Origin of the sequence: Serratia sp. BNK-17 (genome assembly GCF_048684935.1) — a bacterium.
Classification (GTDB): domain Bacteria; phylum Pseudomonadota; class Gammaproteobacteria; order Enterobacterales; family Enterobacteriaceae; genus Serratia; species Serratia nematodiphila.
Map to the genome: position 1 here is coordinate 3,969,088 of NZ_JBLQTR010000001.1, position 112,741 is coordinate 4,081,828.

Consider the following 112,741-nt stretch of genomic DNA (forward strand, 5'->3'; position numbering starts at 1 on the left):
CTGCGCTTTTCCAGCAGGTTGAGATCCTGCCGGATGGTGACTTCCGAGACGCCCGAGGCGCGCGCCAGCTCATTGACGCTGATCCGCCGGCGATCGTTAACCAACTGCAATATGGTCTGTTGTCGTAAATTCATATCGGCCTGATGATGCGGCCGCCAAGGCGCGGCCGCTAAGAGTCAAAGGTTTAAAGAGTATGTTCTGTGCGCGCAATAATATCATCCTGCGCCTCAGGGGATAATGCGGTAAAGAAGGCGGAATAGCCAGCTACGCGAACCACTAAATCACGATATTGGTCAGGGTGTTGCTTCGCCGCCAGCAGCGTTTCGCGCGACACGATGTTGTACTGCACATGCCAGCCGCGGTAGCTCTCGAAGAAGGTGCGCAACATCAGCATCAGCTTTTCCCGATCGCGCGGGTTGTCCAGCGTCGCCGGGTTCAGCTTTTGGTTGAGCAGCACGCCGCCGAGGATCGCCTCGGTCGGCAACTTGGCGAGCGAATTGAACACCGCCGTCGGCCCCAGGTGGTCGGTGCCGGACGCCGGACTGGCGCCTTCCGCCAGCGGCGTGTGCGCCTTACGACCATCGGGCGTGGCCAGAGTGGCGGCGCCGAAGGGCACGTTGGCCGAGATCGACGAGGTGCCGGCGTAGTAACCACCGCCGATCGGCCCGCGGCCGAAGCGGGTGTTGCGATACTGCTTCAGTTCTTCGATATAGGTTTGGTAGGCGCGCACCAGCAGCCGATCGACCTCGTCCACGTCGTTGCCGTATTTGGGCGCAGCGTTAAGCAGCCGCTGGCGCAGCTGCTCGCCATCCAGCCCGGCGAAGTCTTCGGCCAGCGCCGTCGCCAACTGCTGCTGGCCGATCGCCCCCTGGTCGAACACCAGTTTGCGCACCGCCGCCAGGCTGTTGCCCAGGTTGGCGATGCCGACCTGCAGGCCGGAAACCCAATCGTATTTGGCGCCGCCTTGCTTGATGCTTTTACCGCGTTCGATGCAGTCATCCACCAGCGCGGAACAGAGGATATCGTGGGCATTCTCTTCCAGCACGCTGTCCACCACGCATTCGATCTCGATCGACTTGCGCGTGTAGTAGCGGATTTGCCGATCCCAGGCGGCTAAGACCTGCTCGAAATCGGCGAAGTTTCCTTTGGACAGCGCCTGTTCCTGTGGCAGGAAGATCTGCCCGGAGGTCGCGTCGCGGCCCTGTTCCAGCGCCGCCAGCAGCACGCGGGCGAAGTTGATGAAGCTCATGCCGGTGCAGCGATAGCCCCATTTTCCGCCGACGGCGGTCTCGATGCAGCCGATGGCGGCGTAGTCGTAAGCGTCTTGCGGTTCGACCCCCAACTTGATGAACTCGGGAATGACGATTTCGTCATTATTGAATGCCGGCATGCCGAAGCCGCAGCGGATCACCTGTACGCAGGCGTCGAGGAAATCGGCGCTCATCCCGGCGTGGTAACGCACGCTGAGGTTGGGCTGGGTGGAGCGCAGGCGGCCGCAGGACTCGAGAATGGCGTAGGACAGCGGGTTGACCGCATCGCATGGCCGGCCGTCGAGCAGCTTCTGTCCGCCGATGGTGACGTTCTGGTACAGCGGGCTGCCGGCGGAAGCCTTGGAATGCGAGCCGGAGCGGATCTTGTTGACCTCCAGCAGCTTCAGCCAGCAGCTGTGCAACAGCTCGATGGCGTCTTCCCGCGCCAGCTTTTGCTCCAGCTCCACGTCACGCCGATACCAGGGATAGAGGTATTGATCGAGGCGGCCAAAGGAAACCGAATGGCCGTTGGATTCGATCTGCAACGTCAGCTGGATGAAATAGCACAGCTGCAGCGCCTGCCAGAAGGTTTGCGGCGGGCGATGGGCGATCTGTTCACAGTTATCCGCGATGGCCAGCAGCTCGGTACGCCGGCCAGTGCGCGGTTCGTTTTGCGCCATGTCGCGCGCCAGGCGGGCGAAGCGCAGGATGTGTTCGCTCAGCGCCGCCAGCACGATGTCGATAGCGTTGAGAAACTGCGCTTTGTGCAGATCTTCCCACTCGCTCAGGCGCAGGCGGTTGCGGCGCGCGTTCACTTTTTCACGCAGGCCGTCGAGACCTAGCTCCAGCAACAGCGGGAAGTTGACCGCCAGGTGAGCATCACCGGAGGTCATGTTGCCCTCGGCCTTGATGATGCCGGTGGCCAGCAGCGCTTTTTGCTCGTCGGTGAACATGCCGTAGCAGCGATCCTGCACCGTTTGGCCGCGCCACCAGGGGCACAGGCGATGCAAAATCGCCTTGTTCTCTTCGCTGACCGAAAAACCGGCGCCCGGCCGGTCGGCCAACTGGTCTATTTCGTTTTCTATCCAGCCGACGGTGTATTCGGGGAAGATCGGCGCGGCGCGCAGTTCGCTGGCCTGGTTGCCGACGATCAGCTCGTCGTTGGCGATCCAGATGCTGCGTTTCGCCAGGTGGTTGGCCAGCGCCAGCGCGCGGCGCACCGGCAGCGGCTTGTCCTGATGCTGTTGATAGGCTTCGGTATAGTGCTGCGCGCGTTCGGTGCACACCGGCGGTTTGACGATGTGAATCAGCGCGTTCTTGTGCGCCTGAATGCGGGCGCTGAGGGTGGTCAAATCCAACGTGGTCATGGCGTTATCCTCGCAAAATGGCGGTCAGGCCTTTGGCGCCGGCATAGGCTTCGGCGAAGGCCAGCAGATCGGGCGCGTCCAGCGGCGTGCGGGCGGCGCGGTAGGGCTCGCCGAGCAGGTGGTACTTGTTGATGCCCAGCGTGTGGTACGGCAGAAAGTGGATCTCCGATACGCCGATCTCGTCGGCGGCGAAGTCGACGATCGCGCGGACTGAGCGGCGATCGGCGTTGAAATAGGGGATCAGCGGCACGCGCACGGTCATTGGCACGCCATGCGCCGCCAGCCGGCGGAAATTGTTCATCACCCGGCGTGCGGAGCCGCCGGTCCAGGCTCTGAAGCGCGCTTCGTCGATGTGCTTGAGATCGGCCAGCAGCAGATCCAGCCACGGCAGCGAAGGGGCGATGTAACGCCAGGGAACGTGCAGGCAGGATTCGACGGCGGTGTGGATACCGGCCTCGCGGCCGCGCCGCAGCAGTTCCGCCGCAACCTCCGGCTGCATAAAGGGCTCGCCGCCGGACAGCGTTAAACCGCCGCCGCTGCGCAGGTAGAAAGGCTTATCCCGCATTACCTCGGCCATGATATCGTCGGGGTTGACCGGGCTGCCGCACAGGCTGAGTGCGCCGGTCGGGCAGGTGGCGGCCAGGGCGGCATAATCGTCTGCGCTAATCAGCTCGCGTTGCAGCGTCAGCGGCCCGTCGGTGCGCTGCAGCCCTTGCGGACAACGCTCGGCGCACAGCGTGCAGCCGCTCAGGCACAGGCGCTCGTCAAACAGCAGGTCTGCGTGGCGCGAACGGCTTTCCGGGTTCTGACACCAGCGGCAGCTCAGCGGGCAGCCTTTTAAAAAGACCACGCTGCGGATGCCGGGGCCGTCATGGGTCGAGTAGCGCTGCAGATTGAAGAACATGAGTCACCCGTTTGGCGTTGCTGAATCTTTCGCCATTAAAGGTGTTTCGAATGAAAGTTGGATTGATTTTGATCAAAGGTTGACGTTTTTTTTGCCCTATGATGATCAGAGTTTGAATCCGTCAACAGAACATGACACAGGAGTCCGTGATGGAGCTTTATCTCGATACCGCCGATGTGACCGCGGTAAAACGCCTGGCGCGCATTCTGCCGCTGCACGGCGTCACCACCAACCCGAGCATTGTGGCGAAGGAAGGCAAGCCGATCTGGGAAGTGCTGCCCGCGCTGCGCGACGCCCTCGGCGGCACCGGCAAGCTGTTTGCGCAGGTGATGGCGGCCGATGCGGAACGTATGGTGGCGGAGGCGGCGCTGCTCAGCCAGCGGGTACCGGGGTTGGTGGTCAAGATCCCGGCAACCGCCGAAGGGTTGGCGGCGATCAAGAAACTCAAAACGATGTCCATCCCGACGCTGGGCACGGCGGTATACGGCGCCGGGCAAGGGCTGTTGGCGGCATTGGCCGGTGCGGAATATGTGGCGCCTTACGTCAACCGCGTGGACGCGCAGGGCGGCGACGGCATCGAAATGGTGCACGAGCTGCAGCAGCTGTTGAGCCTGCATGCGCCGTCGGCGCAGGTGCTGGCCGCCAGCTTCAAAACGCCGCGCCAGGCGCTGGAGTGCTTGCTCGCGGGTTGTCAGGCCATCACGCTGCCGGTGGACGTGGCGGAGCAGTTCCTGAATGCGCCGGCCGTACAGGCCGCGGTCGAGAAGTTCGAGCAGGATTGGCAGGGGGCGTTCGGCAGCAGCCTGCTGAACTGATGGCCTGCGTCTATTCCTCGGTGCTCACACTATTATCGCTAAAGGATGGCGGCTACGCGCCATCCTCCTTTCATTATCCATTATCGGCTTTCCTTTCACTTAATTTTCGCTGAACTGTTTATTTTCCGCACGATCTCTCTTTCGGGAAAAATCGATTGATTTTCGCCCTTATCGGCTCATAATTCGTCACTAAAGCAGTGTCATTACAATTATTTAAATTATTTATAATATTGCACTTTTCTTCAGGTAGGTAATCGAGTCGCTTCCCTGGAATAATTTGGTATACCCTGGTGGTGGAGATGTGTCTTTTGATTTTTCGCTGCTACAACCTGATATGAGTGCGAAACCTAAGAGTGTGATGATCAATTGGTTGTATTTTTTCATTTTTTCAATAACCCAGTAAGATATAAGTCTTTGTCAGTAATTTTCCCTTGTAATGTACACATGATACTCACAACACCTTTCTCTTTATTGTCTTCTATTATAAACAATTTTTCTGCTGAGTTCTCTTCTGGTGCTACACCGTCAACGGCTGAGTTATTAGCCATCCATTGGCCATCAACGGTGTTTCGTATCATTGGGTTGTAGGTGTAAATATTTCCAATTTTAACTAGGTTGATTTTCTGGGATAGAATTTTCACAATCTCATTAAAGGATTGAAGGGACTCAAACCCCCAATAGTAGAATTGGCCTTTCACATCAAATGTGCTAATTTCTTTGTATTTATCAAAGTCGGTATAAGTAACAATAAAACTATTAACCTCAATGCCTTCCGGGGATGTAAATGTGGTCGGGAACGATAATTTTCCGGTGGTTTTTAACATGGATATATCTAACGAAGGGATGAGCGACTTTAAATTCCCATCATTCTGTATTTCTTTAAAAAATGATGCATCGCAGTTTGCGAGTGCTTGAATTGTTGAGTTAGCGTTTGCGTATTCTGCAATTCCCATCAATATATAGAGCAAGCATGCCATATGTCTCTTTTTCATAATCATTTCCTTATGTTACGTTTTAAAACAATCTGAAATATAACATAACGATAATGGAAGATCAGCAATGATACCCTTGTGATACTTCAGTTTCTTTGCACTTCGGTAAATGCCCATTGCACCGAAGCTTCTGGTATGTATGTTCCCGAGTAGTCGCTGAAAATCTCCTATCTCCTATCTCCTATCTCCTATCTCCTATCTCCTATCTCCTATCTCCTATCTCCTATCTCCTATCTCCTATCTCCTATCTCCTATCTCCTATCTCGTGTCTTTACTGCACGTTGTGGTCTAGCGTCAGGCGAACGGCATGGCCGGGTGCCAGTCGTGCCATACGCAACTGAGCGAAAGCAAAAAATAGAAATAGCCTAGGCAGGCAAGAAATAAAACAGCTGCAGCAGTCCGTTGATCGGTGAGGCGGAGGCGGATGCCGCCGTAAACGCAATATTGCCCACCGGCGCGGTAACGACCCAACCCCTCGAGCAGCGCATTGCTCGAGAGGCCGGCCGTCTATCTCAACCCCGGGACTCAGCCACGGCTGGTTTCCTCCCGCAGTGCGGCGCTGACCTCGTGCGCCGTCGGTTGTTCGGAACGCAGCGCCCGGCGGATGGCGAAGAAAGCGGCGATCAGCATGGTCACCGCCACCAGCATAAAGAACCCGCACAGCGCGGCGTTGATTTGGTTGCTGAACACGATGGTCTCCATGTCTTTTAACGACTTGGCCGGCGCAATGATCGTGCCTTGCTCGATGCCGGTGGAGAACTTCTTCGCCTGCGCCAGGAAGCCGATGCTCGGTTTTTCGTGGAAGATCTTCTGCCAGCCGGCGGTCATCGAGGTGACGAACAGCCAGGCGGTCGGCAGAATAGTCACCCAGGCGTAGCGCTGCTTCTTCATCTTGAACAGCACCACGGTGCCGAGGATCAGCGCCATCGATGCCAGCATCTGGTTGCCGATGCCGAACAGCGGCCACAGGGTATTGATGCCGCCGAGCGGATCGACCACCCCCTGATACACGAAGAAACCCCAACCGGCCACCGCCACCGTGGTGCCCGCCAGGTTGCCGAGCCAGGAGCGGTTGTTGGCCAGCTGCGGCACCGCCACGCCCACCAGATCCTGCACCATAAAGCGGCAGGCGCGGGTGCCGGCGTCGACGGCGGTCAGGATGAACAGCGCTTCGAACAGAATGGCGAAGTGGTACCAGAACGCCATCATCGCCCGGCTATTGAACACCTCGCTGATGATGTGCGCCATGCCCACGGCGAAGGTCGGGGCACCGCCGGCGCGCGACAGTATCGAATTCTCACCCACCTCTTTGGCGATCAGCGCCAGCGTTTCCGGCGTGACGATAAAGCCCCAGCTGTTAATGACCTGCGAAGCATTTTCCACCGTGGTGCCGATCAGCGCCGCCGGCGAGTTCATGGCGAAGTAAACGCCCGGATCCAGCACCGAGGCGCAGATCAGCGCCATGATGGCGACGAAAGACTCCATCAGCATGGCGCCGTAACCGATAAAGCGAATGTGGCTTTCGCGCTCCACCAGTTTGGGCGTGGTGCCGCTGGAAACCAGCGCGTGGAAGCCGGAAATGGCGCCGCAAGCGATGGTGATGAACAGGAATGGGAACAGGGCGCCTGCGAACACCGGGCCGCTGCCGTCGATAAAGCGCGAGACCGTCGGCATTTTCATCTCCGGCATGGCGAAGACGATGCCGATGGCCAGGCCGATGATGACGCCGATTTTCATAAAGGTGGAAAGGTAATCGCGCGGCGCCAGCAGCAGCCATACCGGCAGCACCGAGGCGACGAAGCCGTAGATCACCAGCACCCAGGTCAGGGTGGTGCCGTGCAGCGTGAAGAACGGCCCCCAATAGGGATCTTGCGCCACGTTACCGCCGTAAACGATCGCCAGCAGCATCAGCACGAAACCGATCACCGAAATTTCAGCGATCTTGCCCGGCCGGATAAAGCGCATGTAGATGCCCATGAACAGCGCGATCGGGATAGTGGCGGCGATGGTGAACAGCCCCCACGGGCTGTCGGCCAACGCTTTTACCACCACCAGCGCCAGCGCCGACAGGATGATGATCATCACCCCCAGCGCGCCGAGCATGGTGATCACCCCGGCGAACGCGCCCAGCTCTTGCTTGGCCATTTCCCCCAGCGAACGTCCGTCGCGGCGGGTGGAGATGAACAGCACCAGAAAATCCTGCACCGCGCCGGCCAACATAACGCCGACCAGGATCCAGATGGTTCCCGGCAGGAAGCCCATCTGCGCGGCCAGGATTGGCCCCACCAGCGGCCCGGCGCCGGCGATGGCGGCGAAGTGGTGGCCGAACAGCACCCATTTGTTGGTGGGCACATAGTCCAGGCCGTCGTTGTGGCGTTCGGCCGGGGTAAGACGGCGGTCATCCAGTTCAAAGACCTTGTCGGCGATGAACCGGCTGTAGAAGCGGTAGGCGATGCTGTAGCAGGCGACGGCGGCGACCACCAGCCAGACGGCGTTGACGTGTTCGCCGCGGCTGAGCGCCAGCATGGCGAAGGCGAAAGCGCCGACCAACGCCACCAGCAGCCAGATAAGTCCGGACCTGATGTTTTTCATGAAACAACTCCTTGGCGTACAGAGGTAGAAATTGACGTTGTTATTAGGGATGACGTTTTAACAGTAGAAGTTTTGCCGCCGAACCGCGGCAGGTCGGATGAGAAATGTGAAGCAGGTGGGGTTTTGGTGTAAAAACAACGTGATGAAACCCCATTGGTGCAGGCTGTCGTCGCAATGTGGCCCGGCAGCGTTTCCTGCTGCATTTTTAATTTTTATCTGGCGGATAATATCTAAACCCATCGCTTGCGCGATCCCTTTGGCATTATTTTTCTGTATAGCCGACACAAGGGGTACTAATAAACGTTTTGCGTGATATATCTTGGCTCGCGCTCGAAGCGCCATTCATTTATTTCACAAATAATAAAGTCAATAAAAGGAATTAATAATGATAGATAAAGTCATTGCAGGTTATTTACCGCAGCTAACGGCCATTCGTCATGATATTCATCAGCACCCGGAGCTTGGCTTCGAGGAGTTTCGTACCAGCGATTTGGTGGCGGATTATCTGAGTTCGTGGGGGTATGAGGTGCACCGCGGATTGGCGGGCACCGGCGTCGTCGGTACGCTGCGAGCGGGCGCCGGTGCGAAGCGTCTCGGGCTGCGCGCCGATATGGATGCGCTGCCGATCGAAGAAAACAACGGCAAATCCTGGAGCAGCAGCGTGCCCAACCGCATGCACGGTTGCGGCCACGACGGCCATACCACCATGTTGCTCGGCGCTGCGCGTTACCTGGCGCAAACCCGCCGCTTCAATGGCACGCTGCATCTGATTTTTCAGCCGGCGGAAGAGACGCTGGGCGGCGGCGCGTTGATGGTGGAGCAAGGGTTATTCGAACGCTTTCCCTGTGACGCCATCTTCGCCATGCACAACATGCCGGGTCTGCCGGTGGGCGAGTTTTTCTTCCGTCACGGCGCCTTTATGGCTTCGACGGACCAATTCGTCGTTACCGTGCAAGGCTGCGGTGGGCACGGCGCTATGCCGCATCTGACCGTCGATCCGGTGCTGGTGGCCTCGCATATCGTCGTCGCGCTGCAAAGCATCGTCTCGCGTAATACCGATCCGCTGGAGGCGGCGGTGATCACCGTCGGCAGCATTAAGGCCGGTGAGGCGGCCAATGTTATCCCGGACAGCGCGGAAATGCGGCTTAGCGTGCGATCGCTGGGGCGCGAGTGGCGAACCGAGCTGTTAACGCGCATTCCTGCGCTGATTCAGGCGCAGGCGCAAAGCTTCGGTGCCACGGCAATCGTGAACCACATCAACGGCGCTCCGGTATTGGTTAACGATGAGGCCATGACGCGCTTCGCGCATCAGGTGGCGCAGCAGCAGTTCGGCGCCGCGCGCGCGCACTACGGCGCCAAGCCGCTGATGGGCAGTGAAGATTTCACCTTCATGCTCGAGGCGCAGCCGCAGGGTTGTTATCTGCTGATCGGTAATGGCGACGGTGAAGGAAGCTGTATGGTGCATAACCCGGGATATGACTTTAACGATGAATGCCTGGCGGCGGGCAGCCATTATTGGGGAGCGCTGGTGGAAGCCTATTTAAAATAAACTAAAAGAATAATAACAGGGAAGGTCATAATGAGTGAAAATACGGCGGTGACGCAATCAGAAATAAATGCGCCGTCGAAGACGGGTGGCAAGAAAGTGATATTTGCCGCCTCCTTCGGTAATGCACTGGAATTTTTCGACTTCGGCATTTATAACTTCTTCGTCATTTATATTAGTGTGCTGTTCTTTCCGCCGTCGAGCGATCCTAATCTGGCGTTGCTGCTGGCGTTCGCCACGTTCGGCGTCAGTTTTATTATGCGGCCTCTGGGCGGTATTTTGATCGGCGCTTATGCCGATCGCCGCGGACGCAAACCGGCGATGATCCTGACGATTTCACTGATGAGCCTGGGTACGGCGATGATCGGTTTTGCGCCGACCTACGCCAGCGCCGGCTATTGGGGAACCATCACGCTGGTGGTGGCGCGCCTGATCCAGGGCGTGGCGGCGGGCGGAGAGGTGGGGGCGTCAATGTCGTTGCTGGTGGAGTCGGCGCCGCCCAATCGGCGCGGCTTCTATTCCAGCTGGTCACTGGCGACGCAGGGCATTGCCAGCGTGATTGGCGGTGTGACAGCGCTGGGGTTGAGCGCCGCGCTGCCGCTGCTTTCGGGCGAACCGAACGCGATGGCTGAATGGGGATGGCGCATTCCTTTCTTCATCGGCGTGGCGCTGGCGCCGCTCGGTTGCTGGCTGCGTCTCGGGCTGGAAAGCGACCGGCCGCCGGCGGAGCGTACCCATGAGGCGCCTGTACCGCTGCGCAAACATTCCCGGGCGGTGATGCTCGGCGTGATGTTGACCATCGGCGCCACCGTCGCGACCTATATCTCGATGTACTATCTGGGCACCTTTGCGGTTAAGTACCTGGGGATGGCGCAGACCTACGGGTATGCGGCGATGCTGCTGGCCGGGATTATCACCTTCGTCGGCAGCCTGCTGGTCGGGCATTGGTGCGATCGTTATGGCCGTCTGCCGCTGATCCGCTGGGCGCGGATCGCCATTTTGTTGCTGGCGTTGCCGGTTTTCTGGCTGTTGACGGTGGCGCCGCATCCGGCGGTGTTGCTGAGTGTGGTGGCGTTGATGGTTGCGCTGACAACGTTAGGTTCTGTTCCGACGTTGTTGATGATTTCCGAGCTGTTTCCGCAGCGGGTGCGCGCGCTGGGGTTTGCGCTGGTTTATAGCCTCGGCGTCGCAATTTTCGGTGGTTTTGCCCAATACATCGCTTCACAGTCGATCGTGCTCAGCGGTTCATTGTTAGCGCCCGCCGGCTATCTGATGCTGGCGACGCTGATCTCGCTGGCCGCGTTGCCGCTGTTGCGTGAAACCGGCGGCGATCCGCTGCGCTAGCAGACGCGGGGCAAAAAAAGCGCCGGCGGTTTTCACCGCCGGCGCTTGACGCTTGTTACCGCACGCTATCCTACCGTCAGACCGCAGGGCGGGCGATCACGCTGCGGGTTTCCATGCGTACTTCGGCGATGGTGACCTGCAAGGTGTCGCTCTGGCGGTAAACCACTTCACCTTTGATCTGCACGGTGCCGGTTTCCTGGCTGCATTGCATCTCGTCACGCACCGCATGAATGAACGGCGCCGGGATGAAGGCAACCGCGCCGTTGTCCAGCAGGCGCACGCGCAGGCCGCCGCGTGTCACGTCGATAATCTCGGCGTTGAAGCGGGTATCGGTACCGGCCTTGTCCTGCAGGAAACGGGCGTACAGCCAGTCGCCGACGTCGCGTTCCGCCATGCGGTTCAGGCGGCGGCGTTCCGCCAGCTGCACCGTCACGTCATCCTGCGGTTTTTCCGCCGGCTGCTGGTTGATGATCGCCTTCAGCAGGCGATGGTTGACCATATCGCCGTATTTACGGATCGGCGATGTCCAGGTGGCGTAAGCCTCCAGTCCCAGACCGAAGTGTGGCCCCGGCGTGGTGCTGATCTCGGCGAAGGTCTGGAAGCGGCGGATGCGGCTGTCGAGGAACTGGGTCGGCTGCGCATCCAGATGGCGGCGCAGTTCGCAGAAGCCCTCAAGGGTCAGCAGTTTTTCGGCTTCGGCTTCGACGCCGTTGGCCTGCAGTACGGTGACCGCTTGCTCAACCAGCGCGGGATCGAAACCGGTGTGCACGTTGTACACGCCGAAGCCCAGGCGATCGCGCAGCACGATGGCGGCGCAGACGTTGGCGGCGATCATGCACTCTTCAACGATACGGTTGGCGCTGCGGCGCTGCTCGGTGACGATCTCCAGCACGTCGCCTTTTTCACCCAGCACGAAGCGGTAGTCCGGGCGATCTTTGAATACCAGCGCATGCTGGTGGCGCCAGGCGTTACGCGCGTCGCAAACGCGTTTCAACAGGGTGATCTGTTGTGCGATGGCGTCGCTCGGCGGCTGCCAGCCTGCAATGCCTTCCAGCCAGTCGGAGACTTCGTCGTACACCAGTTTGGCTTTGGATTCGATCTCGGCGGCGAAGAACTGAATATCGTCGCCCAGCGCGCCGTCGGCGGCGATGGTTACGCGGCAGGCCAGCACCTGGCGGCGCTCGTTAGGGCGCAGCGAACACAGGTTGTCCGACAGATCGCGCGGCAGCATCGGGATGTTGAAGCCCGGCAGGTAGTTGGTGAAGGCGCGCACGCGGGCGATATCGTCCAGCTTGCTGCCTTGCTCGACGTAGGCGGTCGGATCGGCGATGGCGATGGTCAACTGCAGCGAACCGTCACCGTTGTCGGTCACATACAGCGCATCGTCCATGTCTTCGGTGCTGGCGCTGTCGATGGTGACGAATTCGAGCGCGGTCAGGTCTTCACGCACCAGCGCGGCGTCCGGCTCGCTGAGGGCCTGCATCTCCGGCGCTTCTTTTTCCAGATTGTGGCGTGCCAGCGTCACCCACCACGGGGCGAAATGGTCTTCACCGTCGGTGATAAACTGGGTCAGATCGGCGTTGAAGCCGCGATCGCCTTTCAGCGGGTGGCGACGCATTTCCGCCACCGCCCAGTCGCCGGCCTGGAAGTTGTGGGTCAGTTCACGCACCGGGCGGCACGGAATCGCCTCTTTCAGCAACGGATGATCGGGCACGATGGACAGACGATCGTCGCGCTTTTGCACGCGGCCGACAAAGCGCGACAGGAACGGCTCGACCAGGGTTTCCGGCTCGGCGATTTCGCGCTCTTTCTCGGTGTGCAGGGTGGCGATAATGCGATCCCCGTGCATGACTTTCTTCATGTACGGCGGTGGAATGAAGTAGCTTTTTTGACCGTCTACTTCAAGAAAGCCAAAGCCTTTCTCAGTCCCTTTCACGACGCCTTCAACGCGCGGGGTCTGAGAGTGAAGTTGCTGTTTAAGCTGCGCCAGCAGCGGGTTATCTTGAAACATATCGTCCAGTGAATGGGTTGTGAGTGGCAAGATTTGCGGCTGACAGTTTTACGCGAATCACCCGCTGCGAGCAAGCCTAACGTCACGGAACCCCGCGTTGCCGCGCGATTTTGCGCAAGAATGGTCAATCGAAGCGCTATCGACGAAAAACCCCGGCGCGAGGGCCGGGGTGAAGGAGGGGGCAATCAGTCCCGCAGCGGCGTCGGCTGCAGGATTTCAATCCAGTAATCGTCCGGATCGCGAATGAACGCCACGTAGTTCATGCGGCCTTCATGCAGGCGTTTCTGGAAGGTGACGCCCAGGCGCTCAAAACGCTCACAGGCGGCGCGCACGTCCGGCACCGTGACGCACAGGTGGCCAAAGCCGCGCGGCTCGCCGTTGCCGTTGTGGTAGTGGAAATCCGCCTGATTTTCGGTGCCGTGGTTATGGGTCAGTTCGAGAATGCCCGGTTGGCTCAGCGCCCAGCGTTTGCGTTCGTCGTCATCCTGCGGGATCTGCTCGCGCGGGCTGCGCGTCAGGTAGCAAATGGTGAAAGCGGCTTCTTCGAACGTTTCCAGATAGACAGGCGTAAAGCCCAGTACGCGGGTATAGAAATCCAGCGCCTTGGTCAGGTCCCTCACGCGGATCATGGTGTGGTTGAACACGTAACCATCGGTTACCGCGTCCGGTTGGGCCGCCACGCCGGGCAGCGTCAGTAGGTCATTCAGTGGCATCAGAGATCCTCCTCAGGGTGTCGGCAGACTGTAGATGAAATCGATGCTAATCTAAAGTGATTGTTTTTAACTAAAACACTAACTAAAAGTGAATGATAAATGAAGCTGAGTCAGCTGAAGTTTTTCTGTACCGTGGTGGAGCATAAAACCATCGCCGCCGCCGCCCGCGAGCTGCACTGCGTGCCTTCCAACGTCACGCTGCGGCTGCGCGAGCTGGAGGAGTCGCTGGGTGGCGAACTGTTTTTTCGCGACAAGAACCGGCTGTACGTCAATCCCAAAGGCCGGTTGTTCTACCAGCAGGCGCGCGACATCGTGGCGCAGGCTGAGCGCAGCAAGCAACTGTTCGCCGGCGAGTACCAGCACGGGCTGCTGAACCTCGGGGCGCTGGATTTCTCGCTGGTCAGCCATTTGCCGGCGCGCATCGCCCGGCTGCGCCGTTTACAACCCCATCTGCAGATCAACGTGCTCAGCCGCGATTCATTGGTGCTGGAGCGCATGCTGATCGACAGTACTCTCGATCTGGCGATCACCGACGGCCCGATTGAACATCCGTTGCTGGCCAGCCAAAAGGCGTTTGACGAGCGGCTGGTGCTGCTGATGCCGGCCGACGCCGGGCAACCCGACGCCGCTATCCTGGCGGCGCTGGAGTTTTACACCTTCAGCCGCGAATGCTCGTTCCGCCTGAAGGTCGATCACTGGCTGGCCTCGCGCGGGCTGAAGCCGCGCATGACGCTGGAAATGGAATCTTATGCCGCGATGGCGGCCTGCGTGCAAGCCGGTTGCGGCGTCGCCTGCGTGCCTGGCTCTTTGCTGCCGCAGATCTTGCCGGCGCCGGGGCTGAAGGTGGTGGAAATGGGCGAGGAGGGCGTGAGCGATCTCTACTTCGTCTGGCGCAGGCATCAGCTGTCTGACGAATTGCAGACCATCCTGGAGATATTGGCGCGCCCGGCGTGAACCGGGCGCGCGTTTTCAGGCAATACGCAGCGAGGGTTGCTGCTCGCTGCGGCGAATCACCACCGGGATTGACTTCGACGTCGGGGTGCCGGTGCCGTCGCCGAAGCTCGCCAGCGGCACCAGCGGGTTGGTTTCCGGATAGTAGGCCGCCAGGTTGCCACGCGGAATGTCGTAACTCACCAGCTTGAAGCCGTCCACCTTGCGCACCACGCCGTCGTTCCACAGGGTTTCTATCTCTACCCGTTCGCCATCCTGCAGGCCTAGCGCCGCCAGATCTTCCGGATGGATGAACAACACTTCGCGCTGCCCGTAAACGCCGCGGTAGCGGTCATCCAGGCCATAGATGGTGGTGTTGTACTGATCGTGCGAACGCAGGGTTTGCAGGGTAAACGGCGCTTGCTCGTCGCCCAGCTGCGGGAACAGGGTCGCCGGCAGCGCGGCGGCGCTGAATTCCGCCTTGCCGCTCGGCGTGGCGAAGCGCAGTTCGGCGGCGGCGTTGCCCAGGTAGAACCCGCCGGGCTGGTCGCAGCGCCGGTTGAAATCCTCGAAGCCGGGAATGGTGGCGGCGATATGATCGCGGATCAGCGAGTAGTCGTCGGCCAACTCCAGCCAGTCCAGCTGCTGCGTGCCCAGCACCGCGTCGGCAATGCCGCAAACGATCGCGGTTTCCGAACGTTGCGTATCCGCCAGCGGTTTGCCGATGCCTTCCGAAGCGTGAACCATGCTGAAAGAGTCTTCGACCGTGATGTACTGCGAGCCGCTGGCCTGCATATCCAGCTCGGTGCGGCCCAGCGTTGGCAGGATCAACGCGTCTTTGCCGGTCACCAGGTGGCTGCGGTTAAGTTTGGTGCTGATGTGTACCGTCAAATCGCAGTTGCGCAGGGCGCGGGCGGTGCGCTCGGTGTCCGGCGCTGCGGCGGCCAGATTGCCGCCCAGCGCGATCAGCACTTTCACTTCGCCGCGCAGCATCGCTTCGATCGCTTCCACCGTGTTGTGGCCCAGCGCGCGATTGGCGGTGAAGTTAAAGTGGCGTTCCAGGCTGTCGAGCAGCGCCTTCGGCGACTTCTCATCGATCCCCATGGTGCGGTTGCCCTGGACGTTGCTGTGGCCGCGTACCGGGCACAGACCGGCGCCCGGTTTGCCCAGTTGCCCGAACAGCAGCTGCAGGTTGGTGATTTCGCGCACCGTCGCGATAGAGTGTTTATGCTGCGTCACGCCCATCGCCCAGGTGCAGATCACCCGTTCGGCGCCCTGGTAGGTGGCCGCCGCCTGGCGCAATTGCGCTTCGCTCAGGCCCGATTGCGCGGTGATGGTCTGCCACTCGGTGGCGTCCACCTGCGCCAGATAAGCCTCTACGCCGACGCTGTGCCGTTCGATAAACGCCAGGTCAAACAGGGGGGCTCACCGGCGGCGAGGCGCTGACGGTGGGTTTCCAGCAGGGCTTTCACCATGCCGCGCACCGCCGCCATATCGCCACCCAGATTCGGCTGGTAATAGGAAGAGCTGATCGGCGAGGATTTTGGCGTCAGCATCTGCACCGGATCCTGCGGATCGGCGAACCTTTCCAGCCCACGTTCGCGCAGGGTGTTAAAGCTGACGATGCGCGCGCCGCGTCGGGCGGCGTTTTTCAGGCTGTGCAGCATGCGCGGGTGGTTGGTGCCGGGGTTTTGACCGAACACGAAGATGGCATCGGCCTTTTCGAAGTCATCGATGCGGATGGTGCCTTTGCCGACGCCGATGCTCTGCTTCAGCCCAACGCCGCTCGCCTCGTGGCACATATTGGAACAGTCGGGGAAGTTGCTGGTGCCGAGCATGCGGCCAAACAGCTGATAAAGGTACGACGCTTCGTTGCTGGCGCGGCCCGAGGTATACAGCTCGATCTGGTTCGGGTTGTCCATGCCGTTGATGTGTTTGGCGATCAGCGCCAGCGCGTCCGGCCAATGGATAGGCTCATAGTGGTCGGTTTCGGCGTTGTAGCGCATCGGATGGGTGAGGCGCCCCTGATACTCGAGGAAATAGTCGCTCTGCTGCTGCAGGGTGCTGACGCTGTGGGCGGCGAAGAACTCAGGCTCCACGGCGCTGCGCGTCGCTTCCCAACTGACCGCTTTGGCGCCGTTTTCGCAAAAGCTGAAGGTGCTGTGGTTGTCGTCGCCCCAGGCGCAACCGGGGCAGTCGAAGCCGCGCGCCTTGTTGACGCGCATCAGGTTGCGCATGTTTTTTAGCGTTTGTTTACTGTCGAGGACAAAGCGGGTGGTGGCTTCAAGCGAACCCCAGCCGCCCGCCGGGCCGGTATAAGGCTTGATTGACGGTTTGAATTTCATGGTGACACTTCGCAGGTGGTTGTAGCTAAAAAGTAAACGCTTTTTTATGCGTTTTGCGTATTTATGTCACAAGTTTAGGAGCGCGGCAGGCGGGCGTCTAATCGAATGGGGCAATGGCGGCATAGAGCATATCTATCGCAGATGTTTGTTGACCTAAACAAATGGTTGCATAAAGACACCCGCTGCAAAAGAGTAATGGTTTCGTCTGAAAGTGAATTCATGCAGTCTATCTCACGGATTATATTGGCATTTTATTTAGCCTGCGGGCCTGAGGAACACAGCGTGAAGCGTTCAGTATCAGTAGTGATCGGCGGTATCTTACTGCCTTTGGCGGCGCAGGCGGCGGAAACGGTGTCCCATTTTCCCGCCATGACTCCGCCGGCGATAGACGCCGCCTCTTACGTGTTGATGGATTACACCACTGGCCAGGTGTTGGCCGCCGGCAATGCCGACGAGCGGCGCAATCCGGCCAGCCTGACCAAACTGATGACCGGGTTGGTGATCGACCATGCGCTCGACCAGCATAAGATTGGCCTCGACGATGTCGTCACCGTGGGGAAAGACGCCTGGGCGCAGGGCAACCCGGTGTTCAAAGGATCCTCGCTGATGTTTCTGAAACCCGGTGACAGGGTCACGGTGCGCGATCTCAGCCGCGGCATCATCATTGATTCCGGCAACGACGCGTGCGTGGCGATGGCGGACTATGTCGCCGGCAGTCAGGCCAACTTCGTCAAGCTGATGAATGAGAAGAGCGCCCAGTTGGGATTGCAGAACACCCATTTTGAGACGGTGCACGGGCTGGATGCGCCAGGGCAGTTCACCACCGCCGGCGATCTGGCGGTGATCGCGCGCGCCATCATCATGAGCGAGCCGGCGGAATACCACATGTACAGCGAGAAATCGCTGACGTGGAACGGCATCACGCAGCAGAACCGCAACGGCCTGCTGTGGGATAAGACTCTGCACGTCGACGGCCTGAAAACCGGGCACACCGCCTCGGCCGGCTTCAACATCATCGCCTCCGCCACCGAAGGAGATCGCCGCCTGATCGCCGTGGTGATGGGCGGCAAAAGTTCCAAAGGCCGCGAGGAACAGGCGCGTAAGCTGTTGACGTGGGGGCTGCGCGACTTTACCACCGTACACCTGTTCAGCGCCGGCCAGAGCCTGGGGGAAGAGCCGGTCTGGTACGGCGAAAGCCACCGCTTGCCGGTCGGCAGCGCGCAGGACCAGACGCTCAGCCTGCCGAAAAGCGAGGCGGACAAGCTGAAGGCGCAGTACGTGATCAATGCCGCGCGGCTGGAAGCGCCGGTCAACAAAGGACAAACCGTTGGCGAGATCCGCATCAGCGATAATGGCCAGGTGGTGAAAACCCTGCCGCTGGTGGCGCTGCAGGCGGTGCCGCAGGGCGGCGTGTTCTCACGCCTGATGGATTACATGAAGCTGAAGCTCTGACTCACCGGGCGAGCGACGACGCCCGGTGGTATACTGAGCGCGAATGCCGATCATTGAGCCGCGCTATGGATATTAAACAACTGATTTATTTGTGTAATTTAGAACGGGAACGCCACTTCGGCCGGGCGGCGGAGGCCAGCTTCGTCAGCCAGCCGACGCTGTCCATGCGATTGAAAAACCTGGAAAAAGAGCTGGGCGTTTCGCTGATTAACCGCGGCAACCATTTCGGCGGTTTTACCGCCGAAGGCGAGCGGGTGCTGGCGTGGGCGCGTGAGATCGTCTCGGTTTACCAAGGGCTGAAGCTGGAGGTGGAGTCGCTCAAGCACGGTTTGCACGGTACGTTGCGCCTTGGCGTGGTGCCGCAGTGCAGCATCTCGGTGGCGGAAATGCTCAAGGCGGTCAGCGAGCGTTATCCCCATCTTGATTACCGGCTGGCGGTGCTGAGCGCCGATCAATTGCTGGAGGCGTTGACGGCGCATACCGTCGACATCGGCATCGGCTTTTTCGAGCTGTCGACGCTGAAGGAACTGCATTTTCAATCACAACCGCTGGTGGAAACCGGCGTAGAGCTGGTATTTCATCCGCAACACTTCCCTAAGCTGGTGGGCGACACGCCGTTGCCGCTGGAGGCGGTGGCCGCCTTGCCGCTGTGCCTGGCCGAGCCGACGCGGTATTTCCGCCGCTATCTCGATCAGCATTTCCGCGACGCCGGGTTGACGCTGCACACGCGGCTGGAGACTGCCTCGATCTTCCAACTGCTCGAGGGCATTTTCGTCGGCTTGGGCTGCGGACTGTTTCCGCGCGGCCAGCTGCAATCGCCGCTGATGCCGGCGTTGCAGCGCCGTCCGGTCGCCATCGGCGCCATGCCGCGTCATGCGGCGGTGGTGGTCGATATGTCGGAGCGCGCCACGCCGTTGGCGCAGAAGTTTTTCGATGCCGCCAGCGAGTGGTTGCGGCGGCAAAAAGAATAGAGACGTTTATGTTTATCCTATGTTCCCGCCATGATTATGGCCCTACGGGGCCATAATCATGTTTTCTCTAACGGCCGATGAAATCATGTTAATTACTGATGGTAATGGTCGGATCCCAATAGAAATAACCCAGTAATTTCTGATCGCCGCCGTTTGGCCGATAATAAAGGCCAAATTGGATGCAATAGTTTTCCGTGCCGGTATTGGTAATGTCCGCCTGTATAAACCAATAGGTTTGGTTGGTGAAGCTGACGGGGAATACGGTATTTTGCGCCGGCATCATCGAGCTGCGGGTATACATTTTGAAGGTCGGGTTGGAGAAAACCTGGGTGCCGCTGCCGAACTGCGGCAGCCCGTAGATCAGCACGCTGGCGTCGAAATTGGCGGATTCCGAGGTGCCGGTCCAGCGAATGACATCGCCGACATTGGCCTTAAAGTTCAGGTCCGCCGTGCCGGAGCCGCCGATCACCTGTTCGGAGGTGACGACCATATAGGCGTATTGATGGCCAATGCCCGTCGGGTTGCCGGCGTCCTGGCTGGGGTTGTTATTCTCGAATGCTTCTATCAGGGCATCGGTATCGATGACGACAATCACGTTAACGATACTGTTGCTGGATTTAAGTTCTTGTTCAGACATAGGGTTACCTCACAATATTTTTTTGCTGTGATAGAAAATTAAAATAATGGGAATAACGGCGAGCGTTTATCTTTGTTGAATATTTAAAAGGGGTCATCACAACGCCGCTATCGGCTTAATCATAGAAACTAAATAGCAAGACGACCACTGCTGAAAGGTTAGGGGTGTTAATGAGTCCATCTATTAATTAGCAGGGTTAAAACCTTGTTTTACTGCTTATGCGATGAGGACGGTTACAGAATTGAGCGATGGCGCAATCTGCCTATTACTTTGTTTGCAGACATAATTTTGACGAACCCTGTTTTTCGCCGATGGTAGAACAAAACGAATCATAATCCTGATAAATGAAGTGTGTTTGGATTTTTGCTTTATCAATTTATATTTTGGTGAAGTTTTTCGCCGAAACAGAGAAGGGTGAGTTAACGGCGAAGGACGCTAGCCGTCAACTCAGTGATGACAGATCACGGCGCCGGTTGTGCCGGTTCCGCATCGCCCAGCGTTTGGCGCAGGCGATTTTCCCAGGCGTAGAGCGCGGCGGTGAGGATCACCTCCAGCGCCTGCGCCTGATTCAGGCCGCTGTTGAACAACGGCTGCACGCTCTGCGGGGTAAATTTCTCCGGTGCGCGCGTCAGTTCGGCGGCGGTGTGGATCACCGCGCGTTTGACGGCATCCTCGGTAAATGCCAGCCCCTGAGGCAGCCCGGCGAACAGCGCCTGGGCCAGTCCGTCGTCCTGGAGTTCTTGTGTCACCGTGGATGCGCAATAGTGGCTGCCGTTGATGCGCGAGACCGCCAGCGTCGCCAGCGCCTTCAGGCGGCTCGATAACCCATATCCTTCGGCATTGATGCCGTTGAACACCCCGTTACGCTCGCGCAGTGCGGCGGCATTGTGCGCCAACAGCAGATAATAAGATTCGGCGCGCGCCTGCGGGTGACTCTGATCCAGCACGTCAAGCTGTTCGGCGGCGGCGGCTTCGGTGTCGATTGGCGGCAGACGCGCGGTCCAGCTTAACTCTTCGGCACTGAACGCGACGCCATCGGCGTCTTCGACGTTAGGGAAGCCGGGCACCACCACCGCCGGCCGGCCGGCCAACGCCGCGACGCCCGCGACCACGCGCGCCTGATAGCTGACAAAACCGATGATTTGCGAAAAGGTGACGATATCCGCCGGGCTCAGCCCGACGTCGGCGAGCTGTTGCAGCGCCTTGCGGCAAATCAGCGTGGGTTGGCTGGCAAGCTGGCGGGCATATTGGGTGATCTGAGCGAGGCGGATATTGCTTTCCCGGGAGGCGTCCGGGCTGTGCAGCGGGGCGAGGCGAGCGGCGTAGTGGCTACAAAGCGATTGCACACCCGTCACCTGAGCGACGGTCAACGCGGTGCTGAGGCGATCGTAGGGTGACAATGTCACGTATCGTGACAGCGGCACCTGGTCGGGAAACAGCGCGTGGTAACCGGCCAACGAGGCGCTGAACACGCCGGCGCGAGCGCTGAGCGCACTGTTTAAGGCTTCATCGGCGAAGGCGCCCAGCCCCAGCAGAAAACGGTCACGCAGGGTAGCCGCCTGAGGCTCCAGCGGCGCATCGCCCCGCACGCTGCTTTGGGTTTCGTGATACCACTGGGCATTATGTTGTCGACGGAGTCGTTCCATAGGGTCAATCCTTAATCATGATCAACAGCCAACGCTGCGTACGGCAGCGGCGGCTGGACAAAGAGGCAACATGCCCGCAGGCGGGGCGAAAGGCGGATTTAGCGCAGCTCATCGCAGCACAGCGCGTGGCCGTAAACAGAAAAACCGGCGGCCAAGGTGAGCAGAAACTGCGTAAGGCGGCGATGGCGAAGGCTGTTCATCAGTGCGATATCCTGTCGTATGAGAAGTGCAACGTAGGGGATATCCTCACCGATCGCCCTGGCGAGATAAAATAATGTTACGGACTAATCAATAACTGAAAGGAATAAAATATAAGGATATATAACAAGAATGTAATTTGCATGTGCGCTTTCTCGCTAAGCGGCAGGCGCGCAAGGTGATAAAAAACCCGCCGCAGCGGGTTTGTAGGTGAAGGCGTGACTCAGAAGCGGCCGCCGTCGCGCCGCCAGGCATCGGCGGTCAGCGCCTCGCCGAAGTGGCTGGCGATAAGGCGCTTGGTCAATTCGTGCAGCGGCGCCGCCAACACCTCCGCGGTGCTGCCGCGTTCGACGATTTCCCCTTCGTGCATCACCAGCACCTGGTCGCTGATATGCTTCATCATGCCGAGGTGCTGGGTGACGTAGATATAGGAAATACCGTGTTTTTCCTGCAGCTCCAGCATCAGGTTGATGATTTGCGAGCGCATCGACATGTCCAGCGAGGCCAGCGCCTCATCGGCGACGATCACCTTCGGTTGCAGGATCAGCGCGCGCGCCAGCGCGACGCGCTGTTTTTGCCCGGAGGCCAGCATGTGCGGATAGTAGTAGGCGTGATCCGGCAGCATGCCGACCTGGCGCAGCGTCTGGTTGATACGCTGCTCGCGCTCGGCAGGCTCAAGATCGGTGTTCAGCCGCAGCGGCGCGTCCAGCAGCTGGCCGATGCGCTGGCGCGGGTTGAGCGAGGTGCTCGGATCCTGAAAAATCATGCGAATGCGCTGGCTGCGGTAGCGATAGTCGCCGAATTCCAGCGGATGATCGTCGATCAACAGTTCGCCGGCGGTCGGCTCCACCATGCCGGAGAGCATCTTCGCCAGCGTGGATTTGCCGGAGCCGTTCTCGCCGATTACCGCCAGCGTCTGGCCTTCGCGCAGGGTAAAGCTGACCGATTTCACCGCCTCAACGTGCTGGCGGCGGAACAGCCCGGTGCGGTAGCGGTAGGTTTTGCTCAGGTTGCGCACTTCCAACAGCGTTTCCATGTTATTGCTCCTCCATGTTCAGCGGGAAGTGGCAGGCGAAGAAGTGGTTTTTGACCGGGCGCAGGCGCGGCGTTTCGATGCACTTCTTCTGCGCGTAAGGGCAGCGCGGCCCCAGGCGGCAGCCGATCGGCAGGTGCTCCAGCGAAGGAATGGCGCCCGGCAGCGTATTCAACCGGCTTTTGTGCGGCAGCGAGCGGCCGAAGTCCGGCATGGCGCGGATCAGCGCCTGGGTGTAAGGGTGGTGCGGCGCCGCCAGCAACTCTTCGCACTGGGCGCTCTCCACCGTTTGCCCGCAGTACAGCACGTTCACCCGATCGGCCCACTTGCTCATCATCTGCAGGTCGTGGCTGATCAGCAGAATGGTGGTGTTGTTGTTCTGGTTGAGGCGCGCCAACAGGCGGAAAATCTGCGCCTGCGTGGTCGGTTCCATGGCGTTGGTCGGCTCATCGGCGATCAGCAGGCGCGGTTGGTTGGCCAGCGCGATGGCGATCATCACTTTCTGGCACTCGCCTTCCGTCAGCTCGTACGGGAAGCTGCCCATGATGTCGTCATGATCCTTGATGCCGACGCGGTGCAGCAACTCGATGGCGCGGCGTTTGCGCCAGTTGAAGCGCTGCCACCAGTGGCCCTTGTAGGTCCAGCCCGGGATGGCCTGCGCCAGCTGGCGGCCGATGCTCTCGGAAGGGTCGAGACAGGACTGCGGCTCCTGGAAGATCATTGAGACGTTGTGGCCCACTAGCTTGCGCCGCTCGCGCGGGCTCAGCTGCAGCAGATCGATGTCGTCGAAGCGGAAACGATCGGCGGTGACGCGCCAGTTGTCTTTGGTCACGCCGCAGATGGCTTTGGCGATCAGACTCTTGCCGGAGCCCGATTCGCCCACCAGGCCGCGCACCTCACCCTCGGTCAGCGTCATGCTGACGCGATCGACCGCCTTGACCGGCCCTTCGGCGGTCATAAATTCAATCGTCAGATTGCGGATATCAAGTAACGGCATTATTCCACCCCGGCATTGATTGCGCGGCGCATACCGTCGCCCAACAGGTTAACCAGCAGCACGCTGACGAGGATGGCCGCGCCGGGCAGCATCACCGTCCAGGGCGCGACGTACACCAGCTCAAGCGAATCGCCGAGCATCGCTCCCCATTCAGGAGAAGGCAACTGCGCGCCGAGATCGAGGAAGCCGAGCGCGGCGATATCCAAAATAGCCATCGACAGCGCGCGGGTGAATTCGGTCACCAGCACCGCCGCGATGTTCGGCATGACCGCATACCACAGGATCTGCAGCGTGGAAGCGCCGTCAAGCCGCGCCGCCACCACGTACTCTTTCTCCAGCTCATCGTGCACCGCGCTGTAGATGGTGCGCACCATGCGCGGCAGCAGAGCCAGCCACACCGCCAGCATGGCGTGTTCCAGTTTGGGGCCGATAAACGCCACCACCACGATCGCCAGCAGCAGCGACGGAATCGACAGCAGGGTATCGAGAATGTGGTTAAGCACCGCCGAGCGCAGCCCGTGGGTGACGCCGGCGAACACGCCGAGGATCACCCCGCAGAATGCCGCGGCCAGCGTCACCGCCAGCGCGGAACCGAAGGTGGCGGCGGTGCCGGTCAACAGGCGGCTGAGGATGTCGCGCCCGAGATCGTCGGTGCCGAGAAAGAACGACACGTTGCCGTAGCGCGACCAGGACGGCGGCAGCAGTTGATAGCCGAGGAACTGCTGATCCAGCGCATAGGGCGCCAGCAGGCTGCCGAACAGCGACAGCAGCAGCAGGGCGATCACGCCGTAAAAACCGATCATCGCCAGCGCATCGCCGTAGAAAATCCGCCAGGTGTAGCGTAGCGGGCTCGGCATCTTTTTCTCGCGGTATACGTTATCGAAGGGCATACCATTCCTTATGTTTCAGCGGGTTGGTTGCCGCACCCAGAATGTCGGCCAGAACGTTAATGGTGATCACCAGCGTGCCGACCACCATCACGCCGGCGGAGATCGCCGCATAGTCCTGCTGGCGAATGGCGTTGATCAGCCACCGGCCGAGGCCCGGCCAGCTGAATACCACTTCGGTGATCATCGCCAGCGTAAGCATGGTGGAGAACTGCAGCCCCAGTTTGGGCACGATCGGCGGCAGCGCGTTGTGCAACACGTGGCGACGAATGATGGTAAAGCGCGACAGGCCGCGGGTGGCGGCGGCCTTGATGTAGTTTTGGCTCAGCACGTCGTCGGTGCTGATGCGCATCAGCCGCACCACTTCGGTGGTGGGCGCCACCGCCAGCGCGGCGATCGGCAGGATCATGTGGCGCAGCGCGCTGCCGATCATCTCGGCGCGGTACGGCGAGTCCGACAGCCAGGCGTCGATCAGCGCGAAACCGGTGATGGGTTTCACCTGATACAGCAGATCGAAACGGCCGGAAACCGGCAGCCAGCCCAGATGCAACGAGAAGAACAGCATCAGCAGCAGCGCCAGCCAGAACACCGGCATCGAAAAGCCCAGCAGCGCGAAGGTGCTGATGGCGGTGTCCTGCCACTTGCCGCGCAGCACGCCGGCGATGATGCCCAGCGGAATGCCGATGAACAGCGCCAGGGCGAAGGCCAGCAGGCACAGTTCCATGGTGGCCGGGAACACTTCGCGCAGCTGTTCGCTGATCGCCTGGCCGTTGATGCTGGAGACGCCGAAGTCCCAGTGCAGCAGGCTGACGAAGTAGAACTGATAGGCGTCCAGCAGGGCGGCGCCGTTCAGCGGCGCGCGCGGCGTGAAATAGCTCAGGCTGAAGCTGACCAGCGTCAGGAAGAACAGCGTGATCAGCAGCAGCAGAATGCGGCGCAGGGTAAAGATAATCACTTTTTCACCTCCGGCGCGGATTCACGGTACACCCCGGCGAACGAGGCGTTGCCGAACGGGCTCAGCACCAATCCCTTGATGTCGTAACGATAGGCCTGCAGGCGCAGGGAAGACGCCAGCGGCAGCACCGGCAGTTGCTGCTCGAGGATTTTCTGCGCCTTGCGGTAGTTGTCGATGCGCTGAGACAGCTGCTGCGACAGCAGCGCGTTCTGCAGCACTTCGTCAAAGCCCGGATCACACCAGTGAGCATAGTTGGTTTGCGAACGGATTGCCGCGCAGCTCAGCAGCGGCCGGAAGAAGCTGTCCGGATCGTTGCTGTCGGTGGCCCAGCCGGTCAGGGTCAGATCGTGGTTCATCTCCATCAGGCGCGCTTCCTGGAAACGGCCCTCCACCGGCACGATGGTGACGTTGATGCCCACCTGGCCGAGATCGGCCTGGATCAGTTCGGCGGTTTTCAGCGGGCTCGGGTTGTAAGACTGCGAGGCGGTCGGCACCCACAGCTTCAGGTTCAGCTGGCTGACGCCGGCCTGCCGCAGCATCTCGCGAGATTTGGCCGGATCGTACTCGGTGACGTGCGCGTCGTTGTCGTAGGCCCAGGAGGCGCGCGGCAGGATCGAGGCGGCGGTTTCCGCCGTGCCGTAATAGATCGACTGCATCAACCGCTGGTTGTTGATCGCCAGCGAGATCGCCTGGCGCACGTTGAGGTTGTCGAGCGGCGGTTTGCGGGTGTTGAACGCCAGATAGGCGATGTTCATCCCCGGGCGCAGCGTCAGGCGCAGGCGCGGATCGTCGCGCAGAATCGACAGCTGGCTGGCCGCCGGATAGGCCAGTACGTCGCACTCGCCGGTCAGCAGCTTGGAGAGGCGGCCCGTGCCGCCGGCGCCCAGATCGATCACCACCTGCGGCATGCGCGGCAGGCCCTTCCAGTAGGCGGCGTTGCGCGCCAGGCGAATATATTGCCCCGAGCGGTATTCGTTGAGCAGGAACGGGCCGCTGCCGACCGGCTCGCGATCGATCAGCTCCTGATGGCCTTCGCGCGTCAGCGCGTCGGCGTATTCGGCGGACAATACCGGCGCATAATGAGTCGCCAAGTGCCACAGGAACGAGGCGTCGGGCGACTGCAGGCGAATTTCCACCGTGTAGTCGTCGAGCTTTCTCACGCTCTGCACCGAATCGCCGAACTGCAGGCTGTCGAAATAGGGGTATTCGCCGCCGTTCACGTCGTGATACGGGTGTTTTTGATCGAATACGCGGGCAAAGCTGAACACCACGTCGTCGGCGTTCATCTTGCGGGTGGGCGTGAACCAAGCGGTGGTCTGGAACGGCACGTCCTTGCGCAAATGGAAGCGGTAGGTGGCGCCGTTATCCAGCACTTCCCAGCTTTGCGCTAGCTCGGGGATCAGGCGATAGGTGTAGGGATCGACGTCCAGCAGGCGATCGTACAGCTGGGCGGCCAGGGTATCCACCGTCAGGCCGCTGCTGGCCATTTGCGGGTTGAAGGTATTCAGTATGCCGCTGACGCAATAAACAAAGCCGCTTTGGCGAATGTCCGGCAGCGGCGCCGCGGCGGGCGCGGGCGGTGTTGTCGCGGCCAGGGCAGAGCCCGTCAGGCACAACGACAGTATCCAAAAGGGTAAACCACGCATAGAGGCTCATGGGTTAATCAGCAATAGCGTTAGTGTATCGCACTCTGACCAGCAGCCCAATCCATAGAGCAAAATCGCTGAGTTTTCTGCGACTTGATTAATCAGCCCGTTCAGCGGCAAGAAAAAAGTTTTTTATGTTATGTTATAATATAACAAAATCATGTTACCGTTCCCCGGCAAAGTCACCATAACGCAAGGGGATGTATGAACGAAGTTGCACTTCCACCACGCCGTTCGCTGCCGGACGCTCAGGCATGGCGCGGCGAGATGAGTGATGTCGGGCTCGATTGGGTCGGGATGCAAGGGATCGCGCTGCCGCTGGAGCTGGCCGGCAAGCCATTGATGGCGAAGGTCGACGCCGGTATCAACCTGCGCGCCGAAGCGGCGGGGGAACGCGGCATTCACATGTCGCGGCTGTATCTGGCGCTGGACGAGTTGACGCAGGGAGAGCTGACGCCACAGCGCATCGGTCGGACGTTGCAGGCCTTTTTGGCTTCGCAGCCGGAACACAGCGATCGCGCCAGCCTGACGCTCAGCGGCGAGCTGTTGCTGTCGCGCCCGGCGCTGCTGTCGCCGCAGCGCGGCTGGAAAGCCTATCCGCTGCGCATCGAGGCCACCCTGACGGACACGCTGACGCTGGCGCTGACCGTCGGCGTGCCTTATTCCTCCACCTGCCCGAGTTCAGCGGCGCTCAGCCGCCAGCTGGCGCAGCAACAGTTCCAGTTTGATTTTGAACAGGAGGCGGAGCGGGTCAGCCAGCGGCAGGTGAGCGAGTGGCTGTTGGAGCAGGGAATGCCGGCCACCCCCCACAGCCAGCGCAGCTGGGCCTGGATCACCGTGACGCCCGAGAATGAACGGGCGTTCGAACCGGTGAAACTGATTGACCGCATCGAACACGCGCTGGGCACGCCAGTGCAAACGCTGGTGAAACGCCGCGACGAGCAGGCCTTCGCGCTGGCCAACGGTCAGAACCTGATGTTTTGCGAGGATGCGGCGCGGCGCCTGTACCGCATGCTGCGCAGCCAGTGCGACTACCGCGCTTTCTCGCTGCGCGTTGAACATCAGGAGAGCCTGCATGCCCACAATGCGGTGGCGGAGCTGAGTTGGCGGGGAGAACACCATGCTGCGTAAAAATCCCAGCGGTCATCTGCCGCAGGTCTCGCCGCTGGCCTACATCGATCCCACCGCCATTATTTGCGGTCGGGTGATCGTTGAAGATTTCGTTTACGTCGGCCCGTATGCGGTGATCCGCGCCGACGAGTTGAACGCCGCCGGCGACATGGAGCCGATCGTCATCGGCTCGCACTCCAATATTCAGGATGGCGTGGTGATCCACTCCAAGAGCGGGGCGGCGGTGACCATCGGCCGTTACAGCTCGATCGCCCACCGCGCCATCGTGCACGGCCCGTGTCGCATCGGCGATCGGGTGTTTATCGGTTTCAACAGCGTGCTGTTCAACTGCCACGTTCAGTCCGGCTGCGTGGTGCGCTACAACGCGGTGGTGGACGGCGTGACGCTGCCGGAAAACCGCTATATCCCCTCGACCGAACGCGTGGGGCCGGACAGCGATCTGTCGCGCTATCGCCAGGTCGATCGCGGCGCGCTGCAGTTTTCGGAAGAAGTGGCCGCCACCAACGTCGAACTGGTGCGCGGTTACCAGGCATTACGCAATGAATTTTAATGAGGTCCCCATGAAACAACTTCCCGTGACCGTGCTTTCCGGCTTCCTCGGCGCCGGCAAGACCACGGTGCTGAACCATATCCTGAACAACCGGCAGGGCATGCGCGTGGCGGTGATTGTCAACGACATGAGCGAAGTGAACATTGACGCCGCGCTGGTGGAGAATGAAGTGCATCTCGATCGCCAGGAAGAGAAGCTGGTGGAGATGAGCAACGGCTGCATCTGCTGCACGCTGCGCGAAGACCTGCTGGTGTCGGTGCGCGAACTGGCGCAGGAGGGGCGTTTCGATTACCTGTTGATCGAATCGAGCGGCATCTCGGAGCCGCTGCCGGTGGCGGAAACCTTTACCTTTGAGGATGAAACGGGCGAAAGCCTGTCCCAATTCGCCCGGCTGGATACGCTGGTGACGGTGGTCGACGGGGTGAATTTCATTCAGCAATACCAGCAGGCGCAAAGCCTGCAGGAAGCCGGCCAAAGCCTGGGCGAGGACGATCTGCGCAGCGTGGCGGACCTGTTGATTGAGCAAATTGAATTTTGCGACGTGATCCTGGTCAGCAAGACCGATCTGTTGACGCCAACGCAGCAGGGCGAAGTGATGGCGCTGCTGGCCAGCCTGAATCCCGACGCCCGCATTGTGCCGATCGCGCCGGGCAAACTGCCTCTGGAGGCGGTGCTGAATACCGGCAGCTTCAGCTTTGAAAAGGCGCAGCAGGCGCCCGGCTGGCTGAAAGAGCTGCGCGGCGAACACGTGCCGGAAACGGAAAGCTACGGCATCAGCAGCTTTGTCTATCAGGCGCGGCGGCCGTTTGCGCCGGACAAGTTCTACCGCGTGATCAACGGCGACTGGGGCGGCGGCAAGCTGCTGCGCTCGAAAGGCTTCTTCTGGCTGGCGACGCGGCCGCGGCAGGCCGGGCAGTGGAGCCAGGCCGGCGGCATCGCCCATTACGGCCTGGCGGGCACCTTTTGGCGCGCGATCCCGCAAGATAATTGGCCGCAGGATCCGCAAACGCGGGCGCATATTCAGGAGAAATGGGTGGAGCCGTTCGGCGACATGCGCCAGGAGTTGGTGTTTATCGGCCAGCACTTGCAACAGGCGGCGATCGTGCGTCTGCTGGACGACTGCCTGCTGAACGACGACGAAATGGCCGCTGGCGTGGACTATTGGCTGGACATGGCGGACCCGTTCCCTGAGTGGTAATTGCGCAATCTTCGTGTGGTAATGAGAAAAATTCTCAACAAAGTGCTTTACAGACGATACTGATAACTATTATCATCGCCTGGCAGTTCACGGAAGGCCACAGTTTGCGGCTCTGATGTGGAAGGCACGACATTGCTCACATTGCTTCCAGTGTTTTTTAAGCCAGCTCGGGTGCTGGCTTTTTTTTTGCCTGTCTCAGACCGGAAACCTCGCCTGGCGAGCCGCCATGCTCCACTTTCTTCTTTTTTCGCCGCGTAACCTGGACGATCTCGACAGAAGTTCGGGGTTTCATGCATTCACAGTCCCGTGACGGAATTTCATACTCCTTCTCATCGACGCGCCGGCTGCGTTTGGCCGGCCACTGTTAACCGTGAGGAGCATGCCTGTGATTACCCAACAAACCCCCATCAAGTCAGGATTCGGGCCCAAAACGACCGCCGGTGAGGTGCTCGCGGGCCAGGATCTGTCAGGCACGCTGGCCATCGTCACCGGTGGCCATTCAGGCCTCGGTCTGGAGACGACGCTGGCGCTGGCCGACGCCGGCGCACGGGTTATCGTCGCTTGCCGGGCACCGGCGGCAGCCAAAGCGGTGTTAGGGCAGAGCGCCGGCGTCGAGATCGCCGAACTCGATCTCGCCGATTTGAACAGCGTGCGTCGTTTCGCTGCAGACTTTACCGCATCGAGCCTACGGGCGGATATCGTCATCAACAACGCCGGGGTGATGGCATGCCCGGAGGCGCGGGTGGGGCACGGTTGGGAAAGGCAGTTCGCCACCAACCATCTCGGCCACTATGCGCTGACCAATTTGCTGTGGCCGACCATTGCCGATGGCGGGCGGGTGGTCACTGTCTCCTCCGCCGGGCATCACCATTCGGCGATCCGCTGGGAAGATGTGCAGTTCGAACGCGGTTATGACAAGTGGCTGGCGTACGGTCAGTCGAAGACGGCGAATGCCCTGTTCGCCGTCCGGTTGGATCTTCTGGGCCGCTCGCGGGGGATCCGCGCATTTAGCCTGCATCCGGGCAGCATCGCCACGCCGCTGCAGCGGCACATATCGAGAGCAGAGATGATAGCCCTGGGCTGGATGGACGAAGACGGCAACCCGGCCGATCCCGATGCCCTTAAAACGCCTCAACAGGGGGCTGCTACGCAGGTGTGGGCCGCCACCTCACCGCAGTTGCAGGGATTGGGGGGCCTCTACTGCGAGGATGGCGATATTGCCGGCATAGCCGTCCACGACAGTCAGGCGCTGGTCGGCGTGAAGGAATACGCGATCGACCCGGAACAGGCGCAGCGTCTGTGGGCGCTTTCGGCATCGCTGACCGGCATTGATGCCTTTGCCTGACCAGACCGCTAATCGGATAAGGGGGCGCTTATGATGTCGATGATGAAAGAAAAAAACCTGGCGATATCCAGCATGTTTTTCATGCTGGGGCTGTGTTTCGGCAGTTTGAGTTCAAGGATGGCGACGATCAAGGGAGGGCTTGCGTTGTCTGACGGCGTATTCGGCACCGTCCTGTTCGCCATGTCGGCCGGCGTGGTCGTGTCGCTGCCGATATCGGGATGGGCGATCGCCAAACTCGGCAGCAGGGTGGTCGGCGTTGCGGCTATTCTGATCAACGCCACGCTTTTGCTTCTGGTGCCCTTCGCCGCGACGGTCCCTCAACTGGCGGCGTTGCTGTTTTTCTCCGGGTTCGCTTACAGCGCGGTCAATGTCTCGAACAACATGCAGGCCAGTATCGCCGAGGCGGTCAGCGGTAAAACGAGGTTGCCGTTCTTTCACGGTATATGGGGCGTGGCGGGGTTCGTCGGCGCAGGGATCGGGGCGTTAATGATCGGTCGGGGTGTCGCCTTGCCGCTGCACTTTGCGGGCATAGCGGCGGTGGCTCTGATGTCCGCCTTGTTGTGTCGGCGGGCATTGTTCGACAAACCGGAGCTGGAACAGACTGGGCGCGTTTTCGCCATCCCGGACCGTTCTCTGTTCAACTATGGTCTGATCGTTTTTTGCTCAATGGCTTGTGAGGGCATCATGTATGACTGGAGCGTCGTTTATTTTCAGGACGTCGTCTCGGTCGATCGAAAATACATCGGCCTGGGTTTTACGGTATTTATGGCTGCCATGACGATCGGCCGGCTCATGTTGAACCGGTTCGTGGATCGGAGTGAGAAGAACGTTGCAGTGGGGTGGGATGCTGGCGTTCACCGGCATGACGCTAACGACCTGGTTACCGGGTTTAGTGATGTCGATAATCGGTTTTTTTCTGGTCGGCCTTGGCATTTGCGCCATTATTCCGCTGGTTGCGGGGGCGGCCGCAAGGTCTTCTTCCATGGCGCCAAGCGCCGCCATCGCGGCGGTGCTGACCATCGGCTTTCTGGGTACGCTGATCGGGCCGCCGTTAATCGGGTTCTTATCCGAAACTGTCGGTCTGCGCTATGCCTTTCTGGTCTGCGTCGCGTTGTCGCTCGGCGTCATTTACCGGTCAGGAAAAATACCGCAGTGATCTTGCAAAAAGGTGATTCATCGGCGGGCTATCCGCAGATAGAAGTGACCGTCGGGAAAGGCCGACATCTCCAGGCGGCCGTTCTCAGGCCACATCTCTTAACCTGGGCTAATAGCTGACGGCCGGGAAAGACCGGCACCCAATCCCCGCGTTGCTAATCCTCGTCTTGCTCGCCGTTTTGCAGCAGCGCATGTTTTTTCAGCATGCCGCGTAGCTGATGGTAGGTGAGCCCCAGCAACTGCGCCGCCTTGCGCTGGTTGAATCGCCCTTGCTGCAGCGCTGCTTCGATCAGCGCCTTCTCTTGCTCCAACTGCCAGTTTTTCAGCTCGAGCGGCAGCGACGGCAACACGCCGGCGCCTTCAGGGGCGGGCGCAAGCGGCGTGGCCTCGCGTGGTGCAAACGGGTTGATGACGATCTCATCCAGCGGGTTGTCGCTGTCGCCGTGACGATAGACCGAACGTTCCACCACGTTTTTCAGTTCGCGCACGTTGCCCGGCCAGCCGTAGTTGAGCAACGTCTGCCTGGCGCGTTCGGTAAAGCCGGGAAACAGCGGCAGTGCCAGCTCACGGCACATTTGAATGGCGAAGTGCTCGGCCAGCAGCATGATATCGGGCCGGCGTTGCCGCAGCGGCGGCAACTGCACCACGTCGAACGCCAGCCGATCCAGCAGGTCGGCACGGAACTTGCCCGCCGCCGCCAGCGCCGGCAGATCGTCGTTGGTGGCGCACACCAGGCGCACATCCACCCGCAGCGGCTGGCTGCCGCCCACGCGTTCCAGCTGGCCGTATTCGATCACCCGCAGCAATTTCTCCTGCACCAGCATCGGCGCGGTCGCCAGCTCATCGAGGAACAGCGTGCCGCCGTCGGCGCGCTCGAAGCGGCCCAGATGACGTTTCTGCGCGCCGGTAAAGGCGCCGGCCTCGTGGCCGAACAGCTCGGAGTCCAGTAGGTTTTCATTCAGCGCCGCACAGTTGAGCGAGATGAACGGCCCTTGCCAACGGTTGGAGAGGTAGTGCAGACGATGGGCGATCAGCTCTTTGCCGGTGCCGCGCTCGCCGATCACCAGCACCGGTTTGTTCAGCTTTGCCACCTGGGAGACTTGCTCCAATACTTCGACAAAGGCATTTGCTTCGCCCAACAAATTTTCTGGCTGTTCGTTCATGATGAAATTCGCCAATGTTTGGTGAAAATAATCACTCTACAGCAAGCGCGCAGAGAGTCAAAAATAAAGAGTTGTTGTTTTTCAATAATATAAAAGTTGGCACGGGTTTTGATTATCTCTTTGGGCAAGCTGTACGACTTAACGCGGCGCTTCAGACGCCATCAGAACCAAGAGGAAGTGAATTATGGGTATTTTTTCTCGTTTTGCCGACATCGTGAACGCCAACATCAACACCCTGCTGGACAAGGCGGAAGATCCGCAGAAGCTGGTGCGGTTGATGATCCAAGAGATGGAAGACACGCTGGTTGAAGTCCGTTCTACGTCGGCGCGCGCGCTGGCGGAGAAAAAGCAGTTGCTGCGTCGCATCGAGCAGGGCGAAAGCCAGGTAAGCGACTGGCAGGAAAAAGCCGAGCTGGCGCTGCGCAAAGATAAAGAAGACTTGGCCCGCGCGGCGCTGATCGAAAAACAAAAGGTTGCCGACCTGATCGCCACGCTGACGCAGGAGGTGGCGACCGTAGAAGAAACGCTGGCGCGCATGAAGAGCGAAATCGGCGAGCTGGAAAACAAGCTGACCGAAACCCGCGCGCGGCAGCAGGCGCTGGCGCTGCGCCATCAGGCCGCGTCTTCTTCCCGTGAAGTGCGTCGCCAGCTCGACAGCGGTAAGCTGGACGAGGCGATGGCGCGTTTCGAACAGTTCGAACGCCGCATCGACCACATGGAAGCCGAAGCGGAAAGCATCAGCATCGGTAAAAAGAAGTCGCTGGACCAGGAGTTTGCCGAGCTGAAAGCCGACGACGCCATCAGTGAGCAGCTGGCGGCGCTGAAAGCCAAGATGAACCGCTCAGAGTAAGGCGAACCGCGGCCACACGCCGGAGGTGGCCGCCAATCCAGGACCCGATAAGAAGGAATAACAATGAGTGCTTTATTACTTGCCATTCCGCTGACAATTTTCGTGCTGTTTGTCGCGCCGATTTGGCTTTGGCTGCATTACAGCAATCGGCAACAGACTGGCATCCAGCTGAGTCAGCAAGAAATGCAGCGCCTGGCGCAGCTGGCGGAAGACGCCAAACGCATGCGTGAACGCATTCAGGCGCTGGAAGAGATCCTTGATGCGGAACACCCGAACTGGAGACAGTCCTGATGAGTAATACGCTGGGCAGTAAAAAGCTTTATCGCGTACCCGAAGAAGGCATGGTGAAAGGCGTCTGCGCCGGTTTGGCCCACTATTTCGACGTGCCGGTGCGCCTGATCCGCGTGATGGTGGTGCTGTCGCTGTTCTTTGGGCTGTTCTTCTTCACGCTGGTGGCCTATATCGCGCTGGTGTTCGTGTTGGACGAGGCGCCGGCCAGCCGCTTCGAAGGCGAGCATCAGAAGACGCCGCGCCAGTTGCTCGATCAACTGGAATATGAGCTGGGCAGCGGCGAGCAGCAGCTGCGTCAGGTCGAGCGTTACGTGACGTCCGACACCTTCGGCGTACAGAGCCGTTTCCGCAAGCTGTAACCCTTCTTGCGAGACCCGGCCTGCGCAGGCCGGGCATCTTCGCCGCCGTTATCCCGTGAATGTAACCTTAATCATCTAGTGCCGGAGGGCATTGTCATGAATAAAATCGATGTCGCGAACACCGCCAGAACGGGTGGATTTAAACGAGGAGCGGCGGCAATGTTGAAGACATTGGCTAAAGTCATCATCATAGCGTTATTGAACTATGGCCCGGCGGGCGCTGCCGGCTGGCTGTTGAAGACCGTTGGCCGCAAACCGGTGCGCTTCGTGCTGGCGCTGGTGCTGGAACCGCTGTTCCGTAAAGGCCTGAACAAGGCTTTCGGGCGTTACGTCAAGGAGAGCAATGAAACGACTGCAAAATGAGTTAACCTCGCTGGTCAACCGCGGAATGGATCGCCATCTGCGCCTGGCGGTGACCGGCCTGAGCCGCAGCGGCAAAACCGCCTTTATCACCGCTTTCGTTAACCAACTGCTGCATGTGCACAGCGGCGCGCGCATGCCGCTGTTTTCACCGGTGCGCGAAGAACGCCTGCTGGGCGTTAAACGCATCCCGCAGCGCGATCTCGGCATCCAGCGTTTCACCTATGACGAAGGGCTGGCGCAACTGTACGGCACGCCGCCAGCCTGGCCGACGCCGACGCGCGGCGTCAGCGAAATTCGTCTGGCGTTGCGCTACCGCTCCAACGACTCGCTGCTGCGCCACTTCAAAGACACCTCAACGCTGTACCTGGAGATCGTCGACTATCCCGGCGAATGGTTGCTGGATCTGCCGATGCTCGAACAGGATTACCTGGCCTGGTCGCGCCAGATGACCGGGCTGCTGCAGGGCGAACGCGCCGAATGGGCCAAGCCCTGGCTTGAGCTGTGCAAAGCCTGCGATCCGCTGGCGCCGGCCGACGAAAACCGGCTGGCGGCGATCGCCCAGGCCTACACCGATTATCTGTTGCGTTGCAAGAGCGAAGGGCTGCACTTCATTCAGCCGGGGCGTTTCGTGCTGCCGGGCGACATGGCCGGCGCGCCGGCGCTGCAGTTTTTCCCGTGGCCTGACGTGGCCGCGATCGGCGAGTCGAAGCTGGCGCAGGCCGACAAACACACCAACATCGGCATGTTGCGCGCTCGCTTCAATTACTACTGCCAGTCGATCGTCAAGAACTTCTACAAAGAGCATTTCGTCCGTTTCGATCGGCAAATCGTGCTGGTCGACTGCCTGCAGCCGCTCAACAGCGGCCCGCAGGCGTTCAACGACATGCGTCTGGCGTTGACCCAACTGATGCAGAGCTTCCATTACGGCAAGCGCACGCTGTTTCGCCGCTTGTTCTCGCCGACCATCGACAAACTGATGTTCGCCGCCACCAAAGCGGACCATATCACTGCCGATCAGCACGCCAATCTGGTGTCCTTGCTGCAACAGCTGGTGCAAGAGGCGTGGCAGAATGCGGCGTTCGAAGGCATCAGCATGGATTGCGTCGGCCTGGCCTCGGTGCAGGCGACCGAGAGCGGCATCGTCGATCATCAGGGGCAGCGTATCCCGGCGCTGAAGGGCAACCGCCTCAGCGACGGCGCGCCGCTGACGGTGTTCCCTGGCGAAGTGCCCGCCCGCCTGCCGGGGCCGGCGTTCTGGCAGAGCCAGGGGTTCCACTTCGATGAATTTCGCCCGCGCGCCATGAGCGTGGACAGCCCGTTGCCGCATATCCGTCTGGATGCGGTAATGGAGTTTTTATTGGGAGATAAATTGCGATGAGCGAGCCGATCAAACCGCGTATCGACTTTGACGAGCCGCTGCAGCCGCCGCAGGAACCGGCGTTGCGCGCCGGCGTCGCTTTCGACGCCGAGCAGGCGGAGAGCTTCTTTCCGGCGGCGCCGGAGCTGCAGCAGGAGGAGGAAGAAGGGCGCGCCGAAGGCATCATTAACGCCGCGCTGAAACCTAAACGCAGCCTGTGGCGCAAAATGGTGACCGCCGGGCTGGCGCTGTTCGGCGTCAGCGTGGTGGCGCAGGGCGTGCAGTGGGTGCATACCGCCTGGGTGCAGCAGGACTGGATCGCCATGGGCGGCGGCGTGGCCGGCGGCCTGATCGTGTTCGCTGGCGTCGGTTCGGTGGTCACTGAGTGGCGGCGTTTGTATCGGCTGCGCCAGCGCGCGGAAGAGCGCGACGTGGCGCGCGAGCTGTTGCACAGCCACGGGCTGGGGCAAGGGCGCGAATTCTGCGAGAAGCTGGCGCGCCAGGCCGGGCTGGATCAGGGGCATCCGGCGCTGCAGCGCTGGCAGGCCTCGCTGCATGAAACGCAAAACGATCGTGAAGTGGTGGAGCTGTACGCCAAACTGGTGCAGCCGGTGCTCGACAATCAGGCGCGGCGCGAAATCAGCCGCTCCGCCGCCGAATCGACGCTGATGATTGCCGTCAGCCCGTTGGCGCTGGTGGATATGGCGTTTATCGCCTGGCGCAACATCCGTTTGATTAACCGCATCGCCGCGCTGTACGGCATCGAACTGGGTTACTTCAGCCGCATTCGTCTGTTTCGGCTGGTGCTGCTCAATATCGCTTTCGCCGGCGCTTCCGAGCTGGTGCGCGAAGTGGGGATGGACTGGATGTCGCAGGATCTGGCGGCGCGGCTGTCGGCGCGCGCGGCGCAGGGCATTGGCGCCGGGCTGTTGACCGCGCGGCTGGGCATCAAGGCGATGGAACTGTGCCGCCCGCTGCCGTGGCTGGAAGGGGAAAAACCGAAGCTCGGCGATTTCCGCAGCCAGCTGATTGGCCAGTTGAAAGATACGCTGAAAAAGGGCGACGGCAAGGCCAAATAACCCCGCGACGGCGCTCTCAGGAGCGCCGTTTTCTGAGCGGTGCCGACGCCGGACGTAATCGAGACTTGACGACAGTCGATCCCCCTGTGATTGCGTGATAAATCTCTGCAAAATTAATTATGGTTGTGATAACTCTCTGTTTGTAGGCTAAAATGACGCCGATACTGTTATTCACTTGCGTTTAAAATCAGCAACCACGGCAATAAATCAGAGTTCTGTCAACTTTTGCTGACAGATCGCTTCTACCGCCCGGTGCGAGGGAGTATCATCATCGCTAACGATCCCCGCACTTGCAGAGATAAGGCCAACACTGATGCGTTTGGAAGTATTTTGCGAAGACCGCCTCGGTCTCACTCGAGAATTACTCGATCTTTTGGTATCGCGCAGCATTGACTTACGTGGCATCGAGATCGATCCCATCGGCCGCATTTACCTCAATTTCTCCCAGCTGGAGTTCGATACTTTCCGCGCGTTGATGGCGGAGATCCGCCGCATCGCCGGCGTAACCGACGTGCGCACCGTCAGCTTTATGCCTTCCGAACGCGAGCATCGCGCGCTGCGTGCGCTGCTGGAGTCGATGCCGGAGCCGGTGTTCTCTATCGACATGAAGGGCAAGGTCGAGCTGGCCAACCCGGCGGCGCTGGCGCTGTTCAGCCTGAGCGAAGACAAGATCCGCAACCAGACCGCCGGGGCGCTGATCGGCGGCTATAACTTCAGCCGCTGGCTGGAGAGCGAGCATACGGCGCCGCACTCAGAACGGGTGGTGATCCGCAGCCAGGACTTCCTGATGGACATTACGCCTATCTATCTGGAGGACGAACAGCAACAGCCGGCCGCGGTTGGCGCGGTGGTGATGTTGAAGTCCACCGCGCGCATGGGCCGCCAACTGCAAAATCTGTCGGTGAACGACGATACCGAATTCGACCACATCGTCGCGGTGAGCGCCAAGATGCGTCACGTGCTGGAGCAGGCGCGCAAGCTGGCGATGCTCGATGCGCCGCTGCTGATCGTGGGCGATACCGGCACCGGCAAGGATATTCTGGCCCGCGCCTGCCACCTGCGCAGCCCGCGCGGCAAGCAGCCGTTCCTGGCGCTGAACTGCGCCGCGCTGCCGGATGACGTGGTGGAGAGCGAGCTGTTCGGCCATGCGCCGGGCGCTTATCCCAACGCGCTGGAAGGCAAAAAGGGCTTCTTCGAGCAGGCCAACGGCGGTTCGGTGCTGCTGGATGAGATCGGCGAAATGTCGCCGCGCATGCAGACCAAACTGTTGCGTTTTCTCAATGACGGCACGTTCCGCCGGGTCGGCGAAGAGCATGAGGTGCACGTCGACGTGCGCGTGATCTGCGCCACCCAGAAGAACCTGACCGAGCTGGTGCAGCGCGGCGAATTCCGCGAAGACCTCTATTATCGCCTCAACGTGCTGACCATCACCATCCCGCCGCTGCGCGAACGTCCGCAGGACATCATGCCGCTGACCGAGCTGTTCGTGGCGCGCTTCGCCGATGAGCAGGGCGTGGCGCGGCCCAAGCTGGCGAACGATCTGGGCGGCTTCCTCAGCAAATACGGCTGGCCGGGCAACGTGCGCCAGCTGAAAAACGCCATCTACCGCGCGCTGACGCAAACCGAAGGCTACGAACTGCGGCCGCAGGATATCGTGTTGCCGGAGTTCGAGGTGGAGATGTCGTTGGGCGACGAGGTGCTGGACGGCTCGCTGGACGACATCAGCAAGCGTTTCGAGCGCTCGGTGCTGACGCGCCTGTATCGCACCTATCCCAGCACCCGCAAGCTGGCGAAGCGCCTGGGCGTTTCCCATACCGCCATCGCCAACAAGCTGCGCGAGTATGGCCTGAGCAGCCGTAAAGGCGGCGCCGAGGGCGAAGAATAAGAAAGGCGCCTTGCGGCGCCTTTTGCGTGTTTCCAAAGCCGGCGAACGCCGGCTTTGTTATTTCAGCGCTGCCAGCGCCGCGTCGTAATCCGGCTCGGTGGTGATTTCGTTCACCAGCTCGCTGTACAGCACGTTGTCCTGGCCATCCAGCACCACGACCGCACGCGCGGTCAGGCCCGCCAATGGACCTTCGGCGATTTCAACGCCGTATGCCTGTTTGAACTCGGCGCCGCGCAGGGTGGACAGGGTGATCACGTTGCTCAGGCCTTCCGCGCCGCAGAAACGAGACTGGGCGAACGGCAGATCGGCGGAGATGCACAGTACCACGGTGTTATCCAGGCCGCTGGCCAACTGGTTGAATTTACGCACCGACGTCGCGCAGACGCCGGTATCGATGCTTGGGAAGATGTTCAGGACTTTGCGTTTACCCGCGAAGCTGCTCAGCGCTACGTCTGACAGGTCTTTGGCAACCAGCGAGAAGGCCTTGGCCTGTTCGCCCTGCTGTGGCAGTTTGCCCGCTACGCTGACCGGATTGCCTTGAAAATGTACTGTCTGAGTCATTGCTAGATTCCTTTTACAGGTGTTTATACAAAGGGTATGAACCTGATGGAACGGCGCGCCGACGACGGCTGTTAACATCAGGTTCACACCCTGGCGCCAGTTTATGACAAGCGGGGCGGATTGGATATCAAAGTTTGCTAAATAGTTGTATATATTAGGCTGTTCTATAAAACATCACCGGCGCATCAGCCTGCCTGGATGCGCAGTTTTCGCTCAGGAGCCGTTATGAGAGACATGCGTTTTTACCCGGAAGCCTGGCCGCTGCACACCGCCTTCGTGATCGCGCGCGGCAGCCGCACCGAAGCCCGGGTGGTGGTGGTCGAAATCGAACAGCAGGGCGTGCGCGGCGTCGGCGAATGCACGCCGTATCCGCGCTATGGCGAGAGCGAGGAATCGGTGATGGCGCAGCTGGCTGAGATGGCGCCGGCGATCGCGCAGGGCATCACCCGCGAGCAGCTGCTGACGCAGATGCCGGCGGGCGCGGCCCGCAACGCGCTGGATTCGGCGCTGTGGGATCTGGAGTGTCGTCTCCACGGGCAAAGCCTGTGGCAGCGCAGCGGCGTGACGGCGCCGGCGCAGATCAGCATGGCGCAGACCGTCAGCATCGGCACGCCGGAAGCGATGGCCTTCGCCGCGCGTGAGCTGGAGCGGCAGGGCGCCACGCTGCTGAAGATCAAACTCGACGATCACTATATCAGTGAGCGGCTGGTGGCGATCCGCGCCGCGGTGCCGCAGGCGACGCTGATCGTCGACGCCAATGAATCCTGGCAGGCGGAAGGGCTGGCGGCGCGCTGCCAGCTGCTGGCCGATCTTGGCGTGGCGATGCTGGAGCAGCCGCTGCCGGCCGGTGACGACGCCGCGCTGGAGCACTTTATCCATCCGCTGCCGATCTGCGCCGATGAGAGCTGCCACACCCGTGCCGATCTGCCGCAGCTGGCGCAACGCTATCAGATGGTCAACATCAAACTGGACAAAACCGGCGGCTTGACCGAGGCGCTGGCGCTGGCGCAGGCCGCGCGCGAACAAGGGTTCGCCATCATGCTCGGCTGCATGTTATGTACGTCGCGGGCGATATCCGCCGCCTTGCCGCTGGCGCCGGCGGCGCGCTTCGTCGATCTGGACGGCCCGACCTGGCTGGCGCGAGACGCCGAACCGGGCCTGGCGTTCGAATGCGGGGCGATCGTCGATATCGCCCCGTAGGGATTAATCCGGGTAGGTCAACAGCTCGGTCATCGCGTCGATGTAACGCTCGCTGGCGGCATCGGCGGAGATCGGCGGGAATTCGGCGGTGATGCACGGCAGCGACAGATCCGCGCACCAACTGCCGAACGAACCGGGCGTTTCATAGCCGACGCTGGTCACCAGCGGGAGTTCGAACTTGTGCGACAGCCAAACGCCGAGCCGCGAGCTGGCGGGATCTTCGATGCAGGCCAGCGGCTCATGGAACGACACCACCCAATGCGGCTTCAGGCGATGGATCAGATGACACAGCGCCTGGGTTTCCGGTTCGGAGCCGGGGCGCCCGCCGGTGGAGAGCCTGACGTCGCGCACCGGCGCCGCGCTGTTCCAGCGGTAGACGGTGTCGCCGGAGCGCCAGTTGGCGGCCGGGAAGTTGCGGTTCAGATCGACGCCGTTGGCATTGGCGCGCAGCCCCAGCTGACAGCCGTCGGGGTTGACCGCCAGCACCACGTGGTGGCGCAACTGTTCGGGGGCGATGCTGCGTAGCGCGCAGGACAGAGTTACGATGGCGGCGCTCTCATCGCCGTGGGTGCCGGCGATGATCAGCCCGGTCTGCGGGCCGCTGACCGCCGCCGGGAAATAGAGCAGCGGTGCGCCCAGCAGCGAGCTGCCGTAGTTCTCTCCTGCGATGGCCAACTGGCCACGTTCACTGCGTGGTCGATGTTCGGTCATGGTGTTGTCCCTGAGTTAAAGGCCGAGAGTCATTGTCATTTTATTCAGTGTATTACGCTTTGAGACATCTTTCCCATCGCAATTGTGCGGCGTTTGCGCGATCTGTGATGCGGTAGCGGCGAAAACGCCAATTAAACCGCACCTGGCCTGAGGCTGTTGTTATACTAACGGCAGAGCTAAGCCAATCACCCGCAAGAGGATTTAACATGCCAGTAGCCAGAATCATCGCCAGCTATAGCGAAAATGAAAATGACACCATCACGCTGCTGTGCGGCGTAGACGCTGAAAACCAGATCCGTCAGGGGGAATGGTTCGGCGTGGTGAAAAATGACGACGGGCGCGGGGACGAATCGAACTATCCGTTCACCCTGCATATCGATTACCAGAAAGATGCCTTCTATCTCGACTACGGCTACGACGACGCGGATGCGCGTCAGCTGCAAAAAACCGATATCTCGGCCCGTCCGCTGGCCGAGAAAGGCTTTTTCACCGTGTTCGATGAAGAAGAGGGCGAAGAGTTCAGCTACCGCATCAACAGCATCCACCTGTACGACTGACGGTCGCTGCCGCAATCCCACCCGTGCCGCCCTGCGCCGCACGGGTTTTTTATCGCCTGAATCGCACTTTTTGCAACTTCTCGCCCGTGAGCGCTAGGCCGGACGGATCTTGTGCTATATGATAAAAAATTCAGATGGTTAACGGGGGACAAATCATAATGACGGGAAAAATAATGCAACGGGGTTTTCGTTTGGCGCTCTGCGCGGCGGCGATCGGCGCCTGTATGAGCAGCGCCATGGCGGCGCAGGTTCCCCCGGGCACCGCGCTGGCGGACAAACAGGAAATCGTGCGCCACATTAAAGACGAACCGGCCTCGCTCGATCCGATCAAAGCGGTGGGCTTGCCGGAGGCGCAGCTGGCGCGCGATCTGTTCGAAGGGCTGGTCAATCAGGACGCCAACGGCAAAGTGATCCCCGGCGTCGCCACCCGCTGGCAGACCAGCGACAACCAGACTTATATCTTCCATCTGCGTAAAGACGCGCGCTGGTCAAACGGTGACCCTGTCACTGCTAAGGATTTCGTCTACAGCTGGCAACGGCTGGTAGAGCCGAAAAACCTGTCGCCGTTCGCCTGGTTCGCCCAACTGGCGGGGATCCAGAACGCCGAGCAGATCATCAGCGGCAAGCTGCCGGCCGATCGCTTGGGCGTGTCGGCGCCCGATGACTACACGCTCAAGGTGCAGCTGGATAAGCCGGTGCCGTACTTCGTCAGCCTGACGGCCAATTTCAGCCTGTTCCCGGTGAATAAGGCGGTGGTGGAAAAATACGGCAACGACTGGACCAAGGTCGGCAATCTGGTGGGCAACGGCGCGTTCAAACTGCAGGAGCGGGTGGTGAATGAGAAGCTGGTGCTGACGCCTAACGACCATTACTGGGATCATGCGCGCACCGTGCTGACCAAAGTGACCTTCGTGCCGATCAACCAGGAATCCAACGCCACCAAGCGTTACCTGGCGGGTGACATCGACATCACCGAATCCTTCCCGAAAAACATGTATCAGAAGCTGCTGAAAGACATTCCGGGGCAGGTGTACACCCCGGATCAGCTCGGCACCTATTACTACGCGTTCAACACCCAGCGCGCGCCGACCAACGATGTGCGGGTGCGTCAGGCCTTGTCCTACGCCATCGATCGCAAGATTATCGCGGAAAAAGTGTTGGGCACCGGCGAAAAACCGGCCTACCACTTTACGCCGGACGTGACCGCCGGGTTCAAACCGGAAGCGAGCTTGCTGCAACAGCAATCGCAGGCGGAGCTGGACGCGCAGGCCAAAGCGTTGCTGCAGGCGGCCGGTTACGGCCCGAACAACCCGCTGAAGCTGACGCTGCTGTATAACACCTCGGAAAGCCACCAGAAGATCGCCATCGCCGTGGCCTCGATGTGGAAGAAAAAGCTGGGGATTGACGTCAAGTTGCAAAACCAAGAGTGGAAAACTTACATCGACAGCCGCAATACCGGCAATTTCGATGTGATCCGCGCCTCCTGGGTGGGTGACTATAACGAGGCGTCGACCTTCCTGTCGCTGCTGACCTCCACCCACAGCGGCAATATCGCCAAGTTCAAGAATGCGGACTACGACAAGCTGCTGGCGCAGGCGGGGCGGGAAACCAATCCGGCGGCGGTGACCGCCGATTACAACAAGATGGAACAGATCATTGCCGATCAGGCGCCGATCGCGCCGATATATCAATACACCAATGGCCGCCTGATCAAACCGTGGGTAAAAGGCTACCCGATCACCAATCCGGAAGACGTGGCCTATAGCCAAACGATGTATATTATAAAACACTGAGTGGGCTTATTTATCGCCCCCGCGCAATGCGGGGGCGGTATTTTTTCTCGGCGGCGAAACTACGAGGCTAATTAATTTTCCCACGCGATAAACCCCGTTTAATAATAAACAGGGTTGCCATCATCACATTAATATTGTCTATTTCAGAGCGCGGTTACGCTTACAGACAGTCCCGCATGGCGTCCACCACTACGCGGCCGCTCATATCGGTCTGAGTAATGCGGTAGCTGGTGGGATAAGAACGACGGGTACTGAAACGATCGTGGACGGAGACCTTGCCAATCTGCAGGCCGGCGGCGTTTTTCACCACGAACTCACTGATCTCTTCCTGGCCCTGGTTTTGCAAATGAATATTGCTGATTTTTTCCAGCGTATCGCTGGCGTTTATTTTTAAATGGTCGCGTAACATAACTACCTCCTCGTAGTGAGAAAAGTATATGCCCCTAAAATTTGCGCTGAAACAGCTTTGTGTTGATTTATTATTATCATTTTGAATTAAAATTGATAGCAATATGTTAAGTCATAATAATAACGGCATTACCAGCGCTTTATCGGTGATATTGTCTGATTTATCGGCAAGGGTTTATTTCATTGCCGTTATTATTAGTCTGCATTAATGGGAAACAGCGCGTGCCTGGCCGCCGGAGCCGGAAAGACGCAGGCGACGTTGTGCCCACAGCCGGGTACGATCGTTAACCGATGCGGTTTGTCCGGCGCCAGATAACGTCGGTCATAGTCGGCATAGGCCAGGGCGCGCTGCAGCCGATAGGGACCCTGTAGCTGGGCGGCGCAGGACTTGTCGAGTATCCGATAGTAGGCGCCCGGCGCGGTGCCGGTATCATCGGCGGCGGCCAGATAGGTGATATCGGCGGCGGCGTAGCGCCGGCGGGCCGCGTCGGCGGTGCGCTGTAGGTGAGCGGGAAACGTTTCCAGGCCGTATTTCCAGCGGTTGGCCTGTGGACACTGTCCGGCGTCCGGCGTTTGCCAGCGGAAGCGGCAGGTTGTTTCACTGCCGCAGTTTCCCCAGCTTGTGGGCAGAGGGCGCAGGCGATCAAAATAGAGCCAGCTGCCGGGATCGGCCACCACATAGCGCAGACGCACTCCGCTTGGCGGGTTGGCGAAGCCGACATAATGCTGCACGAATTGGGCGCCGGCGGAAAAACCGGCCACGGTGATCGACTGCAGCGACGGCCAACGCCGTTTCAGATCGGCCAGCAGGTTATCCATGGCGTTGAACGAGCCGGTTTTCCCGCCATTATCCAAACCGCCTGCGATCCACGAGCCGCAGCGCCAGAGAGCGTCACCGTCTTGCGGCTGGGGCAGACCGGCGGAATGGCAGCGGGCGGCGAGTTTCACCGGCACCTGGAACAGCGGAGCGACCAGCAAGCTGTTGTCTCCCGCTCCCTGCGCGGCATCGATCGCCGCTTGCAACGTCTTGGCGGCGTCGCGTGGATGCCCGTGCATCACCACCAGCGCGGTACGCGGCTGGGGGGATCGAGCGCGAGCGACAAAATAAGGCAGGGAACCCGCCGCCGTCGGCGCGTGGTAGGGCGTGGCGAGACGTTCTAACACCGGCTCTGCGCGAACCGATTGGCCGAACAGCAGCAGGGTGGCCATGGCGATGCCGCGCAGACGGCGCAGCCTCGTCAGGTTCGGCGCAGTACCGTGCGCATTTGTCTCAGGACTTCCCGGCATCGTTGTTCCTCACGCGCGCGTTGATAGTAGCGATAAAAGGCGCGTTCCGAACTGAGGTTACCCGCGCGTGCCAACTGCCTGAAGGTCAGGAATGCCAGGCTGAACATAATCATAATAAATAATAGGCCGGGGAACAGCAGCTGCCAGCCGTCGGTGATGCGTGCATTAGGCAGATAGCGGAGTGAATGGGGCGTAATCAATACCCCAAACTGCTGCAGCCCCCATTGAGTCAAAGCGGGGAACAGCACCAGCAGCGTAACGAACACCAAATACAGCAAAAAATAGCGGCAGGAAAGCAGGAAACGTTTGAAAGCGTTATTGGCGCTTGGCCGCAACACGAAGCCAGCGGGCGTGGCGCGCAAGATTTGCTGACGGCCACCGGTGAAGCGATAGCGTTCCAGCGCCGCTACGCTGTCCGGTAACGCCAACAGCAGCTGCAGCGCAGTGAGGCTGGCGCTGCTGTTGCCGATATAGTCGCGAAAGCGCAACAGGCGTATGGGGGCGCTTTGGGGCTTCTCGACGGATTCGAGCAGGTTTAGCAGCTTATCGTGGTTTTCCCGCCGAATGCGGAAGGGCGTTTTGACGAGGGCGAAAAACATCGCGCCAAAGGCGCCTACGGTGGGTACGACGATGTCCAGAAAAGTTTTTAGCATGGCGATCTCCTGCGGTTCTCCGTTCGTTCCTTGCGGCAGAAGTATAGATCACGTTTATGGGACAACGAGAAAACTGGCGTTACAGCTTGGTCTTTGATCTCCAAGGCGTTAACGCTAGACTCAGCAACATAAGCAAGACTGAGGGGATAAATGAATGGATGTGATTGAGGGGAGCGAGCTGCAGGTCGCCGACGCGGTTTACGCCTACCAGCTGGATGGCAAGGGCGGCGTCACGCCGATCGAGCGGGATGACAAGATCACCTGCGACGCGCCTTGCTGGCTGCATCTTGATTACGCGCACCCGGCCAGCGCCGAATGGCTGAGCACCACGCCGCTGCTGCCGGACTCGGTGCGCGAAGCGCTCTCCGGCGAAAGCTCACGGCCGCGCGTCAGCCGCCAGGGCGAAGGCACCATGATCACGCTGCGCAGCATCAACTTTAACGCCAACTCACGGCCGGACCAGTTGGTCACCATTCGCGTGTACATCACCGATAAACTGATTATCTCCACGCGGCACCGCAAGGTGTATTCCATCGATCAGGTGGTGAATGATTTGCAAAGCGGCGCCGGGCCGACCAACAGCGGCAACTGGCTGGTGGAGATTTCCGATGCGTTGACCGATCACACCAGCGAATTCATTGAGGATCTGCACGACAAGATTATCGATCTGGAGGACGCCTTGCTGGAACAGCAGGTGCCGGAGCGTGGCCAGCTGGCGCTGATCCGTAAACAGCTGATCGTGCTGCGCCGTTACATGGCGCCGCAGCGTGACGTTTTCGCACGGCTGGCCAGCGATCGCCTGCCGTGGATGAGCGACGACGATCGCCGCCGCATGCAGGACATCGCGGATCGCCTGGGGCGCGGGTTGGACGATCTGGACGGCAGCATCGCGCGCACCGCCATTTTGTCCGACGAAATTACCACGGTGATGGCCGACGCGATGAACCGTCGCACTTACACCATGTCGCTGTTGGCGATGGTATTTCTGCCGACCACCTTCCTGACCGGGCTGTTTGGCGTCAACCTTGGCGGTATTCCGGGCGGCGGTAATCCTTTCGGTTTCGCGGCATTTTGCCTGATGCTGGTCGGATTGGTGCTTGGCGTCGCCTGGTGGTTGAAGCGCAGCCGCTGGCTGTAGGCAAAAATGACGAAAACCCGGTTAACATTGAGCAATATCAACATTTAGCCGGGGTAAATGGGGCATGATCTCTCTCGCAGGTGAATGCAACGTCAAGCGATGGGCGTTGCGCTCCATAATTGTCTTACTTTCTTATTTTTGAATTACTGCATAGCACATTTGATTCGTACAATGCCGGTTTAATCACCGGCATTTTTTTATTCGGCTTTCCTTCTTCTTCAGGCCGCGCTTTCATCCCAGAAGCTGGCTTCAATCTTGTGCCCATCCAAATCACGGACAAAGCAGCCGTAGTAAGCCTCGCCGTAATGCGGCCGCGAACCGGGCGCGCCTTCATCGACGGCGCCGGCCAGCAGCGCCTGGCGATGGAATTCATCCACCTGTTGCTTACTGGTAGCGAAAAAACCGACGTGCGTGCCATTGCCGGGCGAGGCCGGCCGGCCGTCGATCGGCACCTGCAGCCAAAACTCCGGGTAGTCGCGGCCGTAACCAATGGCGCCGGGATGCTCCAGCACGCGTCGGCAACCCAAAGCGGCCAGCGCACGATCGTAAAAGGCGGCGGCGGCCTCGAAATCGTTGGAGCCCAGCGAGACGTGGGACAGGCAGGGGGTGATGTTCATTGCGCGATCTCCATATGACTGTATAAATAAACAGTATAGGGTAAAAACGGCACTGCCCAGTAAATTTTGCGCAAACTGTGAACAGGATCGAGATCGTCGGGAAAGGGAAATGTCGCCGCTCGCAGGATGGCAAGCGGCGAGGGGGCTTATTTGATTTCCAGCACGTTCAAACGCTCTGGCGCTGGCGCCGCGTCGTCCGCGTCTTCCGGCTGCCAGCCGACCGGCTGCATCGGGATGTCTTCGCGATCGAAGGCCAAATCGCCGCCGTCCACCACCGCGCTGCCGTGGTGAATGCCTTTGAAATCGAACAGGTTGATATCGCTCAGGTGCGAAGGCACCACGTTCTGCATGGCGCTGAACATGGTTTCCAACCGGCCTGGGTAACGCTTGTCCCAGTCGCGCAGCATGTCGCCGATCACCTGGCGCTGCAGATTAGGCTGCGAGCCACACAGATTGCATGGAATGATCGGGAACGCTTTGGCGATCGAGAAACGCTCGATGTCTTTCTCGCGGCAATAGGCCAGCGGGCGGATGACCACGTGTTTGCCGTCGTCGCTCATCAGCTTGGGCGGCATGCCTTTCATCTTGCCGCCGTAGAACATGTTGAGGAACAGCGTCTGCAGAATGTCGTCGCGGTGGTGGCCCAGAGCGATCTTGGTGGCGCCCAGTTCGGTGGCGGTGCGGTACAGAATGCCGCGGCGCAGGCGCGAACACAGCGAACACGTGGTTTTCCCTTCCGGGATCTTGTCTTTAACGATGCTGTAGGTGTTTTCTTCGACGATCTTGTACTCCACCCCCAGGCTTTCCAGATAGGCGGGCAGAATGTGCTCCGGGAAGCCGGGCTGTTTCTGATCGAGGTTCACCGCCACCAGCGAGAAGTTGACTGGCGCGCTTTGCTGCAGATTGCGCAGGATCTCCAGCATGGTGTAGCTGTCTTTGCCGCCGGACAGACAGACCATGATGCGGTCGCCTTCTTCAATCATATTGAAATCGGCGATCGCTTCGCCCACGTTGCGGCGCAGGCGCTTTTGCAATTTGTTCAGGTTGTACTGCTCTTTTTGGCTAACGGATTGCTTTTCTGACATTTAAATCGTGCTCATTCTCAATGGGGGGCACTAGGGGCATGGCGTTATAGACCGCGAGTTTACCATTCAACCGGCCGATTTTGATCATTATTCATCATCCAGCCGCCACGCACCCGACGCGAGGCCTGTATGGTACGGATTGCGCGCCGGAATGCCAGCAGGTTTTGTTGCTGCGATTTACGTCGGCGGTAAAAGAACAGGGCGCGAATCGCTCGCGCCCTGAGGGAGGTTACTCAGCGGCGGACTTTTCCGCCTTGCCGGCCAGCAGGCTGAGGAAATCGTACTTCTCCTTCAGCTCTTTCTCGGCGGTCTGATACAGCGCGCTGGCCACCTCCGGCTGCTGCGCGTTCAGGCGACGGAAACGCTGCTCGTTCAGCAGTGTTTCAGCCAGGCTGCTGTTCGGCGGGCGCGAATCCAGCGCCAATGCGGCCTTGCCCTCGGCGCTGCGGCGCGGATCGAAGCGGTACAGCGGCCAGAAACCGGTGGCGGTCAGCTGTTTCATCTGATCGTGGCTGAGCGCCAGATCGTAGCCGTGCTCTTCGCACGGGCTGTAGGCGATGATCAGCGATGGCCCCGGATAGGCCTCGGCCTCCTGAATCGCTTTCACCGTCTGGTTGAGCTGCGCCCCCAGCGAAATCTGCGCGACGTAGACATGGCCGTACATCATCATACTGACGCCCAGATCCTTGCGCGCCTTGCGCTTGCCGTGCTCGCCGAACTTGGTCACCGCGCCCAGCGGCGTGGCCTTCGACTGCTGGCCGCCGGTGTTGGAGTAGCACTGGGTGTCGAGCACCAGCACGTTGACGTTCTCCGTCAGGCTGAGCACGTGATCCAAACCGCCGAAGCCGATGTCGTAGGCCCAGCCGTCACCGCCGATCAGCCAGATCGATTTATCCACCAGGTAGTCGGCGTCCGCCGCCAGCTGGCGCGCATCTTCGCCTTCGAAACTCGCCAACAGCGTTCGCAGTTCGGCGATTTGCTTGCGGCGCGGCTCCGGCGCTACGTCGGCCATCTGCAGGGCGTTGACCAATTGCTCCGGCAGCTGCGGCGCCAGTGCGTTCAGCAGACGCAGCACTCGCGCGCGATGTTGATCGACCGTCAGGCGGAAGCCCAGGCCGAATTCGGCGTTGTCTTCGAACAGCGAGTTGGCCCACGCCGGTCCGCGCCCTTCGGCGTTGGTGGTGTACGGCGTGGTCGGCAGGTTGCCACCGTAGATCGACGAACAGCCGGTGGCGTTGGCGATCAGCAAGCGGTCACCATAGAGCTGGGTCAACAGCTTGATGTACGGCGTTTCGCCGCAGCCTGAGCAGGCGCCGGAGTACTCGAACAGCGGCGTGATCAGCTGCGAGGTGCGAATGTCGATGCGCTCCAGCTGCGCCGGATCGATTTCCGGCAACTGCAGGAAGAAATCATAGTTGTCTTTCTCCGCCGCCAGATTATCGAGGCGCGACGCCATGTTGATGGCCTTGATTTCCGGGTTCTGGCGATCTTTCGCCGGGCAGACCTCGACGCACAGGTTACAGCCGGTGCAATCTTCCGGCGCTACCTGCAGCACGTATTTCTGGCCGCGCATATCGCGCGCTTTCACATCCAGAGACTGCAGAGAGGCGGGGGCGTGTTCCATCTCCGCCGGCTGCACCACCTTGGCGCGAATGGCGGAGTGCGGGCAGGCGGCGACGCAGTGGTTGCACTGGGTGCACAGGTCGGGCTGCCAGATCGGGATCGCTTCGGCGATGTTGCGCTTTTCCCACTGGGTGGTGCCCACCGGCCAGGTGCCGTCCGGCGGGAAGGCGGAAACCGGCAGCGCATCACCCAGCCCGGCCAGCATCGCGGCGGTAACGGTTTTGACGAAGTCCGGCGCGGCGTCCGACACCACCGGCGGGCGCATCGGGCTGCTGGCGTCGACCGGCTGCAGCGGGATCTCGGTCAGCGCGGCGCGGGTGGCGCCCAGCGCCTGCCAGTTGCGCTCGACGATCTCCTGGCCCTTGCTGCTGTAGCTGCGGGCGATGGCGTCCTGCAGCTGTTGCAGCGCCACGTCGCTCGGCAGGATCTGCGTCAGGTGGAAGAACGCCATCTGCATTACGGTGTTGATGCGCGCGCCGAGCCGGCATTCGCGCGCCAGCTTGGCGGCGTTGATGATATAGAAACGCGCCTGGCGTTGGTGCAACAGCGCCTGAACCTCCTGCGGCAGGCGCGACCAGACCTCATCGGCGCCGTAAGGGGTATTGAGCAGGAAGGTGCCGCCGGGCTTCAGGCGTTCGACCATCTGGTACTTATCGATAAACTGCAGTTGGTGGCAGCCGACGAAGTCCGCGTGGCTGACCAGGTAGGCCGAATTGATCGGCTGCTCGCTGACGCGCAGATGCGACACCGTCAGGCCGCCGGCCTTTTTAGAGTCGTAGACGAAATAGCCCTGGGCATACAGCGGCGTGGCGTTGCCGATGATTTTGATGTTGTTCTTGGTGGCCGAGACCGAGCCGTCGCTGCCCAAACCGTAGAACAGCGCCTCCAGCGAAGCGCGCTGCGGCAGGATTTCGTCGCTCAGCGGCAGCGAAAGCCCGGTGACGTCATCGAAGATGCCGACGGTGAAACGCGGGCGCGGCTGCGGCTGCGCCAGCTCGCGGAACACCGCCAGCGCGCAGTCCGGGCCGAACTCTTTCGACGACAGGCCGTAACGGCCGCCGATCACCCGCGGCAGCGTGGCGCGCTCCCCCCGGCTGTAGGCTTCCGCCAGCGCGGTCATCACGTCCAGATACAGCGGCTCGGCCAGCGCGCCCGGCTCTTTGGTGCGATCGAGCACCGCGACGCTGCGCACGCTGTCCGGCAGCGCGCCGAGCAGATGCTGGGCGGAGAACGGCCGGAACAGCCGCACCTTCAGCACGCCGACTTTCTCGCCGCGGGTCAGCAGGGTGTCGATCACTTCTTCGCAGGTGCCGGCGGCGGAACCCATCACCACCACCACGCGTTCGGCCTGCGGGTGGCCGTAATAGTCGAACGGCCGATAGCGGCGGCCGGTGAGGGCGGCGAAGGCTTCCATGGCGTCGATCACGTGTTGGCCGGTGGCGTCATACCACGGGTTGGTGGCTTCGCGCGACTGGAAATAGGTGTCCGGGTTGGCGGAAGTGCCGCGCACCACCGGGTGATCCGGCGACAGCGCCCGGCTGCGGTGCGCGTCGATCGCCGCCTGCGGCAGCATCTGCCGCAGCGTATCGTCGCTCAGCGGCACAATCTTGTTGATCTCGTGCGAGGTGCGGAAACCGTCGAAGAAATGGATAAACGGCACGCGCGCGTTGAGGGTGGCGGTCTGCGAGATCAGCGCGAAGTCCTGCGCCTCCTGCACGTTGCCGGCACACAGCATGGCGCAGCCGGTTTGGCGCACCGCCATCACGTCCGAATGGTCGCCGAAGATGGACAGCGCGTGCGTGGCCACGGTGCGCGCGGCGACGTGCAGCACGAACGGCGTCAGCTCGCCGGCCAGTTTGTACAGCGTGGGGATCATCAGCAGCAGGCCCTGCGATGAAGTGAACGAGGTCGACAGCGCGCCGGTTTGCAAGGCGCCGTGCACGGTGGCGATCGCGCCGCCTTCCGACTGCATTTCCACCACCCGCGGAATATCGCCCCAGATGTTTTGCCGGCCATCGCCGGACCAGGCATCAGCCTGCTCCGCCATGGTGGAGCTTGGCGTTATAGGGTAGATGGCAATCACTTCGTTGGTGCGATAGGCCACGGAAGCGACTGCATTATTACCATCTGTAGTTATCATCGGCGTTACCTTTTCATTGCTCACAAAGCCGCGAAAGCGCACTTTCGCAGTAATGGAAAAAAGTCTAACAGAGGGGGCGAACGCGGCTTTATCGCGTTTGTGTGGCGGGTGATAAATCGTCAAAGGCATATTTCCTCACCGATTAGGGGCCGGCGGCAATAAATTGTTTTCACCGTTTAAAGACAATTTATTTCCGGCGCGTCATAATTGCGCATCGGCAAATTGACAGAAGAAAACCATGAGCGCATTTATGTATTTGACGATGGCGATAGTCGCGGAAGTGATCGCCACCACCATGTTGAAAGCCTCTGAGGGCTTTACCCGCCTGTGGCCGTCGCTGCTGGTGGTGCTGGGCTACGGCGTGGCGTTTTGGGGGCTGTCGATGGTGGTCAAGAGCATGCCGCTGGGCATCGTGTATGCGATTTGGTCGGGCATGGGGATTGTGCTGGTGTCGGTCGCCGCGGTGTTCGTTTATCAGCAAAAATTGGATTGGCCGGCGATCGTCGGCATGGGATTAATTATTGCCGGCGTGCTGGTGATTAATTTACTGTCGAAAGCCTCGGTGCACTGAGTGTTATTTTGATGTAAAAAAAGCCGGCGTGACAGCAAGTCGCGCCGGTTGAAGAATTCAGTCATCATTCACTGAAAATAGTGGAATGCTAATTACTTAGCGCCGCCAGCATAGACACAAATATCGTTCTCTCCGGTAGCAAAAAATGCGCCGCTGCAATGAAAGCACACGAAGATAATTAATACCGCTGTCGCGAGTAAAACTTCCTCGATGGCCGCGGTGACGTTATCACTTTTTTGCGTGCGGCCAGCGCCTGACAGCGAGTGGCGCCGTCACGGAAATATTCTGCAAACAAAATAAATGTTCGGCCGGCGCAAAAAAACGACAAATAATGGCTGGAATATATTTTCATTATTTATATATCGAGCTAGATTAAACAAGTTTGCATCAAAGATAGCGAAACGTGTCCGCCAAGTGACGCGCGTTATCAGCAATGGCGATTTTACACAGCGCAGTTCCGGGTTCAGGAGTGGGATAATGACGACATCAAAATGGCTGCTTGCCAGCGCCGTGCTGCTTTTAGCCGCCTGCAGCAGCAATAACGAAGAGCCAGTACAGCAGGGCAACAGTGCCAGAATCAATACGTTGCAGACCAGCGCCGATTGCGCGGCGGTCGGCGGCGTTACCACCATCGCGCACAACTTGAACGGTGAAGCGCTGCGCATGTGCCAGATGCCGAACGGCAAGCAGTGCGAAGAACGTACGCTGGCCCTGGGCAGCTGCGCCGGGTAAGCCCGCGGCGCCTGGCCTGCAGGATCAATACACCCAATCGCGCAGGGTATAAATAAGCGTGTGGCCGCTGCCGGTGAGCGTCAGCTGCTGTGCGTTTAGCGTCACTTCGGCGCCGTTTTCCAGCACGGTGCCAATCACCCGATCCCAGCGGTTGCGCGGCTCATCAGGGCACAGCTTGCGCGTGGTGGCCAGCGATTTCACCGTCAGCACGCCGTCGCGTAATTGCCCCTGGCCGAAAAAGCGGTTGCACATCGTGCCGGAGACATGCAGGTTCTCGCCGAACTCCAGATTGAGCAGGCCGCCGCCCGCCGGTGATTTTGCCGTTTCGCCATCCACGCTTTGCAACACGAAGTTGTGATGCAACAGATCGCCTGGCGTGACGGCCGTGTGTGGTTTCATGCTGCACCCCGCTAAGGCCAGCGCCGCAAGGGCGGCTACCGTGGTTTTTCTCATCGCGTTCTCTCAAATAAACAGGGCGCCGCAAGGGCGCCCCGAGGTTACGCTCAGGCGTTCAACTGGTTCGGGCAGGTTTCGCCGCGATCCAACTGGCTGATGTTCTGCAGCGTGGTTTGTGAAATGCTGGTCAGCGCCTCTTCAGTCAGGAAAGCCTGATGGCCGGTGAACAGCACGTTGTGGCAGGCCGAGAGGCGGCGGAACACGTCGTCCTGAATCACATCGTTAGACTTGTCCTCAAAGAACAGATCGCGTTCGTTCTCGTAGACGTCCATCCCGAGGGCGCCGATTTTTTGCTGCTTCAGCGCATCGATGGCGGCGGTGGAATCGATCAGCGCGCCGCGGCTGGTGTTGATCACCATTACGCCGTTTTTCATCATCGCGAAGGCGTCGGCATTCAGCAGGTGGTGGTTCTCCGGCGTCAGCGGGCAGTGCAGGGTGATCACGTCGGATTGCGCGTACAGCGTCTTCAGATCGACATACTCCGCGCCCAGTTCCAGCGCCTGTTCGCTCGGGAACGGATCGTAGGCCAGCAGTTTCATGCCGAAGCCTTTCAGAATGCGCATCGTCGCCACGCCGATTTTACCGGTGCCGATCACGCCAGCGGTGCGATTGTGCATGTTAAAGCCGATCAGCCCTTCCAGCGAGAAGTTGGCGTCGCGGGTACGCTGATAAGCGCGGTGAATACGGCGGTTCAGGCACATCATCATGCCGACCGCGTGTTCTGCCACGGCCTCCGGCGAGTAGGCCGGCACGCGCACCACCTTGATACCCAGTTCTTTGGCGGCGTCCAGATCGACGTTATTGAAACCGGCGCAGCGCAGGGCGAGAATTTCGACGCCCAGCGCCGCCAGTTCTTCGAGCACTTCACGGCTGCCGTCGTCGTTGACGAAGATACACACCGCCTTGCAACCGGCGGCCGTTTTGGCGGTTTTTTTACTGAGTAAAAAGTCGAAGAATTCCAGCTCATAGCCAAACTGCTGATTCACCAGTTCGAGGTATTTACGGTCATACTGTTTGGTACTGTATATCGCCAATTTCATCGTGGTTTCTCCACCGTGATTTTGTGATCAATTTAACAGATTTTAGTAAATTCGACAATTGGTTAGCCCGTTTCGACATAGCCGAAATCGCTGCTGCAAGACTGCGGTGGGCCTGGATACGATGGAGGGAAGACGACGGTGGCGGCAGGCGGCAAAAAAATCCCCACGGGGGTGTGGGGAATGGCTTCTCTAGTACATAGTTAGCTAGCAGCTAAACTTTTATTAGAATGGTTGCAAGACTATTAATCATCAACGGTAACAACAATAACAAAAGTCTGAAAACCGTCCTGTTTATGTGATGTATATGTAACGAAAATCTACAACCCCGCACACGTTTGCGCCAAAAAGGTGCAAATCGCTTCTGCGAGCCCGCTCGGCTTCACCCTATGTCAAATTCGTGCCATCATTATTGTCAATTCAGGCATAGACTTAACCAATGCCTAACTCAGGAACGAAGCAATCATTTAATGACCAGGCGATTGAAAGTATTCATAGGGACGGTGGCGGGCTGCGCAATCCTGGTGCTGGCGTTGTGGCAAACCTTGCCGCGCTGGCTGCCGGGGGTGTTATCGCATTGGTTGCCGGCGGGGAGCCGCCTGGAATTGCAGGGCAAATTGCACTGGCACCAGGGCGGGCTGGCGTTGGCGGGGGCGCGTTTCACTGCGCAAGATTGCCTGTTGGCCAACGTAGGGCCGACGCGGCTGGCTTATCGCCAGGGCCGCTGGCAGCTGTCGAGCGATAAGGTCAGCGTCGATAGCGCCTGTTTGTCAAAACTGCCGAGCGGCGACGCCAACAGCGCGCCGCTGGCGCTCGATCAGCTGCAGCAACAGCTGCCGCCGCTGGATCTCACCATTAATGACCTGACGCTCATTCCCTGGCAGCGCTATGCCGGCAAGCTGCAGCTTTCCTCCGGCCCCGACGGGCAACGTCTGCATTATCGGGGTCCGAATCTCAGCGCCGAGGCACAGCTGGATGAAAAACAGCAGCTGACGTTGCAGAGCCTGACCGTGGTTCCGCCCAACAGCGCACAACCTTTGCACCTCGCCGGCAAGATAACCATCCCGTTGGATCTGGCCAGCCTGCCGACGCAGGGCGCGTTGCAGGGGGAAATGCAAACCGCCTATCTGGAAAAACCGGTATTGCTGGACATGCGCTGGCAACAGCAGCAGGGCGTATTGACGGTGAGCGAGAAAGGCGACGATCGCCCGCTGGCGGTGTTGCCGTGGGAAGTCTCGCCGCAGCGGGTCAGCATCAAGCAGGGCGAGTGGCGTTGGCCGTACAGCGAGCAGCCGTTGAACGGCGGGCTCAGCATCGCGCTGCACGATTGGAGCAAAGGGCTGGATGAAACGGAGATCAGCGCGCGGCTGAACGTGATCACCGCGGGTCACAACGGCAAGGGCAATGCGGTGCTCACCCTCGGGCCGGGCAAGGTGGGGTTGACCGACAGCGATCTGCGCTTCCAACTGACCGGCCAGGCCAATCTGGCCGACTTTTCCACTACCGCGTCGATCCCGGGAGTGATCGGCGGCAGCATTCTCAACCCGACGCTGGTGCTGCAGCCCGGTTCGCTGCTGCGCCTGTGGGGCAAGGTGACGCCGGAAATGACGCTGGAAGAGGCGCGTTTGCCGCTGGCGGGCGTGAAGGTGACCGCCGCCGGCATCACCGGCCGCCTACAGGCGATTTTGAGCGCCAGCGACAGTTACTGGGGCCGCTTCAAGCTGCACCTGGACGGCCAGGCACAGGATTTCTGGCCGGACAAGGGCAACTGGCAATGGCGTTACTGGGGCAATGGCCGCTTGCCGCCGCTGCAGGCCGCCTGGGACGTCGCCGGCAGCGGCCGTTGGCGCGACAGTGAGTTGGTGCTCGACAAACTTTCCACCGGCTTCGATAAGTTGAAGTACGGTCTGGTGACGGTCGCCGCGCCGCGCCTGAGCCTCAATCAGCCGCTGCGCTGGCGGCGTGATGAACAAAGTCCGCAGTTCAACGGCGAGTTGCAGCTGGCGGCGGATAAGGTCAGCTTCAGCGACGGCGGCTATCTGCCGGCGCCGGTGCTGGCGCTGCAGGTAAACGGCCGTTCACCGGACAGTTTCCAACTGCAGGGCAAACTGCAGGCGCAACAGATTGGGCCGATCGCGCTGCGCGGCCGTTGGGACGGCGAACGTCTGCGCGGCGAAGCCTGGTGGCCGAAACAGTCGCTGAAGGTGTTCCAACCGCTGCTGGCGCCGGATCTCAATCTCACGCTGCGCGACGGCGAGTTTTACGCGCAGTCGGCGTTTTCCGCCGCTCGCGAACAGGGGTTCGAGGCCGGTGGCCACTGGGTGGTGAAAAACGGCGGCATGTGGCTGAAGGACGGCGAGATGAGCGGCCTGGATTTTATCCTGTCGTACCGGTTCAAGCAGCATCAGTGGCAATTGGGGGCCAAACAGCCGGTGTCGCTGCGCATCAAGTCTTTCACCAACCTGTTCGAGATGCAGAATATCTCCGCCGATCTGCAGGGCACCTATCCTTATAGCGAAAGGCAGCCGCTGACGTTGAGCAACGTCGGCGTGGACATGCTCAACGGGCATATCAGCCTGTCGGCGCTGCGGTTGCCGCAGCATGACGCTGCGGTGCTGAAGCTGGACAAGGTCGATCTCAGCGCGTTGTTCACCGCCCTGAAACCGAAGCAGTTCGCCATGTCCGGCCGGGTCGACGGCGAACTGCCGCTGTTCCTGAATCACCCGAAATGGCTGGTGCAAAACGGCTGGATCGCCAACGCCGGCACCCTGACGCTGCGGCTGGACAAAGACATGGCCGACGCCATCGGCAGCAATAACCTGGCGACCGGCGCGGCGATCGACTGGCTGCGCTACATGGAAATCAACCGTTCGCACGCCCGGGTCGATCTCGACAACCTGGGCGAGCTGACGCTGAGCGCGCGCATCGACGGCATCAATCCGCAGAAAAGCGCCAAGCGCGAGGTGATCCTGAACTATCGCCATCAGGAAAACGTGTTTCAGCTGTGGCGCAGTTTGCGCTTCGGCGACAATTTACAGGAGTGGCTGGAGCAGGCCCTCTCACAACCTGGGGAGCAACAATGAAAATCATGAGTGTGTCGGCGCTGGCAGCGGTGCTGTGCGTTTCGCTGCTGAGCGGCTGCGTGCCGCGCATCGAGGTGGCGACGCCGAAGGATCCGATCACCATCAATATGAACGTCAAGATCGAGCATGAGATTCATATCAAGGTGGATAAGGACGTCGAAAACCTGCTGAAAACCCAAAGCGGTCTGTTCTAGGAGCCGACATGAAAAAACGTTATGTGTGGCTGGCCGGCGCCGCCTGGCTGTTCAGCAGCGTGGCGATGGCGCTGACGCTGGATGAGGCGAAGCAGCAAGGGCGGGTGGGCGAAACCCTGAGCGGCTATATTGCGCCGGTGAAACAGGATGCGGAAACACTGGCGCTGGTGAAGCGCATCAACGCCGGCCGCGCCGAGAAGTATCAGGAAGTGGCGGACGGCAACCATATCGCCGTCGACGAAGTGGCGCGCATGGCGGGGCAGAAGCTGGTGACGCGTGCGCAGAGCGGCGAGTATGTGCGCGGCATCAACGGACAATGGTTGAAGAAATAAAAAAAGCGCGCCGTCTGGCGCGCTAAATGATACGGATAGATGATTATTATGAGGGTAGTGCAGGTTTGACAGGACTTGCCTTTTGTCCGGCAGGGGCACGGCGCCCCTGCGCAGGGTCTTAGGCAGCAACCACCTGAGACAGGGCCGCTTTGGCGTCTTCCTGTGCTTTGGTCGCCACTTCCGGGCCGTAGGCGATGCCTTCCGCGAAGACGAACTCCACGTCGGTAATGCCGATGAAGCCCAGGAACAGACGCAGGTAAGGTTCTACCAGGTCGGTTGGGGTGCCTTTATGGATGCCGCCGCGGCTGGTCAGGATCACGGCGCGTTTGTTTTTCACCAGGCCTTCCGGACCGTTTTCGGTGTAGCGGAAGGTCACGCCGGCGCGGGCAACCAGATCGAAATAGTTTTTCAGCTGGGTCGGGATGTTGAAGTTGTACATCGGTGCGGCAATCACGATGACGTCATTGGCCTGCAGCTCGGCGATCAGCTCGTCCGACAGCGCCAGCGCTTCTTGTTGACGCGGGGTCAACGGCGCATCGGAAGGACGCAGCGCGCCAACCAGTTCGCCGTCCAGCACCGGGATTGGCTGTGCGGCCAGATCGCGTACGGTGATGGTGTCGCCGCTATGGGCGTTGCTCCATTGCTCTACGAAGAAATCGGCCAGTTGGTTAGACTGAGAGTAGGTCGCCAGGATGCTTGATTTCAGAACCAATACGTTGCTCATCGATAATTCCTTACGTTGTGACAGTGACATCAGGACTCAGCGTCCCTTGCATGAAGTACATGCTATTCACATTCCTCCAACAGTGATAGCGCAATATTTCGAGATCTTCGTTCGATTTTATTGAATGACATGCCGAGGTTTTGCTCGCGGAAGTAGGGCGAAAAAGCCGTTTGTGATAGGCTGTGCGGCTAAAGCAAAAAAATCGCTAAAAAAACATTAAACCGTTGCCAAGCCTGGCCTTGGCGGCGAAGAAACAAGGAACACCGAACGTGAAATCTCCGCTCGAGGCACTGCCGGCCCAACTGGGCGAGCTGATGCTCCGCGATCAACAACGCCTGCGTCGTCGCCTGCAGGGCGCACGAAAAATCAAAAATCCCGATGCCCAGCTGGCGGTTGCCGCCGAAGTGGAAAGCGACATCGCGGCGGCGCGGCAAAAAGTGCTGGCGCGCGCCGCGTCTTGCCCGCGCATTACCTATCCGGAAAGCCTGCCGGTCAGTCAGAAAAAGCAGGACATTTTAAACGCTGTCCGCGATCACCAGGTGGTGATCGTCGCCGGGGAGACCGGTTCGGGGAAAACCACCCAGTTGCCGAAGATCTGTCTGGAGCTGGGGCGTGGGGTGAAAGGGCTGATCGGCCACACCCAGCCGCGCCGCCTGGCGGCGCGCACCGTCGCCAACCGCATCGCCGACGAGCTGGAAACCCCGCTCGGCGGCAGCGTCGGTTACAAGGTGCGCTTCAACGATCAGGTCGGGGAAAACACCCTGGTCAAGCTGATGACCGACGGCATCTTGCTGGCGGAAATTCAGCAGGATCGCCTGCTGATGCAGTACGACACGCTGATCATCGATGAAGCGCACGAGCGCAGCCTCAACATCGACTTTATTCTCGGCTACCTGCGCGAACTGTTGCCTAAGCGCCCGGATCTCAAGGTGATCATCACCTCGGCGACCATCGATCCGCAGCGCTTCTCGCGCCATTTCAACAATGCGCCGATCATCGAGGTTTCCGGCCGCACTTACCCGGTGGAGGTGCGTTACCGCCCGGTGGTCGACGACGGCGACGATACCGACCGCGACCAGCTGCAGGCGATTTTCGATGCGGTGGACGAGCTTGGGCGCGAAGGGCCGGGCGACATTCTGATTTTCATGAGCGGCGAGCGCGAGATCCGCGACACCGCCGACGCTCTGAACCGCCTCAATTTGCCGCACACCGAAGTGCTGCCGCTGTATGCGCGCCTGTCGAACAGCGAGCAGAACCGGGTGTTCCAGTCGCACCACGGCCGCCGCATCGTGCTGGCCACCAACGTGGCGGAAACCTCGCTGACGGTGCCGGGCATCAAATACGTCATCGATCCGGGCACCGCGCGCATCAGCCGCTACAGCTTCCGCACCAAGGTGCAACGCCTGCCGATCGAGCCGGTGTCGCAGGCTTCCGCCAACCAGCGTAAAGGGCGTTGCGGCCGCGTGTCGGAAGGGGTGTGCATCCGTTTATATTCCGAACAGGATTTCCTGTCGCGGCCGGCGTTTACCGATCCGGAAATTCTGCGCACCAACCTGGCGTCGGTCATTCTGCAGATGACCTCGCTGGGGCTGGGCGACATCGCCGCGTTTCCGTTCGTCGAAGCGCCGGATAAACGCAACATTCAGGATGGCGTGCGCCTGCTGGAAGAGCTGGGGGCGATCGCCACCGCCGACAACGGCCACTATCAGCTGACGCCGCAGGGCCGTCAGCTGGCGCAGTTGCCGATTGACCCGCGTCTGGCGCGCATGGTGCTGGAGGCGCAGAAGAGCGGCAGCGTGCGCGAGGTGATGATCATCACCGCCGCGCTGTCGATTCAGGATCCGCGTGAGCGCCCGATGGACAAGCAGCAGGCCTCGGACGAAAAACACCGCCGCTTCGCCGACAAAGACTCCGATTTCCTGGCGTTCGTCAACCTGTGGGATTATCTGCAGGAGCAGCAAAAGGCGAACTCTTCCAGCCAGTTCCGCCGGCTGTGCCGCAACGATTTCCTCAACTACCTGCGGGTGCGCGAGTGGCAGGATATCTATACCCAGCTGCGCCAGGTGGTGAAAGAGCTGGGGCTGCCGATCAACAGCACGCCTTCCGACTACCGCAGCGTGCACACCGCGCTGCTGACCGGCTTGCTGTCGCACATTGGCCAGAAGGATGCGGACAAGCAGGAATACACCGGCGCGCGCAATGCCCGCTTCTCGATCTTCCCCGGTTCCGGCCTGTTCAAAAAGCCGCCGAAGTGGACCATGGTGGCCGAACTGGTGGAAACCAGCCGCCTGTGGGGGCGCATCGCCGCGCGCATCGAACCGGAATGGATCGAGCCGCTGGCTCAGCATCTGGTGAAACACAGCTACAGCGAGCCGCACTGGTCGAAGTCGCAAGGGGCGGTGATGGCCAGTGAAAAGGTCACGCTGTTCGGTTTGCCGATCGTCGCGGCGCGCCAGGTCAATTACGGCGCCATCGATCCATTGCTGTGCCGTGAGCTGTTTATTCGCCATGCGCTGGTGGAGGGCGACTGGCAGACGCGCCACGCCTTCTTCCGTGAAAACCAAAAGCTGCGCGCCGAAGTGGAAGAGCTGGAGCATAAATCGCGCCGCCGCGACATTCTGGTGGACGACGAAACGCTGTTCGGCTTCTACGATCGCCGCATCCCCAACGACGTGGTTTCCGGCCGTCATTTCGACAGCTGGTGGAAGAATGCCGCCAAGCAGCAGCCGGATCTGCTGAACTTCGAAAAAGAGATGCTGATCAAAGACGGCGCCAACAAGATCAGCGCGCTGGACTACCCGAACTTCTGGCATCAGGGCAATCTCAAGCTGCGGCTGAGCTACCAGTTTGAACCGGGCACCGACGCCGACGGCGTGACGGCGCACATTCCGTTGCCGATCCTCAATCAGGTGGAGGAGCAGGGCTTCGAGTGGCAGATCCCCGGCATCCGCCGTGAGCTGGTGATCGCGCTGATCAAGTCGCTGCCGAAACCGGTGCGCCGCAACTTCGTGCCGGCGCCGAACTACGCCGAAGCGTTCCTCGGCCGCGTTACGGCGCTGGAATCGCCGCTGCTGGACGCGCTGGAGCGCGAGCTGCGGCGCATGACTGGCGTGACCGTGTCACGTGATGACTGGCAATGGGATCAGGTGCCCGATCACCTGAAAATGACTTTCCGCGTGGTGGGCGAGAAGAACCAGACGCTGCGCGAAGGCAAAGACCTGGCCGCGTTGCGCCTGCAGCTGAAAGAGAAGGTGCAGGAGACGCTGTCGGCGGTGGCCGATGACGGGCTGGAGCAGAGCAATCTGCATGTCTGGAGCTTTGGTCAACTGCCGGCGTTCTACGAGCAGAAGCGCGGCGGCTATTCGATGAAGGCCTACCCGGCGCTGGTGGATGAGAAGGACAGCGTGGCGATCCGTCTGTTCGACAGCGAAAGCGAGCAGCAACAGGCTATGTGGCAAGGTACGCGCCGTCTGCTGCTGCTGAATATTCCTTCGCCGATTAAGTACCTGCATGAAAAGCTGCCGAACAAGGCCAAACTGGGGCTTTATTTCAACCCGTACGGCAAGGTGCTGGAGCTGATCGACGACTGCATTTCGTGCGGCATCGACAAGCTGATCGCCGAACACGGCGGCCCGGTCTGGCAGGAAGAAGGCTTTGCGCGTTTGCAAGAGCAGATCCGCGCCGAGTTGAACGACACGGTGGTCGAGGTGGCCAAACAGGTTGAGCAGATCCTGACGGCGGTCTTCAACATCAACAAGCGGCTGAAAGGCCGGGTGGACATGTCGTTGGCGCTGGCGCTGTCGGACATCAAGACCCAGCTCGGTGGCCTGGTCTATCGTGGCTTCGTCACCGGCAACGGATGGAAACGCCTGCCGGACACGCTGCGCTACCTGCAGGCGATCGAGCGGCGGTTGGAAAAACTGGCTATCGATCCGCACCGCGATCGCGCGCAGATGCTGCGGGTGGAGCAGGTACAGCAGGCGTGGCAGCAGTGGCTGAACAAGCTGCCGCCGAAGCGACAGCAGGAGGAAGAGGTGAAGGCGGTGCGCTGGATGATCGAAGAGCTGCGCGTCAGCCTGTTCGCGCAGCAGTTGGGCACGCCTTACCCGATCTCCGACAAACGCATTTTGCAAACTATCGAGCAGCTTTCGGGTTAAGCTCGGGCGCGCCGGCCGGCAAGCGGCCGGCGCAGCGCAAGTTGAAATTCAGGGAACAGATAAACAGCCACGGCGCTTGATGCGCCGTGGCGAGAGCTACTTGCCCGCCGCCAGGGCGTCCAGCGCGTCGCGGATGCCGGGCACCGCCAGGGCGCGGTTATCGGCGCGATAGCGATCTTTCGCCGCCGGCGCCGAGCTTTGGATGGCGATCAGCTGCCAGCCGTCGGCGGTTTTCAACAGCAGCGGTGAGCCGCTGTCGCCGGGCAGGGTATCACACTGGTGCGACAATACGCCTTGCTGGGCCCAGCCGGTGACCTTGCAGTTTTGGTGGCTGTAGAGGTCATCCAGATGATCCTCCGGGTAACCCGCCTGAGTGATCAGCCGTTTGGCCTGTTTCAGGGCCTGGGTCAGCGCCTTGCTGTCGCCTTGCCACAGCGGCAACGGTGCGATCGGCAACGGCTTTTTGTCTTTCAGCCGGATCAGCGCAAAATCATAAGCGGCCGCAGCGGGCGGGACGATCCAGCCATCGCCGTCCGGCTTCAGCTTTTTGCCCAGCTTGCTGTCGACCAGGGTCTCGATATCGCCGGTTTGATACTGCCAGGATTTATCGCCTGCCACAAAGCGCAGAGCGATGGCTTTATCCAGTTGCCCGGGCGGCGCCAGCACGCAGTGGCCGGCGGTCAGCGCCAGGTGCGGGGAGATCAGCGTGGCGGTACACAGATTGCCGCTGGCGGTTTCGACCTGGCCGATGGCTTGCCACGGCTGGGCGGCGGTATCCGTGACCTTGATTCGTTCATCTTTGCCGAAAAACAGACGCGTTTGCTCGGCCTTGGACGGGCCGTCGGCGCGTGCCGCCTGAGCAGCGATGAGCGGGAGTGAGCACAGCAACAGTAAAACGGATATGCGCATAGATCTCTTGCCTGACAAATACGGATCATCCATAAACACACTGAATGCTAACTATAGACTGATTTAGCAGCCATGTGGATGGGCAATAATTGATTTTTCAATAATTTCCCGCCGGCAACGCGGCAGGCTACAGGTAAAAAAAGACGGCGATCAGTCCGCAAAGGATCAGGGCGGTCAGAACGATCTCGAACAGGTAGCGGCGCAGCATCAATGAGAACCCCCCGATGAAAAAACACCCGGCGAACCGGGTGTCGTACACGTCAAGCCTGAAGCGGTGAGGGGACCCTCACGTCATTACGCTTTTTTGTGGCTGGTTTTCTTGTGGTGCTTTTTAGCAGCCTGGGCTTTTTGCGCCGGGGCTTTCTTCACGGCTTTTTTGTGATGCTTCTTGGCCGCCTGCGCTTTCTGTACCGGCGCTTTCTTGCCGTGGTGTTTCACCTGAGCTTTAGCCGGCGCAGCGGTGGCGGTGGTGGCGGTAGCCGCAGGTGCGGTGGTGGCAGCCTCGGCAGCGAAAGCCACGGAAGACAGACCCATTGCAGCGGCAACAACCAGAGCTAATACTTTTTTCATCGTAGAATCCTCAACATGACTTTTGGGTATCAACCCCACTGCGGGGCCGTTGAAATGATAGTAGGCAAACGGCGCCCGGCTTTCCGTGAGTGATTGGTTTCGGCATGTAACCTAATGTACAGGGCGACGGCGGCGAGGGGATTGCTGCTATAATGGCCGCCAGGCGCGATAAAAGGGATTGAAAATGAACGAGATAGTGATTCGTTATGGCGTAACCGAACAGGGCGAGGTGCCGCTGGCCTATGAGGACTGGGGCGATGAGACGCACCCGCCGCTGCTGCTCATCATGGGCATCGGCGCGCAGCTGTTGCTGTGGCCTGACGATTTCTGCCGCGCCCTGGTGGCTCAGGGGTTTCGGGTGATCCGTTATGACAACCGCGACGTCGGCCTTTCCGGCAAAACGCAGGCGCAACGCACGCAGCCGTTGTGGCTGCTGATGCTGCGCGCCCAGCTCGGTTGGCAAACGCCGGTGCCTTATACCCTGGCGGACATGGCGACGGACGCGGCGCATCTGCTCGATCATTTACGCATCCCGCAGGCTCACGTACTGGGCGCTTCGATGGGGGGGATGATCGCCCAGGTGCTGGCCGCCGAATACCCGCAGCGCGTCGCCTCGTTATGCATCTTGTTCTCCAGCACCAATCAGCCGCTGTTGCCACCGCCGGCGCCTTCGCTGCTGTGGCTGTTGGTGCGCCGGCCGGCGGCCGATTTGACGCTGCAGCAGCGCCACGAGGGAATGAAGGCCTTCCTGCGCGCGCTCGGTACCCGGTTTTATCCGCCGGAGGAGGCGGAGCTGGATGCATTGGTGAATCGGTTGTTGAAGCGGGGCGTGGATCCCGAAGGCGTGCAGCGGCAACTTTCCGCGTTGCTCGGCAGCGGCGATCTGCGTCGCTACAGCCGGCGCATAGCCGCGCCGACGCTGGTCATTCACGGCGATCGCGATCGGCTGGTACGCAAGGCGGGTGGAGTGGCGATCGCCCGCGCGGTCGTCAACGCCAAATTGCATATTATGCCGGGCATGGGGCATGACCTGCCTGCGCCGTTGAGGCCGCAGCTGGCGGCGATGATCGCCCGTCATGCGCTGGGATGAGAAGCCGGAAGACCGGCGTTTTTTGCTACTTTAGTTACAACATACTAATGGTGGGAGGCCACCTGCCACTCTGTAGCCAAGGCGATGTCGGCAAAGAACGTGCGTTATGAAGCATTATCCGGTCTAGCAGGCGGGAAAATGGCGCGGCAGGGCCGCGCCAGGGGAGATTACAGGTAGCGGTTTTCCAAATGCTGGCGGAAGTAGCGTGGGTTGAGCGCTTCGCCGGTTGCGTTGGCGATCAGCGTCTCGGTCGGGAAACGGCTGCCGTGGCGCCAGATGTTGTGCTGCAACCAGTGGAACAGCGGCTGCAGGTTGCCGGCGGCGATATCTTCGTTCAGCGAAGGCAGGGCCTGACGCACGCTGTGGAACAGCTGCGCGGCGTACATCGCGCCGAGGGTGTAAGTCGGGAAGTAGCCGAAGGCACCGTCGGTCCAGTGAATATCCTGCATGCAGCCGTTGCGGTAGTTGCCGATGGTGTCGAGGCCGAGGTAAGCACTCATCTTCTCATTCCACAGCGCCGGAATGTCTTCCACTTCGATATCGCCTTCGATCAGTGCTTTTTCAATTTCGTAGCGCAGGATGACGTGAGCAGGATAGCTCACTTCGTCGGCGTCGACGCGGATCAGGCCCGGTTTAACGCGCTGGTTGAGGCGAATGAAGTTGGTCTCTTCCAGCGCCGGCTGTTCGCCAAACTGCGCGGTGACTAACGGACGCAAGATTTTCAGGAATTCATTGCCGCGCGCCAGCTGCATTTCGAACAGCAGGCTCTGCGATTCGTGGATAGCGGTAGAACGGGCCAGGGCGACCGGCTGGCCAAGCAGATCGCGCGGCAGGTTTTGCTCGTAGCGGGCGTGGCCGGTCTCGTGCACGATGCCGAGCAGCGCGGTCAGAAACTCTTTCTCGTTGTAACGCGTGGTGATGCGTACATCTTCCGGCACGCCGCCGCAGAACGGGTGGGCGCTGACGTCGACGCGGCCATTGTCGAAGTTGAAACCGAGCAGTTTCATCACGCTCAGGCTCAGCTGACGCTGGGTGTCCACATTAAACGGGCCTTGTGGCGCCTGGCAGGGCTCATTAGCTTGTTTGGCCACCACGCGCTGCAGCAGATCCGGCAGCCAGGTTTTCAGATCGCCGAAGATGCGGTCGAGATCGCTGCTGCGCATGCCTGGCTCATACAGGTTGAGCAGGGCATCATAACGGCTTGTGCCTGCCGCCTGCGCGCGGATCTGCGCCTCTTCCCGGCTGAGCTTGACCACCTCGCGCAGGTTGTCGGCGAAGCCGTCCCAATCGTTGGCCGGGCGCTGGGCGCGCCAGGCGTGTTCGCAGCGCGCACCCGCGAGCGACTTGGCCTCGACCAGCGACGCCGGCAGCAGCACGGCGTCTTCATATTGGCGGCGCATCTCGCGCAGGTTGGCGCGGTCGAGTTCGTCCAGCGTCTCTTGCTGCGCGCGATCCAACAGCGCGCCGGTGCTTTGTGCCGTTAAAATCTGGTGCTGCAGTACGCTCAGCTCGGCCAGCGCTTCGGAGCGCGCCTTGCTGCCGCCCGGTGGCATCATGGTTTGCATGTCCCAACCGGCGATGGCGGACAGGTGGCCGAAACGCGACAACCGGCTGAACAGGGCGCGCAGGTGATCGTAAGCAGACGTGTTGGAATGTGCAGATGTCATTATTATTCGGCTCCAATGAGAAGGTCTGGCGGCATTATGCCAGATCGGCTTTTAAACTGAATGTCGGCTTTACCGGCCAGCAGAAACGGAAACTGGCGCCGCCGAGCGAACTGCCTTCGACGAACACCTGCCCCTGGTAGGCGACGGCGATGGAATGGACGATGGCCAGTCCCAACCCGCAGCCGCCGGTAGCGCGATCGCGGCTGGGGTCGAGACGGACGAAAGGTTCAAACACCCGTTCACGCTCTTCCGGCGGAATGCCCGGCCCGTCATCCTCGACCTGCAAGCAGGCGAGGTCGCCGTCAAACCACAGGCCGACGCGCAGACGCTGTTCGGAATAGCGCAGCGCGTTGTTGACCAGGTTGTCGAGCACGCGCTCCATCAGGCGCAGATCGACGCCGCCGAAGTCGCCGACGTGTGGGATATCGAGCTGGATGTCACGTTCCTGATGAATAAGACGGATATCATCGACCTTGTCCTCAAGCCATTTTGGCAGATCGATGGGTTCAATGTTTAACGCAACCTGCGGGCGGTCCAAACGGGCATAGGTCAGCAGCTCGTCGATCAGCGACTCCAGCTGGCCGATATCGCGGTTCAGCGCCTGCTGCTCGCTTTCGGACAGATTATCGCTCATTTCGAGCCGGTAACGCAGGCGCACCAGCGGCGTTCGCAGCTCGTGCGCGATGCCGTCGATCAGCTGTTTCTTGCTGGCGATCAGGGTGTTGACGCTGTCGGCCATCTGGTTGAACGCCACGCCGAGCCGGCTCAGGCTGGAGGTGGGATCGAAGTGGGTGCGCTCATCCAGATGCCCGGCGCCGAGCCGCTGGGCGGCGTTTTCCAATTTGAGCAGGTCTTGCCAGTGCGGCCGCATCCACAGAAACACCGGCAGCGCCAGCGACATGCCGATAAACACCAGCAATACCAGATCCAGCAGGCGCATCTGGTGCAGGTAGAACAGATAAGGAATGGGGCCGACCACTAACACGTAGTGGCTGCGCGGAATGCGCTGCATAAAGGTGTACTGATCGTCGAGGGCGATGATTTCCCCCAGCCGCAGCCGTTTTTTCAGATCCTCGCTCAGCGCCTGTTTGCCGAGCGGTTCGATATGCAGTTTGAACGACAGATTGAGATCCAGCGTGGCAATGGTCTTGTTCCAGTCCTTCAACGGGATTTCACGCAGCTCGCTGCGCATCAGGTACAGCGAACTTTTCATCAGATCGTCCATCGACTGGCGGCCGGCGCGCTCGGCGGTCACCTTGTACACCAGGCCAACCAGCATCGCCATCACCAGAAAACAGACGAACAGCAACAGGAAGAACTGGACGAAAAGTTTTCTCATTGTTGCACCGATGCCCAGGCGTTAGGGGCGAACAGATAGCCTTTATTGCGCACGGTCTTGATGCGGAACGGTTCCAGCGCGTTATCGTACAGCTTGCGGCGCAGGCGGGAGATCGCCACGTCGATGCTGCGATCCATGCCGTCATAGCTTACGCCGCGCAGGTTTTGCAGCAACGCCTCACGATCCATGATCTGCCCGGCGTGGGTCGCCAATTCCCACAACAAATCGAAATCCGAGGTGGACAGGGTGATCGTCTCTTCGCCCAGCGTGACCTGCCGGTTGACCGGATCGATGCACAACAGCCCGAAATGCAGCGCGTTGTGCTGGGTGAGCGGCTGAACCGACTCTTCTTTCGGCTGCTGGCTGTGTTGGCGCAGGTGCAAACGCAGGCGGGCCAGCAACACCGCCGGCGGCGTGGTTTTCAGGATATAGTCGTTGGCGCCCATCTCCAGCGACAGAATATGGTTCATGTCGCTGTCGAGCGAGGTGAGCAGCACGATCGGGCCGGGGAAGGTAGGGCGCAGATCGCGGCACAGCGTCATGCCGTCTTTGCCGGGCAGCATGATGTCCAGCAGCACCAAATCGGGTTGCTCGCGCTCAATGCGCGCCTGCGCGCTGTCGCCGCGCGGTTCGATCAGCACCTCGATGTCGTGTTTGCCCAGATAGGCGGCGATCAGCTTGCCGACTTCAGGATCGTCTTCCACAAAAACAATTTTATGCATATGCCCGTGTTTTAATAAGAAAAGCGGATTTCAGCATAGCGCGGCCTACAGCGATGCGCCATGCGGATCTTTGCCTCAGCGCAGCGGCCGCCCGCCGTCGACGCCGTGGGTGCGGCCGGTCACGTAACGGCTCTCCAGCAGGTAGTTCACCAGATTGACCACTTCGCTCTCGCCCGGCGCGACCTTCATCAGCGATTTCGCCAGCGCTTGTTGGCGGTAGGCTTCATCGTCGCCCGGATTGAAGATGATCAGCGCCGGCGCGATGGCGTTGACTTTCACCTCCGGCGCCAGCTTGCGGGCGAACGATCGGGTCATATTGTCCAGCGCGGCCTTGCTGGCGGCGTAGGCGATATGTTTGTCGCTGCCTTTTTCCACCACGTAGTCGGTCAGATGGATAATGTCAGCGCCTGCCTGGCCCTGGCCGGTCAGGCAAGATTCGAGCAGTTGGTTGAGCAAATAGGGCGTATAGACGTGAATTTGCAGCATCGCCGCCATCACTTGCTCCGGCGGCACTTCTGCCGACTCGGCCTGCCAGGCGCTGGCGTTGTGGATCACCGCGCGCAATTTGGGCGCCACCTGCCGCACCTGGTCGGCGAAACGGTAGATACCTTCGTGCGTGGAAAAATCGCCTTGAATGCAACTGGCGCCCAAGGCTTTCAACTCGGTCATCGCCGGATATTCGCTGCGATAGGCGATGATGACGGGAACGCCGCGCTGGAGAAACGCTCTGGCGAGCGCCAGCCCGATGCGCCGCGCGCCGCCGGTTATCAGCACCGGGGCAGAGTTGGGGTGTTCCATTGATTAAAGCTCCTGGACAGACTGGCAAACAATAGGGGAATTATGCCATCATACGGCGGAAAGTCGTTAAAGCTTCGCATGATTATCCATTTCTGGATGTAAGATCCCCAATGCGTTTCAGGTTGCCGCCCGGCGGCGGCTTGAAAGACCACGGGTTAACACTGGCCATGAGAGGAATGAGGGGATGAACAGCAATCACCTTGCATCCATCGCGCGCAGTGAGAAAATCTGTTTCGACTATATGGATTTTCTGTCCGCATCGTGCAGGAAGCACTGGCGCTTTGTTGATGCTATTTATGGTGTGATGCCGATCTTCGGCATGGTGTTGAAATCGCGCGTGACCACGTCACAAACGCGCAAAGAGCAGTTGAAAGAGCTGGCGCTGCAAGTGGTGTCGACACAGGTCAGCGATGAAACCAATATCGTACGCCTGATTGACCTGGCGCAACAGCAGGGCCTGACGGTGTTTGATATTCAGTTGCCCTATGCGCTGGAAGCGCAACAGCTGGCGGCCATTCAAAAAGAGTGCGAGGAAGGCATTGCGATCGCCCTGGTGGGTGAGCGCATGACCATCACCATTCCCCCTAAAAGCTGACCGGGTGTACCGCCCCGGCCGCCCGTTCATGGTTAGGCAATTGACTTACCGCGATGGCCTAACCATGAACGTGATGTCTCAAGCCGCATGACGGCCGGCGTCTAGAGCTGGGTCCCGGCATTCGGGCCGGAGCGCAGGGTATAAATACTGTCTATATGAATTAACACCGCGTACTTCGGCGGCTTCATCCCATTTTTTTCCGCAAACGTCAACGCATCGTCAAACGGCTTGCCCGCCAGAAACAGTTCGGGCGTGCCAACGAAGCGGTAACCGTCCAGCGCCTCGCGATCGATGATCACCACGGCCATTTTCGAGCCGGCCTTGATGTTTTTCAGCGTTTGGCCACCGGTATTTTCGTTGTAAATCAGCGTACGGTCATCATAGAGGCGCAAAGAGCGCTTGGGGCCGATATCGGGAACGCCGTTCGGGCTGCTGGTCGCCTGCACAGGCAGCTGTTTAGCCAGCATCTTCTTCATCTCGTCATTCAATTCTTTCATTACAGATGACCCTCAGATTGGTGTGTCACTTTTAATGCAAGGTAGCGGAAGCGTTGGCTGCCGGCGCGCAGACGCTGGTTTCCGGCAGCCGGTGTTCGCGCAGCAAGTGCAGGGTTTCAATCCTGAAACGCAGCAGGTGCCGTTCGGCGATCTGCTGCATCTGTTCGCACAGCGACGTATCGTCCAACAGTTGCTCGATAGCGACTCGGGCCTGATGAACATGCAGCTCGACGCCGCGAAGAGGCTTCTGCCGCAGGCGCAGATGGGTAATGTTGTTGAACGTGACGATCAGCGCGGCAAGGGCAGACTCGAAAATATTCAGCGCTTCAAATCTGGCGGTATATTCCGCATTCAGCCAGGGCTTCTCGGCGATGATCGCCTGAGCCCCCTCCAGCGCCTGTTGATAGCGCGCCATCGCCAGGCGATCGCGCCGCTGATTGAATGCCGTGTTGCCCTCAGCGATCCGTGCTTCCCAATCGGCAAACAAGGGTAATGCGTGCAGCAGTTTTTCAGCCATGAAATGCCTTCCATTTTCAGCCTGTCTAAACCCGCCACCTGACGCCTCTCGGCAGGGGGCGCTCGAGCCATACCGTCAATCACAATTGATAATGATAATTAATTGCATTTGAGATCGCAAGAGGAGCCACTGACGGATTAATCACGGGGAGCGGGATAAGAGGAAGGACGAGCAAATGAAATGCGGCTGACGGGCAGCCGCATGGGCAGGCGATTTTAGTGCAACATAAACCAGCCGGCAGGCAGCGTGGCCACCAGCAGCAAGAAGATGCTGCTTTTTTCCAGGCGATTGAGCAGATTGATATCTCGATGGCCGCGGCGGGCATACATGAACACCAACAGCCCTGGCGCATACAGCAGCACCGACATCAGCAAGTGCATCAGCCCGGAAGCGTACAGCAGCCATAAACCATAGACGCAGGCGCCGGTGGCGGCGAAGATCAGGCGTTTGTCGCGGCGGCGGTAAGCCACCTTGAACAGAAACGCGCCGACCAGGAAGTAAGGCACCAGGATCATCTCTGACGCGATGGTCAACAGCGAGTTATAGTTGCTGCCGGTCAGCCAGATCAGCACCAGCGCCAGTTGCACCGCGATGTTGGTCAGCCACAGCGAAGAGGACGGGGCGTGATGGCGGTTCTGCTTGCCGAACACGCGCGGAAACGCGCCGTGCTGCGCGGCCAGCAGCGGCACTTCCGCCGCCATGATGGTCCAGCTCAGGTAGGCGCCGCACACGGAAACGATCAGGCCGGCGGCAATGAGCACGTCTCCCCACGGGCCGATCAGTTCTACCATCAGCACCGCCATCGACGGATTGCGCATCTCGGCCAGTTCGCTGCGCGGCACCACGCCCAGCGACAGCAGCGTGACCATCAGATACACCGCCAGCGCCGACAGCACCGCCAGCATAGTGGCGCGGCCCACGTCTTTCTTATTGCGGGCGCGGGCGGAAACCACCACCGCGCCCTCCACGCCGATAAACACCCACAGGGTGATCAGCATGGTGTCCTTGACCTGTTCCCACACCGGTTTGCCGAGGGCGATGCCGTTGAAATCCAGTGTGAACACGTCCATTTTAAAGGCGATCGCCGCCAGAACGGCGAACATCCCCAGCGGCAACAGCTTGGCGAGGGTGGCCGCCAGATTGATGCTGGCGGCGGTTTGCACGCCGCGCAGCACCAGCGCGTGCACGATCCACAGCAGGGCGGATTCGGCGATCAGCGCCTGCCAGGTATTGCCGTCACCGAGGATAACGTTGCCACCGCGATCGGTAAAAATGCTCAGCGCCGCGAACACGATCACCAGATACGAGACGTTGGCGATCACGGCGCACAGCCAGTAACCCCAGGCGGAGCAGAAGCCCACCAGTTCGCCGAACCCTTCTTTGGCGTAGGTGAAGATGCCGCCGTCCAGATCCGGACGCAAACGCGTAAGCAACAGCATGGCGAATGCCAAAAACAGAATGCCGACGCCGGTGATCCCCCAACCCAGCAGCAGCGCGGCGGGGCTGGCGACCTGCGCCATGTTTTGCGGCAGACTGAACACGCCGGCGCCCAGCATCGAGCTGAGCACCAAAGCGGTTAGCGCGGTAAGACCGAGTTTTTTTTCCAATGACGGATCCTGAAAGCAGAATAAACAACTGGAAGGGAACTGCTTGGCGGCAACAATGTATTAACAACCACTGCGCGAATAGACAATAGCCCTAAAAATTGGCGCAAATTCTACGGAGGGATGATTAGAGATGCAATGATTGAATATGCGGAATTTACAAAAAACTATTCAACGCGCGATGGAAAAAGCGGCAATAAAAACGGGCAGCTCAAGGGCTGCCCGATGGTAAACCTAAAAACGGGTTTTATTTGAACAGATCGGCGCTGACGGTCAGGTTGCCGCCGCTCTTGTTCTGCCACTGGCGGGTGACGTGGTAGTACTTGGCGCCTTTCTCGGCCGCGCGTTTCGCCACTTCGGTGGAGACATCGGTCATGCTGTTGAAGTGGCCGGTGAAGGTGACGGAATCGAACGGCACCATCTGCGCGGCGGTCACGTTGTTCACTTCCTGGATCTTGGTGCCGTTAGGCAGCGTGACGGTATAGCGTTGGCCGGTAGAGGACTGGGTTTCGAAGAAACGGCCCACTTCGCGGCTTGGCGAACCGGAAGACGCGACGCCAGGAATTTCGACTTTCGCGGCTGCGGCGCCGCCGGCGGCCAGGGCGGCGCGGCCGGCGTCAGAATCGGCCGGAATGGCGTCCGGGCTCTGCACGCGGCGTTTCGGCGCATCGGCCTTATAGATGTAGGCGGTGACGAACTGGTTGCCGCCGGAGTTGGCGTCAACCTGGCGCACGATGAAGAACGAAGCGGCGCCTTTTTTCTTCGCTTCTTTGGAGATGGCGTCGTTGATGTCCGGCTGGCTGCGGTAGAAGCCGCTGACGCTCACGGTATCGTAAGGCTCCAGCAGGTAAGCCTCCTCTTTAGGCAGTTCGTTCACGCCGTTAAATACGCGGTATTTTGGTGTTTTGCTCACTTCTGGCGCATCTTTATGATAAAGGTCTGCGGTGACGCGCCAGTTGCCGCCGTTGTTGCTGTTGTTGCTGTCCTGGATATAGAAGGAATCGGCACCCAGTTTGTCTGCACGGCGGGATACGGCGTCGACGGCTTCATTGATGGCATTGAAGCGGCCGGTAATCGTGATGCGATCAAACGGCTTCAGCGCCGCTGCTTTCTCAGGAGTTAACTCTTGCGCCGCATGAGCAGACAGCGCGGTGAGTGATAACAAGGCTGACGCGATGATCGTGGTCTTCAGCTTCATAAAAAATCCTTTCGCCTAGCGCATTAACGTTTATAACGTACTGAACTGTTTAAGTGTAATTCAGCCGTCGATTATTACATGTAATTCTGAAAACTGTCTCAGCATTTTATGTTATCCCGTGCGACAAATCGCCGATGGCGACGCGGGGCGCACGGATGGCGCCGCCGTCATAAGTTTCCATAATAACGGCTTTGGTGTCATTAATGTTAATTATTCACAAAATGATAACTTTTATGCTTTTACGCCGCGCGTGGCCATAAATCGTTACGCCGGGCGTAAACCTCCTGTCACGCAGAATGTGCTGTTCTGTATGGATTTTTTCACTGTAAATTGCGATTTGTCATATCGCGCACGGCGTTTTTATGTAAAAACAGGGATGAATGCGTAAGCAATTATGGATCATCGACCTTATTTTCAGTAGGTTATAGTTGGCGCCTGAAATCAGTGCGGGCAAGTTAACGCAACGCTCGCCGGCGGCGCCGTGCTATGGGCAGGAAAATAATAAACATCATCCAAGACAGGTGAGAAGGGAACATTATGCGTATTGGTGTACCAAGAGAGCGGTTGGCCAATGAAGCCCGGGTCGCAGCCACGCCGAAAACGGTGGAACAACTGCTGAAGCTGGGTTTTACCGTCGCGATTGAACGCGGGGCGGGCAAACTGGCCAGTTTTGAAGACGTCGCTTACGAAGCCGCCGGCGCGGCGCTGGTCGACGAAAGCGAAGTGTGGCAGTCGGATCTGATCCTGAAAGTCAACGCGCCGCAAGACGACGAGATCGCCTTGATGCGTGAAGGCAGCACGCTGGTCAGCTTTATCTGGCCGGCGCAAAACCCCGAATTGATGGCCAAGCTGGCGGCGCGCAACGTCACCGCGCTGGCGATGGACTCGGTGCCGCGCATCTCGCGCGCCCAGTCGATGGACGCGCTGAGCTCGATGGCCAACATCGCCGGCTACCGCGCGATCGTCGAAGCGGCGCATGAGTTCGGCCGTTTCTTCACCGGCCAGATCACCGCCGCCGGCAAAGTGCCGCCGGCCAAGGTGATGATCATCGGCGCCGGCGTGGCCGGCCTGGCGGCGATCGGCGCCGCGGGCAGCCTCGGCGCCATCGTGCGCGCCTTCGACACCCGCCCGGAAGTGAAAGAGCAGGTGCAGAGCATGGGGGCGGAGTTCCTCGAGCTGGATTTTGAAGAGGAAGCGGGCAGCGGCGACGGCTACGCCAAAGTGATGTCCGAAGCCTTTATCAAGGCCGAGATGGCGCTGTTCGCCGCGCAAGCGGCGGAGGTTGACATCATCGTCACCACCGCGCTGATCCCGGGTAAACCGGCGCCGAAGCTGATCACCAAAGAGATGGTGGCGTCGATGAAGCCGGGCAGCGTGATCGTCGATTTGGCGGCGCAAACCGGCGGCAACTGCGAACTGACCGTGGCCGACACCATTACCGTGACCGACAACGGCGTGAAAATCATCGGCTATACCGATCTGCCGAGCCGCTTGCCGACCCAATCTTCGCAGCTGTACGGCACCAACCTGGTCAACCTGCTGAAGCTGCTGTCGAAAGAGAAAAACGGTGAGATTGACATCGATTTCGACGATACGGTGATCCGCGGCGTTACCGTGGTGCGCAGCGGTGAAATCACCTGGCCGGCGCCGCCGATCCAGGTCTCGGCCCAACCGAAAGCGGCGCCCGCCGCCGCACCGGCCGCCAAACCCGAAGCCAAACCGACCTCGCCGTGGCTGAAGTATGGCCTGATGGCCCTGGCGATCCTGCTGTTCGGCTGGCTGGCGGACGCGGCGCCGAAAGAGTTCCTGTCGCACTTTACCGTGTTCGCGCTGGCCTGCGTGGTCGGTTACTACGTGGTCTGGAACGTCAGCCACGCGCTGCATACCCCGCTGATGTCGGTTACCAACGCGATCTCAGGGATTATCGTGGTCGGTGCGCTGCTGCAAATTGGCCACGGCGGCTGGGTGAGTTTCCTCTCCTTTATCGCCGTGCTGATCGCCAGCATCAATATTTTCGGTGGGTTCACCGTCACTCAGCGCATGCTGAAGATGTTCCGCAAGAACTAAGGGGTAACAAATGTCTGGAGGATTGGTTACAGCTGCATACATTGTTGCCGCTATTTTGTTTATTTTCAGCCTGGCGGGCCTGTCGCGTCATGAAACGTCGAAGCAGGGCAACCTGTTCGGCGTCGCCGGCATGGCGATCGCGCTGATCGCCACCATCTTGGGGCCGGATTCCGGCAACGTCGGCTGGATCATCATCGCCATGATCATCGGCGGCTCGATCGGCGTCTATCTGGCCAAGAAGGTCGAGATGACCGAAATGCCGGAGCTGGTGGCGGTGCTGCACAGTTTCGTTGGCCTGGCGGCGGTGCTGGTCGGCTTCAACAGCTACCTGGATCACGGCGCGCCGATGGAACCGGTGATGGCGAATATCCATCTGACCGAAGTGTTCCTCGGCATCTTTATCGGTGCAGTGACCTTCACCGGGTCGATCGTCGCTTTCGGCAAGCTGCGCGGCATCATTTCTTCCAAACCGCTGATGCTGCCGAATCGCCACAAGCTGAACCTGGCGGCGTTGGTGATCTCGTTCCTGTTGCTGGTGGCGTTCGTGCGCACCGACAGCGTGGGCTGGCAGGTGATAGCGCTGCTGCTGATGACGGCGATAGCGCTGGCGTTCGGCTGGCATCTGGTCGCCTCGATCGGCGGCGCTGACATGCCGGTGGTGGTGTCGATGCTCAACTCTTATTCGGGGTGGGCGGCGGCTGCTGCGGGCTTCATGCTGAGCAACGATCTGCTGATCGTCACCGGCGCGCTGGTGGGCTCTTCGGGGGCCATCCTGTCTTACATCATGTGCAAGGCGATGAACCGTTCGTTTATCAGCGTGATCGCCGGCGGTTTCGGCAGTGACGGTTCATCCACCGGCGAAGCCGAAGAGATGGGCGAATACCGTGAAACCACGGCGGAAGAAGTGGCCGAGCAACTGAAGAACTCCACCTCGGTGATCATCACCCCGGGCTACGGCATGGCGGTGGCGCAGGCGCAGTATCCGGTGGCGGAAATCACCGAAAAACTGCGGGCGCGCGGCGTGAAGGTGCGTTTCGGCATTCACCCGGTCGCGGGGCGCTTGCCGGGCCACATGAACGTGCTGCTGGCGGAAGCGAAGGTGCCGTACGACGTGGTGCTGGAGATGGATGAAATCAACGACGATTTCCCGGATACCGATACCGTGCTGGTAATTGGCGCCAACGACACGGTGAACCCGGCGGCGCTGGAAGATCCGCGCAGCCCGATCGCCGGCATGCCGGTATTGGAAGTGTGGAAAGCGCAGAACGTGATCGCGTTCAAACGCTCGATGAACACCGGCTACGCCGGCGTGCAGAACCCGCTGTTCTTCAAGGAGAACACCCAGATGCTGTTCGGCGATGCCAAAGACAGCGTGGAAGCGATTCTGCGGGCGCTGCAGAAGTAAAATTGGGCAACCAAAGAAAAACGGGCCGCTTTTCAGCGGCCCGTTTCTTTATGAGCGAAGCCTAATCTTCGTCGTCGTGTTCGTCGTCTTCATCCGCTTCGATCGGGCAGTTGAAGTTTTCCGGTTTAATCACCAGCAGGTCGCATTTCAGATGATCGATCACATGTTCCGCGGTGTTGCCGATAAAGGCGGCTGAAATACCGGTACGACCCAGGGTGCCCAGCACCACCACGCCGGCCTGCAGATGTTCGGCCAGATCGGGGATCACCTCTTCCGGCAGGCCTTTTTCCACGTGGGTGAACTCTTCCTTAATGCAGAATTTCTGCCGCAGCGCCTTCATGGCGATCAGATGCTGGCCGCGAATGGCGTCGTTGTAGACGCTCGGGTCGAAGTCGGGCAATTCGATGGCGATGTTGATCGGGGTAACGGGATAGGCGCCGACCAGATGAACCTCGGTCTGGTTGACGTTTTGCGCCAGTTCGACGGTTTCTTGCACCAGTTTGATATTGAGCGGGTCGTGATAGGGTTCTTCGCTGGCCAGATTGACCGCCACCAGCGCCTTGCCGCCTTCCGGCCAGGGCTGGTCTTTCACCATCCACACCGGGCAAGGGCATTTGCGCAGCAGGTGCCAGTCGGTGGGGGTAAAGATCACCGACTCCAACCGGTCGTGCTGGTGCGCCATTTTCAGCAGCAGGTCATGTTGACCGGAAAGCACTTCCTGAATGATGGCTTCGAAGGGGCGGTTATGCCAAACCACTTTGATTTCGATCGGCACGCCGTCGTTGAGATAGAAGCGGCACTGCTCGTTGATCCAGGCGGCGCGTTGGCTGATCACACCTTGCCGCATCGCCGTTCTTTCATCCGGGGAGAGCAGGGTCGTCATTTCGTAAGAGAAGTCATAGATGGGCAGGAAGGCCTTGATGCGCCCGCCGTTCCGTTTTACCAGGTACACGGCGCGGCGCAATGCCGGCTGATCGTCCTGATTGGGGTCAATAGCCACCAGAAGATTCTGATACTTCGCCATAGGGCCTCCTTACAGCTGAAATCAACAGTCTGTTAATTTACAGAGTAACCCAACATTGAAAAACAGAACAACAACGGAAGCGTGCCGGATCAACAATTTCGGTGAAATGTTGATCCGGCGGGGGGATCAGGCGTTGACGGTCACGTTGATGCGCGGCGTACCGGCCAGCACCGACAGCGCGTCGGCGTTTTCGATGGTGATGTATTTGCCTTTCACGCTGAGGATTTCGCTTTTCTGGAAGCGGCCCAGCAGGCGGCTGATGGTTTCCACCGTCAGCCCAAGGTAGTTGCCGATGTCGCCGCGGGTCATGGTCAACCGGAACTCACGCGGTGAGAAGCCGCGCTCCGCAAAGCGGCGCGACAGGTTGTAAACGAACGCCGCCAGGCGCTCTTCGGCGTTTTTCTTCGACAGCAGCAGGATCATGTCCTGGTCGCCTTTGATCTCGCCGCTCATCAATCGCATGATTTGCTGACGCAGGTTCGGCATTTTGCCGGACAGATCGTCGAGGGTCTCGAACGGGATCTCGCACACCATCGAGGTTTCCAGCGCCTGAGCGAAGCTCGGATGCTTCAGGCCGCCGATGGCGTCGAAGCCTACCAGGTCGCCCGCCAGGTGGAAGCCGGTGATCTGCTCATCACCTTGCTCGGTGATGGTGTAGCTTTTGATGGTCCCGGAACGGATCGCGTACAGCGATTTCAGCTCGTCGCCGGCCTTGAACAAGGTCTGGCCTTTCTGGATGGGCTTCTTCCTCTCGATAATGTTGTCGAGCTGGTCCAGCTCGTGAGCATTGAGGGTGAAAGGAATGCACAGCTGGCTGATGCTGCAGTCCTGGCAATGGATCGCACAACCACCAGACTGGATACGACGAATCACGCGTTTTTCCGGGATCATAGATTACGCTCATTCAATAATTGATATGAGTCAATTTTAACATCTTTTGCTGCAGCTGATAAGGGTGGCATTAGCATGAATAGGGGTATTGTGTGCGAATTTTGCGCACACATGCCGCCGATTATTCTGTATCGGACTGAAGTTATGAGTATTATTTGTGACTTATGCGTTTTATTCACACAAGTTATTAATAGTGCCCTGCGGGCACGAGCGCGGCGTTGGGCACTGTGCTTTATTAAGCAGCGCCAAACAATGGCGCTGGATAAGCCGATCGCAGCGGCTACAGCAAACTTTTCGGCAGGTAGCCTTCATGCTGCAGCAGCCACTGTTTGCGCTGTACGCCGCCGGCATAGCCGGTCAGCGCGCCTTGCGAACCGATCACTCGATGGCAGGGCACCACGATGCTGATCGGATTTGAACCGTTGGCCATGCCGACGGCGCGCGAGGCGGTCGGACGGCCGATGCGTTGCGCCAGCTGGCCGTAGGTCAGGATCTCGCCACAGGGGATTTGGCGCAGCTGTTGCCAGACGGTGCGCTGGAACTCGGTGCCGGCGGTCATCACCGGCAACCGATCGATAATGCTCAGTTCCCCGGCGAAATAGCGCTGCATGGCGTCGGTCAGCCCGCTGGGATCGCGCTGTTCGCGCAGGGTGAACCGATCGGCGCGGTAGTGGGTGTTCAGCAGCTTCATCAGGCGCGCTTCGTGATCGGTCCAGTCGATCGCCCGCAGGCGCCCCTGTTCATCGGCAATCAGCACCAGTTCTCCCACCTGCGTGGCGGTACGATCAATCAAAAAAGTCTGCATCTGGCTCACTCCTCAGTTTAGTGTGGCGATTATCGCATGAAATGGGAGGGAGCGATGGCGGATTTCGGACATGCTGATGGGCAACCACAGGATTGCCCGAATAGCCGGCTTACGGTAAGGCGGGGAGTTATTGTGCGATAAATTTATAAAATAAATTTATAAGTCATCAAGACAAGTTGTGTCTTGTTTATTATTTCAGCAGGCAGTAACGCTTTGTACTTACTTATAGCTGATAGTCACGCGCTTTAAATGGGGATCGTTATTCACCAACTCACTGCTGACGGCAGAAACTAATTCTTTTGGCATCTCTTTTAACGAAGAGGATATATACCCGTTCTGATATTCCGTCACTTTACCGAAGCAGCTGGAGATAAGCTTTTCATCCTGATGTTTGACGGTGCAGGCCGGCGTGGTAATGGCGCCGGTGAAGCGCACGACGCCGGAGGCGACCTGGCTACCGGAAAGCGGTTTTGCTTGCAGAGCGAAGGGCAGAATGACCAATGCGCTTAATATGGCTAAGTAATGGTTCATATGCTGTTCCTTTCAGAGTAAAAAAACTGCCAATTAAAAAACAAGCGCGCTTGTTTTCATCAAATAAGCTATTTCGCCTGGCGAAATAAAAACGAATGGGCAAAAATCCTACTGCCCGCATTCAATGAGTTTGATAATAGAAAGGTAGGGTGAGTAAAACCATGATTTGGATCATAGTGAAGACCGGTTAATGGTTTCCGGCGCGGGCAGGGTAAAAGGCTGTGATCGTTCTCTCAGGAAAGTCGGACAAGGGCGGCCGTTTTCGGCCCCGTTGCGCGGCGGCAGCAACGGGGGCGAGAGCGGGATTACAGCATGCCGCTGCTGCCGCAGATGCGGATCTTGTCCGCCACCACTTCTTTCATCGCCAGCTTGCCGGGGACGATGTATTTGCGCGGGTCGTTGGCGTCCGGGTGCTGTGAAAAGTAGCTTTTTACCGCATCGGCGAAGGCGATTTTCAATTCGGTGGCGACGTTGACCTTGCAAACGCCGAGCGAGATCGCGCGCTTGACCATCGCTTCCGGAATGCCGGAAGCGCCGTGTAGCACCAGGGGGACGTCCACCTGTTCTCGGATCAGCGCCAGGCGCTCGAAGTCCAGCTTCGGTTCGCCGTGGTACAGGCCGTGGGCGGAACCGATCGCCACCGCCAGTGAGTCGATGCCGGTGGCGGCGACAAACTCGCGCGCGGCGGCCGGATCGGTATAGAAGCTGTCCGCCGTATCGACGATCAAATCGTCTTCCTGTCCGCCCAGGCGGCCCAGCTCCGCCTCCACGCTGGCGCCGTAGCGGTGGCACAGGGCCACTGCGGCGGCCACCTTGGCGATATTCTGCTCGAACGGCAAATGGGAACCGTCGATCATCACCGAGCGGATGCCGCTTTTTACCTTGTGCTCGATGTCGTCCAGCGCTTCGTGATGATCGAGATGCAGCGCCAGCGGCAGATCGTAGCGGTGCGCGGCCGCCTGGCAGATGCCGATCAGGTAGTCGGTGCCGGCATAGCTGAAGGTGCCGGGCGTGCCGGCCATGATCACCGGCGAGCGCAGCTCGGCGGCGGTCTCCGCCACCACCTGCACGGTTTCCAGATTGTGGACGTTAAACGCCGGAACGGCGTAACCCTGGCGCTGCGCCTTGAGCAGCATGTCTCGGTTGGCTATCAGATACATGGGATCTCCTTACGGCTCGAGGGAAGGAAAACGGTAAATCGTCACGCCTTTCACCACCCGGTTGACCTCGCCGGTCGGGCAAGGGTTGTCCGGGGTCAGCCCCAGCGCCAGCGAACTCTCGAAGGCCAGCATCTGGCTGAACAGCAGATACGGGAACAGCAGCCAGATATCGTCAGCGGCATCGTGCATATGCAGCAGGGCATCGGCGAGAGGTTGGCGTTCGCCGGTCAACCCGACCAGCTGCATCGCCTGCCCATCACGCTGCAGCTCGTTCCACAGGTCGCGGTCATACTGACGGGCGTAGTCGTGGTGGGAGAACATCAGCACCACCAATGTCTGGCCGTCGACCATAAATTTCGGGCCATGGCGCAGGCCGAGCGGCGAGTCGTAGCGCGTAACGATGCGGCCGGCGGTCAGCTCCAGCATCTTGAGCGAAGCCTCTTCGGCGAGGCCGGTAAAGCAGCTGCCGCCGAGGGTGATATAGCGGCGGAAACCGCTGGCGGCCAGCGCCTTCACCTGCGGCTGCAGCGTTTCGCGCAGTGTGCGGCAGCGCTGCACCATGGCGTTCAACGGCGCCTGGGCGGCCTCGAGTGAAGCCGGGCCGAGCAGCAGCGCGGCGCTCAGCATCATGCAGCTGAAGCTGGAGGTCATGGCGAAGCTCTGATCGTTGGCGCCCTGCGGCATTACCAGCGAGCAGACGTTGCCACGCTGATGCGCGTACTGCGCCAGCCGGCTGTCCGGGTTGCACACCAGCATCAGATGATAGCTTTCCGGCAGCAATTGATCGGCCAGCTCCACCGTCGCCACGCTTTCCGGGCTGTTGCCCGAACGGGCGAAGGAAACCAGCAGCGTCGGCCGGTCAGGGTCGAGATACTGCAGCGGGTTGGCGACAATATCGGTGGTGCCGTAAGCCACCACGTCGCGGCCGGTGCGTTCACGCAGCCAGGGGGCCAGGGCGCGGCCGGCAAATGCCGAACTGCCGGCGCCGCACAAGACGATTTGCAGGCGCGGATTGGCCAGCAGCGGCGCCAGGAACGGCTGCCATTGCGCCTGTTGATCCTGCAGTTGGCGATGCAGCGTCGCCCACAAATCCGGCTGTTGCCAAATTTCTGCGGCGGTATGCCAGGCGTTGCGCTGCTTCAGCCAATTCGTCTCGTAAGAGAAATACGCGTTCATGATGACAGCTCCTTAAAAAGCCTCGGTTAACGGTCGGCGATAATCACGTCGATCCCTAAATGGTGCAGCGCCTGCAGATAATGTTCAGGAATGCGGCTGTCGGTGACCAGGCGGTGGATCTGGCCGATGTCGCGGATCATGCAAAAGCTGGTGCGGCCGAATTTGCTGGCGTCGGCGATGGCGATCACTTCGCGCGCCACCTCGCACATCACCCGGTTCAGCTGCGCTTCGCCCGGATCCGGCGTGGTGATGCCGCTCGCGAGATCGAAGCCGTCGACGCCGAGAAAAAGCTTGTCGAACCGATACTGGCGCAGCTGTTGTTCGGCGGCGGGGCCGTACAGCGACCAGGCTTTGCGGCGCACGCTGCCGCCGACCACCATCAGGTCGATCTGCTCGTTGTTGGCCAGTTCGAAAGCGATGTTGAGCGCGTTGGTCATCACCACCAGATCCTTTTTCCCCGCCAGCTGCGGCGCCATTTGGCTGGTGGTGGAGCCGGAGTCGAGGATGATGGCGTCGCCGTCTTCAATCAGCGCCGCCGCCGCGCAGGCGATGGCGTGTTTTACGTCGCGATTGATGCGGCCCTTGTCCTGCAGCGGGCGGTCGAAGGCGAACTGTTTATTCAACATGGCGCCGCCGTAGGCGCGCACCGCGCAGCCGTGTTTTTCCAGCTGGCGCAGATCGCTGCGGATGGTGACGCTGGACACCGAAAACTGCTGGCTAAGCTGCTCCACGCGCACCGTGCCCTCGCGGCACAGCTGGTCGATAATTAATTCCCGGCGTTTTGCGGTATTGATCATTAATGCAGACTCCTGATTTACCTGTAGCCGTGCCCGACCGCGGCTTAATAAGCCGCAGCGATACCGACCGGAGCGCTTTCAGTTGTTCGTGGCGAATTACAGCAAACGAAACACTGAAATGCAATCGATTAATTTTAAAATATCTATATCTATCAGTTGGTTATATTTGATTTTGCTTTCGGTTGAGCGACAACCGAAAGCGGTGTTAACGCAAAGTGAAAACGGCAAATTCGTTATTTTTCAGTCGCCAATTCCCAGCGCTTATTCATTCAGTCCATCGATGCCGAAAGCCGCAGCGATCGCTCGACAACCGCCGGGCTTTCACTGTTTTTTTTATGCCGGCGCGCTTAAAAGCGCTGCGCCGCGCACGCCGCTGCTGTCACCGTGCACCGGCGGGAACACCGCCGCTGGCTCCATGCCAGGCAGCAGCCAGCGCCGCATCGCCGGCGGCAACAGCCGATACAGCTCACCGACGTTGGACAGCCCGCCGCCCAGCACGAAGGCATCGACGTCCAGCAGCAGCTGCAAACCGGCCAGCGCGCTGGCCAGGATGTCGACGTACATGGTCATCAGCCGTTGTGCGAGCGCATCACCGGCACGATAGCAGGCGACCAGCGTCGGCACGTCAGCGGCCGGATGGGCAAAATGGCGGCTCAGCGCCAGCAGCCCGCTGCCGGAGACGTAGCGTTCAAAGCAGCCGGTCAGCCCGCAGTTGCAGCCGAACAGCGGCAGATCGTAACGTTGCGCCAGCTGGGCCGAGATCGGCATATGGCCCCATTCGCCCGCCAGCCCGTTGCGCCCCTTGTGCAGTTGCCGGTTCACCACCAGGCCGCCGCCGGCTCCGGTGCCGATGATGGCGCCGAACACCAGCGGCAGGTGCGCGGTTTGCGGCGTGCTGGCTTCCGACAGCGCGAAGCAGCGGCAGTCGTTCTCGATGGCGATAGGTCGCGCCAGCGCCTGCGTCAAATCATCCGCCAGGCAATGGCCGGTCAGGCAGGGCACGTTGACCGCCAGTTGGCGGCGGCTGACGGGATCGGTGATCCCCGGTAAACCGATGCCGATGCTGCCGCGCGTGTGCAGTTCGCGATCCGCCTGCTCGGCCAGCCCGGCGATGCAGGCCACGAACTCGCCGTAATCGCCGGTTGGGGTGCGCACCCGCTGGAGCAGCACCTGATTGAGCCGGCGATCGTAAGCGGCCATTTCAATTTTGGTGCCGCCGATGTCGAAGCCGTAACGCATCTCTCTCATCGCCATGCTTTAGGCTCCGCTCAGGGCGATCACCGCCGCTTCGCGGCGCGCGCGTTCGGCGGCGAACACCATCAGATGGCTCTCCAGCGCTTCCGCCGGGCCGGCCAGCACCTGGCTCGGATCGTTGGCGCGAATGGCCGCGATAAAGTGCTGCATCAGGTAGTAGTCGCCGCCGCCGTGGCCGGCCATGGCGTGCAGATCCTGGCCGGCATCGGTGTCGTAATGCGTTTCACCGTCGTCGAGGAACGAGGTGATGCGGATATGGCGACCGTCGCCCTCCAGGCAGCCGCGGCTGCCAAAGATGCGGGTGTGCCGATCTTCGTGGCGGGTAAAGGCCGTCATGGTGAAGGACGCGGTGCGGCCGCCGGCGAACTGCATGTTGACCACCTGATGGTCGACCACGTTATTGTCGCAGCGGTAGACGCAGCGGCCGTAAGGCCCGTCGCGCAGCGCCGCCCGCAGCGTGGTCTGGTCGGGCTCTGGCGTCAGCACCCGCAGAAAACCGGGCGTGGCCTTGTGATTGTCGCCCAGATAGATGCGTTTGGCGGAATAGGGGCAGTTTGCCTCTACCGCGCAATCCAGGCAGTTGTCCGCCGCGCCGGCCGGTTGGTTTTCCTGGCGGAAGTGGCGCAGGTTGCCGAAGGAGCTGACCTGTTCGCAGGGCTGCTCCATCACGTAGCGGATCCAGTCGATGTCGTGGCAGGATTTCTGCAGCAGCATAAAGGCGGCCTGCCGATCGTTGCGCCAGTTGCCGCGCACGAAGGAGTGCGCCTGATGCCAGTAGCCGACCGGTTCCAAATGTTGCAGGCTGATGATGTCGCCGATCGCGCCGTCGCGCAGCAACTGTTTGAGCTTTTGGGTATAGCGGGTGTAACGCAGCACGTGGCCGACCGAGAAGATCAGCTTTTGGCGCGTCACCTCGGCGACGATGGCGCGGCACTCGTCGGCGTCCGGCGACAGCGGTTTTTCCAGCAACATGGCGTAGCCCTGGCGGGCGAAGGCCAGCGCCGGTTCGAGGTGCATCCGATCCTGGGTGCAGATCAGCACCGCGTCGGCCAGCTTGCCGGCGTCGGCGGCCAGGCGCCAGTCGGTGAAGACGTTTTCCGGCGCGATGGCATGCTGCGCCACGAACGGCTCGCGGTAGGCGTCGCGCGGTTCCGCTACCGCCACCACCTGCATCAAATCGGGATGCGCCAGCGCATAGCGCGAGTAGATTTCACCGCGCGCCCCGGCGCCGACCACCAGCACCCGCACCGGGCGATGGGCAAAGCTGTTGGGTTGTGTTGACGACATTGCTGGATACTCCGCTGTTGTTATTTGAGGTTTTGGCCGCTGAGCTCGTCGAACAAATGCGCGCGCGTCAGATCGAATGCCAGATGAATGTTTTCGCCGAGGCGCGGCTCCCAATCCGGCAGCGACGCCATGCGCAGCACGAAGCGCAAATCGGCCAGTTCGCAGTGCAGCAGCTCTTCGTTGCCCATGCGCTCGATAGTGACGATCTGCGCCGGGAAACAGTTGGCGCTGCCGGGCGCGCACAGCCGCAAGGACTCCGGCCGGATGCCGAGACACACCCGCGCATGCGGGTAGTCCGCCAATTGCCGTTGCAGCGCAGGCGGCAGATCGAGCTGGTGCTGCAGGCCAATACGCAGCCGCACCGTTTGGCCGTCGCGCACGATCGCCAGATCGTGCAAATTCATCGACGGGCTGCCGATAAACTCGGCGACGAAACGGTTGGCGGGGTGGTGATACAGGTTGATCGGTTTATCCACCTGCATGATGGCGCCGCGGTTCATCACGCAAATGCGATCGCCCATGGTCATCGCTTCGACCTGATCGTGGGTGACGTACACCATGGTGGCGGCGGCGCCTTCTTGCTTCAGCTGGTTGTGCAGTTCGATCAGTTGCACGCGCATCGACACCCGCAGCTTGGCGTCGAGGTTGGACAGCGGCTCATCGAACAGGAACACCTTGGGTTTGCGCACGATGGCGCGGCCGACCGCCACCCGCTGGCACTGGCCGCCGGAGAGCTGGCCCGGCTTGCGCTGCAGCAGATTGGTGATCTCCAGCTTTTCCGCCGCGTCGCGCACCCGGCGGTCGATCTCAGCCTTGCTCTCTTTGCCGATCAGGCCGAACGCCATGTTCTTGTACACCGTCATGTGCGGGTACAGCGCATAGTTCTGGAACACCATGGCGACGCCGCGATCCTTCGGCATGCTGTCGTTGACGCAGCGATCGTGGATCAGGATCTGCCCCTCGCTGACGCTCTCCAGCCCGGCGATCATCCGCAGCAGGGTGGATTTGGCGCAGCCGGACGGGCCGACGAACACCATAAATTCCCCGTCCTCAATGTCCAGATCGACGCCGTGCAGCGCGTGGAAACCGTTGGGGTACACTTTTTTAACGCTGTTTAACTGAATTCCGGCCATGTTGTTTACCTTGTCTGCGCGTTAGCCTTTCACCCCGGCGCTGGCGATGCCCTGGATGAAATAGCGTTGGAAAATAATGAACAGCATCAGCATCGGGATCACCGCCATCAGCGCCCCGGCCATCAGCAACGGGTATTCCACCCCGGCGCGGCTGGAGAGCGAGGCCAGCCCAACCGGCAGCGTCAGCTTCTCGGTGGTGGTATTGACGATCAGCGGCCACATCAGGTTGTTCCAGCTCCACAGGCCGTTGATGATGACGCAGGCGATAATGCCGGGCCGGATCAGCGGCAGCATGATGCGCCAGAAGATGGCGAAGTAGCTGTAACCGTCGATCAGCGCCGCTTCTTCCATCTCCTTCGGCACCGCCAGGAAGAACTGGCGCAGCAGAAAGGTGGCGTAAACGCTGAAAATGCCCGGCAGTACCAGCCCAGTGATGCTGTTGACCAGCCCCAGCTTCTGCACCACCAGGAATTGCGGGATCAGAAACGCCTGGCCGGGCACCATCAGGATCGACACGCACACCAGAAACACCGCGTCGCGGCCGCGAAAATGCAGGCGCGAGAAGCCATAGGCGGCCAGGGTGGCGATCGCCATCTGCAGGGTGACGGTGAAGAAGGTCGCCAGCAGCGAGTTGAGATAAAAACCGGCGAACGGGATTTCGTGCATCACCCGGCCGTAGGCCTGCAGGCTGGGATGCGCCGGCAGCAGCGTCAGCGGGATCTGAATGCTCTCGGCCTGGGTTTTCAGCGAGGTCACCAGCATCCAGATAAAAGGCACCACCGAGGCCAGCGCCGCCAGCCCCATAAACAGGTACACCAGCGTTTTCTTGCTTGCGTTCATGTGCAGCTCCTCAGCTGACTTTCAGGCGCTTGCCGATCGCCATTTGAATCAGGGTGATCACCAGCGTGACGGCGAACAGCACCACGGTGATGGCGGAGGCGTAACCTTTTTCCTGCAGATAAAACGCGTACTTGTAGAACAGGTTAGTGACGGTCATCACGTCGTTTTCCACCAGTGCGCGGTCGAACATCAGGAACACCACGTCAAAGATTTGCAGGATCTCGATAAAGCTCATCACCGACACGAAGAACAGCGTCGGCACCATCATCGGCAGCGTGATGCAGAAGAAGCGCCGCAGGGTGCCGATGCCGTCGATGTCCGCCGCTTCGTACAGCTGGCGCGGAATGCTCTGCAGCCCGGCCAGCAAAATGATGATCTTCAGCGCCAGCGACGACCAGATGATGATGATGGACACGCTGATGCGCACCACGTCCGGATCGGACAGCCAGGCGACCGGCGTAATGTGCAGCAGGCCCAACGCCTGATTGATCAGGCCGAAATCCTTGTTGAACAGCCATTGCCACACCATGGCCACCGCCGCGGGCATGGTGACCGCCGGCAGGAACAGCAGGGTGCGCAGCAGGCCTTTGCCGCGGATGTTCTGGTTGAGGCCAATCGCCAGCAGCAGCGACAGGCTCAGGCTGATCGGCACGCAGACCACCACGTAAAACAGGGTGTTGGCGGCGGCAGTGTAGAAATCGTCGTCTTCAAACAGGTTGAGATAGTTATCGACGCTGATGCTGCTCCAGCGCATGAATTGGTTCAGATCGGTAAAGCTGTAGAAAATGTTCTGCAAAAAGGGGATCAGGTAAAACACCGTCACCCCCAACAGCAGCGGCAGGATCATCACCCAGCCCCAGAAGCGTTCGGCGCGTTCGAGCCGATTGAGCGCGGGGCGGGCGGTGCGCCGGGATGGTTTCAGGGTGACCGTAGCCGTTTCTGCCAGCGACATGTTGCCATTCCTCACCTATGACGTTCAGCGTGGGTCCACCGCGGCGCGCGCTCGGGGCAGCGCGCCGCGGCGGGGCGATTACTGCTCCATGACGCGCGCGATCTTCTTGACCGATTTGTCCATTTCCTGTTTGGCGTCCGCGCCCATAAAGATCTTCTTCAGGCTGGCGATCCACATGTTTTGCCACTTCGGCGTATTGGTGCCGGCGGTGGGGTAAGCCTGGGTCACTTCCAGGGTCTGGATGTAAGGCGAGACGTCGACTTTCTGAATCTGCTGCGCCCAGACTTTGGCCGCCGTCTTGTTGGCCGGGATCACCACCTTGGCCAGCTCCGCCTGTGAGGCCTCGCTGCTCATGAAGGCGATGTATTTCCAGGCGGCCTGCTTGTGGGCGCTTTTCGCCGACATGGCGAAGGCCAAACTGTGGGCCACGCCGGACTGGCGTTCAATTTTCGGCATCATCACCACGCCGATGTGGTCGTTGATCAGCGGGTTATTGGCGAACGGCGCCGCCAGCCAGGAACCGGCATAGACCATCGCGGCGCGGTTGGACTGGAAGATGTTCTCGGTTTTGACTTCGCTCATCTGCTGGGCGCTTGGCATCAGGCCGTCTTTCATCATGCCCTGCAGCTGCTGATAGACCCAGAGGGATTTGTCGTTGGCGATGTCGGTGGGCTGGCCATCTTTCGGCACGATGTGATTGCCGTTTTGGAACAGCAGGTTCATGTAACTGTCCTGACCGTCGATGCTGAGATCCATCACCAGCGGGAAGGCGGCGCCTTTCAGCCCGTTTTTCAGCGCGGCGGCCTTGCTCTTCAGATCGTCCCAGCTCCAGTCGCTGGTGGGATAGCTGACGCCGGCCTGATCGAACAGTTTTTTGTTGTACCACACGGCGATGGAATCGACGTCGCGCGGGATGGCCATCTGTTGGCCGTCGTACTGATAGGCTTTCACCGAGCTGGCGACCACGTCGTCCAGTTTAAGGCCGCTGTCCTTAATATAGGGCGCCAACGGCTCCATAATGCCGTTTTTGGCGTACTGCACAAAATAAGGCATATTGATCCAGAATATATCTGGCGCTACGCCGCCGGCGGCGGCGGAATCTAATTTAACGAAATATTGCGCCGAGGGGGTTAATTCTATTTCTATTTTTATATCCGGATTAGCCTGTTCAAAGCGCTTGGCAATCTCCTGTTCGGCGGGTAATTGGTTTCTGTCCCAAACGGCATAGCGTAAAGTTATTTTATCTGCGGCATGGAGCAGTGTGGGTAATAATAATGCGCTGGCAAGAATAGAATGCGCCAGCAGGCGGCCGGTATTTTTTATCGGTGACATTGCTTTCCCCTCGGTGAGCGACGAATAGCGTTTTTCGCAACGTAAATTCTTTCTATCCCTTAACTTTCAATGTGTCAATACACCCCCAAACGCCCAAAAATGGGGCGACAATGTTTCATTGTTGTTAAAATCGAAAGGCTTTTACGGCCAAGTGAAAGGGGTTTTTGTTTACATCTCATTAACCTTTTGACGGGTTTTTCCCCGGTGGCGCGGCATTTAGCGGCCTTCGCAGGTATAGGAATAACTGATAACCCTTGCACCATAATGGGGATTAAAAATATTTTTATTGTGCAAGCTTCAGCTTCTTTCATTTTTGTGATGCAAATAAACAAAAAAATCTTGCTGGGGCTGTCCGAGGAGGGCGCTTGAACGTTTTTTATTGCCGGCTATTGTTTGTGGCGATAAAAGACGCTAGCCTGAATCTCACAACATTTATTCATCCAAAATAAAGAGGGCGAAATATCATGCGCCTGTCTCTGGTATTTACGCATTGCCTGGAAAAAGTATTTCATCGCCAAAATATGCCGCCCATTGCCGTGGAAAATCGGCTGAGCGGGCTGAATAACGAGGTGCTTTCCTGGCAGGCGGTGTACTGTTTGCAAACCCCGGGCAACGAGACTCGCCATGAGCTGTGTTATCAACTCGACGGGCCGCTGGCGGAGTATATCAGCGTGCGCCAGGTGCAATCGGTGCCGAGCGGTTTTCCCTGTTATCGCGAGACCGATGAGAATTACCTGACCACCGAGCCGGGCTTATTTCCCGATCCGCTGATACCGCTGCCGCAACGGCGTTTTTTTGCCGCCTGCCGCTATTATGGCAGCCTGTGGTTGACCCTGACGCCGCCGGCCGACGCGCAACTGGCCGGCGACTTTCCGTTGACCCTGCGGCTGCTGGATGCCCAGAGCGGCGAGGCGCTGGCCGAGGCCACACTGACGCTGCATCTGGTGCCCGCGGCGTTGCCGCCGCAAACGCTGTTGCACACCGAATGGCTGCACACCGACTGCCTGGCGGATTACTACCGTTTGGCGGTGTTCAGCCCGGCGTACTGGCGCGCGGTGCGCAACTTTGTGCGCTGCGCGGTGCAGGCCGGCGTCAATATGCTGCTGACACCGCTGTTCACGCCGCCGCTGGATACCGCCGTTGGCGGCGAACGCACCACGGTACAGTTGGTGAGGGTGACACATTCGGCGCACGGGTATGGCTTCGATTTCAGCCGTCTGGCGCAGTGGGTGGCGTTGGCGCAGGAAGAGGGCATCGAGCACTTCGAAATCGCGCCGCTGTTTACCCAATGGGGCGCGGCGCATGCGCCGAAGATCGTGGTGGAGGCGCAGGGCGAGACGCGAACGCAGTTCGGCTGGCACACCGATGCGCAGGGCGAAGCGTATCGGCGTTTCCTACAGGCGCTGCTGCCGGCGTTGACCGCCTGGTTCCGCGAACGGGGGCTGGAACGGCAGGTATGGTTCCATGTTTCCGATGAGCCGACGTTGGACAACCTGGCGGCCTACCGGCGCGCCAGCGTCGCGCTGCGCCCGCTGCTGGATGGCTTCCGCACCTTCGATGCGCTGTCGGATTTCGCGTTTTATCAGCAAGGCCTGGTGGAAACCCCGGTCGTTGCGACCGACCACCTCGAACCTTTTATCGAACACCAGGTCCCCGGCCTGTGGGCCTATTACTGCTGCGTGCAGAAGACTGAGGTCGCCAATCGCTTCTTCGCTCAGCCTTCGTCGCGCAACCGCATATTGGGCGTGCAGCTGTATCTGTACCGCATCGCCGGCTTTCTGCACTGGGGATTCAACTTCTATAACAGCGCCCATTCGCGTGAACGCATCAATCCGTACGCGGTGACCGACAGCGGCCATGCGTTTCCCTCCGGCGATCCGTTCGTGGCCTATCCCGGTGAGGATCTGCAGCCGGTGGAGTCGCTGCGCCTGCGGGTGCTGCACCAGGGGCTGCAAGACATGCGCGCGCTGCAGCTGCTGGAGAGTTTGACCGATCGGGCGACGGTGGAAGCGCTTATAGAAAGTGAGCTGGGCATGCGCATCACCTTCAAGCGTTATCCGCACCAGGCCGGGCCGCTGCTGCGCCTGCGCGACGCGGTAAACCGCCGCATCGAAGCGTTGCTGGCGCCGATGTGAAGGCAAGTGGGGGCGAAAATGCGTCTTTCGCTCCCAATTCGCCATTACTTTGCTATACCTGATAGTCGATGGATTCACTTTATTGTCATGTAACTGACATGTCAGAGTCACGGCTCTGGCTTAAGTTTGCAGCGACTACGTCAGGAGATAACGCGATGTTCAGCCTGGATTCTCTGTTGCAAGATGCATTTCCACACCGCAATACCCCCGCCTGGCAGCGCAGCCTGCTAAGAACCCTTCTCTTCGAAAAAGAATTCAAACAGTTCGCCGCCGATTATCCCCATCTGAAAGGGCTCGATCTGATCGAGCAGGTGGTGGACTACTTTAACCTCAGCTGCGAACTGGTGGACGGCGATCTGGAAAACATCCCGAGCCAGGGGCCGGTGGTGCTCGTGGCCAATCACCCGATCGGCTCGCTCGACGGCTTGGTATTGCTGCGCGCCGTTGCCGCGGTGCGCCCGGACGTGAAAGTGGTGGCCAACCAGCTGCTGACCTACATTGAACCGCTGCGCAGCCTGTTCGTGCCGGTGGATAACGTCGCTTATAAAACCAGCCGCAAACAGATTGAAGGCATGCAGCAGCAGCTGGACAACCAGGGTGCGCTGATCCTGTTCCCGGCTGGCGAAGTGTCGCGCATGAGCCCGAAAGGCATCCGCGACGGCCACTGGCATACCGGTTTTCTGCGCCTGGCCGCCAAAGCGCGCGCGCCGATCGTGCCGATCCACATCAGCGCACGCAACAGCAACCTGTTCTACTTTACCTCTCTGGTCTACCGGCCGCTGTCGACCTTGCTGCTGGTGCGCGAAATGTTCCAGCAGCGGGGCGGGCGCATCAAGATCCGCGTCGGCGGCCGCGTGCCGTTCGCCAACTGGCACGACGGCCACACCAGCGCCAAGGATCTGGCGGAGCGTTTTCGCCGCCACGTCTATCGTCTGGGCCAGGGCAAGCCGGGGCTGTTCGCCAGCGAATCGCCGATCGCGCTGCCGGAAGATCGTCTGGAGCTGAAAAAGGCGCTGGCGAACTGCGAACGGTTGGGGGTAACGCCGGACGGTAAAACCATCTATCTCTATCGTCGCCATGACGAAGCGCGGACGCCAATCCTGCGCGAGCTGGGGCGCCTGCGTGAGATCGCCTTCCGCGCGGTGGGGGAAGGATCCGGCCGCCGCCGCGATCTGGACAGCTACGACGACGATTACTACCACCTGGTGCTGTGGGACGAGGAGGAGCTGGAGATCGTCGGCGCCTATCGCTTCATCCCTACCGCCGAACAAATTGCGCGCAAAGGGCTGGAAAGCATCTACAGCAACAGCCTGTTCCATTATGACCGCGATATGGAACCGATCCTGGCGCAGGGCATCGAGCTGGGGCGCAGCTTCATTCAGCCGGCCTATTGGGGCAAGCGCGGGCTGGACTATTTGTGGCTGGGCATCGGCGCCTATCTGTCGAAATACCCGCAGTACCGCTATCTGTTCGGCCCGGTGTCGATCTCCGGCGGCATGCCGCTGGCAGCACGTGATTTGCTGATCGCCTTCTATCGGCTCTATTTCTCGCCGGACCACGCCTTCGCGCAGTCGCGGCGGCCTTATCCGGCGTCGCTGCCGCAGGTGCTGGCGCAGTTTGCCGGGGACAACTATCAGGAAGATCTGGTGCGGCTGAAGAGCCTGCTCAGCAACATCGGCTGCTCGATCCCAACGCTGTACAAGCAGTACACCGAGCTGTGCGAACCGGGCGGGGTGCAGTTTATCGATTTCGGCACCGATCCGGCGTTCAACAACTGTATCGATGGACTGGTGTTGGTGGATACTACGCGGCTCAAGCCATCGCGGTATCAGCGTTACATCGCGGTGCACCAGCCGCAGCCGGCCGAGACGGCATGACTACAGTCTGACTCATGCCTTTTTGATCTAAGCACGACCTTGGGGCCGGCGACGGGATAGCGCTACGATAAATGTTTTGCTTTCCACCGCCGGAGCCCGCCATGCCCCATTCGTTTATCCCGCCGTTATTGTCCGCCGATGAACCCTCTGCCGCCGCCGTTGAAATCCCGCGCGGCAAAGCGCCCTTTTTGCTGCTGTGCGATCACGCCGGTAAGGCGATACCGCAATCCCTTGGCGACCTTGGTTTGCCGCCGGGGGAGATCGAACGCCACATCGGCTGGGACATCGGCGCGTTGAACGTGTCGCGCCATCTGAGCCGTCAGCTGGACGCCACCCTGATCCACCAGCGTTATTCACGGCTGGTGATCGACTGCAACCGGGCGCCAGGCATCGCCAGCTCGATCCCGCATTTGTCCGAACTGACGCCGATACCCGGCAATATCGGTATTGACGCCGAGCACGCGCTGGCGCGCGAGCGTGAGGTGTTTTTGCCGTATCACCACGCCATCGACGATCATTTGGGGCAACGTCAGCTGCGCGAACTGCCGACGGCGGTGATCGCCATGCACAGTTTCACACCGGTGTTCAAAGGGGAATCGCGCCCCTGGCAGGTGGGGTTGCTGTTTAATCGCTACCCGGAATTTGCCCATCTGTTGGCCGAACTGCTGCGCGAAGAGGGGGATTTGCAGGTGGGGATCAACGAACCCTATGCGATGACCGACGCCACCGACTACACGTTGCCGGTTCATGCGGAACGGCGCGGGTTGCCTTATGTCGGCATCGAAATCCGCCAGGACCTGATCGCCGACGAACGCGGGCAACAGGCGTGGGCGAAACGTTTCGCACGCCTGTTGCCACAGGCCTGGCAGCGCTGGCAAATTTGACTTTAGGAATATTCCCAGAGATGATAACCGTAAGGAATAGGTAATACGTAATACGTAATACGTCATTAGAAAAAAGTCAGGAGAGACGTGTGGAGCACAGCGATAACGGACTGTTTGTCAAACGGGAACGTTTTGAAGTTCTGGCGATTTTGCGTGAAATTTGCAAACAGCGCACGCCGCTGCGCGTAGAGAATCAGCAGCAACGGTTTCAAAGTCTGTTATTGAGCGTCGGGCCGGATAACATCGTGTTTAGCGGTGAAGAAGCGGAAAGCGCCATCGAGGGCGCTTGTACCATCGTGATTGAAAGCCACGACGCCAAGATCGAGTTTTCCGTAGAACAGGCGGAGATGACTGAGCATCAGGGCGTGCAGGCCTGCTCGACCCGGCTGCCGCAGGAGTTGGTCTACATCCAGCGTCGTCGGCAGTTCCGCATCACCACGCCGCACTGGCGCCAATTCTTCTGTACCGGCGAATACCCGGACGGCACGCCTTATGAACTGCGGATCCACGATCTGTCCGCCGGCGGCGTTGGTTTGCGCTTCGACGGCCCGCTGCCGGATTTCTTCCAGCCGGGTCTACTGTTCAAGAAAGCGGAGTTGGAGCTGGGCAGCTACGGCAGCTTCAAGGTCAACATGGAGCTGGTGGTGGTCAACGACGATCAGGAAACCGACGATAACGACCAGGTGGTGCACTTCTCGCGCCTGTCGTGCCGTTTCCTCAAGCTGGGGCTGGCGATGGAGCGAAAAATTCAGAGCGCGGTGTTCGCCTTCGAGTTGGATTTCAACAAAAAGAAAAAACGCTGATATTTATCAGGGGCGGGCATGCTGCCCCTGACTCTCCACAGGTCTTACGGTTTTAACGCCCGCAGGCTGCCGATTTCTTCCCAACCGAAATGCGCCGCTTCGGCCAGTACGTCGCACACTTCGCCGCCGGCGGCAACCACGGCCGCATCGAGCGCGGCGCCGCGCAGCAGATGGCTCACCAGCAGTGCGGTGAACAGATCGCCGGTGCCTTTGACCGCCGATTTGATCTTCGGATGGGTAAAGCACTGCGCTTCCTGCCGGGTGACCAACATTAAACCCACTTCGTCTTCGTGCTGTGCCACGCCCGGCGCGCTGGTGACCAGCACCCATTCGGTGGTGTCGTTTAACAGCGCCTGCGCGGCGCGTTGCGTCTGCTCCCGGCTGCTCAGAGAGCGGCCGCACAGCTGCTCCAGTTCGAAACCGTTCGGCGTCAGGCCGTTGGCCAGCCGCAGGAACGGCGAACGATAGCAATTGACGATGCGCTCATCCACGTAGATCCCTTCGCCGTAATCGCCCATCACCGGATCGATATAGATCCTTATCTGCGGATTGAGGGCGCGCACCCGCTGCAGCCAGTTGGCCAGAATATGGCACTGCATCACGTCGCCCAGGTAACCGACGATCACCGCCCGGGTGCGTTTCATCACGCCGCGGGCGATCAGATCGTCGAGAAAGCCGCCGAACCACTCGCCGGAGATGACGCCGCCATGCGGCTTGCCGTAATAGGGCGGGCAGCCGAACAGCACGCTGGGCACCTGCAGCGCTTCCAGCCCCTTTTTCAGCAGGGCCCGGTAGGCGATACCGTTGCCGACGCTGCCGTAAACCACCTGAGATTGAATGCTGATCACGTCGATGGACGGTGATCGCAAGGGTGAAGCCTGTTGCATGAGTTACATCCTTGGTTCGTTATTATCCAGCCAGCGGGCGAACACCTGCCGCGCGCGCTGTTCCAGCCGTGCGCCGTGGTGCGCCGCCTGTTCGCGCAGGCTCTTGGGTGCGATGCCGGCCAGTTCCAGCTCGCAGGCATGACCAATCAACCAGCGTTCGATATCGCGGTGATCCGCCTCCAGATGGAACTGCAGACCGAGCGCGAACCCCTGATAGTCGAAAGCCTGATGCGGGCAAATCGCCGTGCCGGCCAGGCAGCGGGCGCCGTCCGGGATCATGAACATATCGCCGTGCCAATGCAGCACCGGCGTATCGGCCAGCGGCGCCAGCACCGAGTCGTCTTGGGCCGCGAGCGTGGTCAGCGGGGCGAAGCCGATCTCTTTGACGCCGAGCGAAATCACGTCGGCGCCCAGCGCCTGGGCGATCACCTGCGCGCCGAGACACACCCCGAGGGTCGGCCGCCGCTGCGCCAGGCGCTGTTTGACCAGCGCCAATTCATGGTCGAGAAAATCATAGCGCTGCTCACCGGAAAAGTGCCGGGCGGCGCTGATCGGCCCGCCGAGCACCACCAACAGATCGGTCTCTTCATTATTGATAGCACGAATATCATCGCGACCGGCATCGTAATAGTCGATCTGATAGCCACGCAGCGAGAGCAGGGAACCGAGAATACCCAGGTTTTCAAAATTGACGTGTCGAATGGCGACGGCTTTTTTCATTGTTTAACCTCGTGAGCGTGGGGGAACGGCGTCAGCGCCAGCGACTCGCCCAGCACCGTGATGCCCTGCGCGCCGCTCTGATAGACGATGCGGCGTTCGCTGACCTGGCTGAGCTGCACCTGATAACCCTGCGCGGCCGGGAACAGCGCGCACGCCTGCTCCAACTGATCGGCTGCCCAGGGGGTGAACATCTCCAGGCGGGCAAAGGCTTTTCCTGCATACTGAATGTCGAGCACGTAATGTTTATCCATGGAACCCCTTACTTTTGGCCGCGGAAGCTGCTAATCTTGTTTGAACTAGTACAAAAGGATTTATGTATGACTTTATTGTATGCAAAAGGCGGCGGCGCTGTCCAGATTGCCGAGCAGATCGCCGCACGCATCAAAGACGGCGCGCTGCGGCCGGGCGAGCTGTTGCCGCCGGTACGCCAACTGGCTGCGGAGCTGGAGGTCAATCCGAATACCGTCGCCAGCGCTTATGCCCGATTGCGCGATGCCGGCTTGGTGGCGACGCGCGGGCGGGCGGGAACGGTGGTGCTGGAGCCGCCGCTGGCGGCGGTGAGTGCGGCCTATACGCCGCGTCAGGTGCCGGCGGGAATGTGCGATCTGGCCAGCGGCAATCTGGATGCCGCATTGTTGCCGGCGTTGGCGCTTGGCGCGGCGGAGGTGTTCCCGCAGCAAAATGGTTATGACATCAGTGGCGATCTGCCGGTATTGACCGGTCTGGGACGCGAGTGGCTCAGCCGCCAGGGCGTCACGCTGGGGGAACCGGCGGTGTTCTCCGGCGCGCTGGACGCGATGGAAAAGGCGCTGCGCTGCCATGTGCAGCCGGGTGCGGCGGTGTGGGTGGAAGATCCCTGCTGGCCGCCGCTATTGACGCTGTTGCGCCATCTGCGTCTACGGCCGCTGCCGCTGTCGGTAGATGAACAGGGCTGTCGGCTGCCGGAAAGCGGGGCCGCCGGCGCGGTGATCCTGACGCCGCGCGCTCACAATCCGACCGGCGCTTCGCTCTCTGCGCAGCGCGCGCAACAGTGGCGGCGTTTTCTGCGCGACAACCCGCAGTGTCTGGCGATCGTCGACGACTTCTGGGGGCCGCTGTCGCAGCAGCCGCTGCATCTGCCGTTCGACGGCGATCGCGGCCTGTACGTGTTGTCGCTGAGCAAGTTTCTCAGCCCGGATCTGCGCATCGCGCTGGCCTGCGGCAACCCGACGTTGCTGCAGGCGATGCGCGCCGATCAGTACATCAGCGAACGCTGGGTCAGCCATATCTTGCAACAGATCGCCGCCAGGCTGTGGAGACAGGCCTTGCAGGAAGGGCAACTGCCGCGGGCGCAACAGGCATATCAGGCCAGAAGGGATGAACTGGTGCAGCGGCTCAATGCATTGAATCACACGGCGCTGGCGGTCGGTGAAGGGTTGCATCTGTGGTTGCCGGTGAGGTCGGAAAGCGCCGCCGCGCAGCTGATGGCGCAGCGGGGGTGGTTGGTGCAGGGCGGTGAACCTTTCCGCCTGAAGGGCGGCCCGGCGCTGCGCGTTAGCCTGGCCAACGTGGTGCCGGCACAGCTGGCGCCGCTGGCGCAGGATCTGTCCGAAGCCATGCGGGCCGAGGCGGCGATCAACTAAGCCGGCGTCAGGTTTTCCTCCGCCAGCCGCTGTAGCGAGGTTAACCGGGCGGTCGGTTCGGCGATCGGCGTGTCGATGATGAACTCGTCCACGCCGTACTGCAGCTGCAGCTGCGCCAGTTGCTGATGCACCTGCTGCGCGGTGCCGAGCAGAACATGACTTTCTCGCGGCTCGATGCGGTAGTCGGTGGCGCCGGCCTGTTGCACGAAACTCTCGGCCTGCGCCAGGCTGCCGACGGTCACGCTCTGCTCACCGGCGACGTGCACGCGGTATTGCTGAATCTCCGCCGCCAGCGTCGCGGCCTGCTCCGGGCTCTGCGCCACGATCGCCGCCACCGCCAGCAGCCCCTTGCGGCCGCCGCTGTGTGCGGTGTAGTGCTCCAGCGCTTCTCTAATCTCTTGCGGATTGCCGTTCAGATGCGCGGCGAACACGAAGGCCCAGCCGGATTCAGCCGCCAGCGTCGCGCTCTCTTTACTGGCGCCGAGCAAAAAGCGCTGGGCGGCGTGCGGCGGCAACGGCGTGGCGCTCAGGCCCGGTTCGGCGTCGTCGTTCAGGTAAGCGGTCAGCTGCGACAGCTGCTGCGGGAAGGCAGGTTTGTTTTGCCGGTCATGGGCGGCCTGCAGCGCCTGGGTGGCGAGCGGCAGCCCGCCGGGCGCTTTGCCCACCCCGAGATCGACGCGCCCTGGCGCCAGCGCCGCCAGCAGGTTGAAGTTTTCGGCTACCTTGTAGGCGCTGTAGTGCTGCAGCATCACGCCGCCGGAGCCGATGCGAATGCGCGACGTTTGGCCGAGCAGATAACCGATCAGCACCTCCGGCGACGGGCAGGCGAGCTGCGGCGTATTGTGGTGCTCCGCTAACCAGAAACGCCGATATCCCCAGCGTTCCGCCTGTTGCGCCAGATGCAGCGTGCGCGCCAGCGCCTGCGCGGCGCTTTCCCCTTCGGCGATCGGACTCTTTTCCAATATGCTCAAGGCATAAGCCATTTTCCCGCTCCTTTCCTCATCAGATATGCCTGACAAATACCATGCGGGCGGCGCACGCCTTAATACTGATTGGCGATAGGATATTCCATTGATCCAAAACGGATTTGGATATGCGCAGAACGGTAAAGCGACGCGATGTTACCCCTCGAGCCAGGCCTTCAGACGAATGGCGTCACGGTAGTGGCCGTAGCGCGGCTGTGCGCCGAGCAGGATCATCACCACCGGCTGCCCTTTGATGGTGGTGCGCATCACCAGGCAGTGGCCGGCCTCGTCGGTAAAGCCGGTTTTCTGCAGCTGGATCTTCCAGGCGGGGTTGTTGATCAGGCCGTTGGAGCTGCGGTAAACCAACTGGCCGCGGCCGGGGCGCACGATCTGCTGCTTGTCGGTGCTGAAGCGGCGAATCGACTGATAGCGATAGGCGTGATTGACCATCTTCAGCAGATCGTTGGCGGTCGCCACATTGCGCGGCGTCAACCCGGTCGGATCGTAGAAGCGGGCGCGCTTCATGCCGATGGCGCGCGCTTTCTGATTCATTTTCGCCACGAAGGCCTTGCGCCCGCCGGGATAACTGCGGCTCAGCGCGGCGGCGGCGCGGTTCTCCGAAGACATCAGGGCGATGTGCAGCATGTCGCGGCGGCTGAGCACCGAGCCGATGGTCAGGCGCGAATGGGTTTTCTTCAGCAGATCGCGATCGGCGGCGGTGACTTTGAGCTTGCTGCCCATCGGGCGTTTGCTGTCCAGGGCGACCATGGCGGTCATCAGTTTGGTGAGCGAGGCGATCGGCAGCACGCGGTTCGGCTGCTTCTGATAAAGGGTCTTTCCGGTGCGTTGATTGACGACCAGCACCGATTTGGCATTCAGCACCAGCGGCGGTGCAGCGGCATGCACGGGCGCCAAAACGAACAGCAGGCTGAACAGCAGGGCGGCGCCGAAGCGCCGGACAGGCAGACGGAGAAAAGCGTGAGATAAAAGCATAACGGCGGCAATAGTGACCCTAAGTGATTAAAAAATATCAAAAGAGTCTGCCCGGCAAATGTGAAGGAAATAGGGCGATAATCGCTCAAACTGTTACAACAATCCCTTTTGCCGCAGGGTGAAGCGGGTGGCCTCGTTCAAATCGTAGTCCGCGAGGCGCTCGCGCGGCACCCAGGCGTAGTCATCGAACTCGTCGTTGATCGTCACGTCGCGGTTGGCGGCATGGCAGTCGAAAATCAGGTAAATCATGTAGATTTGCTCCTGGCTGCCGTCGGCGTAAGTTTTGACGCGCACGTCATCGCGGAAAGTCCAGGGCGTGATGTTGTCGAGGATCAGCGCGGCGCCCAACTCTTCGCGCACTTCGCGCCGCAGCGCCTGTTCTATTTGTTCACTCGGCTCGACGCCGCCGCCGGACAGCGCCCACTGGCCGGGAAACACGCCCTTGTGCGCCGCCATTTTGCACAGCAGGAAGGCGTTATCGTTTTCAATCAGCGGGCAAACAATGATGCGTTGGCGCATGGAAGACTCCTGTCAAAATGGAAAGCAACCACTTTAACATGGAGTCTGGCCCCTTAGCGTGAGAGAAATCAAAGCGTTGTATTTGCGCAGAGCTGCGGCAACCGCCTCTCTGCGCTACGGTCAGTAGATTTCCGGCACCACCATGTTGTCTGGCACCGGGTTACGGTGGTACTCCGGGCTGCGTTTGCGCTGCGGCAGCGTGATGACGTTACCTTCGGCTTCCTCATAAGGCACCTGCTGCAGCAGGTGAGTGATGCAGTTCAAGCGGGCCTTTTTCTTGTCGACGCCCTGAACCACCCACCAGGGCGCCTCGGCAATGTTAGTGCGCGCTAACATGATTTCTTTGGCCTCGGTGTAGTCCTCCCAGCGGCGGCGGCTTTCCAGATCCATCGGGCTGAGCTTCCACTGCTTGAGCGGATCGTGAATGCGGCTGAGGAAACGCAGCTCCTGCTCCTCATCGGTGATCGAAAACCAGTATTTGACGATTTGGATGCCGCTGCGCGTCAGCATTTTTTCGAATTCCGGCACGCTGCGGAAAAACTCCTCGTACTCTTCGTCGTTGCAAAAGCCCATCACGCGCTCCACGCCGGCGCGGTTATACCAGCTGCGGTCGAACAGCACCATTTCGCCGGCGGCGGGCAGATGCGCGATATAGCGCTGAAAATACCACTGGGTGCGTTCGCGGTCGTTCGGCGCCGGCAGCGCCGCCACGCGGCAGGTGCGCGGGTTGAGGCGCTGGGTAATGCGTTTGATCACGCCGCCCTTGCCGGCGGCGTCGCGGCCTTCGAAGAGGATCACCAGCCGATGGCCGGTACGCATCACCCAGTCCTGCAGCTTTACCAGTTCACCCTGCAGGCGCAGCAGTTCGCGGAAGTATTGCTTGCGCCAGGCTTTCTTCGCGTCGCTGTCGACTTCTGCCGCGTCGAAGCGCAGGTCGTCCAGCTCCATTTCCAGCTCTTCGTCGTAGCTGTCGTAAAATTCTTGCAGCAGGCGCTGGTTGAATCCGTCTTCGCGGTTGAATTCATGCATGGTCATCAGATTTTCTCCGTATCAGCCCGGTGTTAGAAATGGTTGAAGATCCAGTACAGCACCGCCGACAGCAGCACTGAGGCCGGCAGCGTCAGCACCCAGGCCATCAGCAGATTGCGCAGGGTGGCCATCTGCAGGCCGGAGCGGTTGGCTGCCATGGTGCCGGCGATGCCGGATGAAAGTACGTGAGTGGTCGAAACCGGCAAGCCGAAGGCGTCGGCCGCGCCGATGGTAGTCATCGCCACCAGTTCGGCGCTGGCGCCCTGGGCGTAGGTCAGGTGCGATTTGCCGATCTTTTCGCCCACCGTCACCACGATACGGCGCCAGCCGACCATGGTGCCGAGCCCCAGTGCAATCGCCACCACCACTTTCACCCAGAAGGGAATGAAACGGGTGGCGTTGTCGAGTTCGCCCTTCAGCGCGTCGAGGTTGCGCTGCGTGTCGGGATTGATCTGCAACTGATGCTCTGCCTTCAGGTGCTTGATGGTCTCGGACGCCAGGTACATGTCGTTGCGGGTGTTCGACACCGCCTGCGCCGGGATCTTGTCGACCGAGCCGTACTGGCGAATTTGATCGCCGATCGCGCCGGTCAGTTGCGCCAGCGCCGGCACCACCTCCGGCGTCAGATCGCTGGTGCGCACATAGCCGGTCAGCACCTCGCGCGGCGGCGTTTGGCCGCCGGCCGGGAACTGGCGCAGCAGCTCGTTTTTGGTCACCTCCGCCAGCGCCGCCACCCGGGGGATCTGCTCCGGCGGCATCGAACGGTTCAGGGCGTAGGCGATCGGCATGGTGCCCACCAGGATCAGCATGATAAGGCCCATGCCTTTCTGGCCGTCGTTGGAGCCGTGGGCAAAGGAAACGCCGGTGCAGGTGAGGATCAGCAATCCGCGGATCCACAGCGGCGGCGGGCTATTGTCTTTAGGCGCGCTGTACAGCTGGCGGTTCTTGACAAACAGCTTCAGCGCCAGCAGCAGCAGGCCGGCGAACACGAAGCCGATCACCGGCGACAGCAGCAGCGCATAGCCCACCTTGATCGCCTGGCCCCAGTCCACGCCGCTGGTGCCGGTGCGGCCGTGGATCAGGGCATTGGCCACGCCAACGCCGATAATCGAGCCGATCAGCGTATGCGACGACGAGGCGGGCAGCCCGAGCCACCAGGTGCCGAGGTTCCAGATGATGGCGGAGAACAGCAGGGCGTACACCATGGCGAAGCCGTTGCCGGTGCCGGCCTGCAGGATCAGCTCGACCGGCAGCAGCGAAATGATGCCGAAGGCCACCACGCCGCTGGAGAGCAACACGCCGAGAAAGTTGAAGAAACCGGACCACACCACGGCGACCATCGGCGACAGCGAGTGGGTGTAAATCACCGTCGCGACCGCATTGGCGGTGTCGTGGAAGCCGTTGACGAATTCAAAGCCCAGCGCGATCAGCAGCGCCAGCCCCAATAATAAAAACGGAATGTAACTGGTATAGACGGCGCCGGCGTCGCTGACGTCGTTAAATAAGTTCACCCCGGCGAACGCGATCCCCAGAATTAATAAAAACACAAAAAAAAGAACAGTGAGTCGACTGTTCTTTTGATGCAGTTTGGGCAGGCTGGCGGCGGCCGGCACACCCGTTTGAACGGCGCTGTTATCGCTCATAATGACCTTCCTGAGAGGATTGAATGCGGTAGCTGTCGCCTGAAAAGTATTCTGAATGAATGTGGCTTTTTTATGACGAAAATATTAATCATCGGGAACGGCGAAAATCATTAACGCCGATAAATAAAGATTGTTATAACAGCGGGGACGGTCTTGGGTTAACGGCAACAGGCAGGATAAGGCGTTATGGTGCAACGGTTAGCGGAAAAGATGCACAAGCTTGATTTCGATGATGAAGTGACCGGGCTGATCTACGGCCATGTGTTTCGTTCCGGTGAGCCGCCGGTGCGCCTGAACTCGCAGCAGATCTGTCAGGCCTACCAGGCTTTGCCGTCCGGCGACGGCTTTGTCTGGCTGCACCTCAATCTCAACCACGCGGCGGCGGAGAAGTGGCTGAAAAACCATTTCGCCATTTCCGATTTTTTCTTCCACGAAATTCGGCATGGTTCCCACACCACGCGCATCGAGCGCCAGGGCGACGATCTGTTCGCGGTGCTCAACGACGTGATTTTCCACCCTGAGGACAGCAACCCGGAAACGGCGACGCTGTGGCTCTATTGCTGCCGTGGGCTGGTGGTCACCGTGCGTCACAAACCGGTGCGATTGATTGAACGGCTGCTTGGCCGCCTGACGGCGCTGGAGCTGGCGTCGTCTACCGAGCTGCTGGCGCACCTGCTGGAAGAGCAGGAGGACGTGCTGGAGCAGGTGGTGCGGCAGGCTAACCAGTATGTCGATACCATCGAGGATCGCCTGCTGACCCGCCGCGTCAAACGCAACCGCGCCGAGCTGGGGCGCATGCGCCGCATGTTATTGCGCTTTCAGCGCCTGTTGGCGCCGGAACCGGCCGCGCTGTTTCGCCTGTTGAACCGGCCGCCGGCCTGGCTGAGCCGCGAGGTGGTGCAGGATCTGCGGCAGTTTACCGAAGAGTTCACCGTGGTGTTGAACGATCTCGCCAGCCTGACCGAACGCATCCGGCTGCTGCAGGAAGAACTGGGCGCCAAGCTGATGGAGCAGAATAACCGCACGCTCTACACCTTGACGGTGATCACCGTACTGGCGTTGCCGATCAACATCGTCGCCGGTTTCTTCGGCATGAACGTCGGAGGGATACCGCTGGCCAGCAATCACCACGGTTTTATCCTGCTGGTGTTGCTGGTCGGCAGTTTTACGCTGATCGCCGGTTATCTGGCGTTCAGGCGCAGGGACGAGTCGTAATTACAGGCGGGCGCGGTACTCTTCTTCCAGCCGGGCATGGGTGCTCCAGAACGGCTGCGGCGCCCGATCGTGCAGACGATCCAGCAGGATATCCAGATGGGTGTGCCAGCCGCCGGCGACGCTGAGCATCTCGTCGCGGTTGGCCAGGCGCCGGTGGGTGACCGTCAGCAGCACCGCGTTTCCCTGTTCCGTCAGCTCGAAGGTCACCTCGGAAGGGCGGCCCTGATCTTGTTCGGCCCAGGTAAAGCTCAGCAGGCGCGGCGGGAACAGGCAGGTGATGTGGCCGCGGTTGCTGACGCAGCCGCCGTGCTGTTTGTACTTGGCCGGCGGTGGCTCGTGCTCGCCCGCCAGATCGGAGTTGCGAAACTCCAGCTCCAGCGGCGCGCCGTTTTCCAACTTCATGGCGCCGGCCGCCAGCCAGGTGGCGCGCTTGTCGGATTCGGTCAGGTAAGCCCACACCCGTTCGATGGGGCCGGGCAGCAGCCGCTGGATGCGCAGCGTGCCGGGTTCGATAATCATGCCGTAATCATTCATGGTTCACTCCTTGGGAGGAAGCTGTTCGGGCTGCAGCAGCGCCTGTTCGAGCGCACCCAGCCGTTCAGTCCAGAAATGTTCATAGGTTTGCAGCCAGTGCATGGCCTGCGCCATAGGCTCGGGTTCGAGCCGGCAGATATGGTTTCTTCCTTGCACGGTGCGTTGCACCAGGCCCGCATGTTCCAGTGCTTTCACGTGCTTGGAGGCGCCGGCGAACGACATCTGCAGCGGCGCGGCCAGTTCGCCGATGCTGCGCTCACCGCCGGCCAGCGCGCGTAACATCGAGCGGCGGGTCGGGTCGGCCAGCGCATGAAAAATGGCGTCCAGCTGTGAGGAAGATAATTCAACCATATGGTTGAATATAGAACAGGCGGGCTAATATTCAACCGTTTTGTTGAATATTTTTTGGCCCCGGCAAGAAACCGGGGCGAGGATCAGGCGCCGGCGTGCGCCAGCAGGGCGTTCAGCAATACGTTGGCGCCGGCGGCGGCCCAGGCGGGGGTGATATCTTCCCGTTCGTTGTGGCTGATGCCGTCCACGCAGGGAATGAAAATCATGGCGGTCGGAGCGACGCGGTTAAGGTAACAGGCATCGTGGCCGGCACCGGAAATCATGTCGCGATGGCGATAGCCCAACGCTTGCGCGGCATGACGTACGCTGTCGATGCAGCCCCGATCGAAAGCGACCGGGGGATACTGGAAGATGCGCTCGGCGCGCGCGGTCAGGCTGCCGTCGTTGACGGCGTTCACCGCCGCCAGCAGGCGCTGCTCCATCTGCTCCAGAATTGACTCCTCTGGATGGCGGAATTCGACGCTGAAAAAGACGCGTCCCGGCACCACGTTGCGTGAATTGGGGGTAATTTGCGCCATGCCCACCGTGGCGCGCGCGTCGGGCGCGAAATCCCAGCCGATGCGATTGACCGCCGTGACCAGCGACGCAAAGCCCAGCAGGGCGTCGCGGCGGCGGTCCATCGGCGTGGTGCCGGCATGGGCGCTGAAGCCGACGACCTCCAGTTCATACCAGCGCTGCCCTTGTGCGGCGGTCACCACGCCGATGTCGAGATGCTCCGCTTCCAGAATAGGCCCCTGTTCGATGTGCAACTCGAAGGCGGCATGGATCGGCGTGCCGCCCACCGGATACTCGCCGGCGTAGCCGATGCGCTCCAGCGCCTCGCCGAGGCTGACGCCGTGCTCGTCGCGGCGCGTCAGGCCGTATTCCAGGTCGAATACCCCGGCGAACACGCCCGAGGCGATCATCGCCGGCGCGAAGCGTGCGCCTTCTTCGTTGGTCCAGTTGATCACTTCAATCGCGCGTTCGGTGACGATCTGCCGATCGTTGAGGCTGCGAATAACCTCCAATCCGGCCAGCACGCCGTAGATGCCGTCGAAACGGCCGCCGCGGGGCTGCGAGTCGCCGTGAGAACCGGTGACGACCGGCGCCAGCTCGGGCCGCGTGCCTTCACGGCGCAGGAACATGTTGCCCATCCGATCGACGCGCACGCTGCAACCGGCCTCCAGCGCCCATCGGCGCAGCTGGTCGCGCGCCTGACGATCCTCTTCGCTGAGCGCCAGGCGGGTGACGCCGTTGTCAGCGATGGCGCCGAACTGCGCCATCGTCTGCAGGCTTTGCCACAGGCGCTCCCCGTTGACCCGATACGTCATTGCTTTTCTCCCGGCGTTTTAGCGGTGTAGCGGAAATCGCAGCAGGGGGCGCCGGACATGATGGTCTGGCTGCGCTGCAGGTCGACATCAGGCGCATAGCCGACGATAAACTGGCTGTCGCGAGCGCAGGAGAGCAGGTGGCCGATCTCCCCAAGCCCCATCTCGTGATACATCTCGGCGTAGCGGCAGCGGGTGACGTTATAGTCGAAGTGCTGTTCGTCCTGATTGATCACCTCGACGCGCAGCGCATCGTCTTTTTCCCACAGGTACTGCAAGGCGGCGAAGCTGCGCAGATCCGCGCCGTTCGGTTCCTGAGCGGCGAACTGTTTGCCCGCCGCGATGGCGGCATTCTCGATGGCCTCGCCGATCACCGCCTGGGCGCGTGCCTTGCCGATTTCACGCACCAGGATCTGGTAGATCGGTTTGATGATCTCCGCCTCGATTTTTCTGCGGGCCAAAATGCCCAACTCGTTGTTTGCACAGCTCATCGCCTTGCTCCTCTTGATTTATTGTGGTTTGGCGCCGCCCAACACGGTTTGCGGCTGCCATTTGCCGTCAACCACCCGATACAGGGTGAAGCTCGGCTGTTGCAGGTTGCCCTGCGCATCGAAGGCTATGTCGCCGGTCACGCCCTGATAATGTATGGCGCGCAGTTTCGGCAGATAATCGGCCGGGTTGGCCGAGCCGGCCTGTTCGATGGCGGCGATCAGCACTCGGGTGGCGTCGTAGGCGAAGGGCGCATGCAGTTCGATGTGGGTGTGGTAACGATCGCGGTAGGCTTGCTCAAACGCCTTGCCGCCCGGCATCTGTTCCAGCGGCAGCCCCGGCTCCAACGCAACGACGCCTTCACCTTCCTGCTGCGCCAGCGTCAGGAAGGTTTGGCTGACAAAGCCGCCGGCGCCCATCAGCTGCGCGTTCATGCCCAGCTGTTTCAGTTTGCGCGCCAGCGGCGCCGCCTGGGAATCTACGCCGCCAAAGAAGATCAGATCGGCGTTTTTGCTGCGCACGGTGGTCAGCACGGCGCTGAAATCGACGCTCTTGTCATCGACGTATTCACGGGCGACCGGCTGCACGCCCTGGGCCTGCAGCGATTTGATGAATTCGTCCGCCAGCCCCTGGCCGAAAGCGGTGCGATCGTCGATCACCGCGATGCGCTTGGCTTTCAGCGTCTTCACCGCATATTGCCCGGCGTAGTTGCCGCCGTCGTCGTCGTGGCCCATCACGCGAAAGCTGGTGTCAAAACCTTGTTGCGTATAGCCGTGACCGGTGGCGACCGGCGCCACCTGGGCGATGCCGGCGTCGTGATAGATGCGCGCCGCCGGGATGCTGGTGCCGGTGTTCCAGTGGCCGACCACGCCGGCGACGCCTTCGTCGACCAAACGCTGCGCCACGGCCACGGCGGTGCGCGGATCGGACTGGTCGTCCTCGGACACCAGTTTGAAGGTGACCGGTTTGCCGTTCAGCGTCGGTTTCTGCGCGTTAGCGTCGGCGATCGCCAGTTGCGCGCCGTTTTCGAGATCTTTGCCGATGCGCGCGGAAGGGCCGGTCAGCGGCCCGGCCAGGCCGATCAGCACGGTGTCGGCCGCCAGCGCCGGGAGGCTAAGAATCATTGTCATGGCAGCCAGCGCCAACGGTTTGATGCGAATGTTCTGTTGCATGTCATACTCCTGGTGCGGTTAAAAGAAACAACGGTTATTCACCCAAATAGATCTGTTTGATTTTTTCATCGTCCAGCATGTCGGCGGAACGGCCGCTGTGGCTCAGGCTGCCGCTGTCCAACACATAGGCGCGATCGGTGGACTCCAGCGCCAGGCGGGCGTTCTGCTCGACCAATAGTAGCGTGACGCCGTCACGGGCTAACTGCTTGATGACCGTGAAAATGGCTTCCACCACAATCGGCGCCAGCCCCATCGAGGGTTCGTCCAATATCAGCAACCGCGGGCGGCTGAGCAGCGCGCGCCCCATCGCCACCATCTGCTGTTCACCGCCCGAAAGTAGCCCGGCCGGTTGGTGCAGACGCTCGCTCAGCCGCGGGAAGGTGGCGCACACCCGTTCGAAATCTTGCCGCACCGCCGATT

The 112,741-nt window shown here is 60.3% G+C and carries 103 protein-coding genes and 1 pseudogene (2 of these 104 running past the window's edge); 40 read left to right on the forward strand and 64 right to left on the reverse strand.

Annotated features, from left to right (window positions below):
* The 3 genes in view from ACMGF7_RS18930 to ACMGF7_RS18940 are tightly spaced (at most 50 nt apart) and all read right to left on the reverse strand, a layout consistent with a single transcriptional unit that may run on beyond the window.
* Positions 1–134 carry the start of a DNA-binding transcriptional regulator YciT gene (locus ACMGF7_RS18930; RefSeq protein ID WP_004930631.1) on the reverse strand. The gene continues 613 nt to the left of window position 1, outside the view, so the window shows 134 of its 747 coding nt (coding positions 1–134); its start codon is at positions 132–134; the stop codon falls past the left edge of the window.
* A gap of 50 nt (positions 135–184) precedes the next feature.
* On the reverse strand, positions 185–2,617 hold the full coding sequence (locus tag ACMGF7_RS18935) for a formate C-acetyltransferase/glycerol dehydratase family glycyl radical enzyme (protein ID WP_420286571.1): 2,433 nt from the start codon (positions 2,615–2,617) through the stop codon (positions 185–187).
* 4 nt (positions 2,618–2,621) lie between these two features.
* On the reverse strand, positions 2,622–3,521 hold the full coding sequence (locus ACMGF7_RS18940; RefSeq protein WP_049242934.1) for a glycyl-radical enzyme activating protein: 900 nt from the start codon (positions 3,519–3,521) through the stop codon (positions 2,622–2,624).
* Between the two features lie 149 nt (positions 3,522–3,670).
* Between ACMGF7_RS18940 and fsa the strand changes: the two genes are divergently transcribed.
* Positions 3,671–4,336 (forward strand): fructose-6-phosphate aldolase, encoded by a 666-nt coding sequence (fsa, locus tag ACMGF7_RS18945; RefSeq protein ID WP_049242933.1) that lies wholly within the window; start codon positions 3,671–3,673, stop codon positions 4,334–4,336.
* A 380-nt stretch (positions 4,337–4,716) separates the two neighbouring features.
* Here fsa and ACMGF7_RS18950 read toward each other — a convergent pair whose 3' ends face one another.
* Both ACMGF7_RS18950 and ACMGF7_RS18955 read right to left on the reverse strand, forming a co-directional pair.
* Positions 4,717–5,328 (reverse strand): hypothetical protein, encoded by a 612-nt coding sequence (locus ACMGF7_RS18950; RefSeq protein WP_043147540.1) that lies wholly within the window; start codon positions 5,326–5,328, stop codon positions 4,717–4,719.
* Positions 5,329–5,853: 525 nt separating this feature from the next.
* Complete coding sequence (locus ACMGF7_RS18955) at positions 5,854–7,920, reverse strand: carbon starvation CstA family protein (RefSeq protein WP_420286573.1); 2,067 nt, start codon at positions 7,918–7,920, stop codon at positions 5,854–5,856.
* Positions 7,921–8,305: 385 nt separating this feature from the next.
* Between ACMGF7_RS18955 and ACMGF7_RS18960 the strand changes: the two genes are divergently transcribed.
* A complete protein-coding gene (locus tag ACMGF7_RS18960) occupies positions 8,306–9,469 on the forward strand; it encodes a M20 aminoacylase family protein (RefSeq protein WP_182264359.1) in 1,164 nt (387 codons plus the stop codon).
* Positions 9,470–9,499: 30 nt separating this feature from the next.
* A complete protein-coding gene (locus ACMGF7_RS18965) occupies positions 9,500–10,810 on the forward strand; it encodes an MFS transporter (protein ID WP_193549379.1) in 1,311 nt (436 codons plus the stop codon).
* A gap of 76 nt (positions 10,811–10,886) precedes the next feature.
* Here the strand turns inward: ACMGF7_RS18965 and ACMGF7_RS18970 are convergent, their stop codons facing one another.
* Entirely contained in the window at positions 10,887–12,821 is a 1,935-nt protein-coding gene (locus ACMGF7_RS18970) for an exoribonuclease II (RefSeq protein ID WP_420286575.1), read from the reverse strand.
* Between the two features lie 185 nt (positions 12,822–13,006).
* Positions 13,007–13,534 (reverse strand): lactoylglutathione lyase, encoded by a 528-nt coding sequence (gene gloA, locus ACMGF7_RS18975; protein ID WP_118891984.1) that lies wholly within the window; start codon positions 13,532–13,534, stop codon positions 13,007–13,009.
* Positions 13,535–13,633: 99 nt separating this feature from the next.
* Here gloA and ACMGF7_RS18980 point away from each other — a divergent pair, with 99 nt between their 5' ends.
* Positions 13,634–14,488, forward strand: coding sequence for a LysR family transcriptional regulator (locus ACMGF7_RS18980; protein WP_049239773.1), 855 nt, complete (start codon positions 13,634–13,636; stop codon positions 14,486–14,488).
* Between the two features lie 15 nt (positions 14,489–14,503).
* On the opposite strand, the pseudogene ACMGF7_RS18985 reads toward ACMGF7_RS18980, so the two are convergent.
* A pseudogene (locus ACMGF7_RS18985) lies at positions 14,504–16,809 on the reverse strand (FdhF/YdeP family oxidoreductase).
* Positions 16,810–17,091: 282 nt separating this feature from the next.
* Here ACMGF7_RS18985 and dacD point away from each other — a divergent pair.
* Positions 17,092–18,261 carry a serine-type D-Ala-D-Ala carboxypeptidase DacD gene (gene dacD / locus ACMGF7_RS18990; RefSeq protein ID WP_049239775.1) on the forward strand — a complete coding sequence of 390 codons (1,170 nt, stop codon included), beginning with the start codon at positions 17,092–17,094 and terminating at the stop codon, positions 18,259–18,261.
* Positions 18,262–18,326: 65 nt separating this feature from the next.
* Positions 18,327–19,232: a LysR family transcriptional regulator gene (locus ACMGF7_RS18995; RefSeq protein ID WP_197799142.1), complete on the forward strand. Its 906-nt coding sequence runs from the start codon at positions 18,327–18,329 to the stop codon at positions 19,230–19,232.
* A gap of 88 nt (positions 19,233–19,320) precedes the next feature.
* Here ACMGF7_RS18995 and ACMGF7_RS19000 read toward each other — a convergent pair whose 3' ends face one another.
* Both ACMGF7_RS19000 and ACMGF7_RS19005 read right to left on the reverse strand, forming a co-directional pair.
* Entirely contained in the window at positions 19,321–19,869 is a 549-nt protein-coding gene (locus ACMGF7_RS19000; protein WP_015378018.1) for an inclusion body family protein, read from the reverse strand.
* Positions 19,870–20,330: 461 nt separating this feature from the next.
* Entirely contained in the window at positions 20,331–21,515 is a 1,185-nt protein-coding gene (locus tag ACMGF7_RS19005; protein ID WP_049239777.1) for a CMD domain-containing protein, read from the reverse strand.
* A gap of 17 nt (positions 21,516–21,532) precedes the next feature.
* On the opposite strand from ACMGF7_RS19005, the gene ACMGF7_RS19010 reads away from it, so the two are divergent.
* Positions 21,533–21,790 carry a hypothetical protein gene (locus tag ACMGF7_RS19010; protein WP_049239778.1) on the forward strand — a complete coding sequence of 86 codons (258 nt, stop codon included), beginning with the start codon at positions 21,533–21,535 and terminating at the stop codon, positions 21,788–21,790.
* Positions 21,791–21,936: 146 nt separating this feature from the next.
* Here the strand turns inward: ACMGF7_RS19010 and sapF are convergent, their stop codons facing one another.
* The 5 genes from sapF to sapA are packed head-to-tail and all read right to left on the reverse strand — an operon-like array spanning position 21,937 to position 27,231.
* The gene (sapF, locus tag ACMGF7_RS19015; RefSeq protein ID WP_004930589.1) at positions 21,937–22,749 is read right to left on the reverse strand and encodes a putrescine export ABC transporter ATP-binding protein SapF; all 813 of its coding nucleotides are present in this window, start codon (positions 22,747–22,749) and stop codon (positions 21,937–21,939) included.
* A gap of 1 nt (position 22,750) precedes the next feature.
* Positions 22,751–23,743, reverse strand: coding sequence for a putrescine export ABC transporter ATP-binding protein SapD (gene sapD / locus ACMGF7_RS19020; RefSeq protein WP_016927551.1), 993 nt, complete (start codon positions 23,741–23,743; stop codon positions 22,751–22,753).
* A complete protein-coding gene (gene sapC / locus ACMGF7_RS19025) occupies positions 23,743–24,633 on the reverse strand; it encodes a putrescine export ABC transporter permease SapC (RefSeq protein WP_004930580.1) in 891 nt (296 codons plus the stop codon). The genes sapD and sapC overlap by 1 nt, the downstream gene beginning before the upstream one ends.
* Entirely contained in the window at positions 24,620–25,585 is a 966-nt protein-coding gene (gene sapB / locus ACMGF7_RS19030; protein WP_004930575.1) for a putrescine export ABC transporter permease SapB, read from the reverse strand. The genes sapC and sapB overlap by 14 nt, the downstream gene beginning before the upstream one ends.
* Entirely contained in the window at positions 25,582–27,231 is a 1,650-nt protein-coding gene (gene sapA / locus ACMGF7_RS19035; RefSeq protein WP_049239779.1) for an ABC transporter substrate-binding protein SapA, read from the reverse strand. The genes sapB and sapA overlap by 4 nt, the downstream gene beginning before the upstream one ends.
* Positions 27,232–27,435: 204 nt before the next feature.
* Here sapA and folE2 point away from each other — a divergent pair, with 204 nt between their 5' ends.
* The 5 genes from folE2 (at position 27,436) to ACMGF7_RS19060 (ending at position 32,730) form a co-directional block, all read left to right on the forward strand.
* Positions 27,436–28,362, forward strand: a complete 927-nt coding sequence (folE2, locus tag ACMGF7_RS19040) for a GTP cyclohydrolase FolE2 (RefSeq protein WP_049239780.1) — start codon at positions 27,436–27,438, stop codon at positions 28,360–28,362.
* Positions 28,352–28,912 (forward strand): carbonate dehydratase, encoded by a 561-nt coding sequence (locus ACMGF7_RS19045; protein ID WP_049239781.1) that lies wholly within the window; start codon positions 28,352–28,354, stop codon positions 28,910–28,912. The genes folE2 and ACMGF7_RS19045 overlap by 11 nt, the downstream gene beginning before the upstream one ends.
* Positions 28,913–28,922: 10 nt before the next feature.
* Positions 28,923–30,110 carry a zinc metallochaperone GTPase ZigA gene (gene zigA / locus ACMGF7_RS19050; protein WP_015378013.1) on the forward strand — a complete coding sequence of 396 codons (1,188 nt, stop codon included), beginning with the start codon at positions 28,923–28,925 and terminating at the stop codon, positions 30,108–30,110.
* A gap of 379 nt (positions 30,111–30,489) precedes the next feature.
* Positions 30,490–31,455 carry an SDR family NAD(P)-dependent oxidoreductase gene (locus ACMGF7_RS19055; RefSeq protein WP_049239782.1) on the forward strand — a complete coding sequence of 322 codons (966 nt, stop codon included), beginning with the start codon at positions 30,490–30,492 and terminating at the stop codon, positions 31,453–31,455.
* 30 nt (positions 31,456–31,485) lie between these two features.
* The gene (locus ACMGF7_RS19060; protein ID WP_420286576.1) at positions 31,486–32,730 is read left to right on the forward strand and encodes an MFS transporter; all 1,245 of its coding nucleotides are present in this window, start codon (positions 31,486–31,488) and stop codon (positions 32,728–32,730) included.
* Between the two features lie 35 nt (positions 32,731–32,765).
* Here the strand turns inward: ACMGF7_RS19060 and pspF are convergent, their stop codons facing one another.
* Positions 32,766–33,773, reverse strand: a complete 1,008-nt coding sequence (pspF, locus tag ACMGF7_RS19065) for a phage shock protein operon transcriptional activator (protein ID WP_049239784.1) — start codon at positions 33,771–33,773, stop codon at positions 32,766–32,768.
* A gap of 184 nt (positions 33,774–33,957) precedes the next feature.
* On the opposite strand from pspF, the gene pspA reads away from it, so the two are divergent.
* The 7 genes from pspA to tyrR all read left to right on the forward strand — a co-directional run bounded on the left by pspA (position 33,958) and on the right by tyrR (position 39,957).
* A complete protein-coding gene (gene pspA / locus ACMGF7_RS19070; RefSeq protein ID WP_004930555.1) occupies positions 33,958–34,623 on the forward strand; it encodes a phage shock protein PspA in 666 nt (221 codons plus the stop codon).
* Positions 34,624–34,686: 63 nt separating this feature from the next.
* Positions 34,687–34,914, forward strand: a complete 228-nt coding sequence (gene pspB, locus ACMGF7_RS19075; protein WP_004930553.1) for an envelope stress response membrane protein PspB — start codon at positions 34,687–34,689, stop codon at positions 34,912–34,914.
* Positions 34,914–35,273 carry an envelope stress response membrane protein PspC gene (gene pspC / locus ACMGF7_RS19080; RefSeq protein WP_015378011.1) on the forward strand — a complete coding sequence of 120 codons (360 nt, stop codon included), beginning with the start codon at positions 34,914–34,916 and terminating at the stop codon, positions 35,271–35,273. Before pspB ends, pspC begins: the two co-directional genes overlap by 1 nt.
* A gap of 96 nt (positions 35,274–35,369) precedes the next feature.
* Positions 35,370–35,636, forward strand: coding sequence for a phage shock protein PspD (gene pspD / locus ACMGF7_RS19085; protein ID WP_031299672.1), 267 nt, complete (start codon positions 35,370–35,372; stop codon positions 35,634–35,636).
* Entirely contained in the window at positions 35,617–37,014 is a 1,398-nt protein-coding gene (locus tag ACMGF7_RS19090) for a YcjX family protein (RefSeq protein WP_038880359.1), read from the forward strand. The genes pspD and ACMGF7_RS19090 overlap by 20 nt, the downstream gene beginning before the upstream one ends.
* On the forward strand, positions 37,011–38,072 hold the full coding sequence (locus tag ACMGF7_RS19095; RefSeq protein WP_015378009.1) for a YcjF family protein: 1,062 nt from the start codon (positions 37,011–37,013) through the stop codon (positions 38,070–38,072). The genes ACMGF7_RS19090 and ACMGF7_RS19095 overlap by 4 nt, the downstream gene beginning before the upstream one ends.
* Positions 38,073–38,385: 313 nt before the next feature.
* A complete protein-coding gene (gene tyrR / locus ACMGF7_RS19100; RefSeq protein WP_049239786.1) occupies positions 38,386–39,957 on the forward strand; it encodes a transcriptional regulator TyrR in 1,572 nt (523 codons plus the stop codon).
* A 57-nt stretch (positions 39,958–40,014) separates the two neighbouring features.
* Here tyrR and tpx read toward each other — a convergent pair whose 3' ends face one another.
* Positions 40,015–40,518 (reverse strand): thiol peroxidase, encoded by a 504-nt coding sequence (gene tpx / locus ACMGF7_RS19105; protein ID WP_021503794.1) that lies wholly within the window; start codon positions 40,516–40,518, stop codon positions 40,015–40,017.
* 225 nt (positions 40,519–40,743) lie between these two features.
* Between tpx and ycjG the strand changes: the two genes are divergently transcribed.
* Positions 40,744–41,718 carry an L-Ala-D/L-Glu epimerase gene (ycjG, locus tag ACMGF7_RS19110; protein WP_164094907.1) on the forward strand — a complete coding sequence of 325 codons (975 nt, stop codon included), beginning with the start codon at positions 40,744–40,746 and terminating at the stop codon, positions 41,716–41,718.
* 3 nt (positions 41,719–41,721) lie between these two features.
* On the opposite strand, the gene mpaA is transcribed toward ycjG, so the two are convergent.
* A complete protein-coding gene (gene mpaA / locus ACMGF7_RS19115) occupies positions 41,722–42,429 on the reverse strand; it encodes a murein tripeptide amidase MpaA (protein ID WP_004930517.1) in 708 nt (235 codons plus the stop codon).
* Positions 42,430–42,635: 206 nt separating this feature from the next.
* On the opposite strand from mpaA, the gene ACMGF7_RS19120 reads away from it, so the two are divergent.
* Together ACMGF7_RS19120 and ACMGF7_RS19125 are read left to right on the forward strand one after the other, a co-directional pair.
* Positions 42,636–42,986 (forward strand): hypothetical protein, encoded by a 351-nt coding sequence (locus ACMGF7_RS19120; RefSeq protein ID WP_015378006.1) that lies wholly within the window; start codon positions 42,636–42,638, stop codon positions 42,984–42,986.
* A gap of 173 nt (positions 42,987–43,159) precedes the next feature.
* Complete coding sequence (locus ACMGF7_RS19125) at positions 43,160–44,779, forward strand: peptide ABC transporter substrate-binding protein (protein WP_004930510.1); 1,620 nt, start codon at positions 43,160–43,162, stop codon at positions 44,777–44,779.
* 160 nt (positions 44,780–44,939) lie between these two features.
* Here the strand turns inward: ACMGF7_RS19125 and ACMGF7_RS19130 are convergent, their stop codons facing one another.
* The 3 genes from ACMGF7_RS19130 to ACMGF7_RS19140 all read right to left on the reverse strand — a co-directional run bounded on the left by ACMGF7_RS19130 (position 44,940) and on the right by ACMGF7_RS19140 (position 47,127).
* On the reverse strand, positions 44,940–45,188 hold the full coding sequence (locus ACMGF7_RS19130) for a hypothetical protein (RefSeq protein ID WP_004930507.1): 249 nt from the start codon (positions 45,186–45,188) through the stop codon (positions 44,940–44,942).
* A 194-nt stretch (positions 45,189–45,382) separates the two neighbouring features.
* Entirely contained in the window at positions 45,383–46,474 is a 1,092-nt protein-coding gene (locus ACMGF7_RS19135) for a hypothetical protein (RefSeq protein ID WP_164094908.1), read from the reverse strand.
* A complete protein-coding gene (locus ACMGF7_RS19140; RefSeq protein WP_076741190.1) occupies positions 46,426–47,127 on the reverse strand; it encodes a hypothetical protein in 702 nt (233 codons plus the stop codon). Before ACMGF7_RS19140 ends, ACMGF7_RS19135 begins: the two co-directional genes overlap by 49 nt.
* 154 nt (positions 47,128–47,281) lie before the next feature.
* Between ACMGF7_RS19140 and zntB the strand changes: the two genes are divergently transcribed.
* On the forward strand, positions 47,282–48,265 hold the full coding sequence (zntB, locus tag ACMGF7_RS19145) for a zinc transporter ZntB (RefSeq protein ID WP_033643224.1): 984 nt from the start codon (positions 47,282–47,284) through the stop codon (positions 48,263–48,265).
* A gap of 218 nt (positions 48,266–48,483) precedes the next feature.
* Here zntB and ACMGF7_RS19150 read toward each other — a convergent pair whose 3' ends face one another.
* From ACMGF7_RS19150 to nifJ, 3 genes are all read right to left on the reverse strand, one after another.
* Positions 48,484–48,882 carry a VOC family protein gene (locus ACMGF7_RS19150; protein ID WP_004930496.1) on the reverse strand — a complete coding sequence of 133 codons (399 nt, stop codon included), beginning with the start codon at positions 48,880–48,882 and terminating at the stop codon, positions 48,484–48,486.
* Positions 48,883–49,028: 146 nt separating this feature from the next.
* Positions 49,029–49,967 (reverse strand): tRNA 2-thiocytidine(32) synthetase TtcA, encoded by a 939-nt coding sequence (gene ttcA / locus ACMGF7_RS19155; RefSeq protein WP_049239791.1) that lies wholly within the window; start codon positions 49,965–49,967, stop codon positions 49,029–49,031.
* Positions 49,968–50,196: 229 nt separating this feature from the next.
* Entirely contained in the window at positions 50,197–53,730 is a 3,534-nt protein-coding gene (gene nifJ / locus ACMGF7_RS19160; RefSeq protein WP_420286578.1) for a pyruvate:ferredoxin (flavodoxin) oxidoreductase, read from the reverse strand.
* Between the two features lie 238 nt (positions 53,731–53,968).
* Here nifJ and ssmE point away from each other — a divergent pair, with 238 nt between their 5' ends.
* Together ssmE and ACMGF7_RS19170 are read left to right on the forward strand one after the other, a co-directional pair.
* Positions 53,969–54,301 carry a multidrug efflux SMR transporter SsmE gene (gene ssmE / locus ACMGF7_RS19165; RefSeq protein ID WP_004930487.1) on the forward strand — a complete coding sequence of 111 codons (333 nt, stop codon included), beginning with the start codon at positions 53,969–53,971 and terminating at the stop codon, positions 54,299–54,301.
* 477 nt (positions 54,302–54,778) lie between these two features.
* The gene (locus tag ACMGF7_RS19170) at positions 54,779–55,033 is read left to right on the forward strand and encodes a DUF333 domain-containing protein (protein WP_197763517.1); all 255 of its coding nucleotides are present in this window, start codon (positions 54,779–54,781) and stop codon (positions 55,031–55,033) included.
* A 24-nt stretch (positions 55,034–55,057) separates the two neighbouring features.
* On the opposite strand, the gene hslJ is transcribed toward ACMGF7_RS19170, so the two are convergent.
* Together hslJ and ACMGF7_RS19180 are read right to left on the reverse strand one after the other, a co-directional pair.
* Complete coding sequence (hslJ, locus tag ACMGF7_RS19175) at positions 55,058–55,486, reverse strand: heat shock protein HslJ (RefSeq protein ID WP_004930479.1); 429 nt, start codon at positions 55,484–55,486, stop codon at positions 55,058–55,060.
* A gap of 50 nt (positions 55,487–55,536) precedes the next feature.
* Positions 55,537–56,529, reverse strand: coding sequence for a 2-hydroxyacid dehydrogenase (locus tag ACMGF7_RS19180; RefSeq protein WP_015377997.1), 993 nt, complete (start codon positions 56,527–56,529; stop codon positions 55,537–55,539).
* A 467-nt stretch (positions 56,530–56,996) separates the two neighbouring features.
* On the opposite strand from ACMGF7_RS19180, the gene ACMGF7_RS19185 reads away from it, so the two are divergent.
* The 3 genes from ACMGF7_RS19185 to ACMGF7_RS19195 are packed head-to-tail and all read left to right on the forward strand — an operon-like array spanning position 56,997 to position 60,135.
* On the forward strand, positions 56,997–59,609 hold the full coding sequence (locus ACMGF7_RS19185; protein WP_164094912.1) for a YdbH family protein: 2,613 nt from the start codon (positions 56,997–56,999) through the stop codon (positions 59,607–59,609).
* Positions 59,606–59,803, forward strand: coding sequence for a YnbE family lipoprotein (locus ACMGF7_RS19190; RefSeq protein ID WP_004930472.1), 198 nt, complete (start codon positions 59,606–59,608; stop codon positions 59,801–59,803). Before ACMGF7_RS19185 ends, ACMGF7_RS19190 begins: the two co-directional genes overlap by 4 nt.
* An 8-nt stretch (positions 59,804–59,811) precedes the next feature.
* Positions 59,812–60,135, forward strand: a complete 324-nt coding sequence (locus tag ACMGF7_RS19195; protein WP_015377995.1) for a YdbL family protein — start codon at positions 59,812–59,814, stop codon at positions 60,133–60,135.
* Positions 60,136–60,253: 118 nt separating this feature from the next.
* On the opposite strand, the gene azoR is transcribed toward ACMGF7_RS19195, so the two are convergent.
* Entirely contained in the window at positions 60,254–60,859 is a 606-nt protein-coding gene (gene azoR / locus ACMGF7_RS19200; protein ID WP_015377994.1) for an FMN-dependent NADH-azoreductase, read from the reverse strand.
* Between the two features lie 269 nt (positions 60,860–61,128).
* On the opposite strand from azoR, the gene hrpA reads away from it, so the two are divergent.
* Positions 61,129–65,016, forward strand: a complete 3,888-nt coding sequence (hrpA, locus tag ACMGF7_RS19205) for an ATP-dependent RNA helicase HrpA (RefSeq protein WP_197842845.1) — start codon at positions 61,129–61,131, stop codon at positions 65,014–65,016.
* A 96-nt stretch (positions 65,017–65,112) separates the two neighbouring features.
* On the opposite strand, the gene ACMGF7_RS19210 is transcribed toward hrpA, so the two are convergent.
* Both ACMGF7_RS19210 and asr read right to left on the reverse strand, forming a co-directional pair.
* Positions 65,113–65,925, reverse strand: a complete 813-nt coding sequence (locus tag ACMGF7_RS19210) for a trypsin-like serine peptidase (protein WP_033632938.1) — start codon at positions 65,923–65,925, stop codon at positions 65,113–65,115.
* 294 nt (positions 65,926–66,219) lie between these two features.
* Entirely contained in the window at positions 66,220–66,495 is a 276-nt protein-coding gene (asr, locus tag ACMGF7_RS19215) for an acid resistance repetitive basic protein Asr (protein ID WP_004930450.1), read from the reverse strand.
* Between the two features lie 184 nt (positions 66,496–66,679).
* Here asr and ACMGF7_RS19220 point away from each other — a divergent pair, with 184 nt between their 5' ends.
* Positions 66,680–67,585: an alpha/beta fold hydrolase gene (locus ACMGF7_RS19220; protein WP_420286579.1), complete on the forward strand. Its 906-nt coding sequence runs from the start codon at positions 66,680–66,682 to the stop codon at positions 67,583–67,585.
* 167 nt (positions 67,586–67,752) lie between these two features.
* Here the strand turns inward: ACMGF7_RS19220 and ACMGF7_RS19225 are convergent, their stop codons facing one another.
* From ACMGF7_RS19225 to folM, 4 genes are all read right to left on the reverse strand, one after another.
* On the reverse strand, positions 67,753–69,252 hold the full coding sequence (locus tag ACMGF7_RS19225) for a carboxypeptidase M32 (RefSeq protein ID WP_015377988.1): 1,500 nt from the start codon (positions 69,250–69,252) through the stop codon (positions 67,753–67,755).
* Between the two features lie 34 nt (positions 69,253–69,286).
* Entirely contained in the window at positions 69,287–70,591 is a 1,305-nt protein-coding gene (gene rstB / locus ACMGF7_RS19230) for a two-component system sensor histidine kinase RstB (RefSeq protein ID WP_031299665.1), read from the reverse strand.
* Positions 70,588–71,313, reverse strand: coding sequence for a two-component system response regulator RstA (rstA, locus tag ACMGF7_RS19235; RefSeq protein WP_004938307.1), 726 nt, complete (start codon positions 71,311–71,313; stop codon positions 70,588–70,590). The genes rstB and rstA overlap by 4 nt, the downstream gene beginning before the upstream one ends.
* Before the next feature lie 75 nt (positions 71,314–71,388).
* Entirely contained in the window at positions 71,389–72,111 is a 723-nt protein-coding gene (gene folM / locus ACMGF7_RS19240; RefSeq protein WP_016927586.1) for a dihydromonapterin reductase, read from the reverse strand.
* A gap of 184 nt (positions 72,112–72,295) precedes the next feature.
* Here folM and ACMGF7_RS19245 point away from each other — a divergent pair, with 184 nt between their 5' ends.
* Entirely contained in the window at positions 72,296–72,706 is a 411-nt protein-coding gene (locus tag ACMGF7_RS19245) for a hypothetical protein (RefSeq protein WP_004938301.1), read from the forward strand.
* A 101-nt stretch (positions 72,707–72,807) separates the two neighbouring features.
* On the opposite strand, the gene ACMGF7_RS19250 is transcribed toward ACMGF7_RS19245, so the two are convergent.
* The 4 genes from ACMGF7_RS19250 to ydgH form a co-directional block, all read right to left on the reverse strand.
* A complete protein-coding gene (locus ACMGF7_RS19250) occupies positions 72,808–73,203 on the reverse strand; it encodes a pyridoxamine 5'-phosphate oxidase family protein (protein ID WP_049240882.1) in 396 nt (131 codons plus the stop codon).
* Positions 73,204–73,234: 31 nt separating this feature from the next.
* Positions 73,235–73,720 (reverse strand): hypothetical protein, encoded by a 486-nt coding sequence (locus tag ACMGF7_RS19255; RefSeq protein WP_420286581.1) that lies wholly within the window; start codon positions 73,718–73,720, stop codon positions 73,235–73,237.
* A 215-nt stretch (positions 73,721–73,935) separates the two neighbouring features.
* Complete coding sequence (locus ACMGF7_RS19260) at positions 73,936–75,327, reverse strand: amino acid permease (RefSeq protein WP_033632944.1); 1,392 nt, start codon at positions 75,325–75,327, stop codon at positions 73,936–73,938.
* A gap of 244 nt (positions 75,328–75,571) precedes the next feature.
* A complete protein-coding gene (ydgH, locus tag ACMGF7_RS19265; RefSeq protein ID WP_004938291.1) occupies positions 75,572–76,522 on the reverse strand; it encodes a DUF1471 family protein YdgH in 951 nt (316 codons plus the stop codon).
* A gap of 118 nt (positions 76,523–76,640) precedes the next feature.
* Between ydgH and ACMGF7_RS19270 the strand changes: the two genes are divergently transcribed.
* The 3 genes from ACMGF7_RS19270 to pntB all read left to right on the forward strand — a co-directional run bounded on the left by ACMGF7_RS19270 (position 76,641) and on the right by pntB (position 79,994).
* The gene (locus ACMGF7_RS19270; protein ID WP_164094916.1) at positions 76,641–76,910 is read left to right on the forward strand and encodes a hypothetical protein; all 270 of its coding nucleotides are present in this window, start codon (positions 76,641–76,643) and stop codon (positions 76,908–76,910) included.
* Between the two features lie 149 nt (positions 76,911–77,059).
* Positions 77,060–78,589, forward strand: coding sequence for a Re/Si-specific NAD(P)(+) transhydrogenase subunit alpha (gene pntA, locus ACMGF7_RS19275; RefSeq protein WP_004938288.1), 1,530 nt, complete (start codon positions 77,060–77,062; stop codon positions 78,587–78,589).
* A gap of 10 nt (positions 78,590–78,599) precedes the next feature.
* Positions 78,600–79,994: a Re/Si-specific NAD(P)(+) transhydrogenase subunit beta gene (gene pntB, locus ACMGF7_RS19280; RefSeq protein WP_015377983.1), complete on the forward strand. Its 1,395-nt coding sequence runs from the start codon at positions 78,600–78,602 to the stop codon at positions 79,992–79,994.
* Between the two features lie 61 nt (positions 79,995–80,055).
* On the opposite strand, the gene uspE is transcribed toward pntB, so the two are convergent.
* The 13 genes from uspE to ACMGF7_RS19345 form a co-directional block, all read right to left on the reverse strand.
* Positions 80,056–81,018: a universal stress protein UspE gene (gene uspE, locus ACMGF7_RS19285; RefSeq protein ID WP_004938281.1), complete on the reverse strand. Its 963-nt coding sequence runs from the start codon at positions 81,016–81,018 to the stop codon at positions 80,056–80,058.
* 126 nt (positions 81,019–81,144) lie between these two features.
* Complete coding sequence (locus ACMGF7_RS19290; protein WP_004938278.1) at positions 81,145–81,909, reverse strand: FNR family transcription factor; 765 nt, start codon at positions 81,907–81,909, stop codon at positions 81,145–81,147.
* Between the two features lie 280 nt (positions 81,910–82,189).
* Positions 82,190–82,714, reverse strand: coding sequence for a methylated-DNA--[protein]-cysteine S-methyltransferase (gene ogt, locus ACMGF7_RS19295; protein ID WP_197799605.1), 525 nt, complete (start codon positions 82,712–82,714; stop codon positions 82,190–82,192).
* A gap of 219 nt (positions 82,715–82,933) precedes the next feature.
* On the reverse strand, positions 82,934–83,245 hold the full coding sequence (locus ACMGF7_RS19300; protein WP_049240886.1) for a hypothetical protein: 312 nt from the start codon (positions 83,243–83,245) through the stop codon (positions 82,934–82,936).
* 305 nt (positions 83,246–83,550) lie between these two features.
* Entirely contained in the window at positions 83,551–84,405 is an 855-nt protein-coding gene (locus tag ACMGF7_RS19305) for a tagatose bisphosphate family class II aldolase (protein WP_049240888.1), read from the reverse strand.
* A 9-nt stretch (positions 84,406–84,414) separates the two neighbouring features.
* Positions 84,415–85,581: an SIS domain-containing protein gene (locus ACMGF7_RS19310; protein ID WP_164094917.1), complete on the reverse strand. Its 1,167-nt coding sequence runs from the start codon at positions 85,579–85,581 to the stop codon at positions 84,415–84,417.
* A gap of 26 nt (positions 85,582–85,607) precedes the next feature.
* Complete coding sequence (gene agaR / locus ACMGF7_RS19315; RefSeq protein WP_021503775.1) at positions 85,608–86,378, reverse strand: transcriptional repressor AgaR; 771 nt, start codon at positions 86,376–86,378, stop codon at positions 85,608–85,610.
* A gap of 333 nt (positions 86,379–86,711) precedes the next feature.
* Positions 86,712–87,617, reverse strand: a complete 906-nt coding sequence (locus ACMGF7_RS19320; protein ID WP_164094987.1) for an ROK family protein — start codon at positions 87,615–87,617, stop codon at positions 86,712–86,714.
* 18 nt (positions 87,618–87,635) lie between these two features.
* A complete protein-coding gene (locus ACMGF7_RS19325; RefSeq protein ID WP_049240894.1) occupies positions 87,636–88,919 on the reverse strand; it encodes a Gfo/Idh/MocA family protein in 1,284 nt (427 codons plus the stop codon).
* Positions 88,920–88,939: 20 nt separating this feature from the next.
* Complete coding sequence (locus ACMGF7_RS19330; protein WP_004938255.1) at positions 88,940–90,052, reverse strand: ABC transporter ATP-binding protein; 1,113 nt, start codon at positions 90,050–90,052, stop codon at positions 88,940–88,942.
* A 21-nt stretch (positions 90,053–90,073) separates the two neighbouring features.
* A complete protein-coding gene (locus ACMGF7_RS19335) occupies positions 90,074–90,892 on the reverse strand; it encodes a carbohydrate ABC transporter permease (protein WP_004938251.1) in 819 nt (272 codons plus the stop codon).
* Between the two features lie 10 nt (positions 90,893–90,902).
* Entirely contained in the window at positions 90,903–91,844 is a 942-nt protein-coding gene (locus tag ACMGF7_RS19340; RefSeq protein WP_049240895.1) for a carbohydrate ABC transporter permease, read from the reverse strand.
* Between the two features lie 78 nt (positions 91,845–91,922).
* Positions 91,923–93,176 (reverse strand): ABC transporter substrate-binding protein, encoded by a 1,254-nt coding sequence (locus ACMGF7_RS19345; protein WP_049188973.1) that lies wholly within the window; start codon positions 93,174–93,176, stop codon positions 91,923–91,925.
* 464 nt (positions 93,177–93,640) lie between these two features.
* Here ACMGF7_RS19345 and ACMGF7_RS19350 point away from each other — a divergent pair, with 464 nt between their 5' ends.
* The 4 genes from ACMGF7_RS19350 (at position 93,641) to ACMGF7_RS19365 (ending at position 98,875) form a co-directional block, all read left to right on the forward strand.
* Positions 93,641–95,311, forward strand: a complete 1,671-nt coding sequence (locus ACMGF7_RS19350; RefSeq protein WP_049240897.1) for a DUF4091 domain-containing protein — start codon at positions 93,641–93,643, stop codon at positions 95,309–95,311.
* Positions 95,312–95,466: 155 nt separating this feature from the next.
* A complete protein-coding gene (gene olsF, locus ACMGF7_RS19355) occupies positions 95,467–97,188 on the forward strand; it encodes an ornithine lipid synthase OlsF (RefSeq protein ID WP_015377973.1) in 1,722 nt (573 codons plus the stop codon).
* A gap of 101 nt (positions 97,189–97,289) precedes the next feature.
* Positions 97,290–98,072, forward strand: a complete 783-nt coding sequence (locus ACMGF7_RS19360) for an N-formylglutamate amidohydrolase (RefSeq protein ID WP_154870320.1) — start codon at positions 97,290–97,292, stop codon at positions 98,070–98,072.
* A gap of 89 nt (positions 98,073–98,161) precedes the next feature.
* The gene (locus tag ACMGF7_RS19365) at positions 98,162–98,875 is read left to right on the forward strand and encodes a flagellar brake protein (protein ID WP_049240900.1); all 714 of its coding nucleotides are present in this window, start codon (positions 98,162–98,164) and stop codon (positions 98,873–98,875) included.
* 44 nt (positions 98,876–98,919) lie between these two features.
* Here ACMGF7_RS19365 and ACMGF7_RS19370 read toward each other — a convergent pair whose 3' ends face one another.
* The 3 genes from ACMGF7_RS19370 to ACMGF7_RS19380 are packed head-to-tail and all read right to left on the reverse strand — an operon-like array spanning position 98,920 to position 100,733.
* A complete protein-coding gene (locus ACMGF7_RS19370; protein WP_197799601.1) occupies positions 98,920–99,762 on the reverse strand; it encodes a PfkB family carbohydrate kinase in 843 nt (280 codons plus the stop codon).
* A gap of 3 nt (positions 99,763–99,765) precedes the next feature.
* Positions 99,766–100,482, reverse strand: a complete 717-nt coding sequence (locus ACMGF7_RS19375; RefSeq protein WP_118892000.1) for a glutamine amidotransferase — start codon at positions 100,480–100,482, stop codon at positions 99,766–99,768.
* Positions 100,479–100,733: a hypothetical protein gene (locus ACMGF7_RS19380; protein ID WP_049240903.1), complete on the reverse strand. Its 255-nt coding sequence runs from the start codon at positions 100,731–100,733 to the stop codon at positions 100,479–100,481. The genes ACMGF7_RS19375 and ACMGF7_RS19380 overlap by 4 nt, the downstream gene beginning before the upstream one ends.
* 66 nt (positions 100,734–100,799) lie before the next feature.
* On the opposite strand from ACMGF7_RS19380, the gene ACMGF7_RS19385 reads away from it, so the two are divergent.
* Positions 100,800–102,104, forward strand: a complete 1,305-nt coding sequence (locus ACMGF7_RS19385; RefSeq protein WP_049240905.1) for an aminotransferase class I/II-fold pyridoxal phosphate-dependent enzyme — start codon at positions 100,800–100,802, stop codon at positions 102,102–102,104.
* Here the strand turns inward: ACMGF7_RS19385 and ACMGF7_RS19390 are convergent.
* From ACMGF7_RS19390 to ACMGF7_RS19410, 5 genes are all read right to left on the reverse strand, one after another.
* Positions 102,101–103,087 carry an MsnO8 family LLM class oxidoreductase gene (locus ACMGF7_RS19390; RefSeq protein ID WP_049240906.1) on the reverse strand — a complete coding sequence of 329 codons (987 nt, stop codon included), beginning with the start codon at positions 103,085–103,087 and terminating at the stop codon, positions 102,101–102,103. The genes ACMGF7_RS19385 and ACMGF7_RS19390 overlap by 4 nt on opposite strands.
* 138 nt (positions 103,088–103,225) lie before the next feature.
* The gene (pbpG, locus tag ACMGF7_RS19395; protein ID WP_004938210.1) at positions 103,226–104,062 is read right to left on the reverse strand and encodes a D-alanyl-D-alanine endopeptidase; all 837 of its coding nucleotides are present in this window, start codon (positions 104,060–104,062) and stop codon (positions 103,226–103,228) included.
* 93 nt (positions 104,063–104,155) lie between these two features.
* Positions 104,156–104,581, reverse strand: a complete 426-nt coding sequence (gene nudI / locus ACMGF7_RS19400; RefSeq protein ID WP_197763525.1) for a nucleoside triphosphatase NudI — start codon at positions 104,579–104,581, stop codon at positions 104,156–104,158.
* A gap of 120 nt (positions 104,582–104,701) precedes the next feature.
* Positions 104,702–105,616, reverse strand: coding sequence for a polyphosphate kinase 2 (gene ppk2 / locus ACMGF7_RS19405; protein ID WP_048323661.1), 915 nt, complete (start codon positions 105,614–105,616; stop codon positions 104,702–104,704).
* A gap of 26 nt (positions 105,617–105,642) precedes the next feature.
* Positions 105,643–107,253 carry an inorganic phosphate transporter gene (locus tag ACMGF7_RS19410; RefSeq protein WP_049240910.1) on the reverse strand — a complete coding sequence of 537 codons (1,611 nt, stop codon included), beginning with the start codon at positions 107,251–107,253 and terminating at the stop codon, positions 105,643–105,645.
* A gap of 186 nt (positions 107,254–107,439) precedes the next feature.
* On the opposite strand from ACMGF7_RS19410, the gene ACMGF7_RS19415 reads away from it, so the two are divergent.
* On the forward strand, positions 107,440–108,468 hold the full coding sequence (locus ACMGF7_RS19415; protein ID WP_049240912.1) for a transporter: 1,029 nt from the start codon (positions 107,440–107,442) through the stop codon (positions 108,466–108,468).
* On the opposite strand, the gene ACMGF7_RS19420 is transcribed toward ACMGF7_RS19415, so the two are convergent.
* From ACMGF7_RS19420 to ACMGF7_RS19445, 6 genes are all read right to left on the reverse strand, one after another.
* Complete coding sequence (locus ACMGF7_RS19420; RefSeq protein ID WP_015377962.1) at positions 108,469–109,002, reverse strand: SRPBCC family protein; 534 nt, start codon at positions 109,000–109,002, stop codon at positions 108,469–108,471. It abuts the gene before it with no gap.
* Positions 109,003–109,005: 3 nt separating this feature from the next.
* A complete protein-coding gene (locus ACMGF7_RS19425; RefSeq protein WP_197842840.1) occupies positions 109,006–109,353 on the reverse strand; it encodes an ArsR/SmtB family transcription factor in 348 nt (115 codons plus the stop codon).
* An 83-nt stretch (positions 109,354–109,436) separates the two neighbouring features.
* Positions 109,437–110,663 (reverse strand): Zn-dependent hydrolase, encoded by a 1,227-nt coding sequence (locus ACMGF7_RS19430; protein WP_197799595.1) that lies wholly within the window; start codon positions 110,661–110,663, stop codon positions 109,437–109,439.
* Complete coding sequence (locus ACMGF7_RS19435) at positions 110,660–111,151, reverse strand: L-2-amino-thiazoline-4-carboxylic acid hydrolase (RefSeq protein WP_085336860.1); 492 nt, start codon at positions 111,149–111,151, stop codon at positions 110,660–110,662. The genes ACMGF7_RS19430 and ACMGF7_RS19435 overlap by 4 nt, the downstream gene beginning before the upstream one ends.
* An 18-nt stretch (positions 111,152–111,169) precedes the next feature.
* On the reverse strand, positions 111,170–112,279 hold the full coding sequence (locus ACMGF7_RS19440; RefSeq protein ID WP_420286769.1) for a branched-chain amino acid ABC transporter substrate-binding protein: 1,110 nt from the start codon (positions 112,277–112,279) through the stop codon (positions 111,170–111,172).
* A 76-nt stretch (positions 112,280–112,355) separates the two neighbouring features.
* Positions 112,356–112,741, reverse strand: the 3' portion of a protein-coding gene (locus ACMGF7_RS19445) for an ABC transporter ATP-binding protein (RefSeq protein ID WP_015377959.1). 328 nt of this gene lie beyond the right edge of the window; the window shows 386 of its 714 coding nt (coding positions 329–714); the start codon falls outside the window, past its right edge; the stop codon is at positions 112,356–112,358.

What these genes read in the sequence shown, in the direction of transcription:
- tyrR (WP_049239786.1), top strand. Translation starts at nt 38,386, where the DNA reads ATGCGTTTGGAAGTATTTTGCGAAGACCGCCTCGGTCTCACTCGAGAA.
- ACMGF7_RS19185 (WP_164094912.1), top strand. Translation starts at nt 56,997, where the DNA reads ATGACCAGGCGATTGAAAGTATTCATAGGGACGGTGGCGGGCTGCGCA.
- ogt (WP_197799605.1), bottom strand. Translation starts at nt 82,714, where the DNA reads ATGCAGACTTTTTTGATTGATCGTACCGCCACGCAGGTGGGAGAACTG.
- ACMGF7_RS19430 (WP_197799595.1), bottom strand. Translation starts at nt 110,663, where the DNA reads ATGACGTATCGGGTCAACGGGGAGCGCCTGTGGCAAAGCCTGCAGACG.
- ACMGF7_RS19005 (WP_049239777.1), bottom strand. Translation starts at nt 21,515, where the DNA reads ATGGAACGACTCCGTCGACAACATAATGCCCAGTGGTATCACGAAACC.
- pspA (WP_004930555.1), top strand. Translation starts at nt 33,958, where the DNA reads ATGGGTATTTTTTCTCGTTTTGCCGACATCGTGAACGCCAACATCAAC.
- ACMGF7_RS19180 (WP_015377997.1), bottom strand. Translation starts at nt 56,529, where the DNA reads ATGAAATTGGCGATATACAGTACCAAACAGTATGACCGTAAATACCTC.
- sapC (WP_004930580.1), bottom strand. Translation starts at nt 24,633, where the DNA reads ATGCCCTTCGATAACGTATACCGCGAGAAAAAGATGCCGAGCCCGCTA.
- ACMGF7_RS18995 (WP_197799142.1), top strand. Translation starts at nt 18,327, where the DNA reads ATGGATATTAAACAACTGATTTATTTGTGTAATTTAGAACGGGAACGC.
- ACMGF7_RS19095 (WP_015378009.1), top strand. Translation starts at nt 37,011, where the DNA reads ATGAGCGAGCCGATCAAACCGCGTATCGACTTTGACGAGCCGCTGCAG.
- ACMGF7_RS19300 (WP_049240886.1), bottom strand. Translation starts at nt 83,245, where the DNA reads ATGAACCATTACTTAGCCATATTAAGCGCATTGGTCATTCTGCCCTTC.
- ACMGF7_RS18940 (WP_049242934.1), bottom strand. Translation starts at nt 3,521, where the DNA reads ATGTTCTTCAATCTGCAGCGCTACTCGACCCATGACGGCCCCGGCATC.
- ACMGF7_RS19245 (WP_004938301.1), top strand. Translation starts at nt 72,296, where the DNA reads ATGAACAGCAATCACCTTGCATCCATCGCGCGCAGTGAGAAAATCTGT.
- azoR (WP_015377994.1), bottom strand. Translation starts at nt 60,859, where the DNA reads ATGAGCAACGTATTGGTTCTGAAATCAAGCATCCTGGCGACCTACTCT.
- sapD (WP_016927551.1), bottom strand. Translation starts at nt 23,743, where the DNA reads ATGCCGTTACTTGATATCCGCAATCTGACGATTGAATTTATGACCGCC.
- ACMGF7_RS19340 (WP_049240895.1), bottom strand. Translation starts at nt 91,844, where the DNA reads ATGTCGCTGGCAGAAACGGCTACGGTCACCCTGAAACCATCCCGGCGC.
- ACMGF7_RS19390 (WP_049240906.1), bottom strand. Translation starts at nt 103,087, where the DNA reads ATGGCTTATGCCTTGAGCATATTGGAAAAGAGTCCGATCGCCGAAGGG.
- sapF (WP_004930589.1), bottom strand. Translation starts at nt 22,749, where the DNA reads ATGGAAACGCTGTTGGAAGTGCGCAACCTGAGCAAAACCTACCGCTAC.
- ACMGF7_RS19135 (WP_164094908.1), bottom strand. Translation starts at nt 46,474, where the DNA reads ATGCCGGGAAGTCCTGAGACAAATGCGCACGGTACTGCGCCGAACCTG.
- zntB (WP_033643224.1), top strand. Translation starts at nt 47,282, where the DNA reads ATGGATGTGATTGAGGGGAGCGAGCTGCAGGTCGCCGACGCGGTTTAC.
- ACMGF7_RS19440 (WP_420286769.1), bottom strand. Translation starts at nt 112,279, where the DNA reads ATGACAATGATTCTTAGCCTCCCGGCGCTGGCGGCCGACACCGTGCTG.
- ACMGF7_RS19170 (WP_197763517.1), top strand. Translation starts at nt 54,779, where the DNA reads ATGACGACATCAAAATGGCTGCTTGCCAGCGCCGTGCTGCTTTTAGCC.
- ttcA (WP_049239791.1), bottom strand. Translation starts at nt 49,967, where the DNA reads ATGTCAGAAAAGCAATCCGTTAGCCAAAAAGAGCAGTACAACCTGAAC.
- ACMGF7_RS19435 (WP_085336860.1), bottom strand. Translation starts at nt 111,151, where the DNA reads ATGAGCTGTGCAAACAACGAGTTGGGCATTTTGGCCCGCAGAAAAATC.
- ACMGF7_RS19045 (WP_049239781.1), top strand. Translation starts at nt 28,352, where the DNA reads ATGCTGCGTAAAAATCCCAGCGGTCATCTGCCGCAGGTCTCGCCGCTG.
- ACMGF7_RS18970 (WP_420286575.1), bottom strand. Translation starts at nt 12,821, where the DNA reads ATGTTTCAAGATAACCCGCTGCTGGCGCAGCTTAAACAGCAACTTCAC.
- ACMGF7_RS19375 (WP_118892000.1), bottom strand. Translation starts at nt 100,482, where the DNA reads ATGAAAAAAGCCGTCGCCATTCGACACGTCAATTTTGAAAACCTGGGT.
- ACMGF7_RS19305 (WP_049240888.1), bottom strand. Translation starts at nt 84,405, where the DNA reads ATGTATCTGATAGCCAACCGAGACATGCTGCTCAAGGCGCAGCGCCAG.
- ACMGF7_RS19415 (WP_049240912.1), top strand. Translation starts at nt 107,440, where the DNA reads ATGGTGCAACGGTTAGCGGAAAAGATGCACAAGCTTGATTTCGATGAT.
- ACMGF7_RS19250 (WP_049240882.1), bottom strand. Translation starts at nt 73,203, where the DNA reads ATGAAAGAATTGAATGACGAGATGAAGAAGATGCTGGCTAAACAGCTG.
- fsa (WP_049242933.1), top strand. Translation starts at nt 3,671, where the DNA reads ATGGAGCTTTATCTCGATACCGCCGATGTGACCGCGGTAAAACGCCTG.
- pntB (WP_015377983.1), top strand. Translation starts at nt 78,600, where the DNA reads ATGTCTGGAGGATTGGTTACAGCTGCATACATTGTTGCCGCTATTTTG.
- ACMGF7_RS19380 (WP_049240903.1), bottom strand. Translation starts at nt 100,733, where the DNA reads ATGGATAAACATTACGTGCTCGACATTCAGTATGCAGGAAAAGCCTTT.
- ACMGF7_RS19310 (WP_164094917.1), bottom strand. Translation starts at nt 85,581, where the DNA reads ATGAACGCGTATTTCTCTTACGAGACGAATTGGCTGAAGCAGCGCAAC.
- ACMGF7_RS19320 (WP_164094987.1), bottom strand. Translation starts at nt 87,617, where the DNA reads ATGCGTTACGGCTTCGACATCGGCGGCACCAAAATTGAAATGGCCGCT.
- mpaA (WP_004930517.1), bottom strand. Translation starts at nt 42,429, where the DNA reads ATGACCGAACATCGACCACGCAGTGAACGTGGCCAGTTGGCCATCGCA.
- ppk2 (WP_048323661.1), bottom strand. Translation starts at nt 105,616, where the DNA reads ATGACCATGCATGAATTCAACCGCGAAGACGGATTCAACCAGCGCCTG.
- ssmE (WP_004930487.1), top strand. Translation starts at nt 53,969, where the DNA reads ATGAGCGCATTTATGTATTTGACGATGGCGATAGTCGCGGAAGTGATC.
- ACMGF7_RS19130 (WP_004930507.1), bottom strand. Translation starts at nt 45,188, where the DNA reads ATGTTACGCGACCATTTAAAAATAAACGCCAGCGATACGCTGGAAAAA.
- ACMGF7_RS19125 (WP_004930510.1), top strand. Translation starts at nt 43,160, where the DNA reads ATGCAACGGGGTTTTCGTTTGGCGCTCTGCGCGGCGGCGATCGGCGCC.
- ACMGF7_RS19210 (WP_033632938.1), bottom strand. Translation starts at nt 65,925, where the DNA reads ATGCGCATATCCGTTTTACTGTTGCTGTGCTCACTCCCGCTCATCGCT.
- ACMGF7_RS18960 (WP_182264359.1), top strand. Translation starts at nt 8,306, where the DNA reads ATGATAGATAAAGTCATTGCAGGTTATTTACCGCAGCTAACGGCCATT.
- gloA (WP_118891984.1), bottom strand. Translation starts at nt 13,534, where the DNA reads ATGCCACTGAATGACCTACTGACGCTGCCCGGCGTGGCGGCCCAACCG.
- ACMGF7_RS19195 (WP_015377995.1), top strand. Translation starts at nt 59,812, where the DNA reads ATGAAAAAACGTTATGTGTGGCTGGCCGGCGCCGCCTGGCTGTTCAGC.
- ACMGF7_RS19060 (WP_420286576.1), top strand. Translation starts at nt 31,486, where the DNA reads ATGATGTCGATGATGAAAGAAAAAAACCTGGCGATATCCAGCATGTTT.
- ydgH (WP_004938291.1), bottom strand. Translation starts at nt 76,522, where the DNA reads ATGAAGCTGAAGACCACGATCATCGCGTCAGCCTTGTTATCACTCACC.
- ACMGF7_RS19225 (WP_015377988.1), bottom strand. Translation starts at nt 69,252, where the DNA reads ATGACATCTGCACATTCCAACACGTCTGCTTACGATCACCTGCGCGCC.
- ACMGF7_RS19370 (WP_197799601.1), bottom strand. Translation starts at nt 99,762, where the DNA reads ATGCAACAGGCTTCACCCTTGCGATCACCGTCCATCGACGTGATCAGC.
- ACMGF7_RS19150 (WP_004930496.1), bottom strand. Translation starts at nt 48,882, where the DNA reads ATGAACATCACCCCCTGCCTGTCCCACGTCTCGCTGGGCTCCAACGAT.
- uspE (WP_004938281.1), bottom strand. Translation starts at nt 81,018, where the DNA reads ATGGCGAAGTATCAGAATCTTCTGGTGGCTATTGACCCCAATCAGGAC.
- pbpG (WP_004938210.1), bottom strand. Translation starts at nt 104,062, where the DNA reads ATGCTTTTATCTCACGCTTTTCTCCGTCTGCCTGTCCGGCGCTTCGGC.
- ACMGF7_RS18955 (WP_420286573.1), bottom strand. Translation starts at nt 7,920, where the DNA reads ATGAAAAACATCAGGTCCGGACTTATCTGGCTGCTGGTGGCGTTGGTC.
- ACMGF7_RS19360 (WP_154870320.1), top strand. Translation starts at nt 97,290, where the DNA reads ATGCCCCATTCGTTTATCCCGCCGTTATTGTCCGCCGATGAACCCTCT.
- nudI (WP_197763525.1), bottom strand. Translation starts at nt 104,581, where the DNA reads ATGCGCCAACGCATCATTGTTTGCCCGCTGATTGAAAACGATAACGCC.
- ACMGF7_RS19330 (WP_004938255.1), bottom strand. Translation starts at nt 90,052, where the DNA reads ATGGCCGGAATTCAGTTAAACAGCGTTAAAAAAGTGTACCCCAACGGT.
- ACMGF7_RS19010 (WP_049239778.1), top strand. Translation starts at nt 21,533, where the DNA reads ATGATCAACAGCCAACGCTGCGTACGGCAGCGGCGGCTGGACAAAGAG.
- pspB (WP_004930553.1), top strand. Translation starts at nt 34,687, where the DNA reads ATGAGTGCTTTATTACTTGCCATTCCGCTGACAATTTTCGTGCTGTTT.
- sapA (WP_049239779.1), bottom strand. Translation starts at nt 27,231, where the DNA reads ATGCGTGGTTTACCCTTTTGGATACTGTCGTTGTGCCTGACGGGCTCT.
- ACMGF7_RS19335 (WP_004938251.1), bottom strand. Translation starts at nt 90,892, where the DNA reads ATGAACGCAAGCAAGAAAACGCTGGTGTACCTGTTTATGGGGCTGGCG.
- ACMGF7_RS19385 (WP_049240905.1), top strand. Translation starts at nt 100,800, where the DNA reads ATGACTTTATTGTATGCAAAAGGCGGCGGCGCTGTCCAGATTGCCGAG.
- ACMGF7_RS19345 (WP_049188973.1), bottom strand. Translation starts at nt 93,176, where the DNA reads ATGTCACCGATAAAAAATACCGGCCGCCTGCTGGCGCATTCTATTCTT.
- rstA (WP_004938307.1), bottom strand. Translation starts at nt 71,313, where the DNA reads ATGCATAAAATTGTTTTTGTGGAAGACGATCCTGAAGTCGGCAAGCTG.
- ACMGF7_RS18980 (WP_049239773.1), top strand. Translation starts at nt 13,634, where the DNA reads ATGAAGCTGAGTCAGCTGAAGTTTTTCTGTACCGTGGTGGAGCATAAA.
- ACMGF7_RS19000 (WP_015378018.1), bottom strand. Translation starts at nt 19,869, where the DNA reads ATGTCTGAACAAGAACTTAAATCCAGCAACAGTATCGTTAACGTGATT.
- rstB (WP_031299665.1), bottom strand. Translation starts at nt 70,591, where the DNA reads ATGAGAAAACTTTTCGTCCAGTTCTTCCTGTTGCTGTTCGTCTGTTTT.
- ACMGF7_RS18950 (WP_043147540.1), bottom strand. Translation starts at nt 5,328, where the DNA reads ATGAAAAAGAGACATATGGCATGCTTGCTCTATATATTGATGGGAATT.
- pspD (WP_031299672.1), top strand. Translation starts at nt 35,370, where the DNA reads ATGAATAAAATCGATGTCGCGAACACCGCCAGAACGGGTGGATTTAAA.
- olsF (WP_015377973.1), top strand. Translation starts at nt 95,467, where the DNA reads ATGTTCAGCCTGGATTCTCTGTTGCAAGATGCATTTCCACACCGCAAT.
- ACMGF7_RS19140 (WP_076741190.1), bottom strand. Translation starts at nt 47,127, where the DNA reads ATGCTAAAAACTTTTCTGGACATCGTCGTACCCACCGTAGGCGCCTTT.
- ACMGF7_RS18935 (WP_420286571.1), bottom strand. Translation starts at nt 2,617, where the DNA reads ATGACCACGTTGGATTTGACCACCCTCAGCGCCCGCATTCAGGCGCAC.
- agaR (WP_021503775.1), bottom strand. Translation starts at nt 86,378, where the DNA reads ATGATCAATACCGCAAAACGCCGGGAATTAATTATCGACCAGCTGTGC.
- zigA (WP_015378013.1), top strand. Translation starts at nt 28,923, where the DNA reads ATGAAACAACTTCCCGTGACCGTGCTTTCCGGCTTCCTCGGCGCCGGC.
- ACMGF7_RS19220 (WP_420286579.1), top strand. Translation starts at nt 66,680, where the DNA reads ATGAACGAGATAGTGATTCGTTATGGCGTAACCGAACAGGGCGAGGTG.
- ACMGF7_RS19090 (WP_038880359.1), top strand. Translation starts at nt 35,617, where the DNA reads ATGAAACGACTGCAAAATGAGTTAACCTCGCTGGTCAACCGCGGAATG.
- ACMGF7_RS19325 (WP_049240894.1), bottom strand. Translation starts at nt 88,919, where the DNA reads ATGTCGTCAACACAACCCAACAGCTTTGCCCATCGCCCGGTGCGGGTG.
- ACMGF7_RS19420 (WP_015377962.1), bottom strand. Translation starts at nt 109,002, where the DNA reads ATGAATGATTACGGCATGATTATCGAACCCGGCACGCTGCGCATCCAG.
- folE2 (WP_049239780.1), top strand. Translation starts at nt 27,436, where the DNA reads ATGAACGAAGTTGCACTTCCACCACGCCGTTCGCTGCCGGACGCTCAG.
- ACMGF7_RS19190 (WP_004930472.1), top strand. Translation starts at nt 59,606, where the DNA reads ATGAAAATCATGAGTGTGTCGGCGCTGGCAGCGGTGCTGTGCGTTTCG.
- ACMGF7_RS19255 (WP_420286581.1), bottom strand. Translation starts at nt 73,720, where the DNA reads ATGGCTGAAAAACTGCTGCACGCATTACCCTTGTTTGCCGATTGGGAA.
- ACMGF7_RS18965 (WP_193549379.1), top strand. Translation starts at nt 9,500, where the DNA reads ATGAGTGAAAATACGGCGGTGACGCAATCAGAAATAAATGCGCCGTCG.
- ACMGF7_RS19350 (WP_049240897.1), top strand. Translation starts at nt 93,641, where the DNA reads ATGCGCCTGTCTCTGGTATTTACGCATTGCCTGGAAAAAGTATTTCAT.
- ACMGF7_RS19290 (WP_004938278.1), bottom strand. Translation starts at nt 81,909, where the DNA reads ATGATCCCGGAAAAACGCGTGATTCGTCGTATCCAGTCTGGTGGTTGT.
- ACMGF7_RS19055 (WP_049239782.1), top strand. Translation starts at nt 30,490, where the DNA reads ATGCCTGTGATTACCCAACAAACCCCCATCAAGTCAGGATTCGGGCCC.
- pspC (WP_015378011.1), top strand. Translation starts at nt 34,914, where the DNA reads ATGAGTAATACGCTGGGCAGTAAAAAGCTTTATCGCGTACCCGAAGAA.
- folM (WP_016927586.1), bottom strand. Translation starts at nt 72,111, where the DNA reads ATGGAACACCCCAACTCTGCCCCGGTGCTGATAACCGGCGGCGCGCGG.
- tpx (WP_021503794.1), bottom strand. Translation starts at nt 40,518, where the DNA reads ATGACTCAGACAGTACATTTTCAAGGCAATCCGGTCAGCGTAGCGGGC.
- pspF (WP_049239784.1), bottom strand. Translation starts at nt 33,773, where the DNA reads ATGAACGAACAGCCAGAAAATTTGTTGGGCGAAGCAAATGCCTTTGTC.
- nifJ (WP_420286578.1), bottom strand. Translation starts at nt 53,730, where the DNA reads ATGATAACTACAGATGGTAATAATGCAGTCGCTTCCGTGGCCTATCGC.
- ACMGF7_RS19120 (WP_015378006.1), top strand. Translation starts at nt 42,636, where the DNA reads ATGCCAGTAGCCAGAATCATCGCCAGCTATAGCGAAAATGAAAATGAC.
- pntA (WP_004938288.1), top strand. Translation starts at nt 77,060, where the DNA reads ATGCGTATTGGTGTACCAAGAGAGCGGTTGGCCAATGAAGCCCGGGTC.
- asr (WP_004930450.1), bottom strand. Translation starts at nt 66,495, where the DNA reads ATGAAAAAAGTATTAGCTCTGGTTGTTGCCGCTGCAATGGGTCTGTCT.
- hslJ (WP_004930479.1), bottom strand. Translation starts at nt 55,486, where the DNA reads ATGAGAAAAACCACGGTAGCCGCCCTTGCGGCGCTGGCCTTAGCGGGG.
- ycjG (WP_164094907.1), top strand. Translation starts at nt 40,744, where the DNA reads ATGAGAGACATGCGTTTTTACCCGGAAGCCTGGCCGCTGCACACCGCC.
- ACMGF7_RS19425 (WP_197842840.1), bottom strand. Translation starts at nt 109,353, where the DNA reads ATGGTTGAATTATCTTCCTCACAGCTGGACGCCATTTTTCATGCGCTG.
- ACMGF7_RS19410 (WP_049240910.1), bottom strand. Translation starts at nt 107,253, where the DNA reads ATGAGCGATAACAGCGCCGTTCAAACGGGTGTGCCGGCCGCCGCCAGC.